General features: G+C 71.4%; 104 protein-coding genes and 1 pseudogene (1 of these 105 running past the window's edge). 44 read left to right on the top strand and 61 right to left on the bottom strand.

Going from position 1 to position 111,764, the window contains the following annotated elements; translation table 11 throughout:
* The 6 genes from ACYVIP_RS10325 to ACYVIP_RS10350 form a co-directional block, all read right to left on the bottom strand.
* Positions 1 to 241 (bottom strand): hypothetical protein (locus ACYVIP_RS10325; RefSeq protein WP_460394573.1); only part of this gene is annotated, 241 nt, incomplete at its 3' end.
* Between the two features lie 44 nt (positions 242 to 285).
* Positions 286 to 2,889: an ABC transporter permease gene (locus ACYVIP_RS10330; RefSeq protein ID WP_460394575.1), complete on the bottom strand. Its 2,604-nt coding sequence runs from the start codon at positions 2,887 to 2,889 to the stop codon at positions 286 to 288.
* A 100-nt stretch (positions 2,890 to 2,989) separates the two neighbouring features.
* Entirely contained in the window at positions 2,990 to 3,712 is a 723-nt protein-coding gene (locus ACYVIP_RS10335; RefSeq protein ID WP_460394577.1) for an ABC transporter ATP-binding protein, read from the bottom strand.
* Positions 3,712 to 4,305 carry a PadR family transcriptional regulator gene (locus ACYVIP_RS10340; protein WP_460394580.1) on the bottom strand — a complete coding sequence of 198 codons (594 nt, stop codon included), beginning with the start codon at positions 4,303 to 4,305 and terminating at the stop codon, positions 3,712 to 3,714. The genes ACYVIP_RS10335 and ACYVIP_RS10340 overlap by 1 nt, the downstream gene beginning before the upstream one ends.
* 46 nt (positions 4,306 to 4,351) lie before the next feature.
* The gene (locus tag ACYVIP_RS10345) at positions 4,352 to 5,053 is read right to left on the bottom strand and encodes a carbon-nitrogen hydrolase family protein (RefSeq protein ID WP_460394582.1); all 702 of its coding nucleotides are present in this window, start codon (positions 5,051 to 5,053) and stop codon (positions 4,352 to 4,354) included.
* A 98-nt stretch (positions 5,054 to 5,151) separates the two neighbouring features.
* A complete protein-coding gene (locus tag ACYVIP_RS10350) occupies positions 5,152 to 5,439 on the bottom strand; it encodes a GlsB/YeaQ/YmgE family stress response membrane protein (protein WP_460394584.1) in 288 nt (95 codons plus the stop codon).
* A 170-nt stretch (positions 5,440 to 5,609) separates the two neighbouring features.
* On the opposite strand from ACYVIP_RS10350, the gene ACYVIP_RS10355 reads away from it, so the two are divergent.
* Both ACYVIP_RS10355 and ACYVIP_RS10360 read left to right on the top strand, forming a co-directional pair.
* Positions 5,610 to 6,320 (top strand): lytic polysaccharide monooxygenase, encoded by a 711-nt coding sequence (locus ACYVIP_RS10355; protein ID WP_460394586.1) that lies wholly within the window; start codon positions 5,610 to 5,612, stop codon positions 6,318 to 6,320.
* A gap of 17 nt (positions 6,321 to 6,337) precedes the next feature.
* Positions 6,338 to 6,937 (top strand): DUF305 domain-containing protein, encoded by a 600-nt coding sequence (locus ACYVIP_RS10360; protein ID WP_460394588.1) that lies wholly within the window; start codon positions 6,338 to 6,340, stop codon positions 6,935 to 6,937.
* A 40-nt stretch (positions 6,938 to 6,977) separates the two neighbouring features.
* Here the strand turns inward: ACYVIP_RS10360 and ACYVIP_RS10365 are convergent, their stop codons facing one another.
* Positions 6,978 to 8,219: an MFS transporter gene (locus ACYVIP_RS10365; protein WP_460394590.1), complete on the bottom strand. Its 1,242-nt coding sequence runs from the start codon at positions 8,217 to 8,219 to the stop codon at positions 6,978 to 6,980.
* 58 nt (positions 8,220 to 8,277) lie between these two features.
* On the opposite strand from ACYVIP_RS10365, the gene ACYVIP_RS10370 reads away from it, so the two are divergent.
* On the top strand, positions 8,278 to 9,228 hold the full coding sequence (locus ACYVIP_RS10370) for an ArsR/SmtB family transcription factor (protein ID WP_460394592.1): 951 nt from the start codon (positions 8,278 to 8,280) through the stop codon (positions 9,226 to 9,228).
* Positions 9,229 to 9,343: 115 nt separating this feature from the next.
* Here ACYVIP_RS10370 and ACYVIP_RS10375 read toward each other — a convergent pair whose 3' ends face one another.
* The 3 genes from ACYVIP_RS10375 to ACYVIP_RS10385 form a co-directional block, all read right to left on the bottom strand.
* Positions 9,344 to 10,354, bottom strand: a complete 1,011-nt coding sequence (locus ACYVIP_RS10375; protein ID WP_460394594.1) for a TerC/Alx family metal homeostasis membrane protein — start codon at positions 10,352 to 10,354, stop codon at positions 9,344 to 9,346.
* 210 nt (positions 10,355 to 10,564) lie between these two features.
* A complete protein-coding gene (locus ACYVIP_RS10380; protein WP_460394596.1) occupies positions 10,565 to 11,530 on the bottom strand; it encodes an alpha/beta fold hydrolase in 966 nt (321 codons plus the stop codon).
* A gap of 57 nt (positions 11,531 to 11,587) precedes the next feature.
* The gene (locus tag ACYVIP_RS10385; protein ID WP_460394598.1) at positions 11,588 to 12,160 is read right to left on the bottom strand and encodes a TetR/AcrR family transcriptional regulator; all 573 of its coding nucleotides are present in this window, start codon (positions 12,158 to 12,160) and stop codon (positions 11,588 to 11,590) included.
* Between the two features lie 150 nt (positions 12,161 to 12,310).
* On the opposite strand from ACYVIP_RS10385, the gene ACYVIP_RS10390 reads away from it, so the two are divergent.
* Positions 12,311 to 13,480 (top strand): HNH endonuclease signature motif containing protein, encoded by a 1,170-nt coding sequence (locus ACYVIP_RS10390; protein ID WP_460394600.1) that lies wholly within the window; start codon positions 12,311 to 12,313, stop codon positions 13,478 to 13,480.
* Here ACYVIP_RS10390 and ACYVIP_RS10395 read toward each other — a convergent pair.
* The gene (locus ACYVIP_RS10395; protein WP_460394602.1) at positions 13,474 to 13,641 is read right to left on the bottom strand and encodes a DUF397 domain-containing protein; all 168 of its coding nucleotides are present in this window, start codon (positions 13,639 to 13,641) and stop codon (positions 13,474 to 13,476) included. The two genes, ACYVIP_RS10390 and ACYVIP_RS10395, sit on opposite strands and share 7 nt — an antisense overlap.
* Positions 13,638 to 14,468 carry a helix-turn-helix domain-containing protein gene (locus tag ACYVIP_RS10400; RefSeq protein WP_460394604.1) on the bottom strand — a complete coding sequence of 277 codons (831 nt, stop codon included), beginning with the start codon at positions 14,466 to 14,468 and terminating at the stop codon, positions 13,638 to 13,640. The genes ACYVIP_RS10395 and ACYVIP_RS10400 overlap by 4 nt, the downstream gene beginning before the upstream one ends.
* 99 nt (positions 14,469 to 14,567) lie before the next feature.
* Between ACYVIP_RS10400 and ACYVIP_RS10405 the strand changes: the two genes are divergently transcribed.
* Complete coding sequence (locus tag ACYVIP_RS10405) at positions 14,568 to 14,984, top strand: hypothetical protein (RefSeq protein ID WP_460394606.1); 417 nt, start codon at positions 14,568 to 14,570, stop codon at positions 14,982 to 14,984.
* Positions 14,981 to 15,196 (top strand): hypothetical protein, encoded by a 216-nt coding sequence (locus tag ACYVIP_RS10410; RefSeq protein ID WP_460394608.1) that lies wholly within the window; start codon positions 14,981 to 14,983, stop codon positions 15,194 to 15,196. The genes ACYVIP_RS10405 and ACYVIP_RS10410 overlap by 4 nt, the downstream gene beginning before the upstream one ends.
* Before the next feature lie 4 nt (positions 15,197 to 15,200).
* Here the strand turns inward: ACYVIP_RS10410 and ACYVIP_RS10415 are convergent, their stop codons facing one another.
* Positions 15,201 to 15,545 (bottom strand): YybH family protein, encoded by a 345-nt coding sequence (locus tag ACYVIP_RS10415; RefSeq protein ID WP_460394610.1) that lies wholly within the window; start codon positions 15,543 to 15,545, stop codon positions 15,201 to 15,203.
* Positions 15,546 to 15,616: 71 nt separating this feature from the next.
* On the opposite strand from ACYVIP_RS10415, the gene ACYVIP_RS10420 reads away from it, so the two are divergent.
* Both ACYVIP_RS10420 and gndA read left to right on the top strand, forming a co-directional pair.
* Positions 15,617 to 16,498, top strand: coding sequence for a LysR family transcriptional regulator (locus ACYVIP_RS10420; protein WP_460394612.1), 882 nt, complete (start codon positions 15,617 to 15,619; stop codon positions 16,496 to 16,498).
* Positions 16,499 to 16,631: 133 nt separating this feature from the next.
* Entirely contained in the window at positions 16,632 to 18,071 is a 1,440-nt protein-coding gene (gndA, locus tag ACYVIP_RS10425; protein WP_460394614.1) for an NADP-dependent phosphogluconate dehydrogenase, read from the top strand.
* A 78-nt stretch (positions 18,072 to 18,149) separates the two neighbouring features.
* Here gndA and ACYVIP_RS10430 read toward each other — a convergent pair whose 3' ends face one another.
* Positions 18,150 to 19,313: an alpha/beta hydrolase family protein gene (locus ACYVIP_RS10430; protein WP_460394616.1), complete on the bottom strand. Its 1,164-nt coding sequence runs from the start codon at positions 19,311 to 19,313 to the stop codon at positions 18,150 to 18,152.
* 110 nt (positions 19,314 to 19,423) lie between these two features.
* Between ACYVIP_RS10430 and ACYVIP_RS10435 the strand changes: the two genes are divergently transcribed.
* Together ACYVIP_RS10435 and ACYVIP_RS10440 are read left to right on the top strand one after the other, a co-directional pair.
* On the top strand, positions 19,424 to 20,593 hold the full coding sequence (locus tag ACYVIP_RS10435; RefSeq protein WP_460394618.1) for a sensor histidine kinase: 1,170 nt from the start codon (positions 19,424 to 19,426) through the stop codon (positions 20,591 to 20,593).
* Entirely contained in the window at positions 20,590 to 21,243 is a 654-nt protein-coding gene (locus ACYVIP_RS10440) for a response regulator (RefSeq protein WP_460394620.1), read from the top strand. Before ACYVIP_RS10435 ends, ACYVIP_RS10440 begins: the two co-directional genes overlap by 4 nt.
* An 8-nt stretch (positions 21,244 to 21,251) precedes the next feature.
* Here ACYVIP_RS10440 and ACYVIP_RS10445 read toward each other — a convergent pair whose 3' ends face one another.
* Complete coding sequence (locus ACYVIP_RS10445; RefSeq protein WP_460394622.1) at positions 21,252 to 24,578, bottom strand: hypothetical protein; 3,327 nt, start codon at positions 24,576 to 24,578, stop codon at positions 21,252 to 21,254.
* 211 nt (positions 24,579 to 24,789) lie between these two features.
* Between ACYVIP_RS10445 and ACYVIP_RS10450 the strand changes: the two are divergent.
* Positions 24,790 to 25,878, top strand: a pseudogene (locus ACYVIP_RS10450) (Hsp70 family protein); the annotation flags it as partial.
* 1,407 nt (positions 25,879 to 27,285) lie between these two features.
* Here ACYVIP_RS10450 and ACYVIP_RS10455 read toward each other — a convergent pair.
* From ACYVIP_RS10455 to ACYVIP_RS10480, 6 genes are all read right to left on the bottom strand, one after another.
* Positions 27,286 to 28,239: a quinone oxidoreductase family protein gene (locus tag ACYVIP_RS10455; RefSeq protein ID WP_460394624.1), complete on the bottom strand. Its 954-nt coding sequence runs from the start codon at positions 28,237 to 28,239 to the stop codon at positions 27,286 to 27,288.
* On the bottom strand, positions 28,239 to 28,598 hold the full coding sequence (locus ACYVIP_RS10460; RefSeq protein ID WP_460394626.1) for a hypothetical protein: 360 nt from the start codon (positions 28,596 to 28,598) through the stop codon (positions 28,239 to 28,241). Before ACYVIP_RS10460 ends, ACYVIP_RS10455 begins: the two co-directional genes overlap by 1 nt.
* The gene (locus ACYVIP_RS10465) at positions 28,595 to 29,455 is read right to left on the bottom strand and encodes a DODA-type extradiol aromatic ring-opening family dioxygenase (protein ID WP_460394628.1); all 861 of its coding nucleotides are present in this window, start codon (positions 29,453 to 29,455) and stop codon (positions 28,595 to 28,597) included. The genes ACYVIP_RS10460 and ACYVIP_RS10465 overlap by 4 nt, the downstream gene beginning before the upstream one ends.
* Positions 29,448 to 30,263 (bottom strand): citryl-CoA lyase, encoded by an 816-nt coding sequence (locus tag ACYVIP_RS10470; protein ID WP_460394630.1) that lies wholly within the window; start codon positions 30,261 to 30,263, stop codon positions 29,448 to 29,450. Before ACYVIP_RS10470 ends, ACYVIP_RS10465 begins: the two co-directional genes overlap by 8 nt.
* A 55-nt stretch (positions 30,264 to 30,318) precedes the next feature.
* Positions 30,319 to 31,452, bottom strand: a complete 1,134-nt coding sequence (locus tag ACYVIP_RS10475) for a CaiB/BaiF CoA transferase family protein (protein ID WP_460394632.1) — start codon at positions 31,450 to 31,452, stop codon at positions 30,319 to 30,321.
* Between the two features lie 76 nt (positions 31,453 to 31,528).
* Complete coding sequence (locus tag ACYVIP_RS10480; RefSeq protein WP_460394634.1) at positions 31,529 to 32,329, bottom strand: IclR family transcriptional regulator domain-containing protein; 801 nt, start codon at positions 32,327 to 32,329, stop codon at positions 31,529 to 31,531.
* 100 nt (positions 32,330 to 32,429) lie between these two features.
* Between ACYVIP_RS10480 and ACYVIP_RS10485 the strand changes: the two genes are divergently transcribed.
* The gene (locus tag ACYVIP_RS10485) at positions 32,430 to 33,890 is read left to right on the top strand and encodes an amidohydrolase family protein (protein ID WP_460394636.1); all 1,461 of its coding nucleotides are present in this window, start codon (positions 32,430 to 32,432) and stop codon (positions 33,888 to 33,890) included.
* A 22-nt stretch (positions 33,891 to 33,912) separates the two neighbouring features.
* Here ACYVIP_RS10485 and ACYVIP_RS10490 read toward each other — a convergent pair whose 3' ends face one another.
* Positions 33,913 to 36,594 carry a CHAT domain-containing protein gene (locus ACYVIP_RS10490; RefSeq protein WP_460394638.1) on the bottom strand — a complete coding sequence of 894 codons (2,682 nt, stop codon included), beginning with the start codon at positions 36,592 to 36,594 and terminating at the stop codon, positions 33,913 to 33,915.
* Positions 36,595 to 36,711: 117 nt separating this feature from the next.
* Here ACYVIP_RS10490 and ACYVIP_RS10495 point away from each other — a divergent pair, with 117 nt between their 5' ends.
* Genes ACYVIP_RS10495 through ACYVIP_RS10505 form a run of 3 tightly spaced genes read left to right on the top strand, consistent with a single transcriptional unit; the run spans position 36,712 to position 38,958 of the window.
* Positions 36,712 to 37,941 (top strand): S8 family peptidase, encoded by a 1,230-nt coding sequence (locus ACYVIP_RS10495; RefSeq protein WP_460394640.1) that lies wholly within the window; start codon positions 36,712 to 36,714, stop codon positions 37,939 to 37,941.
* Positions 37,928 to 38,506: an RNA polymerase sigma factor gene (locus tag ACYVIP_RS10500; RefSeq protein WP_460394642.1), complete on the top strand. Its 579-nt coding sequence runs from the start codon at positions 37,928 to 37,930 to the stop codon at positions 38,504 to 38,506. Before ACYVIP_RS10495 ends, ACYVIP_RS10500 begins: the two co-directional genes overlap by 14 nt.
* Complete coding sequence (locus tag ACYVIP_RS10505; protein ID WP_460394644.1) at positions 38,506 to 38,958, top strand: hypothetical protein; 453 nt, start codon at positions 38,506 to 38,508, stop codon at positions 38,956 to 38,958. The genes ACYVIP_RS10500 and ACYVIP_RS10505 overlap by 1 nt, the downstream gene beginning before the upstream one ends.
* Here ACYVIP_RS10505 and ACYVIP_RS10510 read toward each other — a convergent pair.
* Positions 38,955 to 39,401 (bottom strand): hypothetical protein, encoded by a 447-nt coding sequence (locus tag ACYVIP_RS10510; protein ID WP_460394646.1) that lies wholly within the window; start codon positions 39,399 to 39,401, stop codon positions 38,955 to 38,957. The genes ACYVIP_RS10505 and ACYVIP_RS10510 overlap by 4 nt on opposite strands.
* An 80-nt stretch (positions 39,402 to 39,481) precedes the next feature.
* Entirely contained in the window at positions 39,482 to 40,468 is a 987-nt protein-coding gene (locus ACYVIP_RS10515) for an NAD-dependent epimerase/dehydratase family protein (RefSeq protein ID WP_460394648.1), read from the bottom strand.
* Positions 40,469 to 40,491: 23 nt separating this feature from the next.
* Here ACYVIP_RS10515 and ACYVIP_RS10520 point away from each other — a divergent pair, with 23 nt between their 5' ends.
* The gene (locus ACYVIP_RS10520; protein ID WP_460394650.1) at positions 40,492 to 40,851 is read left to right on the top strand and encodes a hypothetical protein; all 360 of its coding nucleotides are present in this window, start codon (positions 40,492 to 40,494) and stop codon (positions 40,849 to 40,851) included.
* Complete coding sequence (locus ACYVIP_RS10525) at positions 40,848 to 41,924, top strand: winged helix DNA-binding domain-containing protein (RefSeq protein ID WP_460394651.1); 1,077 nt, start codon at positions 40,848 to 40,850, stop codon at positions 41,922 to 41,924. The genes ACYVIP_RS10520 and ACYVIP_RS10525 overlap by 4 nt, the downstream gene beginning before the upstream one ends.
* 48 nt (positions 41,925 to 41,972) lie before the next feature.
* Here ACYVIP_RS10525 and ACYVIP_RS10530 read toward each other — a convergent pair whose 3' ends face one another.
* The 3 genes from ACYVIP_RS10530 to ACYVIP_RS10540 are packed head-to-tail and all read right to left on the bottom strand — an operon-like array spanning position 41,973 to position 44,038.
* Complete coding sequence (locus ACYVIP_RS10530) at positions 41,973 to 42,317, bottom strand: hypothetical protein (RefSeq protein ID WP_460394653.1); 345 nt, start codon at positions 42,315 to 42,317, stop codon at positions 41,973 to 41,975.
* A 39-nt stretch (positions 42,318 to 42,356) separates the two neighbouring features.
* A complete protein-coding gene (locus ACYVIP_RS10535) occupies positions 42,357 to 43,160 on the bottom strand; it encodes an MbnB/TglH/ChrH family RiPP precursor modification enzyme (protein ID WP_460394655.1) in 804 nt (267 codons plus the stop codon).
* Positions 43,157 to 44,038 carry a TIGR04222 domain-containing membrane protein gene (locus tag ACYVIP_RS10540; protein WP_460394657.1) on the bottom strand — a complete coding sequence of 294 codons (882 nt, stop codon included), beginning with the start codon at positions 44,036 to 44,038 and terminating at the stop codon, positions 43,157 to 43,159. Before ACYVIP_RS10540 ends, ACYVIP_RS10535 begins: the two co-directional genes overlap by 4 nt.
* 253 nt (positions 44,039 to 44,291) lie before the next feature.
* Here ACYVIP_RS10540 and ACYVIP_RS10545 point away from each other — a divergent pair, with 253 nt between their 5' ends.
* From ACYVIP_RS10545 to ACYVIP_RS10580, 8 genes are all read left to right on the top strand, one after another.
* The gene (locus ACYVIP_RS10545; protein WP_460394659.1) at positions 44,292 to 46,208 is read left to right on the top strand and encodes a cellulase family glycosylhydrolase; all 1,917 of its coding nucleotides are present in this window, start codon (positions 44,292 to 44,294) and stop codon (positions 46,206 to 46,208) included.
* A gap of 28 nt (positions 46,209 to 46,236) precedes the next feature.
* Entirely contained in the window at positions 46,237 to 47,967 is a 1,731-nt protein-coding gene (locus ACYVIP_RS10550; protein ID WP_460394661.1) for an ABC transporter substrate-binding protein, read from the top strand.
* 70 nt (positions 47,968 to 48,037) lie between these two features.
* Positions 48,038 to 49,027, top strand: coding sequence for an ABC transporter permease (locus ACYVIP_RS10555; protein WP_460394663.1), 990 nt, complete (start codon positions 48,038 to 48,040; stop codon positions 49,025 to 49,027).
* Positions 49,027 to 49,959, top strand: coding sequence for an ABC transporter permease (locus ACYVIP_RS10560; RefSeq protein WP_460394665.1), 933 nt, complete (start codon positions 49,027 to 49,029; stop codon positions 49,957 to 49,959). Before ACYVIP_RS10555 ends, ACYVIP_RS10560 begins: the two co-directional genes overlap by 1 nt.
* Positions 49,959 to 50,906 (top strand): ABC transporter ATP-binding protein, encoded by a 948-nt coding sequence (locus ACYVIP_RS10565; protein ID WP_460394667.1) that lies wholly within the window; start codon positions 49,959 to 49,961, stop codon positions 50,904 to 50,906. Before ACYVIP_RS10560 ends, ACYVIP_RS10565 begins: the two co-directional genes overlap by 1 nt.
* Positions 50,907 to 51,824, top strand: coding sequence for an ABC transporter ATP-binding protein (locus tag ACYVIP_RS10570; RefSeq protein WP_460394669.1), 918 nt, complete (start codon positions 50,907 to 50,909; stop codon positions 51,822 to 51,824).
* Positions 51,821 to 52,843, top strand: a complete 1,023-nt coding sequence (locus ACYVIP_RS10575) for a LacI family DNA-binding transcriptional regulator (protein WP_460394671.1) — start codon at positions 51,821 to 51,823, stop codon at positions 52,841 to 52,843. Before ACYVIP_RS10570 ends, ACYVIP_RS10575 begins: the two co-directional genes overlap by 4 nt.
* A 152-nt stretch (positions 52,844 to 52,995) precedes the next feature.
* Entirely contained in the window at positions 52,996 to 53,634 is a 639-nt protein-coding gene (locus ACYVIP_RS10580; protein ID WP_460395205.1) for a DsbA family oxidoreductase, read from the top strand.
* Positions 53,635 to 53,648: 14 nt separating this feature from the next.
* Here ACYVIP_RS10580 and ACYVIP_RS10585 read toward each other — a convergent pair whose 3' ends face one another.
* The gene (locus ACYVIP_RS10585) at positions 53,649 to 54,605 is read right to left on the bottom strand and encodes an alpha/beta hydrolase (protein ID WP_460394673.1); all 957 of its coding nucleotides are present in this window, start codon (positions 54,603 to 54,605) and stop codon (positions 53,649 to 53,651) included.
* A gap of 88 nt (positions 54,606 to 54,693) precedes the next feature.
* Entirely contained in the window at positions 54,694 to 55,854 is a 1,161-nt protein-coding gene (locus ACYVIP_RS10590; RefSeq protein WP_460394675.1) for an NAD(P)/FAD-dependent oxidoreductase, read from the bottom strand.
* A 96-nt stretch (positions 55,855 to 55,950) separates the two neighbouring features.
* Here ACYVIP_RS10590 and ACYVIP_RS10595 point away from each other — a divergent pair, with 96 nt between their 5' ends.
* Positions 55,951 to 56,967, top strand: coding sequence for a 5-methyltetrahydropteroyltriglutamate--homocysteine methyltransferase (locus ACYVIP_RS10595; RefSeq protein WP_460394677.1), 1,017 nt, complete (start codon positions 55,951 to 55,953; stop codon positions 56,965 to 56,967).
* A 71-nt stretch (positions 56,968 to 57,038) separates the two neighbouring features.
* Here ACYVIP_RS10595 and ACYVIP_RS10600 read toward each other — a convergent pair whose 3' ends face one another.
* The 11 genes from ACYVIP_RS10600 to ACYVIP_RS10650 form a co-directional block, all read right to left on the bottom strand.
* On the bottom strand, positions 57,039 to 57,809 hold the full coding sequence (locus ACYVIP_RS10600) for an MHYT domain-containing protein (protein ID WP_460394679.1): 771 nt from the start codon (positions 57,807 to 57,809) through the stop codon (positions 57,039 to 57,041).
* On the bottom strand, positions 57,806 to 58,447 hold the full coding sequence (locus ACYVIP_RS10605; RefSeq protein ID WP_460394681.1) for a GTP-binding protein: 642 nt from the start codon (positions 58,445 to 58,447) through the stop codon (positions 57,806 to 57,808). The genes ACYVIP_RS10600 and ACYVIP_RS10605 overlap by 4 nt, the downstream gene beginning before the upstream one ends.
* A complete protein-coding gene (locus ACYVIP_RS10610; protein WP_460394683.1) occupies positions 58,428 to 58,787 on the bottom strand; it encodes a DUF742 domain-containing protein in 360 nt (119 codons plus the stop codon). Before ACYVIP_RS10610 ends, ACYVIP_RS10605 begins: the two co-directional genes overlap by 20 nt.
* Entirely contained in the window at positions 58,784 to 59,197 is a 414-nt protein-coding gene (locus ACYVIP_RS10615; protein ID WP_460395207.1) for a roadblock/LC7 domain-containing protein, read from the bottom strand. Before ACYVIP_RS10615 ends, ACYVIP_RS10610 begins: the two co-directional genes overlap by 4 nt.
* 64 nt (positions 59,198 to 59,261) lie before the next feature.
* A complete protein-coding gene (locus tag ACYVIP_RS10620) occupies positions 59,262 to 61,550 on the bottom strand; it encodes a sensor histidine kinase (protein WP_460394685.1) in 2,289 nt (762 codons plus the stop codon).
* A gap of 181 nt (positions 61,551 to 61,731) precedes the next feature.
* Positions 61,732 to 62,565 (bottom strand): patatin-like phospholipase family protein, encoded by an 834-nt coding sequence (locus tag ACYVIP_RS10625; protein WP_460394687.1) that lies wholly within the window; start codon positions 62,563 to 62,565, stop codon positions 61,732 to 61,734.
* 124 nt (positions 62,566 to 62,689) lie between these two features.
* On the bottom strand, positions 62,690 to 63,874 hold the full coding sequence (locus tag ACYVIP_RS10630) for an NAD(P)/FAD-dependent oxidoreductase (RefSeq protein ID WP_460394689.1): 1,185 nt from the start codon (positions 63,872 to 63,874) through the stop codon (positions 62,690 to 62,692).
* Positions 63,862 to 66,846 carry a LodA/GoxA family CTQ-dependent oxidase gene (locus ACYVIP_RS10635; RefSeq protein WP_460394691.1) on the bottom strand — a complete coding sequence of 995 codons (2,985 nt, stop codon included), beginning with the start codon at positions 66,844 to 66,846 and terminating at the stop codon, positions 63,862 to 63,864. The genes ACYVIP_RS10630 and ACYVIP_RS10635 overlap by 13 nt, the downstream gene beginning before the upstream one ends.
* A 165-nt stretch (positions 66,847 to 67,011) precedes the next feature.
* The gene (locus ACYVIP_RS10640; protein ID WP_460394693.1) at positions 67,012 to 67,503 is read right to left on the bottom strand and encodes a DUF742 domain-containing protein; all 492 of its coding nucleotides are present in this window, start codon (positions 67,501 to 67,503) and stop codon (positions 67,012 to 67,014) included.
* A gap of 14 nt (positions 67,504 to 67,517) precedes the next feature.
* Entirely contained in the window at positions 67,518 to 67,940 is a 423-nt protein-coding gene (locus tag ACYVIP_RS10645) for a roadblock/LC7 domain-containing protein (RefSeq protein ID WP_460394695.1), read from the bottom strand.
* Entirely contained in the window at positions 67,921 to 70,374 is a 2,454-nt protein-coding gene (locus ACYVIP_RS10650; protein WP_460394697.1) for a sensor histidine kinase, read from the bottom strand. Before ACYVIP_RS10650 ends, ACYVIP_RS10645 begins: the two co-directional genes overlap by 20 nt.
* A 240-nt stretch (positions 70,375 to 70,614) precedes the next feature.
* On the opposite strand from ACYVIP_RS10650, the gene ACYVIP_RS10655 reads away from it, so the two are divergent.
* From ACYVIP_RS10655 to cysN, 5 genes are all read left to right on the top strand, one after another.
* Positions 70,615 to 70,983 carry a DUF485 domain-containing protein gene (locus ACYVIP_RS10655; RefSeq protein ID WP_460394699.1) on the top strand — a complete coding sequence of 123 codons (369 nt, stop codon included), beginning with the start codon at positions 70,615 to 70,617 and terminating at the stop codon, positions 70,981 to 70,983.
* The gene (locus tag ACYVIP_RS10660) at positions 70,980 to 72,548 is read left to right on the top strand and encodes a solute symporter family protein (RefSeq protein WP_460394701.1); all 1,569 of its coding nucleotides are present in this window, start codon (positions 70,980 to 70,982) and stop codon (positions 72,546 to 72,548) included. The genes ACYVIP_RS10655 and ACYVIP_RS10660 overlap by 4 nt, the downstream gene beginning before the upstream one ends.
* Positions 72,549 to 72,617: 69 nt before the next feature.
* Positions 72,618 to 72,752, top strand: coding sequence for a hypothetical protein (locus ACYVIP_RS10665; protein WP_460394703.1), 135 nt, complete (start codon positions 72,618 to 72,620; stop codon positions 72,750 to 72,752).
* Between the two features lie 101 nt (positions 72,753 to 72,853).
* Entirely contained in the window at positions 72,854 to 73,705 is an 852-nt protein-coding gene (gene cysD, locus ACYVIP_RS10670; protein ID WP_460395209.1) for a sulfate adenylyltransferase subunit CysD, read from the top strand.
* On the top strand, positions 73,705 to 75,528 hold the full coding sequence (gene cysN, locus ACYVIP_RS10675) for a sulfate adenylyltransferase subunit CysN (protein ID WP_460394705.1): 1,824 nt from the start codon (positions 73,705 to 73,707) through the stop codon (positions 75,526 to 75,528). The genes cysD and cysN overlap by 1 nt, the downstream gene beginning before the upstream one ends.
* A 28-nt stretch (positions 75,529 to 75,556) precedes the next feature.
* Here the strand turns inward: cysN and ACYVIP_RS10680 are convergent, their stop codons facing one another.
* The 3 genes from ACYVIP_RS10680 to ACYVIP_RS10690 form a co-directional block, all read right to left on the bottom strand.
* Complete coding sequence (locus ACYVIP_RS10680) at positions 75,557 to 76,333, bottom strand: SDR family oxidoreductase (protein ID WP_460394707.1); 777 nt, start codon at positions 76,331 to 76,333, stop codon at positions 75,557 to 75,559.
* Complete coding sequence (locus tag ACYVIP_RS10685; RefSeq protein ID WP_460394709.1) at positions 76,330 to 77,457, bottom strand: sulfotransferase family protein; 1,128 nt, start codon at positions 77,455 to 77,457, stop codon at positions 76,330 to 76,332. Before ACYVIP_RS10685 ends, ACYVIP_RS10680 begins: the two co-directional genes overlap by 4 nt.
* 134 nt (positions 77,458 to 77,591) lie before the next feature.
* Entirely contained in the window at positions 77,592 to 78,674 is a 1,083-nt protein-coding gene (locus ACYVIP_RS10690) for a DUF1214 domain-containing protein (protein ID WP_460394711.1), read from the bottom strand.
* 868 nt (positions 78,675 to 79,542) lie between these two features.
* On the opposite strand from ACYVIP_RS10690, the gene ACYVIP_RS10695 reads away from it, so the two are divergent.
* Entirely contained in the window at positions 79,543 to 79,920 is a 378-nt protein-coding gene (locus tag ACYVIP_RS10695; protein WP_460394713.1) for a histone-like nucleoid-structuring protein Lsr2, read from the top strand.
* Positions 79,921 to 80,105: 185 nt separating this feature from the next.
* Here the strand turns inward: ACYVIP_RS10695 and ACYVIP_RS10700 are convergent, their stop codons facing one another.
* From ACYVIP_RS10700 to ACYVIP_RS10725, 6 genes are all read right to left on the bottom strand, one after another.
* On the bottom strand, positions 80,106 to 81,737 hold the full coding sequence (locus tag ACYVIP_RS10700) for an ABC-F family ATP-binding cassette domain-containing protein (protein WP_460394715.1): 1,632 nt from the start codon (positions 81,735 to 81,737) through the stop codon (positions 80,106 to 80,108).
* Positions 81,734 to 82,135 carry a YchJ family protein gene (locus ACYVIP_RS10705; protein ID WP_460394717.1) on the bottom strand — a complete coding sequence of 134 codons (402 nt, stop codon included), beginning with the start codon at positions 82,133 to 82,135 and terminating at the stop codon, positions 81,734 to 81,736. The genes ACYVIP_RS10700 and ACYVIP_RS10705 overlap by 4 nt, the downstream gene beginning before the upstream one ends.
* 10 nt (positions 82,136 to 82,145) lie before the next feature.
* Positions 82,146 to 83,027: an SAM-dependent methyltransferase gene (locus ACYVIP_RS10710; RefSeq protein WP_460394719.1), complete on the bottom strand. Its 882-nt coding sequence runs from the start codon at positions 83,025 to 83,027 to the stop codon at positions 82,146 to 82,148.
* A 21-nt stretch (positions 83,028 to 83,048) separates the two neighbouring features.
* Entirely contained in the window at positions 83,049 to 83,909 is an 861-nt protein-coding gene (locus ACYVIP_RS10715) for a helix-turn-helix domain-containing protein (protein ID WP_460394721.1), read from the bottom strand.
* Between the two features lie 7 nt (positions 83,910 to 83,916).
* The gene (locus tag ACYVIP_RS10720; protein ID WP_460394723.1) at positions 83,917 to 84,102 is read right to left on the bottom strand and encodes a DUF397 domain-containing protein; all 186 of its coding nucleotides are present in this window, start codon (positions 84,100 to 84,102) and stop codon (positions 83,917 to 83,919) included.
* Positions 84,103 to 84,619: 517 nt separating this feature from the next.
* Entirely contained in the window at positions 84,620 to 85,315 is a 696-nt protein-coding gene (locus ACYVIP_RS10725; protein WP_460394725.1) for a hypothetical protein, read from the bottom strand.
* A gap of 390 nt (positions 85,316 to 85,705) precedes the next feature.
* Here ACYVIP_RS10725 and ACYVIP_RS10730 point away from each other — a divergent pair, with 390 nt between their 5' ends.
* Positions 85,706 to 87,238 carry an outer membrane protein assembly factor BamB family protein gene (locus tag ACYVIP_RS10730; RefSeq protein ID WP_460394727.1) on the top strand — a complete coding sequence of 511 codons (1,533 nt, stop codon included), beginning with the start codon at positions 85,706 to 85,708 and terminating at the stop codon, positions 87,236 to 87,238.
* A 60-nt stretch (positions 87,239 to 87,298) separates the two neighbouring features.
* Here ACYVIP_RS10730 and hrpB read toward each other — a convergent pair whose 3' ends face one another.
* Genes hrpB through htpG form a run of 3 tightly spaced genes read right to left on the bottom strand, consistent with a single transcriptional unit; the run spans position 87,299 to position 92,864 of the window.
* The gene (gene hrpB / locus ACYVIP_RS10735) at positions 87,299 to 89,713 is read right to left on the bottom strand and encodes an ATP-dependent helicase HrpB (RefSeq protein ID WP_460394729.1); all 2,415 of its coding nucleotides are present in this window, start codon (positions 89,711 to 89,713) and stop codon (positions 87,299 to 87,301) included.
* A 32-nt stretch (positions 89,714 to 89,745) separates the two neighbouring features.
* Positions 89,746 to 90,945 carry a hypothetical protein gene (locus ACYVIP_RS10740; protein ID WP_460394731.1) on the bottom strand — a complete coding sequence of 400 codons (1,200 nt, stop codon included), beginning with the start codon at positions 90,943 to 90,945 and terminating at the stop codon, positions 89,746 to 89,748.
* A gap of 50 nt (positions 90,946 to 90,995) precedes the next feature.
* Positions 90,996 to 92,864 (bottom strand): molecular chaperone HtpG, encoded by a 1,869-nt coding sequence (gene htpG, locus ACYVIP_RS10745; RefSeq protein WP_460394733.1) that lies wholly within the window; start codon positions 92,862 to 92,864, stop codon positions 90,996 to 90,998.
* A gap of 133 nt (positions 92,865 to 92,997) precedes the next feature.
* Between htpG and ACYVIP_RS10750 the strand changes: the two genes are divergently transcribed.
* Positions 92,998 to 94,764 (top strand): carbohydrate-binding module family 20 domain-containing protein, encoded by a 1,767-nt coding sequence (locus ACYVIP_RS10750; RefSeq protein ID WP_460394735.1) that lies wholly within the window; start codon positions 92,998 to 93,000, stop codon positions 94,762 to 94,764.
* Between the two features lie 9 nt (positions 94,765 to 94,773).
* On the opposite strand, the gene ACYVIP_RS10755 is transcribed toward ACYVIP_RS10750, so the two are convergent.
* Positions 94,774 to 95,664, bottom strand: a complete 891-nt coding sequence (locus tag ACYVIP_RS10755; protein ID WP_460394737.1) for an NAD(P)-dependent oxidoreductase — start codon at positions 95,662 to 95,664, stop codon at positions 94,774 to 94,776.
* Positions 95,665 to 95,747: 83 nt separating this feature from the next.
* Here ACYVIP_RS10755 and ACYVIP_RS10760 point away from each other — a divergent pair, with 83 nt between their 5' ends.
* Positions 95,748 to 96,113, top strand: coding sequence for a winged helix-turn-helix transcriptional regulator (locus ACYVIP_RS10760; protein ID WP_460394739.1), 366 nt, complete (start codon positions 95,748 to 95,750; stop codon positions 96,111 to 96,113).
* Here ACYVIP_RS10760 and ACYVIP_RS10765 read toward each other — a convergent pair.
* From ACYVIP_RS10765 to ACYVIP_RS10775, 3 genes are all read right to left on the bottom strand, one after another.
* Entirely contained in the window at positions 96,102 to 97,124 is a 1,023-nt protein-coding gene (locus ACYVIP_RS10765; protein WP_460395211.1) for a LacI family DNA-binding transcriptional regulator, read from the bottom strand. The genes ACYVIP_RS10760 and ACYVIP_RS10765 overlap by 12 nt on opposite strands.
* A gap of 53 nt (positions 97,125 to 97,177) precedes the next feature.
* A complete protein-coding gene (locus ACYVIP_RS10770; RefSeq protein ID WP_460394741.1) occupies positions 97,178 to 97,621 on the bottom strand; it encodes a DivIVA domain-containing protein in 444 nt (147 codons plus the stop codon).
* Between the two features lie 111 nt (positions 97,622 to 97,732).
* Entirely contained in the window at positions 97,733 to 98,560 is an 828-nt protein-coding gene (locus ACYVIP_RS10775) for a class I SAM-dependent methyltransferase (protein WP_460394743.1), read from the bottom strand.
* Positions 98,561 to 98,610: 50 nt separating this feature from the next.
* Between ACYVIP_RS10775 and ACYVIP_RS10780 the strand changes: the two genes are divergently transcribed.
* A complete protein-coding gene (locus tag ACYVIP_RS10780) occupies positions 98,611 to 99,201 on the top strand; it encodes a TetR/AcrR family transcriptional regulator (RefSeq protein ID WP_460394745.1) in 591 nt (196 codons plus the stop codon).
* An 18-nt stretch (positions 99,202 to 99,219) separates the two neighbouring features.
* Here the strand turns inward: ACYVIP_RS10780 and ACYVIP_RS10785 are convergent, their stop codons facing one another.
* A complete protein-coding gene (locus ACYVIP_RS10785; protein WP_460394747.1) occupies positions 99,220 to 99,885 on the bottom strand; it encodes a response regulator in 666 nt (221 codons plus the stop codon).
* Positions 99,882 to 100,715, bottom strand: coding sequence for a sensor histidine kinase (locus ACYVIP_RS10790; RefSeq protein WP_460394749.1), 834 nt, complete (start codon positions 100,713 to 100,715; stop codon positions 99,882 to 99,884). The genes ACYVIP_RS10785 and ACYVIP_RS10790 overlap by 4 nt, the downstream gene beginning before the upstream one ends.
* A 138-nt stretch (positions 100,716 to 100,853) precedes the next feature.
* Between ACYVIP_RS10790 and ACYVIP_RS10795 the strand changes: the two genes are divergently transcribed.
* On the top strand, positions 100,854 to 101,561 hold the full coding sequence (locus ACYVIP_RS10795; RefSeq protein WP_460394751.1) for an ABC transporter ATP-binding protein: 708 nt from the start codon (positions 100,854 to 100,856) through the stop codon (positions 101,559 to 101,561).
* Between the two features lie 79 nt (positions 101,562 to 101,640).
* On the top strand, positions 101,641 to 103,977 hold the full coding sequence (locus ACYVIP_RS10800) for an FtsX-like permease family protein (protein WP_460394753.1): 2,337 nt from the start codon (positions 101,641 to 101,643) through the stop codon (positions 103,975 to 103,977).
* Positions 103,978 to 104,034: 57 nt separating this feature from the next.
* On the opposite strand, the gene ACYVIP_RS10805 is transcribed toward ACYVIP_RS10800, so the two are convergent.
* From ACYVIP_RS10805 to ACYVIP_RS10815, 3 genes are read right to left on the bottom strand one after another with little or no spacing between them, the layout of a single operon-like run.
* Positions 104,035 to 104,652 (bottom strand): 2'-5' RNA ligase family protein, encoded by a 618-nt coding sequence (locus ACYVIP_RS10805; RefSeq protein ID WP_460394755.1) that lies wholly within the window; start codon positions 104,650 to 104,652, stop codon positions 104,035 to 104,037.
* Positions 104,645 to 105,016: an RNA-binding S4 domain-containing protein gene (locus tag ACYVIP_RS10810; protein WP_460394757.1), complete on the bottom strand. Its 372-nt coding sequence runs from the start codon at positions 105,014 to 105,016 to the stop codon at positions 104,645 to 104,647. Before ACYVIP_RS10810 ends, ACYVIP_RS10805 begins: the two co-directional genes overlap by 8 nt.
* 48 nt (positions 105,017 to 105,064) lie before the next feature.
* A complete protein-coding gene (locus ACYVIP_RS10815; protein WP_460394759.1) occupies positions 105,065 to 105,871 on the bottom strand; it encodes an SAM-dependent methyltransferase in 807 nt (268 codons plus the stop codon).
* Positions 105,872 to 106,107: 236 nt separating this feature from the next.
* Between ACYVIP_RS10815 and ACYVIP_RS10820 the strand changes: the two genes are divergently transcribed.
* The 6 genes from ACYVIP_RS10820 to ACYVIP_RS10845 all read left to right on the top strand — a co-directional run.
* Positions 106,108 to 106,956 (top strand): SAM-dependent methyltransferase, encoded by an 849-nt coding sequence (locus ACYVIP_RS10820; RefSeq protein ID WP_460394761.1) that lies wholly within the window; start codon positions 106,108 to 106,110, stop codon positions 106,954 to 106,956.
* Positions 106,957 to 107,069: 113 nt separating this feature from the next.
* The gene (locus tag ACYVIP_RS10825) at positions 107,070 to 108,110 is read left to right on the top strand and encodes a BMP family ABC transporter substrate-binding protein (RefSeq protein WP_460394763.1); all 1,041 of its coding nucleotides are present in this window, start codon (positions 107,070 to 107,072) and stop codon (positions 108,108 to 108,110) included.
* Positions 108,111 to 108,123: 13 nt separating this feature from the next.
* Positions 108,124 to 109,632 carry an ABC transporter ATP-binding protein gene (locus ACYVIP_RS10830; RefSeq protein WP_460394765.1) on the top strand — a complete coding sequence of 503 codons (1,509 nt, stop codon included), beginning with the start codon at positions 108,124 to 108,126 and terminating at the stop codon, positions 109,630 to 109,632.
* Between the two features lie 91 nt (positions 109,633 to 109,723).
* Positions 109,724 to 110,716: an ABC transporter permease gene (locus ACYVIP_RS10835; RefSeq protein WP_460394767.1), complete on the top strand. Its 993-nt coding sequence runs from the start codon at positions 109,724 to 109,726 to the stop codon at positions 110,714 to 110,716.
* Positions 110,713 to 111,621, top strand: coding sequence for an ABC transporter permease (locus tag ACYVIP_RS10840; RefSeq protein WP_460394769.1), 909 nt, complete (start codon positions 110,713 to 110,715; stop codon positions 111,619 to 111,621). Before ACYVIP_RS10835 ends, ACYVIP_RS10840 begins: the two co-directional genes overlap by 4 nt.
* On the top strand, positions 111,618 to 111,764 hold the beginning of the coding sequence (locus tag ACYVIP_RS10845) for a phosphorylase family protein (RefSeq protein ID WP_460394771.1). It continues 585 nt past the right edge of the window; the window shows 147 of its 732 coding nt (coding positions 1-147); the start codon lies at positions 111,618 to 111,620; its stop codon lies off the right edge, out of view. The genes ACYVIP_RS10840 and ACYVIP_RS10845 overlap by 4 nt, the downstream gene beginning before the upstream one ends.

Below are 111,764 nucleotides of genomic sequence, written 5' to 3' on the forward strand. Positions count from 1 at the left end.
CCGGGCGCGGCTGGTCGCGGGGCGGCGTCGGTTCGGCGTCGGCCAGCGGGAGGTCGGGCGCGCCCGGCGCGTGGGCCAGGCCGCCGGCGGGTGGGGTGGCCACGGCCAACACCACCGCGCCGTGGCTCGGGTCCTCCGGGGTCTGGGCGTTGGCGCAGGTGCCCATGCCGAACACGGCCAGCACCGCGACGAGCAGCACCGCCGCCACCTGGCGGCGGTGCTGACTCGCGTATCGGTGCACGCCCGCACCGTAGTCGGTGACCCGACCCGGTGGCGAGCGCCGGGTCACTCCACGCGCCGGACCATCGGCAGCGTGGCCCTGGTCGTGACCAGGGCGACCGCCACCGCCAGCAGCGGCACCGCGACCACCGTGATCGCCAGGTTCTGCCACGGCAGCACGATCTCGGTCAGCCCGGTGAGCCACACCACCGCGACCCCGAGCACCGCGCCGAACCCCAGGCCCAACCCCGTGCCCAGCGTGCTCAGCACCAGTGCCTGCGCGCCGGCGAGCGTGCGCCGCCGCCGGGGCTGGGCGCCGATCGCCGCCAGCGTGGCCAGGTCGGCGCGGCTCTCGGCCCCCGACAGCGCCACCGTGATGCCCACCCCGAGCAGGGTGACCAGCCCGGCGCCGCCCGCGAGCGCGAGGGCGATCAGGTTGGCCTCGGCCGCGTAGTCCGGCTGCACGTGCGCGGTCAGGCCCTGGTCCTCGGCCACCGAGAGGGCCGCGTCGACCTGGTCCTGGGTCGCGTCGGCCCGGTGGACCACGGCGATGGCGGTGCGCTTGGTGGTCAACCCGTGCGCCGCGGCCGTCTCCGCCGAGATGAACGCGTCCGGCAGGTCGGTGAAGTAGGTTCGCTCGTTCCCGTCCGCCATCGGCAGGTACTGCGCGGGGAACTGCCGTGGCTCGGCGTCGGTGTCGTTGAAGCGCTCGGTCGTGGCCACGCCGTCGGCGAGCACGCACTCGTCGGTCACCAGGGCCTTGCCATCGGCCAACGCGGCGAGCGCGGCGGGCGGCGGCCGCTGGCCGGTGACCAGCTCGATCATCTCCGGCGTGCCGACGCCGAGCCTGGCCGAGGTCGCCAGCTGACAGTCGGGGTTCGAGGCGTCCCAGGCCAGCGACGTCGAGATGGGGCCGTGCTCGCTCACCGTCGGATCCATGATCATCTGGACCTCGTGGGTCGCCGCACCGGGCAGCTCGTCGGCGATCTCCGAGGTCGCGTCGGCCAGCTGGGCGTCGGCGTCCGGGTCGGTGACCCCCGGGTCCTCGCTCACGACGATCGTGTCGTCGGGCACCGTCCGGAACTGCCTGGGGGCGGTGGCGGCCAGGCTGAACGCCAGCGTCACCGACCCGGTCACCACGACCATGATCGCGATGACCGTGGGCACCGTGCGGTGCCGATGGCGGCCGGCGTCGCGCAGCGCGAGCCGGCCAGACAGCGGCAGCCGTGCCCCGCTCCGGCCGAGTGCGGTGATCAGCTTGGGCGCCACCAGGAACATGCCGACCACGATCGTGACCGTGCCCAGCAGGACGCCCACGATGTGCGTCGTCAGGTCGACGGCGTTCTCGCCGGCCGCCTGCCGGGCGATCACCGTCTGCCTGGCCAGCAACCCGGTGCCGAGCACACCGACGATCCCCACCCCCAGTACCACCATGCCGAGGACCGGCAGCCGTGCGTTGCCCGTGTTGTTGCGGAAGCGCTGGGCCAGCGCGTCGACCGGCCGCATCCTGGCCACGACGATCGCCGGCAGCAGCGCGGCCCCGACGCCGGAGACGAGCCCGATCACGGCCGCGACCATCAGCTCCAACCAGCCGAACCGCCAGCCGTCGATGAGCTGGTTGGTCACCTGTTCCCACACCGGGGTGCCGGCGGCCAGCAGCAGCCAGCCGATGAACACCCCGGCCAGCGTGCCGAGGACACCGAGGACCAGGCCCTGGGCCAGCACGATGCGCCGGACGTGGGCCGAGGTGCCGCCGTTGGCGCCGACCAGTCCGAGCTCGCGGACCTGCCGTCGCGCCCCGACCGCGAACGCCGTGCCGGCCAGCAGGACGACCTCCAGCAGGCCGAGACCGGCCACCATCGCGACCGGGGCGGTCGTCTTCAGGCCGTCGCCGGATCGCTGCCACGCGGTCTGGAACTCCACGCCGTGCTCGGCGAGCGCCGGCCAGGTCTCGTCGACCGTGGTGTCCGGTGGCAGGTCGACGAAGTACTGCCACCACGGCTCCGGCGCGAAGGTCGTCTCGGCGCCCAGCAGCGCGGAGTCAGTCGGCGCGAACACCGCCGCCTGGTCGAGCTGGTACGGGTCGACCCCGATCCCGGTGACCGTGACCGTCGGCCCGTCGTCCGCGGTGATCGTCGCGCCGGCGCGGATCTCGTCGCCGTCGAGCAGTCCCAGCCGCTCCGCCAGCGGCTCGGTGACCAGTGCCTCGGTCGGCCCGGCCGGCAGCCTGCCGGTGGCCAGCCGCCCGACGTGGTTGGTCAGCGGATCGCCGACGGAGAAGGGCAGCAGTTCGGTGCGCACGATCCGCTCGTCCTCGCGCAGCCGCAGTCCGTACGGCTGCGGCACGGGCACGATCCGCGATCCCGGCGGAAGCAGGTTGCGCGGGTCGACCATCGACGGGTCACGTTCGCTGCCCGCCTCGTGGTACACCGAATCGCCGAGCTGCCAGTCGCCGAGGGTGGTGCGGCTGGTGACGAAGACGCGACCGTCGGCGCTGCCGAGGAACCGCTCGGCGTTCGGCTCGTTGCCGGTCAGCGTGCGCAGCAGGCCGTCGACCAGGGTGGCCCCGCCGATGGGCACCGCGATCAGCGCCGCGATGAGGATCGACCGCTTCAGGTTCCGCCGCACCGATCGCCGCGCGATCCGCAACGCCGGCCGCCACCCGCTCATCGGCCAGCCTCCCCGGTGGCACCGCAGCGAAGGGTCCCTTCGCTGCGTCCAGTGCAGTGAAGGGACCCTTCGCTGCGTGCGGGCTGGAGCTGGGGGCGAGTCATGAGGCGCCTTTGAGGAGGGAGTCGGGGGTTTGCTGGCTGCCGGTCTCGTCGACGACCTTGCCGTCGCGCAGGAAGACGATCTCGTCGGCCCACGCGGCGTGCCTGGCCTCGTGGGTGACCAGCACGCCGGCCGCACCGGCGTCGCAGCGGGCGCGGATGGTGCGCAGCACGGCCTCGCCGGTGTTGGAGTCCAGCGCGCCGGTCGGCTCGTCGGCCAGCAGCAGCCGCCGGGGCCCGACCAGTGCGCGGGCGATCGCCACCCGCTGCTGCTGGCCGCCGGACATCTCGTCGGGGAACCGCTTGGCCAGCTCCGCGACCCCGACCTCGCGCAGCGCGGTCATCGCCTCGTCCAGGGCCACCTGCAGGCGCACCCCGTCCAGCTCCCGTGGCAGCGCCACGTTCTCCACGGCGGTCAGCGCCGGGAGGAGGTTCAGGTCCTGGAAGACATAGCCGACGTTGCGCCTGCGCAACGCGGCGAGCCCGGCCCTGCCCTGCTCGTCGAGCCGGTTGCCGGCCACCGCGACCATGCCCTCGGTGGGCGTGTCCAGCCCGCCGGCCAACTGCAGCAGCGTCGACTTGCCGGACCCCGACGGGCCCATCACGGCGATCAGCGTGCCGTGGGCGACCCGCAGGTTCACGTTGCGCAGCGCGGTCACCGCCGTCGGACCGCTGCCGTGCACGCGGGTGACGTCGCGCAGCTCGAGTGCCAGCTCGGTCATCACCGGACCTCCTGCCGGGCCGTGGTCGCCTGCTTGTGCTGGGCAGGGTTCTTCGCCGGTGCGCCGGCCGGTGGCGCGGGCATCCTGGCCAGGCGGGTCTCGGAGTGGTCGAGCCAGCGGACCTCGGCCTCCGCGCGGAAGATCATCGAGTCGAGGACGAGCAGCCACGCGGTGTCCGCGTCCTGGTCGGCGGTGAGCTTGAGGCGGGTCAGCTCCTGCAGGTGCCGCACGGTCGCGGTGCGCTGCGCCTGGATGACCGACGGCGCGTCGACTCCCGGCGTGGTCACCGCGAGCGCGATCTTGATCGCCAGCTCGTCGCGTGGCCGGTCGTCCTGGGTGACCGGCGTGGTGAACCACCTGGCCAGCTCGGCCCGGCCCTCGTCGGTGAGCTGGTAGACGACCTTGCCCTGGGCGTCGGCCTCGCCGGTCTCCTCGACCAGGCCGTCGCGGTGCAGGCGGGACAGGGTCGTGTAGACCTGCCCGATGTTCAGTGGCCAGGTGGCGCCGGTCGAGCGTTCGAACTCGGCGCGTAGTTGGTAGCCGTACATCGGCGCGCGCTCGAGCAACGCCAGTAGGCCGTACTTGATGGACATAGATACGGAGTATGCATACTCGGTATCTATGAAGCAAGTGCGCTGGTCAGCCGCGCACGAGCTCGGCGACCGCGAGGCCGGGGTCGGCGGTGCCCGCCTCGGCGAGCAGCGTGCCCTCCGGATGCCAGACGCCGGTGCCGGAGTCGCGATGACCGGCCAGCACGGTGAACAACCCGTTGTCGGCCGCCCGTTCGGCGAGCAGGTCGGTGACCCTGGCCGGGCGCCGCGTGCTGATCACGTAGACCAGGCAGCCGTCGCGGGCGGCGGCCCGCGCGTGCTCGGTGTGGTCGAGGTCGGCGCCGATCGCGAGCCCGATCCGCCAGCTGTCGAGGGTGACCGTGTGGCCGTGCTCGCCGGGGCTCAGCCCGGCGTCGCGCTCGGCGGCGGTGAGATGCTGCTTGTCGTAGCGCCCGGCGGGTTGCCCGCCCCGGCCGATGACGTGCAGCGAGTTGAACACCTGGCCGTCCTCCCAGACCGGGGCGCCGGCGATCGCGGCGGTCCTGGTCTCGGCGCAGGCGTCGGCCAGCGGGTCGAGCCGGCTGTCCTCGGCGCCAACGGTGTACTTGGCCGGCTCGACGACCACGGCGGCCAGATCATGGCCGGTGAGGAACAGCTCGGGCAGTACCAACAGTTCGGCGCCGGCGGCCGACGCGCGCCGCACGAGCCTGGCGGCCGTCGCGACGTTCGCGGCCACATCCAACGCGACACAGTTGGCCTGCCCAGCACCCAGAACAAGCGGAGCACTCATAGCTCCACATCATCGCGGACCCGTCCGGTGGTGCGATGAAGGCGTCCTGCAGCGCACTGAACGCGATGAAGGCGTCCTTCATCGCGTTCACCCGCTGGTCAGCGGTGGGGCACGGTGCCCTTGGCGCCCTGGGCGCGGTGTTGGCGGCCGACGATCGCCTCCGCGGCGCCGATCAGCAGTACCGCGGCGATCACGGCGAGGATGAAGCCGAGGATGTTGAGCTCCCAGATGTCGCCGGTGCCCAGCAGCCAGGCGATGGTCCCGCCGATGAGCGAGCCGACCAGGCCGAGCGCCAGCGTGGCGAGGATGCCGAGGTTCTGTTTGCCCGGTTTGATCAGTCGAGCGAGTGCGCCGATGATCAGGCCGGCGATGAGAAAGCCGATCATGCGGACCTCCTTGGGTCGTCGTGTGCGGACGGGTATGCCCACTCGGTGGTGGGGTCAAACCAGAGGATAACGCCTTGTGACGGGTTGACTACGCGGGCTTTTTGGTCTAGACCAAGAAGGTGGTCCAGACCACGTCCCGGAGCTGTTCCCTGCCCTCACGGGAGTTGACAATGACACTGAAACGAAAACTGGCCGTGTTCGCGGCCGCCGCCACCCTCGCCCCACTGGGTCTGTTCGTGCTGCCGGCCGGCACCGCCAGCGCGCACGGCTACATCTCGTCCCCGCCGAGCCGCCAGGCGCAGTGCGCGCAGGGCACGGTGACCTGCGGTGGGATCCAGTGGGAGCCGCAGAGCGTCGAGGGACCGAAGGGCCTGCGCAACTGCCATGGCAACGTCGCCAGGTTCGCCGAGCTCAACGACGACAGCCTGCCGTGGCGGGCGACCTCGGTCGGCCGGACGGTGACGTTCACCTGGACGTTCACCGTGCGGCACGTGACCAGCAACTTCGAGTACTACATCGGCAACACCCGGGTGGCGAACTTCAACCTCAACAACCAGCAGCCGGCGCCCGGCCTGACGCACACGATCGACCTCGGCAACTACTCCGGCCGGCAGAAGCTGCTGGCGGTCTGGAACGTCGGCGACACCGGCAACGCGTTCTACGCCTGTGTCGACCTGCAGGTCGGCGGTAAGGCACCGGCACAGACCACGCCGGTGGACACGCCGCGCGCGGACCCCGGCGGCACCTGGACGGCCGGCGCCGCCTACGACGCCGGCTCGCAGGTGACCTACGGGACCACCACCTACCGCAGCGTGCGCAACCACACCGCACTGCCGGGATGGGAGCCGGCGAGCACCCCCGCACTGTGGCAACCCGTCTGAGGTGTGCCGGCCGGCCCGTGCGTGCCGCGGGCCGGCCGGCGCCCAGGGGCCGTTCTCTGCTGATCGCGGTGCTGCTGGTGCTCACCGGCTGCGGCAGCGCGCTGACCACCGGCACCGAGCAGCCCGTGTCGGCCTCCGCGCCGCCGTTGGACGGCTCGTTCAACGACACCGACGTGATGTTCCTGCAGATGCTGATCCCGCACCATCAGCAGGGCCTGCGCCTGGCCGAGCTGGCCGAGGACAAGGGCGGTCGCGCCGAGGTCCGGGAGTTCGCCGCCGCCGTCGTCGCCACCCAGACCGACGAGCTGACCGACGTGGAGGCGTGGCTGACCGACTGGAACCAGCCGACCGCGGCCGACCCGGACCCCAACGCCCACCACGGCCACGGTGACGGGCTGCACAGCCCAGACGACCCGGTGGCGGTCACGGCGCTGGCGGAGGCCGAGCCGGCCACGTTCGACGCGACGTTCGTCAACCTGTTCACCGGCCACCAGCACGGCGCGGTCGAGCTGGCCAGAATGGAGCTGGCGGAGGGCCGGCACCCGGACGCGCGCGACCTGGCGACCCGGATCGTCGAGTCGCGCACCGCCCAGGTCAAGCAGCTGGCGCTGCTCTGAATGCGTTTTGCCTCCAGCCGCCGGAGCCTGATCACACTGTTCAAGCAGCTGGCGCTGCTCTGAGTGCGTTCGCCTCCAGCCGCCGGAAGTCGCCCGACCACACCGTGCGGCCGGTGATCACGACCAGCAGCAGGCAGACGGCCCCGCCGAGGCCGAACACCGCCCGCACCCCGACGAACTCCGCCAGCACGCCCGCGAGCAGCGCGCCGAGCGGCATCGATCCCCAGCTCGCCAGGCGGCTGACGCCGCTGTAGCGGCCCATCATCTCGTTGGGCACGATCAGGGCGCGCAACGCGCTGTAGGTGACGTTCCAGGCGCCGACGCCGAGGCCGCCGAGGAACGTGCCCGCGGCGATGAGGTAAGGCGACGCGACCGCGGCCGGCGTCGCGAGAAAGACCGCGTAGCACGCCATCGCGCCGACCAACACCACGCGCCGCCCCGCCAGCCGGATCATCACCGGCGCGGCGGCGGCGCCGAGGAACCCCCCGACACCCAGCGCCCCGATCAGCAGGCCGAACTCCGACCGGGTCAACCCGACCGGGCCCGGCGCGACGGCGTACAGGGCGATCACGGCGTTCCACCCGGCCCAACAGCCGGCCGCGCCCCCGGCCACCAGCAGCAGGGTCCGTAGGGTCCGCTCGTGCCACACGTACCGCAGGCCCGCCAGGAGATCAGCGCGGATCATCGTGGGCTCGGCCGGGGCGGCGGGCCGGTAGCGGCCGGTCATCACCGCCAGGGCCAGCAGCGCGACCAGGTAGCCGATCCCGCTCGCGCCGACGGCCAAGGCGAACCCGGCCGCCGCCAGCAGCCCGCCCAGCGGCGGCCCGGCGAACTCGTTGGCCACGGTCTCGGTCGCGGTCAGCTTCGCCAGCGCGGACTCCATCCGGTTGCGGGGCACCACCTGCTGGATGACCGACATCCGGGTGGTGTCGGTGACCACCTCACCCACCCCGAGCAGGCCGGCCGCCCCGTACAGGACGGGCAGGGAGAGCACGTCGCCCAGCACAAGGGCCACGAGGACGGCGGCCACGACGACCCGCCCGCCGGTCGCCACCATGATCAGCCGCCGCCGGTCGACGCGATCGGCGAGCACGCCCGCGGGCAGGGCGAACAGCAGCCATGGCAGCGTGTTGGCCAGGGTCGCACCGGCGACCAGCGCGGGCGAGTCGGTCATCGAGACCGCGATCAGGGGCAGTGCCAGCTTGAACATGCCGTCCGCGAGGTTGGTGACCGCGGCGCCGAGCCACAGGGCCGTGAAGTTCCGCCTGGTCTGTGCTGACATGCGGCGAGCCTGCCGGTCCAGGAGCCGGCGGCTCAAACGTTTCCACGGAGGAGGAAACATGGCGGTGTTCCAGGTCGACGCCGATGTCCTGGCCAGGACCCGGTTCGGCACCTCGCAACTGGCCGAGACGGTGGCGGCGGTGAGCATTCTCCAGGCGGCCCAGCCCTTTCCGTGGCACCGCGTCTGGAAGAACGAGCACGTTGAGCCCTTCCGGTCGCGGTTGGCGGACGATCCGGTGACCGCCGCGATCGTCGAGTACGGCTTCTCGACCACGTGGATCGCCGACTACGTCGCGGCCCCGCCGGAACGCCCGGACCTGACGTTGGACGACGAACTGGCGGTGCTGTCGGCGCTGTCGGACGACCAGGTACGCGCCGACCTGGCGCGGGGTCGTGCCCGACTGCCCGCGCAGCTGTGCGGCACCGGTCTCGCGACGCGCACGGCCGACCTGTTGCGCTGGGTCTGGCGGCAGACGATCGAGGCGGACTGGTCACGCCGGCAGGCGGTGTTGCGCGCGGACGTGGTCTCCCGCATCAGCGCGCTGTCCCAGGATGGCTGGTCGGGGGTGATGAACAACCTGCGCTCGGGAATGCGCTGGCTCGGCGCCGGCGAGCTCCAGGTCAACGAGGACTCGTACCCGCCGTGCGACGTCCGGGGGCGGGAGCTGACCTTCATCGCGGCGCACTGCCGAGGCGGCTGGGCATCGTGGCGGATGCCGGATCGCTTCGCGATCGTCTACCCGGTGACCGGCGTGTTCGCCCAGGATCCCGTCCGCGCCCCCGACCACCTGGTCGACCTGCTGGGACGCGCCAGGAGCACCGTGCTCGTGGGGGCGTCCTCGGCGATCAGCACCACCGGCCTGGTCGCGACCACCGGCCTGCCGCTGGGCACCGTCGGCAACCACCTGCGGGTCCTGCTGCACTCCGGCCTGCTGCACCGGCGCCGGTCGGGCCGCGAGGTCCTCTACTGGTGGACGGACACGGCTCGCGCGCTGGTCACCGGTGCCTAGTGGCGCGGTCCTCTCGGCGGTGTCAGCGCCGCACAGGTGATCAGCAGCGCGGCGATGACGAGCAGCAGGGTGAACAGCTCGATCAGGGCGTTGATGACGAGTTCGGTGAGCACGGTCAGCCCTCCCGCGCACTGGTGTGGCTGGCGGCCCGGCGCCGGGCGCGCAGGCTGGTCGCGATGACCGTGCCCAGGACGGCGACGATGACGAGCAGTGAGACCGGGGTCGGGATCTGCGGCACCGAGGGCCAGAGGCCATGTGCCCAGTGCAGGATCAGTTTCACGCCGATGAACGCGAGGATGATCGCGAGGCCGTGGTTGAGGTGGACGAGCTTGGCCAGCGCGGTGTGCAGGACGAAGTAGAGCGCGCGCAGCCCGAGCAGGGCGAAGGCGTTGGTGGCGAACACCAGGTAGGGGTCCTCGGTGATGCCGTAGACCGCGGGCACCGAGTCGACCGCGAACACCACGTCCGTCGCGAACACGGCCACCACCACGACCGCCAACGGGGTGAGCGCCCGCTTTCCCTGTTCGCGCACGGTCAGCCGCGCACCCCGGTAGTCGTCGGTGACCGGGAGCAGCCGGCGCAACAGCCGCACGGACCGCATCCGCGAGGTGTCCTGCACCGCGGCCGCGCCGCTCATCGCCTGATGCAGGATCTTGCCCGCCGACGCGAGCAGGATGACCCCGAACACGAGGAATGCCCAGGTGCCGGCCGACAGCAGGGCGGCGCCGGCCGCGATGAACACGCCCCGCAGCACCAGCGCACCGACGATGCCGTAGAGCAGCACACGTTGCTGCACCGCGGGCGGCACCGCGAACGCGGTGAGCAGCAACATGAACACGAACAGGTTGTCCACCGACAGGGATTTCTCGACCACGAAGCCGGTCATGAACTCCAGCGCCTGGCCGCCACCGAAGGCCGCAAACAGCCATAACCCGAACAGCACCGGCAAGGTCAGGTAGAACACCGACCAGCCGACGGCTTCCCGCATCGACACCTCGTGCGGGCGACGGGTCACCACGAAGTCCGCGACCAACAGTCCCAAGAGGACCGCGATGCTCACGGCCCACAGTCCGGGTGAGCCGATCGACTCCACGGGGGCGGCCAGTACGACGGTTGAGTCGGGCATCGGACCTCCTCGAACAGCGGGTGCGTTCGAGGTCTCCTTCGCCCATGGGGCGGCTTCCCGAGGACATCAGACGGGATGTCCGTATTGACCGGGAGAGCGCTTCGGAAGTACTCCCCTCGCCGCCAGTATCACCGCGTCGGGAGATTAAGTAAAGGTTCAGTAAATAATTTCCATAATGATCGCCAGTTAGTCAGTCTTCAACTGTTCCGGTCAGGTCAGAAAGGCGGTTATCTCGGCCACCACTTCCGCTGGCTGTTCCTCAACAAGGTAGTGGCCGGAGTTCTCGATCAGGGTCACCCGCACGTCGGTTGCCTTGGTGGGGAGCAGTTCCCGCAGCGTCGGGTAGTTGCCGTGGTGGGCGAGAGCGAGCAGGGGCGCGGTCACCGGCAGGTAGGTCCGGTCGTCGGCGATGTCCTGCCCGAACGCCTGATACCACCCGTTGCCGGCGCGGATGGCGTCCTCGGTGTCATAGGCGCGCGCGTAGATCTCGCGGTCGCGCTCGGTCACCGAGTCGGGGTTCACCAGATTGAGGTCACACATGTAGTCGATCAGCAGCCGTGCCCTGCCGGCCAGTAGCTGTTCCGGTAGCCCACGGGCCTGGTTGAACGCGAACCACCACAGATGGAAGGTGTCGGGTCGCGGGATCAGCGTCAGCTGGTACATGCCTTCCTCGGGATGGGGGACATCCAGCAGCACCAACCGCCTGACCAGCTCGGGGTGGTTGGCCGCGAAGCTGAACCCGACCATCGCACCGATGTCGGAGCCGACCACGTCCACCTGGTCGTACCCGAGGTGGCGCACGAGCGCGGCGATGTCGGCCGCCATGGTCTTCTTGTCGTAGCCGTCGGCCGGTTTGGCGGATCTGCCCATGCCACGCAGGTCGACCGCGAACACCCGGTTGGTCCGCGCCAGCGCCGGCATCGCCAGGTGAAACTCCCACCAGGTGCGCGGCCAACCGGGCAGCAGGACCAGTGGGCGACCCTGGCCGCCGGTCACGTAGTGCAGCCGAACACCGTTGACTGTGGCGTATCCGTCACGGAAGTCGCCAGGTAGGGACCGTGCGAGCGCCTCGTCGGATGGCGCGCCGGGTGGTGTGGCGTCCGCCGGCACACCGGTCGCGGCGAGCAGGCCGCCCATCGCGCCCGCACCCAGAATGCTCCGTCGTTGGATGGACATCAACAGCTCTCCAAACTGGAATGATCGTTCCAATATTAGGACAGAAAAACAGCACCGTCAGTCGAGCAGGGAAAGCGCCTGGTCCACCGCGTCGCGCAGGCGACGGGCGTCAGGCAGTTTGGCCATCACCTTGAGTCCCTGGATCAGGGTGATCAGAAACCTGGCCAGCGCACGGGGATCCTTGTCCTCAGGGAGTTCGCCCTGGCTCCGCGCCCGGATGAGCGCACCGGCGATGGCGGTCTCCAGGCCGTCCCAGTTGGACTCCACGCGCCGCGCGATCTCCCGGTCGACGGTCGCGCACTCGACCGCGGTGTTGGTGACCAGACAGCCTCGGCGATCGGTCAGTGACTCGTCGAGGAACGCGCGCACCAGTTCACGCACCGCGGGTAGTACCGGGCCCGGCTGGGACAGTTCCGTGAGCGTGTCGCCCCCGCGCTCCTCGGCGTAGCGGTCGAGCGCCAGTAGATAGAGCTCGTGCTTGCTGCCGAACGTGGCGTAGATGCTGCCCCGCCCGATGCCGAGGTGGTCCACCAGGTCCTGCATCGAGGTGGCCTCGTACCCGTTGCGCCAGAACAGGTCCATCGCCGCCCGCAGGACGACGTCCTGATCGAACTCCTTGGTCCTGGCCACGAGTGAACCGTAGCAGTATCTGGAACGTCCAGTCAAGAATAAGTTCGGGCCTCGGGTGGGCTTTCGCTACGTCCTGTCACGGTGTTCTCGATCAGGTGATTCCCTTTTGTGGCAAGGACAAGTGTCCGGGCCGAGGGTATTCTCGAACACATGTTCACTCCTGTCTTCGAGGTGCCTCCGGGGGATGCCGCGCAAGCGGTGCCTCTGGCGAAGGCGTTTGGAATGCAGCGGGTGGCGTGGCAGGCCGAGGGCCATGCCTTGGAACACTTGGCTGTCTTCGCCGCGAACGCGGATGAGAGGTTTGCTGCGTTGGAGGTGGCTGCGTTGTTGGGGATGTCGTTTCGTGCGGCGCAACGTCGGCTCGATCTGGCGGTCACCCTGGTTACTCGTCTTCCGTTGACGTTGGAGGCGGTGAAGCAGGGTCGGTTCGATAGTTACCGGGCGGGCAGGGTCGCGGAGGCGGTCGCGGTCCTGTCTGATCAGGACGCGGCCATTGTCGAGGCGGAGGTGGTCCCGCAGGTGGAGGATCTCGCGCCCGCCTCGTTGAATCGGTTGCTAGGTAGGGTGATCCGCCGCATTGATGCGGCGGCGATTCTGCGGCGGCATGAGCAGCGGGTAGCCGCACGGCGGGTGGACGCCTACCCCACCGAGGACGGCTGCGCGGCGTTCACTGTCCACGGTCCGGCTGATCGTGTTCATCTCGCTGATGAGCGGGTGAACGCGATCGCTCGTCGTCTGAAGGAGACTGGCGCCGCGGGCGACCGCACGTTGGATCAGTTGCGGGCGGATGTGGCGTTGGATTTGTTGGCGGGCAAGGATTTCGAACACGCCAAAGTCACTGTGCAGCTCACCTTGTCGGCCGCTACCGCTCTCGGTGTTTCTACCGCGCCTGCTCAGTTGGCTGGTTATGGGGATCTGCCGGCGCGGCGGGCGTTGGTCCTCGCTGGCCAGACCGACGCTACCTGGCGGCGGATCTTGACCGACCCGAAGACCGGACAAGCCATCGATGTCGGCCGCCGTCGCTACACCCCACCGGCCGCGTTGCGTGACCAGGTAAGGGCAGAGCTACCGACGTGTACCGCGCCGGGCTGCGTCCGGCCGGCATACCAGTGCGACCTTGATCATCGGCAGCCGTTCCCTGACGGGCCAACCGATCGGGACAACCTGCATCCCGCGTGCCGGCGACATCACCAGGGCAAGACCCACGGAGGTTGGCAGGTGCACGACCAAACCGACACCCTGGTCTGGGTCTCCCCGGCGGGGTACCGATATCCCCACTGGCCAGAACCCATCGCGGACCCGGATCCGCCGCCTTACTGAACCTGGAGGCGTCCTGTTTTCACTGCGGTTACGAGGTTGGGCAGGTTGATCGACAGGTTTGGCCCGGTGGGGTTCTTGCTGTCGCGGATGGCTGCCAGGTCGCCCCGGATCTGGACGCAGTTGCCGTCAGTCCCGGAGTACGAAGAGCTACGCCACGTCATGGAACCTCCTTCAGCACTGCCTGAATGATAGTCCGGCTGGCAGTGCTGGAAAGCGCGATGTCGCCCAACCTCTTCAGGCGGTGGGTATAGGGCTCGGCACGGTCGTCCTGCAGGTAGAACCCGCCGCCATAGACTTCGACGTTGACCACCGGGGTCGCGCTCGGGAACGACATGTAGTGCCAACTGTGCGACAGCATCCCGCCGATGCGTTGGCGCCGCTCCACGACACGCAGCGACACTCCACGATCACGTGCTCCCACAAGGTGTTCGAGTTGCTCGCGGTGAACCTCCGCACCACCGATGGGAATCCGCAGTGCCCTCTCGTGCACGAAGGCCGTGTAGTCGATCCTGCCCACGATCTCCTGCCGGCGCCTCCGCGCGACCCATCGAAGATCGGCGTCGTCTGGCGATACCCCGTCGGCCAGCCACACTGCTCTGGCGTAGGACTCCACCTGTAGTAGGCCGGGTATGAGCATCACCGACCAGTCGGTCAGACTGGTTGCCTCGTTGGCGTAGCTGGCGAGCAGCCCCATCTCCTGCGGCACACCGGGAAGCGGTCGCTCCCACCAGCCGCCGGCATCGCCGGACTTCACGAACTCGATCAACTCCCGGCGCTGCGCCACCGGCACCCGATACGCCGTGGTGATCATGGCGACCTCCTCGGGCGAGATGTGTCGCTTCCCGGTCTCCATCCGGCTCAGCATCGCCGGGCTCACCTCGGCCACCCTCGCCGCGGCCTCCAGGCTCAGCTTCGGGTGGCTCGTGCGCAACTCCCGTAGGCGCATCCCTACCTGCCGGTCACGTGGGGTCGGGGCCTTGCCTGCCATTAACCATGATCCTTTCGAACTTTGACTGAACGAGCGGGTTTCTGGACCGGACTCTAATCTTCCGACCACACCGTCGCGATTCGAAAGGAGGGCTTCCCAATGGGTGTGTCTGCCGATATCTGCGAACTGGACGCACTCATCGAGAAAGCCGCGAAACGCGGCTTCCTCTGGCATCAGTTCCGCATCGACCGGCACGGCCCGGAAGTGCTCGCCGGCGTGTTCCAGTGGCGCGCCTGCGCCGACGTCCTTGTGCTCGCCGACGACGACAACTCGCACGCCTACCGCACGCCGACCAACCCGACCACCGACGTGTTCGCCCCGGCGCACGTTTGCTGGTGGTATGGCGGAAACAGCATGGTATGGGTGCTGCGCGCGTTGCTCACGCTGCCCCGCCCCGACGAGCGCGGCGCCCGGTTCCCGCTGGTGCCGGCGCCGAAGGGCACCGGTGTCAACGGCGCCCGAATTCCGGTTCGGATATGCCGCCGGAACAGCTACTCAGGTCTGGAGAAACAATGACCGCGATCGCCTTCGCTCTGGTCAGTTCCGAAAACCAGGACAAGATCTTCGCCTACGGGCTGGAAATAGATCTGCCCACCGGGCGCGACGTCATAACATTCCGTCGCGAGGCCGATGGGCAGACAATGTTCGGTATGCATCAGTCCGTCGAGTCGGCGCGTCAGCGGTACAGCGCCGTCACTCCGCTGGAACTGGTGTGGGAGCCGAACTGACCGGTCACGCCTCCGGCCGGTCGATGATCCGCACCCACGAGCCGTCCGGCTCCCGGCGCACCACCTGCACCCGGGCGCCCTTGGCGTCCGACGAGCGGGTGGTGGTCAGCGCCAGGTCGCCGTACCGCACGCTGGGCAGCGGGTCCTCGGCCGGGAACGGCAGCGGCGCGTGCTCGAGCATCTTCGCCAGCACCGCGCGGATCGCCTCCCGGCCGACGGTCGTCGCGCCCGGCGGGTAGGCCATGACGGCGTCCTCGGCGTAGAGCGCGGCGATGCCGTCGGCATCCCGCTCGTTGGCGCGTTCGACGAACAGTCGGGTCAGGTCCTCTGGGGTGGTCGCGATATCCATACCGACCACCCTGCGCCCATCTGGATCATAAGTCCAAGAGATAGTTGGTCTGGCAGCTAGCATTATCAGTTATGGAACTGCGTCAGCTCGAGTACTTCGTCGCGGTCGCCGAGGAGCGGAACTTCACCCGCGCCGCCGAGCGCGCCCACGTCGCCCAACCAGGGGTCAGTGCGCAGATCCGCCGGCTGGAACGTGAGCTCGGCCAGCCGCTGCTCGACCGGACCAGCCGCTCGGTGCGCCTGACCGAGGCGGGCGCGGCCGTCCTGCCGCACGCCAGGGCCGCGCTCGCCGCGGTGGCCGCCGCCCGCTCGGCCGTCGACGAGTTGGCCGGGCTGCTGCGTGGACGGCTCGCCATCGGCGCGGTGACCTCGCACACCGTCGACCTGCCCGGCCTGCTCGCCGGCTTCCACCGCGACCATCCCGCGGTCGAGATCACGATGACCGAAGCCACCACCGACGAGCTGCTCGACGGCCTGCGCGAGGGCCGGCTGGACGTGGCGATCATCAGCGTCGGCGCCACGATGCCCCCCGGTATCGAGGGCGAGGTGGTCACCGACCAGGCCATCGTCGCCGCCGTGGCCCCCGACCACGAGCTGGCCGCGCACCCCACCATCACGCTGGACACCCTGCGCGGCCGGGACCTGATCAGCCTCCCGCCGGGCACCGGGCTGCGTGCCCGGCTCGACGAGGCGTGCACCGCCGCCGGCTTCCGGCCGCGGATCGCGTTCGAGGCCTCCGACCCGGAGGTGCTGGCCCAGCTCGCCGCCCACGGGCTCGGCGCGGCCATCCTGCCCGCCGCGTTCGCGCTGGCCAGGTCCGACCGGCTGCGCACGCTCACCATCGACCGGCCGGCACTGCGCGGCCGGCTGGTGCTCGGGTGGCGGGTCGGCGGCCCGGCCAACCCGGCGGGCCGGGTGCTGGTCGAACGGATCCGCGCGGCCATCCAACAGTGACCCCACCAGTGACCCCAGCACTGACCCCAGCAGTGACTCCACCGTTGACTCCACCGTTGATCCCACCCGCGGCTGACAGCGGGCGCAACCTCGGGCAAAGTGGCCACCGAGCATCTCACGGGAAGGAACCCAGATGGCAGATCTGGCACAGATCGGTGTCAGCGGGCTGGCGGTCATGGGCCGTAACCTCGCACGCAACCTCGCCCGCAACGGCTTCTCGGTCGCGCTGCACAACCGCACGTCGGCGAAGACGAAATCGCTGGTCGCCGAGCACGGCGACGAGGGCACCTTCGTGCCGACCGAGACGCTCGAGGAGTTCGTCGGCGCGCTCGAGCGGCCCCGGCGCGTGGTGATCATGGTGAAGGCCGGCGGGCCGACCGACGCGGTCATCGACGAGCTCGTCCCCCTGCTCGACCAGGGCGACATCGTCATCGACTGTGGCAACGCGCACTACGCCGACACCCGCAGGCGCGAGGCCGACCTGCGCGAGCGCGGGCTGCACTTCGTCGGCGCGGGTGTGTCCGGTGGCGAGGAGGGCGCGCTGCTCGGGCCGAGCATAATGCCCGGCGGCTCCAAGGAGTCCTACGCCACCCTCGGCCCGATGTTCGAGAAGATCGCCGCGCAGGTGGACGGCGAGTCCTGCTGTGTGCACGTCGGCCCGGACGGCGCGGGGCACTTCGTCAAGATGGTGCACAACGGCATCGAGTACGCCGACATGCAGCTCATCGCGGAGGCCTACGACCTGCTGCGCGACGGGCTCGGCGCGACCCCCCAGGAACTGGCCGCGATCTTCGCCGAGTGGAACTCCGGTGACCTGGAGTCGTTCCTGATCGAGATCACCGCGGAGGTGCTCGCGCACACCGACGCCGCGACCGGCTCGGCGTTCGTGGACGTGGTGGTCGACCAGGCCGAGCAGAAGGGCACCGGTCGGTGGACCGTGCAGACCGCGCTCGACCTCGGCGTGCCGGTCACCGGGATCGCCGAGGCCACCTTCGCCAGGGCGCTGTCGGCCCACCCCGACCAGCGCGCGGCGGCGCGGGCGGCACTGCCCGGCCCGGCGACCAGGACCAAGGTGCCGGCCGAGGAGCGGGACGCGTTCGTCGACGACGTGCGCAAGGCGCTGTACGCGTCGAAGGTGGTGGCCTACGCGCAGGGCTACGACCAGATGGCGGCGGCGAGCGCGGAGTACGGCTGGGACATCGACCTCGGCGCGATGGCCACGATCTGGCGCGGCGGCTGCATCATCCGGGCCCGGTTCCTCGACCGGATCAAGGACGCCTACGCCACCGAGCGGCCGGCGTCGCTACTGGTCGCGCCCTACTTCCGGGACGCGGTCGCCGAAGGCCAGGAGGCGTGGCGGCGGGTGGTCGCGCACGCGGCCCGCGCCGGCATCCCCACGCCGGGCTTCTCCTCCGCGCTGGCCTACTACGACGCGCTGCGCGCCGAGCGGCTGCCGGCCGCGCTGATCCAGGGCCTGCGGGACTTCTTCGGCGCGCACACCTACCGCCGGGTCGACCGCGACGGCAGCTTCCACACCCTGTGGGGCGCCGACCGCTCCGAGGTCGACGCCTGACCCAGAACGGGCCGGGTGCCCCACGGCACCCGGCCCGCCCTGAATGCCCCATTCGGGACGGTGAACGTCCTCAATGCCTCATTCAGGGCATTGCACCGGCGCGCAGAAGCCGACTTCGGGGAAGCGGGTGGTCGGCCGGTCGAGCATTGGCTGTGGCTTGCCCAGCAGGTGCAGGTCGAGGAAGGCGCGGACGTAGGCGCGGGTGATCTCCACCGACCGGGTGTCGGGCAGCTCGCTGCCGAGGTCGACGCCGATCTGCTGGGCGAGCAGGTCGTAGTCGGTGAAGGACGTGTGGATCGCACCGGTGACCGCGAGCCAGCGTTTCCAGCCGGTCAGCCGTGACCAGGCGGCGGTCCACGACTCATCCTGGCCGGCCGCGCCGAAGACCATGAACGGGCGCGCCAGGCCGGTCTCGGGCAGTGGCTTGAACATCGTGCCGTCCAGGTCGGCTCCGGCCCGCACCCGCGCGTCGGTCAACATGGTCTCGCCGACGCTCGCGCCGCCGAGGGACATGCCGACCATCGCGATTCGCGTCGGGTCGATCCGCGCGCCACCCGGCCACGCCCGCTTCCGTTCGGTCAGCTCGTCGAGCACGAAGGACACGTCGCGGGCCCGGCTCTCCACCACGGCGATCTCGAAGTCGGTGACGTCGGGCAGTTCGCACGCCGCGCACGCGGTGACCCGGCCGTCGGGGAAGGTCATGGCGAAGTTCTCGTAGGTGTGGTCGATGGCGGCCACCACGTAGCCGTTGCTCGCCAACTCCTCGGCCAGGGCGGTGAGCGACGTGCGGGGCCAGGTGAAGCCGGGGGAGAGCACCGCGAGCGGCCGTGTGCCGCCCGCCGGGGTCACGTCGGTGAACGCGTTGGTCCTGGTTGTGCTCAGCACGTCGGGCTCGACATCGGTGACGCCCGTGCCGGCCAGCACCGCCGCGGACTCCGTCGGTGTCATGTACGCCGCGCGCCGCGTGCCCGGCGCCGTCGCCGGGAACCACAGGGAGACCATGAGCTCGCGGTTGCCCGCGGTCGGGACCCAGGGGTCCTGGCGGGTCGGGTCGGTCAGGTGCAGCGAGGTGGTGCCGACCGGATGGTGGCCGGTCGGCGCCGGCAGCGCCGGCGCGGCCGGCGTGTCGGGGGAGCCGGCCGCGGTGGCGGCAGCGGAGGCGGCCGCGATGGCGGCCGTGATGGTGAGCAGTGCGGCGCCGGCGACCAGACCGCGGCGCAACACTGTGCGTTGATGTGGCATGGGCCAATGCTGGGCGCTGGCCCGCCGCCGGACATCGGGACGAAGAACGGTTCGCAACCGTACTTTTGACCGATGCCGCGTACCGGCGGCGGTTTCGTAGCCTGCACCCTGTGGATCATCGCGTTCAGCAGGCCGGGCTCGGTGTCGGGTTCGCCGTGCTGCTCGCCGGCACGGCGTTGGCGATCGCGGATACCTGGGGCGGCCGCTACTGGATGTTCGGCTGCGCCGTCGGACTGGTCGTGTGCCTGCTCGCCCTGGCGCGCGGGCGCTACCCGGTCGGCGCCGCTGTGCTGGCCCTGGTCGTCGCGGCGGTCGCGATCGCGATCGCCAGGGCAGCCCACCTGCCGGCCGAACCGGGGCTCGCCGCGGCGCTGGGCCTGTCGGTGCTGGTCGGCTCCGCGATCAGAACCCTGCCGGTCCCGGTGGCCTGCGCCATCACCGCCGGCGGGCTCGCGCTGGTCGTCGGTTCCCTGGCCACCGTCCCGGGCTCCCCGTCCGGTGTGACGACGTTCAACGGCGCCACCTGGTTCGCCGCGGTCGCGACCGGCCTGTGCCTGCGACTGCTCGATCACCGTCGCCGCGCCGTCGTCGACCAGGTGCGCCGCGCCGAACGCCTCGAGCTGGCCAGGGAACTGCACGACGTGGTCGCCCACCACATCGCCGGTATCGTGCTGCACGCCCAGGCCGCGCGGGTCGTGCGCCGCCGGCAGCCGGAGAACCTGGAGGACTCGCTCGCCGGCATCGAGGCCGCCAGCACCGAGGCGTTGGCCGCGATGCGCCGGGTCGTCGGCCTGCTGCGCGACACCGACGACGCGGCACCGGCCGCACCCGGCCCGGAGCAGCTCAGCGAACTGGTCGCCCGCTTCCCCGGCCCCGCCGTGCGCCTGCGACTACCCGACGACGAGCCGGCCTGGCCGCCCGCGACGGCCAGCACGGTGTACCGGGTCGTGCAGGAGTCCCTGACCAACATCGCCCGCCACGCCCGGCACGCCACCTCGGTCGCGGTCACCGTCACCCGCCACCCCATGGCCCGCAACCCCACAGTCCGCAACCCCACAGTCCGCCACCCCACGGCCACCGACCGGCAGGCCGTCACCGTCGAGGTCGTCGACGACGCCGCGCCGACCCCGACCCGCCACCCCCGCCGAGGCGGCTACGGCCTGATCGGGATCCGGGAACGCGTCGAGGCGCTCGACGGCACGCTGTCCGCCGGCCCGCACGCCGGCGCGGGCTGGTCGGTGCGCGCCACCCTGCCGCTGCCCGCCGAGGAGCCCCGGTGAGCCGGATCAGCGTTTTGCTTGCCGACGACCAGGCCATGATCCGTAGTGGCTTGCGCCTGCTGCTCGATGACGAGCCCGACATCAGCGTGGTCGCCGAGGCGTCCGACGGTGTCGAGGCGATCGAGCTGGCCAGACGGCTGCGCCCGGACGTGTGCCTGGTGGACATCCGGATGCCCCGGCTCGACGGCATCGAGGTCACCCGCGCGCTGGCCGGCCCCGGCGTCGCCGACCCGCTCCGGGTGGTCGTGATCACCACCTTCGACCTCGACGACTACGTCTACGGCGCGCTGCGCGGCGGCGCGGTCGGGTTCGTGCTGAAGGACGCCGGTCCCGCGCTGCTCGCCGAGGCCGTCCGGGCCGCGAACATCGGCGACGCGCTGGTGTCGCCGTCGATCACTCTGCGGCTGCTGCGCCGGCTCGCGGACCAGCACGCCCCACCGGCCGCCTGGCCTGCCCGCCCGCTGTCGGACCGGGAGTTGGAGGTCGTCGGTGCCATCGCGCGGGCGCGCACCAACCAGGAGATCGCCGCCGAGCTGTTCATCTCGCTGAGCACGGTCAAGACCCACGTGTCCGCGATCCAGGCCAAGCTCGGGGTGCGCAACCGGGTCGGCATCGCCGCCTGGTCATGGGAGAACCGGGTCCAGAACTGACTGAGTGATCACCGGTCGGCGGCGCCGAGTTGCACGAAGGACTTGGCGCCGTCCGGTTCCAGGCGCAGGATCGGGATCCGCTTGCCGATCGTGTTGCCGTGCTGGTCCAGCTCGATCGGGCCGGTGACCCCGTCGACCTTGTTCTCGCCGTGCATGTTCAGCCAGATGTTTGCCGCGCCGCCGCCCTGGACGGCCTTCACCGTGGTCGTCAGCGCGTCGTGGGACATCATGGCCTGGCCGTCGTCCAGTGGGGAGTCGGGGAAGGTCTGCCGGTAGTGCTCGGCGAACCAGACGAACGCGCTCGCCTCGCCCCGGTCGGCGTCGCGCCACTGGTCGGGGTGGGCCAGCGCGGTGCACAGCACGGTCACGCCCCGCTCGCGCAGCGCGGTGGCGAACCGTTCGTGCTCCGGGTTGTCCTCGTCGATCTCGATCACCGTGGCGTCGTCCGCGGTCACCACGGTCACCGGCAGGTTCGGGTTGCAGTGCCGGTCGCCGAGCTCGATCACGAACTGGCGCAGCGCGGCACTGCGCCCGGCGAAGTACACCGACCGGTAGTCCCCGGCGCAGATCTCGTTGACGATGTTGCGCATCCGCACGGCCACGTCCGCCGCCCCGTCCGGTGTGGACTCGAACGTCTCGGTCGCGGCGCCGGGCAGCAGCCGCAGGAAGTGCTCGGCCAGCGTGGTGTTGTAGAGGTCGTCCTGGTTGCTGTCCCTGATCAACAACGTCCGGTCGCTGGTCAGGTGCTGGGTGCTGATGCCGACCTCGACCTGGTCGCGGTTGGTGGGCGCGACCCTGGCGAACCGGCGGATGCCGCCGGCGGTGGCGTCGCCGTGGATGTCGTCGGAGGTGATGATCGCGGCCATGGTGGGGATGCCGCGCTCGCCGAGGGTGCGCATCGCCGCCAGGCCGTTCTTGCGGCTGGGGTTGAGCTCCACGACCACGCGCAGGTCCTCGAGGTCGGCCAGCTGGTCGAGGACCGGCGCCCAGTGGTCGGCCTGGTCGCCGACGTTGGCCACCAGCAGCCTGATCTTCGGCGTGGCCGAGGAGCGCACGTTGGCCTGGTACTGCGCGACGTAGGCGCCCTGCAACGTGTGCGCGACGGCGTCGATGGACAGCAGTCCGGCACCCTCGTGGGGCACCGGCACCGCGGCCACCACGGTGACCACCCCGTCGCCGGTGCCGACCTCGACGTTGCGCTCGTGGATGCGCTTCAGCACGGGCGCCAGCCGGGGATGGAACTCGAAGCCGCCGTCGGTGATCCCGACGCACTCGCCGTCGCGGGACTCGATGCCCGCCGCGCAGGTCTCCTGCGCGAACGCCGACGGGAGCAGCACCGCGGCGGCGAGCACGACCGGCAGCGCCGCCGCGCCGACACGCAGCACCTGCCGCCGGGGGGAGACCCTCGGCCGGACCGGCTGGCGCCTCGGCTGGTGGCCAGGCTGGCCGCCCGAGCGCCAGGACGCCAGGCTCTCCACCAGGTCGCCGTGGCGCCTTGCGGTCGCGTTGACCTCCTGGCCGCGGTCGAACAGCGCGTCGGCGTGGGCGGGGACCTCGCCGGACAGCTCCTGCCAGCGGGCGGCGATCCGGGGCAGCAGCGCGGCGAACGGGTCGTTGAGCGGGTCGGCCTCCAGCCAGTGCGCCGGCACCAGCCAGGCCAGGTCCCTGGTCCGCCGGTCCTGCTCGTCGGCCCAGCTCGCCAGCTCACGCAGGGTGGTGCGGTCGCCGTCGATCGCGGTGGGGGCGGCGGTGACCGCGGTGAAGGCCGCGAGCCAGTCCGGCGCCGGCCGGTCGGGGGTCAGTGCCTGGTTCAGCTCCCGGACGACCCGCTCGACCTCGCCGACGGCCAGCCGGTGGCCCAGCTCGCCGGTGAGGTCGCCGGCCTCCTGGTGGTGGGCGGCCAGCCGCCGGTGCACCCGGTCCCAGGACGACGGGTGCTCGGCTGGCCGCTGTGCCAGCCGGAGCAACAGCAGCCGGCGCAGCCACGGGTGCGGCTCGCCGGTCGCCGGGTTCAGCCAGTGCAGCTCGCGGATGGTGGTGCTGAGGTCCTGGGCGGCCTGGCGGTGGTCGTCGTCGGTGACCGAGCCGAGCGCGGCCCGCAGCGTGGCCAGCGTCAGCTGCCGGGCCGCCGCGCAGGTGACCAGGTGTTCGCGCAGCTCGGCCGGCACGTCGACGAGCAGGGCGTCGAGCAGTTCCGGGGCCTGGGCCAGCATCTGGCGCGGGGCGGCGGCGGGGGAGCCGGCGAGCAGGCCGAGCACGGCCCGGACCCCGCCGGGATGCCCGGCGGTGAGCCGGTGGACGAAGCTCGCGAGCGATCCCCGGCTGCGCAGCCCGTAGCGCTGGGCCAACCGCTCGACCTCGTCGCGGCTGAGGTCGCGCAGGCCGACCGGATAGCACCGGGACCGCCAGTCGGCGTGGTTGAACCGCTGCTCCCAGGCGGTGCGGCTGGCCTCCTCCGGGGTGGCGACCTCGCCGGTGAACAGCTCGGGGTTGAGCGTGTGCCGGCTGGCGGCGACCACCAGCAGCGGGTCGGGCCTGCTCTCCGGCGTGGACCGGACGCGCGCCAGCAGTTCGAGGAACGCCTTGCCGACCGCGCCGTGCGCGTTGTCCAGCAGCGCCACCGTGGCGACCGTGCGGTCGGGGCCGCGGAGCTTGTTGGTGTAGGCGGCGCGCAGGTCGGCGAGGAAGGCCGAGCAGAGCCGTTCCTCGACGGTGCGCAGGTCGAGCTGGCCGCCGCGGTCGAAGGTGACCTTGAGGCGCAGCAGGGCGTCGACGGCCGATTGGTTGCCCCGGCTGGCCCACCAGCGCTCCGCCGGGCCGTGCAGCAGCTGCAGGGTCTGGGCCGCGGTGTCGACCGCGACGGCGACGTTGGCCGGCGGCGCCGGGTTGGTCAGCGCGACGACGAGCCGGGTGACCAGATCGCGGACCTCTGTCGGGATTCTGCGGAATCTCCGGATACTGGTGAGCATGTTCCTGACCGCGACCCGCTGTTCTTCCGGGGACTGGCCGTCGTGGTCCATTTTGGTGACCAGCAGGCCGACCCAGAAACGCGGAAAACGCAGCCGGCCGAGCCGGCGGTGGCCGATACTGAGTTGGGTGACCAGATCGACCATGATGTCGATCGGCGTGGCCGGGTTGCTCGTCGCGAGATCGGTGTACGCGTGCGGGATGGCGGCCGCGAGCTGGTCGAACTCGTGTAGCAGCGCGGTCTTGCCGCTGCCGGCCGGACCGAGCAACAGGGTGATCGGCAGTTGGCGCCCGCGCGGTCTCGGCCAGATAACACAATTCTCGAACAGGTCGATTATTCCGGCGCGGCCAGGCAGGGGTGAATGCATGTGAGAACTCCCGGAAAGACGACCCGATCTTAGCAGAGGAGTCTGACAGGAGACGTTATTCCGCGGCACGTTGTCCGCGTACCCCATAGGGTGAACCGGCAACGAATGGCCGGTCCCTGGCCTGGACCGTCACCCCGCGCTGACCCGATCGTGAGGCCCCGTCGACCCACTGGGGGGATGACGGGTCGAGGAAGGGAATCAACGGGTGAGTGTGCGGGTCCTGTCCATCGATCTGGGAACGTCCAACACGGTGGCGGTGCTGGCCGCCAACGGGTGGCCGCCCCGGGTGGTCGACGTGGACGGCGCGTCGACGATGCCCTCCGCGGTGTTCGCCGCCGAGGACGGCCGTCTCGTGGTCGGCCGGGAGGCGCTCCGGTTGGCCAGGACGGCGCCGGCGCGGTTGGCGCCCAACCCCAGACGCCGGGTCGACGAGGGCACCCTGTCGCTCGGCGACGTCGTGGTGCCGGTCGCGGCCGCGCTCGGCGCGGTTCTCGGCAAGATCGTCCGGGAGGTGAGCCGCCAGCTCGGCGGTGTCCTGCCGGACCAGGTCCGGCTCACCCACCCCGCCTCGTGGGACGCCGCGCGCCGCGCGGTGCTGCTCGACGCCGCCCGGCAGGCCGGCATCACCACCGCCGTGGCGCTGGTGCCCGAGCCGGTCGCGGCGGCCGCGCACGTCGCCTCGGTGACCGGGCGGGTGCTCGCGCCGGGGCAGGCACTCGCGGTCTGCGACCTCGGCGCCGGCACGTTCGACGTGGCCGTCGTCGGCGCCGGGCAACAGGGGCTCACGGTGCTGGCCGAGTCCGGGTTGGCCGACCTCGGCGGCCTGGACATCGACCAGGCGCTGCTCGACCACCTCGGCCGCCAGGTCGCCGAGCGGGATCCGGAGGCCTGGCGGCGGCTGGTCACCCCGCTGTCGGCCGAGGACCGGCGGGTCGCACTCGTGCTGCGCGAGGACATCCGGGTGGCCAAGGAGGCGCTGTCCGAGCACCCGAGGACCGAGGTGGTCATGCCGGAGCCGTTCGGCTCCGCGCCGGTCACCCGGGACGAGCTGGAGACGCTGATCCGCCCAGGTCTGCGACACGGCGTCGAGTCGCTGGGGACCACCACGCGCGGCGCCGGGATGGACGTCGGCTGGCTGGCCGGGGTGTACCTGGTCGGCGGGTCGAGCCGGATCCCCCTGGTGGCGACCATGATCGCCGAGCAGCTGCCGGTCGTGCCGACGGCACTGGGCCAGCCGGAGACCGCCGTCGCGTTCGGCGCCCACCAGGTCGACCTGAACGGACTCGGCCCGCAGACCCGCCCGCTCGGCCAGCTCCTCCCGTACGCCCCGGCCCGCCGTGCGCGCCGGTCGCGCGTGGGCGTGGTGGTCGGCGTGCTGTCCGTGGTGCTCGTCGCCGCGCTCGTCGCGGCCATCGTGCTGGTGAACCGGCCGACCACGACGACGGCGTCGCCGCCGCCGGGACCCAACGGCAAGGGCGGCTTCCACTGGTCGCTGACCAACGAGGAGGCCGGCTACTACACCGGTATGTGGGCCGCTCCCGACAGCGTGGTGTTCGGCAGCTGGGACGGGCTCGCCGCCTACGACCCCGAGTCGGGCAGGGAGCTGTGGTCCTGGGAGGTCCCCGACGGGAACTTCCTGTGTGGCATGAGCCCCACCGTCACGGCGTCGGGCCTCGGCGCGTTCACCTACGGGAAGGGCGACAGCGGCGGGGATGACTGCACCATCCTGCAGACCATCTCGGTGGAGTCCGGTGAGCTCAACTGGGACGACCCGGTGTCACTGGTGGCGGCGGGCTACTCCGGCTGGCTGGGCGAGATCGGCGGCACGTCGCTGTCCATCAGCGACGACCTGGTGACCGCGGCCTACGCCGGCGACAAGTCCCAGGCGGCGAACAGCACGGACCTGACCTGGGTCGACACCCGGACCGGAGAGCGCATCGGGTCGACCGACCTCGGCGCGGAGCCCCTGCTCGACCAGTGCACGCTCAGCGGCTACGCGCAGGCACAGACGACGAACGTCATCGCCGTCGCCAACTGTGCCACCTACGGCGCCAGGACGGTGGTGTGGAGCAAGGAGGACGCCAAGTGGCGGCAGGGGACCGGCCTGGAAGGGTGCGGGGAGGTCGCCAACTCCGTTGACACCGCCTTCATGCGCTCGACCGGCACGGACACCCTGTTGCTCGGGTGTTTCGCCAGCGCGACCCTGGGACGCCTCTACACGTTGCCCAACGCCTGGCACGCCGATCCCGTCAGCCTCGATGGTGTCGCGCTCGAGAGTGTCGCCACCGGGGGCGGCGCGGGGAACCCGCCGAAGAACCTACTGCTGGACGACCGGATGCTCTACTTCGCCAGGGGTGAGCGGACCACGAGCAACGGCGTACTCGCGTCCTCGGACGGTCACCGGCGCTGGGAGCACGCCCTGCGCGACACGACCGAGGTGAGCCTGCTGGCCGTCGACGACGACGCGGTGACGGTGCTGGTGGTCGAGCCGGGGCCATCCACGCTGTACACCGTGGCGGGAGCGAACGAGGTGGTGCGGGCCCCCGAGCTGGATTCCCGGGTGGCCGAGAAACTGCCCGGCGCGAAGCGGGCCGTCCGGGTCGGTGACTACCTCGTCTGCGCCTTCGCCGCCCTCGAAGCGGACGGGACGGTCATCGGCGCGGTGCGCATGGTCGAGTAGGCGCGGTGGGTGTTCGGCACACCACCATCACGGTGTGAGGACAATGCGGCCGGCGGGGGCGCCGGCCGCCTGGCGGGACCAGGCGGTGGCGATGTCGGCCAGTGGCAGCGGTTCGTAGTTGACGGACAGGTCGCCGGTCGCGGCGTGGCCGGCGACCACGCGGATGGCCGCCGCGCGCTGCTCGTCGGACAGCTCGTTGTTCGTGTAACCCAGTATTCGCAAGGATCTCCCGCGGATCGTCGACGAGTCCAGAGGGCTCGTCTCGGCCGCCGACGAGCCGAGGTTCACCAACCGGCCGCCATGGCGCAGCGCCTTGGCGGCCGCGGCCGCCGGTGCGCCGAACAATGGGTCGATCACCAGGTCGGCCGGGCCGTCGGTCGCCTCGGCGAACCGGGCCGCCAGGGTCGGCACGTCGTCGGCGTCCAGGGGCACCACCACGTCCGCGCCCGCCAGCGAGGCGCGGGCCATGGCCGAGGGTGAGCGGGCGCCGGCGATCACCCGGCGGGCACCGTAGAGCCTGGCCAGTCGGACGGCCGCCTGCCCGACCACCCCACCGGCACCGAGCACGATCACCTGCTCGCCCGCGGTGAGCCCACCGCGCTCGGTCAGCGCGTGCAACGCGGCCACCGCGGACAGCCCGAGCGCGGCGAAGGCCAGCGGGTCGATGCCGGCCGGCAGCTCGACCACCGATGTCGCCGGCACCGCCACCACCTCGGCCATACTGCCGTCGCCGGGCGCCATGCCGGCCGTGGTGGGAAACCACACCGGCTGGTCGGCCACCACGCCGACGCCCTGCACGCCGGGCACGTAGGGCGTCTGTGGCCGGCCGAAGTAGGACGTGCCGCTGGCGCACAACAGGTCCAGCGGCGTGACCGGCGCGGCGAGTACCCGGACCAGGGTCTGGTCGGGGTCGGGCATCGGGAACTCCCGGTCGACCACCGTCGGTGGCTCGCCGGGGGTGTGCAGGACGGCGGCGCGCATCAGGTCGCGATGTCCGGGTAGGGCAGCGAGAACCGGTCCAGCCGCCTGGCGTACTCCAGTTGGAAGCCGAGCCCGTCGTGGTCGCGCTCGAACATCGCGATGAACAGCGTCAGCGTGAGGAACGGGTGCGCGCCGAGCTCGAACAGTCGCGGATAGTCGTGAGTGGACAGTGCGGCGCGTTCGGTGTCCTCGAAGCGCAGCCAGGTCGAGGACTCCGCGCCGTGGCAGTTGAGGATCCGGTTGGCCTGGGACTCCTCCCACCACCGCACGGTCTCCTCCGGATCCTCGCGGTAGCGCTCGACCAACTCCGGATCACGGTCCACAGTGAACAGAAACTTGTTGAGTAGGTACTTGCTCATGATTTCCCGCCCGGGTACCAGGTGAAGTAGGCCTCCATGGTGTGGAACAGGTCGTAGGTGTCCACGTAGTCGGCTTTGCGGCCCTCGCCGGCCACGCCCATCATCAGCATGAAGTCCATGAACCCGTGGGTGGCGTTGCCCGGCGCGTGCAGGCTGTCCAGGGTGACCTCCGACAGGCAGCCGTCCAGGTCGCCATCGGCGATCCACTCCACCGCGCGGCGGTCGAACTCCGGGTCCGGGCCGTGCGGGCCGAACTGGCGTGGCCCACCGAGCTCCAGGGACAGGTGTCCGGTGCCGATGATCGCCACCCGTTGGTCCGACGGCCAGGACTCGACCAGCTCGCGCAGCGTCTGTCCCAGTTGGACGAACCGTTTCGGCTGCGGCAGCGGCGGGGCGAAGATGTTGGTGTAGACGGGAACGATCGGTAAGTCGTTCTGCGGCCGGAGGGTGATGATCGGGCAGGTGATCGAGTGGTCGATGCGCAGCTCGTTGGAGAACGCCAGGTCGAACCCGGCGTCCAGGCCCTCGCGCAGCACGTAGGAGGACAGGTCCTCCTGTCCCTGCATGACCATTCGCGGCAGGCCGAACTCGCGCTCCTCGTTGTACCAGTTGGCGTCGTAGAACGGCGCCTTGCCGACCAGGAACTGCGGCATGTTGTCCAGCCACAGCTGGTGGAAGTGGTCCGAGCCGACCATCACCAGCACGTCTGGCCGCGCCCTGGTCAGCGTTTCCCGGAACGCCTCGACCTTGCGTACCCACTCGTCGGCGAACGGCGGGCGGTCCTCGCCGGTGGCCGTGCTTGCCTTGTAGTAGAAGGGATGGTGCGTGGACGCGATCACCGCGACCAGCTCAGCCATGCGAACCTCCTTGTGCGTACGGCGCCGGCGGTACGGACCGGTTGTTCAGGTCGACGGACAGGAAGATCTCGTTGCCGACGGGGTTGCGCAGCTCCTCGGCCAGCTGCCCGATCAGCCCGGCGGTCCGCGCGAGCAACGCGAAGCCGCGCAACAACTCCAGCGGCAGCCCGAGGTCGGCAAGCGCGGCCCCGCACACGCCGGCCCCGTTGAGCGGCAGGGTCCGGCCGAGCACCCGGTGGTGCACCCGGCCGATGGCGGCGAACAGCGCGAGGTGCGGGCCGACCAGCCCCTCCTCGGCCGCGATGGCGAACAGCCGGGGGGTGCGCGGGTCGCCGTCCTTGTGCACGTGATGGCCGAGGCCCGGCACGAACTCGCCGGCTTCCCGTTGCGCGGTCACCACCTCCAGCGCGATGTCGTCCCAACCGGACTCGTCGGTCGGCGGCTGGCGGCCGGCCAGCGCGGCGTGCAGGAACCGGCCGCAGTCCTCGGTGACGCCGAGGAACCGGGAGCCGCCGCCGAGCAGGCCGGCGGCGAGCGCGCCCTGCACCGAGTCCGGCGCGGACAGGTAGGTCAGCCGGGTGACGATCGCGGTCGGGGTGAAGCCGTGGTCGGCCAGCGCGGCGAGTACCGCCTCGAACACCCTGGTCTCGCCGGTGGTCGGGCGGCGCTGGGTGGCCAGCCAGAACGCCAGCTCGCCGAAGCCGACCTCGCCCATCACGTCGTCGGCGAGATCCTTGCCGAGCAACGTGATCCGCTCCCGGGTGGACGCCCCGAGCGCGGTCGGGTACTCGGTCGGGTGGTCGGTCACGGCTTGGCCTCCCTTGGTCCGGCGAGCCAGGCGCGCAGTTCAGGCGGGTGCGCGGTCACGGCCGGGCCTCCCTCGGCTCGGCCAGCCAGGCGCGCAGCTCGGCGCCGTGTTCGTCTAGCCGCGGCGGGGGCAGCCGGTAGCTCGCCGGTGTCTCGGAGAAGCGGATCGGGTGTCTGGTGGTGGGGATCGCCCGGTCGCCGTCGCCGACCTCGACCACCGGGTCCAGGCCGAACCGGTCGGCCATCGCGAAACCGCCGTCGATGGTGTTGATCGGTCCACACGGGACACCGGCGTCGACGAGCAGGTCGAACCATTCCACCGCACCGCGTTCGGCCAACAGCTCCACCAGTAGCGGGCGCAGTTGGTCGCGGTGCTCGGTGCGGTCGGCGTTGCGGGCGAACCGGGGGTCGTCGGCCAACTCGGGGCGGCCGAGCACCACACACAGCTTGCGGAACTGCGCGTCGTTGGCGGCGGCGACGATCAGGTCGTTGTCCGCGGTCGGCAGCGGCTCGTAGGGCACGACGCTCGGGTGCGCGTTGCCCATCCGGTAGGGCACCACGCCGCCGGCGGCATACGCCGAACTGTGGTTGACCAGGCCGGTCAGCGCCGAGGACAACAGGTTCACCTCGACGTGCTGGCCCTGCCCGGTGGCGTCCCGGTGCCGCAGCGCGGCCAGGATGCCGATCACCGCGTGGTTGCCGGCCATCACGTCGAACACCGAGATCCCGGCCCGATAGGGCGGGCCGTCGGGGTCGCCGGTCAGGCTCATCAGCCCGGAGATCGCCTGCACCATCAGGTCGTAGCCGGGCACGTGCCGCCCTGGGCCGGTGCCGAAGCCGCTGATCGAGGCGTACACCACGCCAGGGTTGGCCGCGCGCACCGACTCGAAGTCCAGGCCGTAGCGGTCCAGCCCGCCCGGCTTGAAGTTCTCGATCAGCACGTCCGCGCGGGCGGCGAGCTCCCTGGCGGCGGTGGCGTCCGCCGGCTCCCGCAGGTCGAGCGCGATCGACCGCTTGCCCCGGTTGATGCCCAGGTAGTAGGTCGACACGCCGTCGCGCACCGGTGGGGTCCAGGAGCGGGTGTCGTCGCCCTGCCGGCCTTCGACCTTGACCACCTCCGCGCCGAGGTCGGCCAGCAACATGGTGGCGTACGGGCCGGCGAGAATGCGGGAGAAGTCGGCGACCAGCACGCCGTCGAGCGGTCCGATGATAGGCCTCCGTCCGTATCACGGACAGGTGTCCGTAACGGCGATTCTGGCACGACGGTCAAGACCGGACCGTGTGCGGCACGGTCGCCAGCCGGGCGAAGTCGGCGCTGATCTCGCCCGCGGCGTGCAGCAGCAGCGGCAGGTGGTGCTCGACGAGGTGGTCCAGCGAGGTCTCGGCGGCCTGGCTGTTGACGTTCACCGCGGCGATCACCCGGCCGTCGCCGTCGCGCAGCGGGGCGGCCACCGAGCGGATGCCCAGGGCGAGCTGGCCGTCGGTCAGCGCCCAGCCGCGCGCCCGGACCTCCCGCAGCTCTGCCGCGCGCTCCCGCAGGTCGGGCTGCCAGCGCGGGGTGAGGCCGGCGCGGCTCGGCTCGGCGAGCACGGCGTCGACCTCCTCGTCGCACAGCGCGGCGAGCAGCACCTTGCCCAGCGAGGTCTGCAGTGCCGGGAACCGGGTGCCGATCTGCACGGTGAGCTCCACGATCTTGGGCACCGCGACCCTGGCGACGTAGACGATGTCCGAGCCGTCGAGCTGGGCGACCGAGCAGGACTCGGCGGTGCGCTCGGACAGCCGGGTCAGGTGCGGCCGGGCGACGTCCCACAGGCCGAGCGAGCGGACGTAGGCCACGCCGAGCTCGAGCACCCGCGGGGTGAGCGTGTAGCCGGACCCCTCGACGCGCACGTAGCCAAGCTCGGCCAGCGTCAGCAGGATGCGCCGCGCGGTGGGCCGGGCCAGGCCGGTCGCGGTGGCGATGTCGGCCAGCGACATCGCCGGCCGGTTGGGCCGGAAGGCGGCGATCACCTCGAGCCCACGGGCCAGCGCCTCGATGAAATCCGGTCCGGTGCCTGCTCGTGGCATCTGCGACTCCTTGTCGGCGCAACCATTGACTTCCCCGTGCCCGCGGACCAGAGTAGCCGCCAGGCGGACAGTAGTCCGAATATGGCACGAGGAGTCATCGATGACCGAGATCGCCCCAGGACGGCCCCTCGTGTTCCGCGGCGGCACCGTGCTGCCCATGGACGACACCCGTCAGGTGCTCGCCGACACCGACGTCCTGGTGGTCGGCGACCGGATCGCCGGGGTCGGTCCCGCGCTGGCCGTCCCCGACGGCACGGTGGAGATCGACGCGGCCGGCGGCATCGTCATGCCCGGCATGATCGACACCCACCGGCACATGTGGCAGACCGCGATGCGCGGCTACGGCGCCGACTGGACGCTGACCCAGTACTTCGTCTGGTACTACCTGGAGCACGGCCGGCGGTTCCGCCCGCAGGACATCCACGCCGGCAACCTGGTGGCCGCGCTGGAGGCCATCGACGCCGGGGTGACCACGGTCGTCGACTGGTCCCACGGCCTGCAGACCGTCGAGCACGCCGAGGCGGCCGTCGACGCGCTGCGCTCGGTGCCCGGCCGGTTCGTCCTGGCCTACGGCAACATCCAGCAGCCGCCGGCGGAATGGACCGCCACACCGGAGTTCCGCGCGTTCGTCGACCGCCACCACACCGGCGACGACCTGCTCGGCATCCAACTGGCCTTCGACGTCACCGGCGACCCGTCGTTCCCGGAGAGGCCCGCCTTCGAGGTGGCCCGCGAACTCGGCCTCCCGGTCACCACCCACGCCGGCGTGTGGGGCGCGACCAGCGACGACGGCATCCGGCTGATGTACGACAACGGGTTCATGGGCCAGGACACGATCTACGTGCACGCCGCGTCGCTGTCGGCCGACTCCTACCACCGGATCGCGGCCACCGGCGGCTCGATCTCGGTGTCCACCGAGAGCGAGCAGAGCGCGGGCCAGGGCTACCCGCCCACGTGGGCGATCCGCGAACACGGCATCCCGGTGTCGCTGTCGATGGACACCAGCGTGTGGTGGAGCGGCGACCTGTTCAGCGCCATGCGGACCACGCTGGGTGCCGACCGGTCGCGCTGTCACCTGGAGGCGCACGCCAACGGCGAGACGGTCACCGAGTGCCGGCTGCGCGCCGACCAGGTCGTCGAGTGGGCGACCAGGGGCGGCGCGGCGGCGCTGGGCCGGTCGGACCTCGGATCCCTTGCGGTGGGCAAGAAGGCGGATGTGGTGTTGATCAGGAACGAGCACTCGCCGGTGTCCTTCCCGCTGCTCAACCCCTACGGGCACGTGGCGTTCCAGGCCCAGCGGGGGGATGTGCACACGGTGGTGGTGAACGGCCGGGTGGTCAAGCACGAGCACCGGCTGGTGGACGCCGACCTGGCCGCGGCGCGCCGGGAGGTCGCGGACACCGTCGCCCACCTGCGAGCCGAGCTGGGTGAACAGGAGTGGGCGCGGGGCATGCACCCGGCGATCCCGGAGAGCAAGGTGCTCGACAACCCTTACACCTACACCGATTACCAGAGTTCGGCCACGCGCGGCCGCCCGGCAACGGCGGCGGCCAGCGACTGAGCCGACGGGGCCGAAGGTGGGATTACCAGTGTTCGGCCACGGTCGGCCGGCCGGTCGCCGCGGCGACCAGTGACTGTGCCGGCCGGGGTGCGAAGGTGTCGCGTTCGCCGCCGAGACTCACGAACCCGGCTGCGGCGGCGAGGTCGGCCGGTCCCCGGTCGCGGATCTCCCGCTGTGCCAACGAGAGCGCGACCGGCGCGGACAGTCCGGCGGCCAGACCCCGGTGCAGCTCGACCATCAGCGGCGCGGTCTCCAGGTCGGGGATCGGCACGACCGAGGCGACCAGCTGCGCGGCCCCCTTGGCGATGAACGCCGCGCTCAGGCCGAGCAGCTCGTCGCCGGTGCACACCAGCGAACGCCCGCTGTCGCAGGAGGCGAGCACCACCGTGTGCGGGACTCGGGGCAGGCGCTCGATGTCGTAGGTCACCAGCGGGCCGTCGTGCAGCCGCAGCCTGGAGAACAGCGGGTTGTCCGGGGCCAGGTCGCCGTGCGCGGCGAGGTGGGCGATGTCGGCGGTGGCCAGCTCGGCCAGCACCGCGTCGGCGGTCGCCGCGCCGTCGAGCAGGGCGGTGCGGCCGTGGATCGCGGCCACCACGGCGGCCTCCGCGCGGGCGCCGGACAGGCCGGGGCCCGCGGCCGCCATCACCCGGCCGCGCGGGATGATCGGCTCGCTGGATGCCGTGTGCCACAACGTGGCCGACGGCGACACGGTGACCGGCCGGTCGGCGCAGGACGGCAGCACCGACCACGGCACACAGTGCAACGCGCCGGTGGGCACCACCACCAGTGGCCGGCCGGCGAGCTCGGGCAGCGGCGCCAACAACACCTCGTCCAGGCGCCTGGCCGCGTCGGCCAGCAGCGTGCCGGCCGCCGAGCAGGACGCGCCGGCACCCCGGACCAGCCGCTGCAACGCGAACGGCATCCGCTCGACCAACCCGCCCGCGACCTCGGCGGAACCGAGCTGGCGCAACCGCATCCGCCGGTCCACCATGGTCACCGCGTAGAGGGTTCCGTTCAGCTGCGCGAACTCCACCAGCGCGCGGCTGCCGAGCGCGTCGCCGAGCGTGCCGGCGCGCACCGGCTCACCCGGCTGCCCGCCGGACTGCGGCGGGTGCAGCCGGCAGTGGTGCCGGATGCGCCGCTCCAACGCCACCCGCCTGGCCATCAGCCCGCCCCGGCCTCGGTCGATCTCGGCGGCGGTGGCCCGCAGCTGGGCGAGCAGGTCGGCGAGCACCGGGTCCTCGGCCGGCAGCACGGCCCGGTGCATGAACCGGCCGGCGCGCCCGCGTTCGGCCCACTCCAGCACGCCGCCCGCCCGGCCGCGGCGCAGCGCGAGCCGCAGGCCTAGCTCGCTCAGCTCGGCGCGGTGGGTTGCCGAGTGCACCCGCAGGTCGGTCGCGCCCAGCGCCGCGGCGTGCTCGTCGAGTACCCGCAGGCCGGCGCGGACCGCCCTGGCGACACCTCGGTCGTCCCCGGCGCGGGTCAGCGCCTCGGCGTACCAGCCGCGCGCCCGCAACGTCGCCGGCCCGCCGCGCCTGGCCTCCGCGGCCAGCGCCAGGTGTGCGCCGCGTTCGGCGGTACGCCCACGCGGGCCGCTGATCCTGGCGGCGACCAGCCTGGCCTCCAGCGCGGCGGCCGGCCAGCCGGCGGCCACGAGCGTGTCGACCATGGCGGTCAACGCGCTGGTGGTGATCCGGGTGCCGGCCGGGGTGGCCAGCTCGGCGCGCACCACCACCAGGTGCGCGAGCGCGGCCCACTCGGTGCGGTGCTGCCTGGCGAACTCCCGGCGCGCGCGGCGGGCATGGGCCAGCGCGGCCGGCACGTCCCCGTCGGCGAACGCCGCCTGGGCGAGGAACAGCCGGGCGCCGGGCACCATCAGCCTGCGCCGCTGGCGTTCGAACGCGCGGATCGCCCGGTGTGCGACCAGCTGGGCCTCGGCCGGCACCCCGGCGGAGAGCAGCAGCTCGCACTGGTCGGAGTAGACCGGGCCGAGCTGGCCACCCAGCGCGCCGATGATCTGTTCGGCCCGGTCGAGGTGGGCCAGCGCGGCCGGCACGTCGCCGCGCAGGGTCTCCAGGTAGCCGAGGTTCTCCGCGATGATGCCGACCGCGAGGTGCCGGCCAAGCTGCTTGGCCAGCCGGTCGGCCTCGCGCAGGTCGGCCTCCGCCGAGGTGAACTCGTGCCGCTCGGTGTGCAGGATGCCCCGGTTGACCAGGGTGCGTTGCAGGCTCACCAGGTCGGTGGTGGCCCGCAGCAACGGGATCGCCACCTGGAACTCGGTCAGGCCGGCGTCCAGGCGGCCGATCTGGCGCAGCAGGTCGGCCCGCTGCCCCCTGGCCCTGGCGTGCCCGTCCCCGTTGAGGTCGCGCACCGCGATGTCGATCTCCCGCAACGCCTGGCGCGGCCGCCCGCGCTGCAGCAGCGCCGCCGACAGCGGGATCCGCGCTTCGCCTGCCAGCTCGGCGTTCCCGATCCGCTGGGCGTGCGCGATGGAGCGGCGCAGGTGCTCGATCGCGCGGTCGACGTGCTTGGTCTGCAGGGAGGCCCGGCCCCACGCGCGCTCGGCGACGGCCGCGGCGGCCAGATCGCCCTCGCGCACCGCGCGCGCGGCCACCCTGGCCGCGAACGGCACCGCCTTCGCTGGCTCGAAGTCCGCGCGACGCATGGCCTCGCGGGCCGCATCAGCCGCGCTGGCACGTTCCACCCGAACAGGATGGCCCCCGCTCGCGACTTCGCGCACCTCTTTTGGACACTTATGTATCAGCCGGCCATGAGTCGGCTCCGGTTAGTTGTCGTCAGAAGTCTCCAGGGGAGGGGCGTCGTGACCGAGCCGAAGTCGACCACCGATCCGACCGCGGAATTCGACCCGACCACGTTCATCGTCGACCAGGAGTACGTCGACCTGGTCACGGCCAGGCTGGTGGCCGAACCCGGGGTGACCGTGACCGGCACCCCGGAGGTGTCCGCCCGGCTGGGTCTCGCCTGCCTGAGCGGCATCGAGATCGCCGAGTCCTACCCCGAGGCCGCCATCGCCGACTGCGAGCGGGATCCGACGCTGCGCCTGACGCCGCCGACCTTCGAGCAGTGGCGGGAACTGCAGGGCCCCGCCGCGGAACCGGCCGACCTCGACCACCGGTACTACCGGTTCGACGTGCTGACCTCCGTGGTGCGGGCCAGGATCCGCCGCGACTACGGCAACTGGGCGCCGCCGACCGGCAAGGGCAGGATGACCGTCGTCGGCACGCCGCAGAGCAAGGCGACCGACGACCCGATCCCCGCGAACCGCCCCCACCGGCCGATGCAGGGCCTCGGCGACGGCGTGCGGGTCGCGCTGCTCGACACGCCGGTCACCGCGCACGCCGACCTGCCGGACACGGTGGTGTCGGCCAGCACCATGTACGCCGGGACCATCGAGCACCCCAAGCGCGCCGGACACGGCACCTTCGTCGCCGGGCTGATCCGCGGCGAGGCCTCCGCCGCGCACCTGCGGGCGGTCGGCGTGCTGGACAGCGCCGACGGGCGGGCCAGCGCGTGGGCGGTGGCCAAGGCGCTGGTCGAGCTGGCCGACGCCGGCTACGACATCGTCAACCTCTCGCTGGGCAGCCGAACCCTCGACGGTGAGGTGCCGCTGCTGTTCGCCAGGGCGCTCGCCCGGCTCGGGCCGGACACCCTGGTGATCGCCTCGGCCGGCAACCGGGGCGAGGCCAACAACTCGGCCAGGAAGCTGCCGGTCTGGCCGGCGGCCGAGGAGGGGGTGGTCGCGGTCGGCGCGTGGGACAGCGGGTTGACCCCCAACCTGCCGTGGGTCACCTGCACCGCCCAGGGCGAGCTGGTCAGCGCCTACCTGACGGGCAAGGTGGTGCTCACCGACCCACCGGGGCTGACCATCTTCGACGGTTACGCGCTGTGGGGCGGGTCCTCGTTCGCGACCGCGTCGGTGAGCGGGAAGATCGCGGCGCGGATGGTGCCCGGGCGCGTCGGCGCGCGGGAGGCCTTCGCGCGGTTGCTCGACGCGCCCGATTCCGGAGTCCACCGCCATGTCGCCGACTGAGGCGGTCTACGAGCTGGTCGACCGGGCGCGGCAGGGGGAGCAGGCCGCGTGGGACCAGCTCGTCGAGCGGTTCAGCCCGCTGGTCTGGTCGGTGTGCCGGCGCTTCCGGCTCATCGGCGGGGACGCCGAGGACGTGGCGGCGAGCGTGTGGCTGCGGCTGGTGGAACGGCTCGACACGATCCGCGAGCCGGCCGCGCTGCCGGGCTGGATCGCGACCACCACCGCGCGGGAGTGCCTGCGGGTGCAGCAGTCGCGCAACCGCCACGTGTTGCTCGACGACGAGCGGCTCACCGAGGAGGGCACCCAGGCGGTGTCCGACGAGTGGTTGCTCGAGCAGGAACGGCATATCGCGCTGCGGGCCGCGTTCGCGGAGCTGTCGCAGCGTTGCCGGCGGCTGCTGTCGCTGGTGTTCGGCGAGCCGCCGACGCCCTACCGGCAGATCGCGGACGAACTGGGGATGACCGTTGGCGGCATCGGCCCCACCCGGATGCGCTGCCTGGACAAGGTCCGGGAGAGCCCGGCGGTGGCGGCGCTGATGGACGCCAGCCCGACGGGCGGACGATGATGACCAGGTGGCAGGACGATGAGGGGTTGCTCGCCGATCTCGGGGCCGCGGTGCGGGCCAGGAGCGCGGTGCCCCACCGGTTGGTGGAGATCGGCAAGGCGGCGTTCGCGTGGCGCACGGTGGACGGTGAGCTGGCCGGACTGATCTACGACTCGGCGTCGTGCACGCCGTTGGCCGGTTCGCGGGCCGGGTCGGCGGATCGGCGGGCGCTCACGTTCGTCACCACCGAGCTGACCATCGAGCTGGAGGTGGCGCCGGACGCGTTGTCCGGGCAGCTCGTGCCGCCGCAGCGGGGCACGGTGGAGATGCACAGCCGGGACGGCGAGACCAGCTCGGCCGAGGCGGACGACGTCGGTTGGTTCGTGGTCCGGCCTCGGCCAAGTGGCCTGTGCTGCTTACGGGTCAGTACTCCGGACGGCCGTCAGGTACGCACGGAGTGGACCCGGTTCTAGGCACTCCGGGACAGCTCGAACGTCGCGACGATGTACATCCCCCACCCGGGGAGCCAGGTGTACTCGATGCCGCTGAAGCCCGTCACGACGCCGTTGGCACAGCTGAGCTCGCTACTCGCGAAGTGGTAGACCGGCTCCACCGGGATCACCGACCACCAGATGTCGTAGATCTCCCCGTTGATGGCGGGTGTCCCGGTCGGGGTCAGGACCGGGTCAGCCCTTTCCTCGAGGATCGTGGTGATCTTCAGGCCGGACGAGCCCTCCTTCTCGATCACGACCTTCATGGGCTCGGTGAAGGGGTCGGCGGTGAGGGTCCCGGTGTGGGTGCCGACCCACTGGTCGACCGTGGTCGTCCCGCAGTCGGCCGCCTGCGCGACCCCCGGGGTGAGGAGGCCGAAGACGGCGATGAAGGTGATGATGGACGCGATCACCCTGGTACGCATGGATGTCACCTCGTGACTGGATGGTTGCCGGCTCCGTCGGAGGATTGGGCGCGCGGCTCGACATCCGGTCGAGGATGGCTCTAGGTGACGGTGTACGGGCCGGTCGGCACGGCGTGGTAGCCCTTGGCGCCGACCGTTCTGGCCAGGGGACTGCGGAAGTCCTCGTCCGCGCGCAACAGGTCGAGCACGGTGGCGAAGTCGTAGTGCGGCTGCCAGCCGAGGACCTCGCGGGCGCGGGTGTTGACATAGACCCGGTCGAGCCGGTCGAACATCCGCCAGCCGCGGCGGGCGTACTCGGCGGGCTGCTCGGGGAACAACCCGGCCACCACCGCCGGCGCGTCGCGGTGCAGCGCCGGCAGGTCGGCCTGGGTGAACGGGGTGGTGGCGCTGATGATGAACCGGTCGAAGCCGATGTCCGGCGCGCGCCGGGCGGCCAGCAGGTGGGCGTCGGCGACGTCCTGGAGGTCGACACGGCGGTAGAGGTACTCGGTGGCCTTGGTGTTGTCGTCGGCGTAGGCGGTGCGGACCTCGTCGCGGTCGTCTGCCTCGGGGAAGAACCGGGACGTGCGCAGGATGACCACCGGCAGGCCGAGGTCGCGGTGCGCCAGCTCGCACAGGTTCTCGGCGGCGGTCTTGGTGACGCCGTAGATGTTGCGCGGGATCGGCACGACGTCCTCGGTGATCCATGCGGCCGGCTCGCCGGTGCGCGGGGTGAGCGCGCGGCCGAAAGTGCTGGTGGTGCTGGTGAACACGAAGCTGCCGACGCCGGCAGCCGCCGACTCCTCCAGCAGCGCCAGGGTGCCGGTGACGTTGGTGTCGACAAAGGACTGTCGACCGTGCGAGCCGACGTGCGGCTTGTGCAGGGTCGCGGTGTGTAGCACGGTGCCGACGCCGGGCAGGCAGGCGCGTATCACGTCCCGGTCGGCGACGTCGCCGACTACGGTGGTGTGCGGTGATTCCAGGATGTCCAGGCCGACGACGTCGTGGCCATGCGCGGTCAGCACCCGGACCAGGGCCTCGCCGAGGTGCCCGGCGCTGCCGGTCACCAGAATTCGCTCGTTCGCCATGGACCTCAATGTACGGTTGGGGTATGGGAGCCAGGCGACCCGGCCGGTTCAGCAGGGCGTGGCAGCGGCAGCGTGCCGAGTTGGCCGACGCCGAGCGGGCGCACGACATGGCGGTGATCGACTGGATCGCCAGGAGGTTCGGCCGCAACCCGCTCTACCTGCCGCCGGACCGGCGGGGGCTGCTCGAGCCGGAGCCGGTGCGGCCCTACCGGGGCTTCCGCAACGGCCGCGCCAGGATGGCGCCGACCGAGACCGGCTACGAGGAACCCGTCGAGCCGACCCCGCGCGGACCGGGCAACGAACACCCGTGGCTGGCCGACCTGACCGACGACCTGCCGCCGACCGGCCCGGTGCTCGGCGCGCCGGACGGGGACACCCGGTGATCAGTTCCCGGGTGCTCAACCGGTCGGTGCTGTCCCGGCAACTGCTGCTGGCGCGGGTGGACCTGCCGGTCGTCGACGCGGTCGAGCGGTTGCTCGGGCTGAACGCGCAGAGCCCGAACCTGCCCTACCTCGCCCTGTGGACCCGGCTGTCCCGGTTCGCGCTCGCGGACCTGACCGCGTCGATCACCGACCGGGTGCTCGTCCGCTCGGTGCTCATGCGCGCCACCCAGCACGTGGTCACCGTCGCGGACTTCCGGCTGCTGCGTCCCGCGGTGGCGCCGTTGCTGAGTCGGGCGCGGCGCAACGCGTTCGGCAGGCGCACCGAGGGCGTCGACCTGGACGCGTTGGTCGTCGCGGCCAGGGAACTGCTTGCCGACGGCGCGGTGCTCACCCGCCCGGAGCTCGGCCGGGAGCTGGCCAAACGGTTCCCGGTCAAGGAGACCGGTGCGCTCGGGTGGAGTGTGCAGTACCTGGAGCCGGTGGTGCACCCGGCGCCAAGCGGCACCTGGAACGTCTACGGCGCGACGCCGTTCGCCAGTGCGGAGTGGACCGGGGTGGGTGCGCTGGCCGACCTGTCGGAGCTGGTTCGCCGCTACCTGGCGGCCTTCGGCCCGGCGACGGTCGCCGACGCGCGGGCGTGGTCGGGGGTGAGCGGGTTGCGGGACGTGTTCGCGGAGCTGCGCCCGAGCCTGCGGGTCTACCAGGACGAGTCCGGCCGCGAGCTGTTCGACGACCCGGCGGCGACGCTGCCGCCGGCCGACCTGCCAGCACCGGTGCGGTTCCTGCCGGAGTTCGACGCACCGCTGCTCGCCTACGCCGACCGCACTCGGATGATGACCGACGAGGTCCGCGCGCGGGTGTGTGTCGGCTCCGGGGTCGCCGCCACCGTGCTCGTCGACGGCACCGTGGCCGCGACCTGGTCGATCGACGACGACGACCGTACCGCGCGCCTGACCGTGACACCGTTCCGCCGGCTGTCCACTGTGGACATCGCGGAGGTCGAGGAGGAAGGCGCCCGGCTACTGGCATTCGCCGCCCCAGAACGCGACCACGACATCAGGACAATGCCCTGAATGCCTCATTCGGGACGCTGAACGTCCGCAATGAGGCATTCAGGGCTTTCACCGGTCGGTGGCGAAGCGGGTCCACCAGCGGCGCTTCGGCCGGCGAAGGTGGCCGGTTTCGGTGAGCCAGGCGGCGAACTCCTCGAGATCGGCGCGGAAGGAGACCCCGGACCGCCGGGGCCGGTCGGCGGCCCACTCGTCGAACAGCGGCCCGAACCGTTCCCCGAGCGCCTCGACGAGATCGGGCCGCAGCCGCTCGGCGATCCCTCGGCGCTTGGCGTGCAGCGCCCGCGCCTCGATCCGCACCCGCTCCGGATCGAACCCCGCCGGCACCGCCCCACCGGCCAACAACGCCCGCACCAACGCCGCCTGCTCCCGCCCCAATCGCTCCCGCTCACCCACGCCCCCACCTACCGGCCCACACCGCAGCGAAGGGACCCTTCACCGCGGTTCGACGACCGCGCGGATCGCGGCCAGTTCGGCGGCGAGCTCGGCGTCGGTCGGGTAGTCGTCGTCGCGTTCCAGGAGGACACCTGGTGGGGTCACGCGGGTGCACAGGTCGGCCAGCACGTCCAGGACCTCCTGGGCGACGGCGTGCGCGTGGGTGTCGTGGTAGACGCCGTCGTGCCGGACGCCGCCCGCCACGTGCACGTAGGCCAGGCGCTCCACCGGGATCTCGTCGAGGAACCGGCCAGGGTCGGTGCCCAGGTTGACCGCGTTCGCGTACAGGTTCGCCACGTCGACCAACAGCCAACAGTCCGTGCGCTCGACCAGCTCGGCCAGGAACTGGCCCTCGGACAGCTCCGCGTCCGGCCAGTCCAGCAGCGCCGCGATGTTCTCCAACGCCAACGGCACCGGCAGGTCCTGGCGCACGGCCCGCACATTGGCCACCAACACCGCCAGCGCTTCCCTGGTCCTGGGCACCGGCAGCAGATGCCCGGAGTCCAGCCCACCCGCCCCGGTGAACGCCACGTGCTCACTGACCAGCGGCGCGGACACCGCCTCGGCGACGGCCGCCAGATGCGCGACCCGCCCGGCGTCCACCGGCTCGGCACCACCCAGCGACAGCGACACCGCGTGCGCCACCACCGGCATCCCCCGCCCGCGCAACACCCGCAGCGACTCCGGCAACGGGTCCGGGGTCACGTTCTCGGCGAGCACCTCGACGAAGTCGACCCCCGGCAACCGTTCTACCGTCAGGTCGATCTCCGCGCGCCACCCGATGCCGACCCCGAGCCGGTTCATCCGCCACCTCCGCCGCCACAACCACCGCCGCCGCCACCACCGCCACAACTCGACCCGCCACCGCCGCTGGACCCGCCGCAGGAGGACGTTCCCCCGCAGCTGGCGTACGTCCCGGCGCCGTAGCTCCACGAGGCGGTCGCCACCGACCCGGTGACGACCGGGCCGAGCGCGCCGCGGACGTCGTCGTCCGGGAACGCCGCGAGGCCGCCGAGCGCGACCAGCTCGACGCCGTCGGTGATACCCGCCCGCGCCTGGTCAAGAGCACGGTCACCATGCACCGTACGCGGCCGGATCCGGCGGTTGCTCAGCACGATGAGCACCATCACGGTCACCACGAGCTGGATCATCAGGAACCCGACCGGCTGGAGTTCGATGATCCCGTTGACGAAGCGCGCCACGCCGACGAACAACAGCAGGAACAGCCAGAGCCGGGCGAGCCGGTTGGCCCTGGCCGCCGCCTTCGGCGTGAGCACCAGCTGGAAGGCGGCCAGCGCGGCGGACACCTGGTCGAGGTGCTTGGTCGCGCGGACCGACCGGATCAACGTGTTGATGTTGGGGGAGCCCCGGCCGAGCTTCTTGAGGATCGCGTCGCCAAGCGGATCCCACGCCGTCGCGTCCCGGACCGCCCGGATGGTGCCGCCACGGTTGGCCCGCACCGCGCCGTCCTCGATCAGCCGTGCGATCGCCAGCTCGAGCACCCGCCGGGCGCCACCGGCCAGATACGCGACCGACTCCAGATCAAGCTCCGGCGGCTGCTCGACCAGTTGTGGCCGCCGCGCCCGCGCCCGCACGCCAAGCGCCACGGCCAGCGCGATTACCAGCGCGCCGCCGTAGAGCCACAGGAAACCCGGTCCGGATATCCCCCACGGTTGACTCATCTCTGCTCCCTCTGCCGATCAGCCAATACTGACCGAGCCGGTGTGCCGGTGGCAGCGGAACGTGCCGATTCCCTGCGCCGCTTCGTGATCGCGAAGAGCTGTACTTAACCGCTTCACTGAACGTTAAGCAGTCTCAACCGATGAGGAAAGTCTGGTGTTCTGAACAAGTCACCGCGTATGGTGTGGCCATTCGCCCGTCGGAACTCACCCCCGCTGATCCGGTTCAGTGAACGCGCGCGAATAGCTGGAGGCGATGATGCTTCTGACCGGTGGCCGACCGTGGCTGGGCGCGAACTTCTGGTCCCGGGCGGGCGGTCCGTTGATGTGGCGCCGCTACGATGCCGACCTGATCCGCCAGGAACTGCGTGTCCTGCGCGACCACGGGATGAACCTCACCCGCTCGTTCTTCTACTGGCCCGACTTCATGCCGGCACCCGACCGGATCGACGAGGACATGGTCGCCAGGTACGCCGACTTCCTCGACCGCCACCTCGAGGCCGGCATGTGCACCGTGCCGACGTTCCTGGTCGGCCACATGTCCGGGGAGAACTGGGATCCGTCGTGGCGGCAGGGCCGCGACCTCTACACCGACGTCTGGCTGGTGGCCCGCCAGGCGTGGTTCGTCCGGGAGATGACCGCGCGCTTCCGCGACCACGACGCGGTCGCCGGCTGGCTGATCTCCAACGAGATGCCCATCTACGGCGAACCGGCCACCCGCGAGCAGGTCACGCCGTGGGCCGAGCTGATGGTCCAGGCGGTGCGCGCCGGCGGCGGCACCCAGCCGGTGTCCATCGGCGACGGCGCGTGGGGCATCGAGGTCACCGGGGTGGACAACGGGTTCTCCGTGCGCGAACTGGCCCAGCGCACCGACTTCGTCGGCCCGCACGTCTACCGCATGGAGAACGACGTCACCCGCCAGCACCTGTCCGCCGCGTTCGTCTGCGAGCTGGCCGGCACGGCCGCCGGATCGGGAAAACCGGTGGTGCTGGAGGAGTTCGGGGTCACCGACAACTTCGTCTCCGCCGAACACGCGCGCCACTACTACCGGCAGATCCTGCACAACACCCTGCTGGCCGGCTCGACCGGCTGGATCGCCTGGAACAACACCGACTACGACGACCTCTACGACCAGGACCCCTACCGCCACCACGCGTTCGAGATGCACTTCGGCGTCACCGACGCCCGGGGCAGGCCCAAGCCGCAGCTGGAGGAGTTCCGGGACTTCGCGGCGGTGCTCGACCAGGTCGACTTTCCCCGGTGTGCCAGGCCACCCGGCCAGGTCGGGCTGATCGTGCCGTCCTATTTGGAGCACGCGTACCCGTTCACCGAGGACTCCGACCGCGGCTACATCTTCCAGGTGCTGCGCCAGAGCTATGTGGCCACCCGCGCGGCCGACCTGCCGGTGACGTTGGTGCGCGAGCACGACGGGATCACTCCCGGACTGCCGCTCTACCTTGTGCCGTCGGCCAAACAGCTCACCGCCCCGGCCTGGCGGGTGCTCGCGCACGCCGCCGACGCCGGCGCGGTCGTGTACGTCTCCTACAGCCCTGGCGGCAACGGGGTGCAGCGCGGCCCCTGGTACGCCGACCTCAACGGGATGTTCGGCGTCGAGCACCAACTGCGCTACGGCCTGGTCGACCCGATCGCCGACGACGAGGTGACCGTCCGCTTCGTGCGCGACCTCGGGCCGCTGACCAGTGGCACCGAGCTGACCTTCCGCGTCGGCGGTGACGAGAACTCCCGCGCCTACCTGCCGGTGCGCCCGGCGGGCGCCGAGGTCGTCGCGGTCGACCAGCACGACCGGCCGGTGCTGCTCGAGCGCCGCACCGGCGCCGGCCGGGTCGTGCTGTGCACCTATCCGCTGGAACACCTGGCCGCGGCCCTGCCGATGGTCAACCCGGAGCCGACCCACGCCATCTACGACGCGCTCGCGTCGGTGGCGGGTGTGCGGCGTCCGGTGACCGTGGCCGATCCGTTGGTACACGCGGGTTCGCTGACCCACGCCGACGGCCGCCGGTTCGTCTGGCTGGTCAGCCAGTCGCCGTCGGCGCTGGACGTTCGCCCGGCCGTCGAGGGCAAGCTGACCGAGCTGGCGGCCGACGAGCCGGTCGATCAGCTGACTCTGCCGCCCTACGGGGTTCATGTGCTGCAACTGACGCCTGACTCCTGAGTCGTGTGTCGAAGAAGGAGAGATCACGATGCGAAACCGGGTGAGGTTTCTGATCCTGCTCCTGTCGGCCGGCCTGATGGCTGGGGCCTGCACGGGCGCCGACGGTGCGAACGCCGGGGGTGATGCCGAGGGAGGCGGCAGCTATCCCAGGGCGGAAACCCTGTTCACCAGCGGAACCCAGTGGGGCCCACCGTCCAACTGGAACCCGGTCATGAACTGGGCCTACTCCACCGGCACGGTCGGGTTGGTCTACGAGACGCTGTTCCTCTACGACCCGCTCACCGACGAGTTCGAGCCGTGGCTCGCGGAGAAGGGCGACTGGACCAACGACAACACCTACGAGGTGACCCTGCGCGAGGGTCTCAAATGGAGTGACGGGAAGCCGATCACGGCCGAGGACGTGGTGTTCACCGTCGAGCTCGGCAACATGAAGTCGGTGCCCTACAACCCCATGATGGCGTTCCTGGACAGCGCGGAGGCCGTCGACGAGCGCACCGCCCGGTTCACCTTCTCCGAGCCGCGCTACCAGCAGTGGGCGAACTGGGTCTACTTCAACCCGATCGTGCCCAAGCACCTGTGGGAGGACAAGAACGAGAAGGACGTCACCGCGGGCGCCAACGAGAACCCGGTCGGCTCCGGTCCGTACAAGTACGAGACCCACGACCAGGACCGCCAGGTCTGGGTGAAGAACGAGGACTGGTGGGGCAAGGAGAAGCTCGACCTGGACGTCAAGCCGCGCTACATCGTGGACATCGTGAACTCGTCCAACGAGGCCGCGCTCGGCCAGCTGCTCGCCGGGAACATCGACCTGAGCAACAACTTCCTGCCCGGGATCGCGTCCCTGGTCAAGGGCGGCTACAAGCTGCAGACCTACTTCCCCGAGGCGCCGTACATGCTGGCCGCCAACACGACCTGGATGGTGCCCAACACCACCAGGGCGCCGTTGAACGACCCCGCGTTCCGCCGCGCGCTGGCCGCCTCGGTGGACACGAACAAGATCGTGAACTCGGTGTACGGGCAGATCGTGTCCGCCGCGAACCCGACCGGCCTGCTGCCCATCTGGGACAAGTACGTCGACCAGGGCACGGTCGACCAGCTCGGCTACTCGTTCAACACCGGCTCGGCCAAGCAGGCGCTCGCCGGCGCAGGCTACCGGGACACCAACGGCGACGGGTTGGTGGAGAACAAGGACGGCTCGCCGATCGCGCTCAAGCTCGCCACCCCGTCTGGCTGGACCGACTGGAACGAGGCCGCCAGGGTGATCACCGAGGGCGCCAAGGCCGCCGGCATCAACATCACCTCCGAGACCCCGGCCGACACCGTGGTGCAGGACATCCGGGAGACCGGCGATTTCGACCTGATCCTGAACAACGAGCGGCAGATGGACAACTCGCCGTGGCGCTACTACGAGTACATCTTCGGCCTGCCGGTCCAGGACCAGCAGACGACGGTCAACTTCGGCCGCTACGAGAACGAGCAGGCGTGGGACCTGGTCAACCAGCTCGACGCGACCAAGATCGACGACCAGGCGGGGATGAACGCCATCACTGCTCAGCTACAGCAAATCCAGCTGACCGAGATGCCGGTGATCCCCTTGTGGTACAACGGTTTGTGGTCCCAGTCGAGTAACTCGGTGTGGACCAACTGGCCATCGGCCAAGGAGGGCGCGCCCAGCTACGTGCCGACCATGTGGCGCGGCTACCTGCAGCGCGGCGCGATCAAGATGCTGACCGAGCTGCGGCCCGCCGAGCAGCAGTGACCACGCCGCTCCCGCCCGCCGGTCACCCCGGCCGGGCGGGAGCGGCCGCTGCCACGTCCAGGAGGGCCGGATGGGACGCTACTTCTCCCGCAAACTGCTGATCTACGCGCTCACGTTCGTCGTCGCGGTGACGATCAACTGGCTGATCCCGAGATTCATGCCGGGCGATCCGGTGCGCGCCATGGTCGCCCGCGCGGGGCTGCAGACCCCGGAAGGGGTGGCGGCGATGCGGGAGTACTACACGAGCCTGTTCGGCTTCGACGTGCCCGTCTGGCAGCAGTACCTGAACTTCTGGGCGGGGCTGTTCCGGGGCGACCTCGGGGTGAGCCTGTGGGCGTTCCCGCAGCCGGTCACCTCGATCATCATGGCCGCCGTGCCATACACCCTCGGCCTGCTGATCCCGGCGATCCTGCTGAGCTGGTGGGCCGGCAACAAGTTCGGCGCCTACGCCGCGCGCAAGAAGGTGTTGGACAACACGGTCCTGCCGATCTGGTACGTGCTGACCGCGACGCCCTACATGTGGCTGGCGATCCTGTTGGCCTGGGCGCTGGGCAAGGTCGCCGGGCTGTTCCCGGTCGGCCGCAGCTTCAGCGCGTCGCTGCGGCCGGAGTGGTCGTGGGTGTTCGTCACCGACCTGATCAGCCACTGGTTCCTGCCGTTCCTGTCGCTGTTCCTGGTGGCCTTCGGCGGCTGGGCGATCGGCATGCGCAACCTGATCATCTACGAGCTGGAGGCGGACTACTCGCACTACCTCGGCGCGCTCGGCGCGCCGACCAAGCTGGTGCGCCGCTACGCGTTCCGCAACGCCCTGCTGCCGCAGGTGACCGGGCTGGCGCTGCAGCTCGGGGTGATCGTCGGCGGCGCGGTGGTGACCGAGATCGTCTTCGACTACCGCGGCCTCGGGTACCTGGTACTGGAGGCGATCAAGACCAGCGACTTCTTCCTGCTGCAGGGCATCTTCCTGTTCATCGTGATCGGTGTGCTGGTGGCCAACTTCATCATCGACATCGTCTACGTCCTGGTCGACCCACGGACCAGAGCCGGCATGGGAGGCAGCTGATGAGTAGCGCGGCGGACGGGGCGCCGGAGCCGGTGTCCGGGCCAGAGCTCGCGGCGGTGCCCGGGGTGGCGGCCGTGCCCGGTGCGGGGGTGCGCCGGGAGGCGCTGTACTTCGCGCTGCGCAACCGAAAACTCGTCGGCGGCCTGGCCGTCGTGGTGGTGTTCCTCGGGCTCGCGATCATCGGGCCGTGGTTCGTGGTGGACGATCCGCTCGCCTATGTCGGGCCGCCTGCCGAAGGGCCGTCGGGGGCGTTCTGGCTGGGTACCACCACGTTCGGGCAGGACGTCTGGGCGCAGTTCCTGCACGGGCTGCGGGCGACGTTCCTGGTCGGCACGGTGGCCGCGCTGATCGCCGGGGTGATCGGCATGGTGATCGGGTTCACCGCGGGCTATCGGGGCGGGCTGGTCGACGAGGTGCTCAACATGCTCACCAACATCGTGTTGGTGCTGCCCGTGTTGGCGGTGCTGATCATCATCGCGGCCTACCTCGAGGTGCGCAACATCGAGATCCAGGCCGTGATCATCGGGCTGTTCTCCTGGCCGTGGGTGGCCCGCGCGGTCCGCGCGCAAACGTTCTCCCTGCGTACCAGGGAGTTCGTCGACCTGGCCAGGCTGTCCGGGATGCCGGCGCGGCGGATCATCTTCCGGGAGATCGCGCCGAACATGGCCTCCTACCTGTTCATGGTGTTCATCCTGCTGTTCGGCGGCTCGGTGCTGTTCGCCGCGACGCTGGACTTCATCGGCCTCGGGCCGACCGACGGCATCTCGCTTGGCCTGATGCTCAACCACGCCAAGCAGTGGAGCGCGATGAACCTGGGCATGTGGTGGTGGTTCATCCCGCCAGGGCTGGGCATCACCACGATCGTCGGCGCGCTGTACATCATGAACGTCGGTCTGGACGAGGTGTTCAACCCGAAGCTGCGGGAGATGTGATGCTGAAGGTGGACGATCTCCGGGTGTACTACCGGACCGTGCGCGGCGACGTGCAGGCGCTCGACGGCGTGAGCTTCTCGTTGGCGGACAAGGAGATCATGGGCCTGGTCGGCGAGTCCGGCTGCGGCAAGACCACGCTGGGCAAGAGCCTGGTCCGGCTGGACGGGCGGATGCGCCACGTCGGCGGCACCGCCGAGCTGGACGGCGAGGTGCTGCCGATCGCCGACGACGCGCGGATGAACGAGTTCCGGTTCAAGAAGGTCTCGGTCATCCCGCAGTACGCGATGAGCGCGCTGAACCCGACCAGGCGGATCGGCACCATGGTCAAGGAGCTGGTGGAGTCGCGCGGGATCAGGTTCGCCACCGTGCGGTCCGATCTGGACAGTCGGCTGGCGTTGGTCGGCCTCGACCAGGACGTGCTCGACCGGTTCCCGATCGAGCTGTCCGGCGGGATGAAGCAGCGGATGGTCATGGTGATCTCCACGCTGCTCAACCCGTCGCTGCTGGTGGCCGACGAGGTCACTTCCGCGCTGGACGTGTCCACCCAGCGCGCGGTGGCCACCGCGCTCGCCGGGTTCCGCGACCGCGAGCTGGTGCGCAGCATGGTCGTGATCACCCACGACGTGTCGCTGGTCTACCAGATCGCGGACACGATCATGGTGATGTACGCGGGCAAGCTGGCGGAGAAGGCGGCCACGGACGTGGTGGTCCAGCGGCCGAAACACCCCTACACCCGGCTGCTGATCTCCGCACTGCCCGAGGTCGGCGTCCGGTACGACGGCAAGCGGCTGGTCGGGATTCCCGGCAGCCCGCCGTCGCTTCGGCCGGCGCCGACCGGGTGCCGGTTCCGGGACCGCTGCCCGCTGGCGTTCGACAAGTGCGCCGAGGAGCCACCGTTCATCGAGGTCGAGCCCGGTCACTCGGTGGCGTGCTGGAAGGCGGCGTAAATGCTTAAGCTGGACGGGGTTTCCAAGACCTACAAGGTGGGTGCGTTCGCGCGCCAGGAACTGGCCGCGGTGCGCGATGTCAGCTTCGAGCTGCGGCCGGGCGAGGTGGTGTCGCTGATCGGCGAGAGCGGCAGCGGGAAGTCGACGATCGGCCGGATGATCCTGCGGCTGACCAGCACCACCAGCGGCACGATCACCTTCGGTGGCAAGGACATCGCCACCCTGCGGCGGGGCGCGCTCAAGGAGTACTACCGCGAGGCCCAGGGCGTGTTCCAGGACCCGTTCAGCACCTACAACCCGGTGTTCAAGGCCGACCGGGTACTTGCCATGATCCGCCAGGCCTACTTCCCCGACGTCACCGCGGCGGACTGGGACACCCGGGTGCACGACGCGCTCGCCGCGGTCAGCCTGAACCCGGACCTGGTACTCGACAAGTACCCCCATCAGCTCTCCGGCGGGCAGCTGCAGCGGCTGCTGATCGCCCGCGCGCTGCTGCTGGACATCAAGGTGCTGGTGGCCGACGAGGTGATCAGCATGCTCGACGCGTCCACCCGCATCGACGTGCTGAACCTGTTGGCGGACCTCAAGCAACGCGGCCTCGCGGTCCTGTTCATCACCCACGACCTCTCGCTCGGCAACTACCTCGCCGACCAGACGGTCATCCTGCGCCGAGGCTCCATTGTGGAGCGTGGGGCGACCGCCGAGGTGTTCGGCGACCCCGTGCACCCCTACACCAGGACGTTGCTCGCGTCGGTGCCAAGGCTGGGCGTCCGGTGGTCCGATGTGGACACCGAGCACGGCCCGTGCCGCTACCACGCGATCCACCCCGACGGCGGCCCGGCGCTCGCCGCGGTGTCCGACGACCACTTCGTGGCCTGTTTCGCGCTCAACGAGGACCGGAAATGCGGTGCGTCGTGACGAAACGAGTGACGATCGCCGATATCGCCGAGCGGGCCGGGCTGTCCAAGGGCGCGGTGTCCTACGCGCTCAACGGTCAGCCGGGCGTCTCGGAGGCGACTCGGCAACGGGTGCTGCGGATGGCGCTGGAGATGGGCTGGCATCCCAACAGCGCGGCCAAGGCGCTGTCCGGCGCGCGGGCGGGCGCGTTCGGTCTGGTCATGGCCCGCTCGCCGGCGACGCTGGGCATCGAGCCGTTCTTCATGAAGCTGATCTCCGGCATGGAGAGCGCGATGGCGGTGAGCCAGACCGCGTTGCTGCTCCAGGTGGTCGCCGACCACGACCTGGAGATCGCCACCTACCGCCGGTGGTGGGCCGAACGGCGGGTCGACGGCGTGTTCCTGCTCGACCTGCGCTGCGAGGACAAACGCGTCCCGGTGCTGGAGGAGCTGCGGCTGCCGGCGATGGTGGTCGGCGGCCCCGGCCACCACGGCAGCCTGCCCGGCGTGTGGATCGACGACGCGGGCGCGATGGTCGTGGTGATCGAGTACCTCGCGGCGCTGCGGCACCGCCGGATCGCCAGGGTGGCCGGGATGCCCGGCATGCTGCACACCGAACTGCGCACCCAGGCGTTCAACGAGGTCACCACCCGCATCGGCATCGAGGCGACCACGATCAGCACCGACTACACCCCCGACGAGGGCGCCCAGGCCACCCGCAGGCTGCTCAGCGCGGCGACCCCACCGACCGCGATCGTCTACGACAACGACGTGATGGCCGTGGCCGGCGTGTCGGTCGCCCACGAGATGGGCGTGGACGTGCCGGGGGAGCTGTCGATCATGGCGTGGGACGACTCGGTGCTGTGTGAGATCGTGCACCCCGCGCTGACCGCGGTCAGCCGGGACATCACCGCCTACGGCATGCACCTGGCCGAGCACCTGGTCGCGCTGCTGGACGGCCAGGAGGTGAGCGACTTCGAGAACGCGCCACCGCGTCTGGTGGTCCGCGGCAGTACCGCACGGCCCACCGCCGGCGCGTGACTACTGATCCTTGACCATGGTCGCGGTCACGCCCGCCTGGTGGTTCGTGGTGGCGCGGGGCGGCCTACTGTTGGGCGCGTGACTATGGTCGCGGTCACGTCCGCCTGGTGGTTCGTGGTGGCACGGGGCCGCCTACTGTTGAGCGCGTGACTATGGTCGTCGACGTGTGGTCGGACATCGTCTGCCCGTGGTGCTACATCGGCAAACGCCGCTTCGAGGCGGCGCTGGCCGAGTTCCCCCACCGCGGGGAGGTCGGGGTCCGCTGGCGAAGTTTCGAACTCGACCCGAACGCGCCCTCGGTGGGGGACCTGCCCGTTCCCGAGCGCCTGCAACGTGATCACGGCCTGAGCGCCGAACAGGTCGAGCAGATGTTCGCGCAGGTCACCGAGTTGGCCGCGGCCGAGGGCCTGGACTACCGGCTGGCCGAGGCCCGTCAGGTCAACTCCTTCCACCTGCACCGGCTGCTGCACCTGGCCGCCGAGCGGGAGGTCGGCGACGCCGTGCTGGAGGCGCTGATGCACGCCCAGCACTGCGCCGTCGCCGACCTGTCCGACCGGGAGACCCTGCTGTCGGTGACCGAGCCGGCCGGCCTGTCACCGGCGACGGTCACCGACCTGCTCGACGGGGACGACTACGCCGACGAGGTCCGCGCGGACGAGGACCTGGCCCGCCGTCTCGGGGTGACCGGGGTGCCGGCGTTCGTCTTCGCCGACCGGTACCTGGTGTCCGGCGCCCAGTCGGTCGAGGTCTTCACCGCGGCACTGAACCGAGCCTGGCAGGAAGCTGCCTAACACCAGGGTCCCGCCTAGCACCGGCCGTGGCACATGGCGCGTTCCAGCAGTGGGAACGAGTCGTGTAGCGCGCGCTCCCAGTACGGCCAGGCGTGCCGGCCGGCGCCGTAGAAGTCGGTCCGCAGCGGCACGTCGACCGCCCGCAGCCGGTCGGCCAGCGCCACCGTCTGCTCGCCGAGCAGCTGCTCCAACCCGTCTGGCTGCGCGTCCGGCGGGTCGAGCGGTCCTGGCTGGCCGTTGCCGGTCGACAGGTAGACCGGGGTGCCGCGCAGTCGCTTGGCCAGGTCGAACGGGTTGTGCGCGGCCCAGATCCGCGCGTCGGCGACCGGGTCGCCCCACAGCGCGTCCGGGTCGTGGCCCTGGCTCGCGATCAGGCCCTGGATCAGGTCGGTGCTCAGCGAGCCGCCGTAGGTCGGGTGCACCACGCCGCTGTAGGAGGCGGCGGCTTTGAAGAACCCGGGGTGGCGGGCGGCGTAGGACAGGGCGCCGAAGCCGCCCATCGACAGGCCGGCGACCGCCCGGTCATCGCCGGACCGGTACCGCCGTTCCAGCAGTGTGCGCAGCTCGGTGAGGTGGAAGGTCTCCCAGGCCGGGCCGACCCGCCAGTCCGAGTAGAACCCGGCCGGTCCCGCCTCGGGCATCACGATCAGCATGTCGGTGCGCGCGGTCAGCTCCTCGACGTCGGTCTTGTCCGTCCAGGAGCGGTAGCCGGTGTCGCCGTCGCAGCAGCCGTGCAGCAGGTAGAGCGTCGGCCACTCGCGGCGGGGGGAGCGGTCCCAGTTCCTCGGCAGCAGCACGCGGACGCCGATGTCGTGGCCGACGGCCGTCGATCTCACGGTCAGCTCGACCAGTCGTTCGCTGAGTTGCTCCTCGTGCACGACCCACGCGCCGCCGCGGGTCGCCGACGCGGGTTGGGTGAGCACCAGACTGAACAGGAGCACCAGGGTGAGCAGAAGTCCCCGGAATCGCATGCCTGACCTCCATTGGCCGGTTGTCGACACCCATCGTGCGCACCTGATCGCCGCCTGTCCACAGGTCAGGAGCGTTGGACTCGCGGGTTCAGGGGACGGGGGTGCCGATCAGGCGGCGGGTTTTGGCCAGGGGGCCGGGCATGCCGATGGCGGCGGTGGCGGTGATGATGCCGGCGCGGTGGTAGTGCGCGAGGAACTTGCCGGACTCCAGGGAGCCGGCGGCGATGGTGAACTCGTCGGTCGGCGATGGCAGGCCGAGGGCCTGCAGGCGCAGGCCGTACTGGTCGGTCCAGAAGTACGGGACGGCGGTCAGCGGCTTGGGCTCGTCGGCCAGCAGGTTGGCGGCGACCGCGTTGGCGGAGTCGATCGCGCCGGTCCAGTGCTCGAAGCGCACCGTGCCGGCCGTCCACGGGTGCGGCAGGCGGGCCACGTCGCCCACCGCGTACACCCTGGGCACCGACGTGGCGCCCGTGCGGTCGCACATCACGCCGTCCTCCAGCGCGATGCCGGAGTGGGCCAGCCATTCGGTGTTGGGCGCCGAGCCGACGGCGACCACCACCACGTCGGCCGGGAGCACGGTGCCGTCGGCCAGTTCGACGCCGGCCACCCGGCCGTCGCCCTTGAGCGCGGTCACCTCGGTCTGGCACAGCACCCGCACGCCCGCGGCCCGGTGCAGGCCGGCCACGTGCGCGCCGAGGCCGGTGCCGAGCACCGGGGCCAGCGGCTGGTCCAGCCGCTCCACCAACGTGACGTCCTTGCCGAGGCCGCGCGCGGTCGCGGCCACCTCACAGCCGAGCACGCCGGCGCCGATGACCACCAGGTTGCGCGCCTCCGCCAGCTCGGCGCGCAGCGCGACGCAGTGCTCCCAGTCGCGCAGCGCGTGCACCCCGGCCCACGACGTGAACAGCGCCGGCAGCTTGGGCCGCACCCCGGTGGCGATCACCAGCCGGTCGTAGCCGACCGCGTCCTGGCCGAGCAGCAGCCGGGTGCCGGCGACGTCGACGCCGGTGGCCCGCGCGCCAAGCCGCAGGTCCAGCTCCAGCGCCGCGTAGTCCTCCGTGCGCAGCGGCGGCCGGTCGGCGGCCGCGTCGGCCAGTACCGCCTTGGACAGTGGCGGCCGGTCGTATGGCAGGTGTTTCTCCGCGCCGACCAGGGTGATCGGGTCGGTGTGGCCGAGGTGGCGCAGGCGCTCCGCGGTCCGTAGTCCAGCCAGTCCGGCGCCCGCGATGACGACTCGTCCGATGCCCATCCGTCCATGCTGCCCGGCCGGCGCGGGTCAGCCAACCCCGCTCACCCGATCTCCAGCCGGTTGCCCAGGCGGTCGCGAGGTCAGAGGATGGCGTCCATGATCCCCACCTCGCTCGTTGGCAGCTATGCCCAACCCGACTGGCTGATCGACCGTTCCCGGCTCGCCGACAGGTTCCCGCCGAGGGTGCGCGCCAGGGAGCTGTGGCGGGTCGCGCCCGAGTTCCTCGCCCAGGCCCAGGACGACGCCACCGTGCTGGCGATCCGTGAGCAGGAGCAGGCCGGCCTGGACATCCTGACCGACGGCGAGATCCGCCGGGAGAGCTACTCCAACCACTTCGCCACCGCGCTGGAGGGTGTCGACCTGGACAACCCGGGCACCGCGCTGGACCGTAGCGGCCACCCGAACCCGGTGCCGCGCATCGTCGGCCCGATCCGCCGGCCGAAGCCGGTGCAGGTCGCCGACCTGGAGTTCCTGCGCGCCAATACCGATTACCCGGTCAAGATCACCGTGCCCGGCCCGTTCACCATGAGCCAGCAGGCGCAGAACGACCACTACCCGGACCTCGAGTCGGCGGCCATGGACTACGCCGCCGCGGTGAACGCCGAGATCATCGACCTGTTCGCGGCCGGCGCGGACATCGTGCAGATCGACGAGCCGTACCTGCAGGCCCGGCCGGAGGCGGCCAGGGCGTACGGCGTCGCGGCGCTCAACGCCGCGCTGGCCGGGGTCAGCGGCACCACGGCCGTGCACATCTGCTTCGGCTATGCGGCGATCATCCACGAACGGCCGGCCGGCTACTCGTTCCTCGCCGAGCTGGCGGCCACCACCGCCGCGCAGGTGTCCATCGAGACCGCGCAGTCCAAGCTGGACCTCGGCGTGCTGGCCGACCTGTCCGACAAGACGATCATCCTGGGCGTGCTCGACCTGTCCGACCACAGCGTCGAGTCCGCCGAGACCGTCGCCGCGCGGGCCCGCCGCGCGCTGGCCCACCTGCCCGCCGAACAGCTCGTCCTCGCGTCGGACTGCGGCATGAAGTACCTGCCGAGGGCGTCGGCCGCCGGCAAGCTACGCGCGCTGGCCGGTGGCGCCGCGATCCTGCGCGCCGAGCTGTAGCGCCCTGAATGGGGCATTGGTGACGTTCACCGTCCCGAATGGGGCATTCAGGGCAGTCGGCCCGGTGCGGGTCAGGCCGGGACCTGGAGGGCCGGCGGCTTGGCCGGCTCGGCGGGTTGGCGTGCCGGGGCCATCAGCACCGCGCTGATCGGCACCGCCAGCGCCGCCGCGCCGAGCACGAACACCGGGAACAGGAAGCCGAACACCTCCACGCCGGCCGGGTCCGGCGCGCCGGCGTCCATGGTGACCCGGACCGCGGCCATGCCGGTGTAGTGCATGCCGGTGACCGCCACGCCCATGATCAGCCCGGCGGCCACCTGCAGCGAGAGCCGGTTGACCACGGCGGTGAACAGCAGGGCAGCGGTCGCCGCCACGACCGCGATCACGATCGACAGCACGACCAGGCCGGCGTCGTAGCCGATGGTGCCCTTGATCCGCAGCGCCCACATGCCGGAGTAGTGCATGACGTTCACCGCGAGCCCGGTGATCAGCCCGCCGGCCAGCAGCCGCCACCGGGAGAACCCCCGGCGCACCCCGAAGACCATCAGGCCGATGAACACCGCGCCGATCGCCAGCACCGCGGAGAACACCGTGCGCAGGATGTCGTAGCGCACCGGCATTCCCGGCGTGGCGAAGCCGAGCATGGCGATGAAGTGCATGAGCCAGATGCCGACCCCGCCGATGGACACCGCGGCCAGCGCGAACCACCCCAGCCGGGCGCGGCCGGTGGTGTACCGCGCCTGCCGGGTGCAGGCGAGCCCGACGATGGAGCCCACGACGGAGGTGGCGTAGGCGAAGAACAGCAACCAGCTGCCCATGGTGAAGTGTTCGACGTGGTTCACGGCTGGCTCCGCTCGACCGGTCGGGGGCGCATGGGCCGCTTGGGCAGCCCGGGCGCGGGGATGGACGGCGCCAACCGGGACAGTGCGTGCTCACTGGCCGCGATGAGCACCTGCTTGGCGGATTCGGTCGAGCGCGCGTCGCACGGCATGATCGCCACGTCGGCCGGCAGCGCGAGCGCCTCCCGGACGTCGGGCACGCTGTGCTGCTGCTCGCCGTGGAACTGGTTGAGCGCCACCAGGAACGGGATGCCCCTGGACTCGAAGTAGTCGATGGACGGGAAACAGTCCGCGAGCCTGCGGGTGTCCGCGAGCACCACGGCCACGATCGCGCCCTGCACGATGTCGTCCCACATGAACCAGAACCGGTGCTGGCCCGGTGTGCCGAACACGTACAGCACCAGGTCCTCGGCCAGGGTGATCCGGCCGAAGTCCATCGCGACCGTGGTCGAGATCTTGCCGGTGCCCGGTCGCAGTTCGTCCACCCCGACACTGGCCTTGGTCATCAGCGCCTCGGTGCGCAGCGGCACGATCTCCGAGGTCGCGCCGACGAACGTGGTCTTGCCAACTCCGAAGCCACCGGCGACGACGATCTTGGCTGAGGTGATCCGCGGTGCGCGGCTACTGTGCGCGAAGTCCACTGAGGACCCTCTCGATCAGTTCACGGCGCACGTCCGCGCCTGCGTCCTTGGTCAGCGTCGCCTGGACGTGCACCAGGTCCTCGCCGAGCAGATCGGCGACCAGCACCCTGGCCACCCCGAGCGGCACCTGGAGGTGGGCGGCGATCTCGGCGACCGAGCGCGGTTGGAAGCACAGCTGGGTCACTGTCCACAGTGCACTCGCGCGGCGTTCCGGCAGCGCGGCGCCCTTGTCCGTGGTCACCACCCTGGCCTCGACGGGCAGGTCGACGCTCGGCTCGGTGCGGCCCTCGGTCCAGGAGTACGGCCGGGCGAGCGCCGGCCCGGCCTCGTCGTCGGTCATGGCATGGAATGGGATCCGCGGACCGGCGTCTCGACCATGCGTCCGACCCGGTCGACGAGCAGCGTCATCTCGTAGCCGACCAACCCGATGTCGCACTTGGGTGAGGCGAGCACCGCGAGATGCGAGCCGTCGCCGACGCTCATCAGCAGCATGAAGCCGCCCTCCATCTCGATCACCGACTGCACCACCCTGCCCGCGGTGAACAGGTGCGCCGCGCCGACGGTGAGGCTGGTGAGCCCGGCGGTCAGCGCCGACATCTGGTCGGCCCGGTCGCGGGGCAGCCCGTCGCTGGCGGCGACCAGCAGCCCGTCGGCCGAGACCAGCACGGCGTGCGTGACCCCGGGAACCTCCTGGGTGAACGCGGACACCAGCCAGCCGAGCGACGGCTCGGTCGCGGTGCTTTCGGTCATCATCGATTCCCTCCCTCTACTTCGGACAGCGCGCCCATCGCTGTCGTTCCCCGAACTCGTGTGGTCAGCCTTGGTCCGGCGACTGGCCGGAGTCGAGTTCCGGCCGGCCGCGCCGGGCGGCCTGCATACCGCTGTAGTGCCGCGAGAGGTTGTTGCGGATGGCTTCCGGGTCGCGGAACTCGACCTGGCGCTCGGCGGGCGGCGGTGCCGTTCGTTCTGGTGCCGTCCGTTCGGGTTCTGGCGGGGCATGTGCGCGCGGCCTGCGTTGTGGCAGGCCGGCCGAGGTCGTGCTCGGTGGCGCCGGGGTGTCGGCCACCGGCCACACCGGTCGCTCCGGTTCGGTCGCCTCGACCACCGGGGCGAACCAGTCCAGCGAGTGCCCGTTGGTCGCCGGCTCCGGCGGCGGGGGGACGGGCGCGCCGGCACTGGCCATCGCCGGTGTCATCGCCGGTGTCAGGTGGGCCACCCGCACGGTGGCGGGGGTGCCGTCGGCGATCACCAGCGCGCCGGGGATGTGCACGCTCGCGGTCACCCCGGCCTGGCTCGACGAGTCGTGGCTCGGGCGCAGCCGGACGGTGATGCCATGCCGCCCGGCCAGCTGGCTGACCACGAACAGGCCCATCCGCCGGGTGGTCTCCGGGTCGACCGCGTCCGGAGTGGACAGTCGGTCGTTGGCCGCGGCGAGGTCGTCTGGCGCCATGCCGAGGCCGCCGTCGACCACCTCGAACAGCAGCCCGCCGTGGCTGCCCCGGTCGGCGGTGAGCATCACCTTGCGGTCCGGCGGGGAGAACCGGGTCGCGTTCTCCAGCAGCTCGGCCAGGATGTGCACCACGTCGGCGGCCGCGGTCGCGCGCACCGACCCGCTCGGCGCGTGGCCGAGGGAGACCCGTTGGTAGTCGGTGATCTCCGAGGTCGCCGCGCGCAGCACCTCGACCACGCCGACCGGCCTGTTCCCGCGCCGGGGCGGGGTGCCGCCGGCGAGCACCTGGAGGTTCTCGCCGTTGCGGCGCAGGCGGGTGGCGAGGTGGTCGAGCCGGAACAGGCCGGCCAGCCGCTGGGGGTCCTGCTCGTCGGACTCCAGCTCCTCGATCACCCCGAGCTGCAGCTCGACCAGCGACTGGCTGCGCCGGGACAGCGTCATGAACATGTCGCTGACCTGTAGCCGCAACTCGGCCTGCTCGCCGGCGAGGCGAACGGCCTGGCGGTGCATGTCGTCGAACGCGCGCGCGAGCTGGCCGATCTCCTCCTCGGTGTGCACCGGCACCGGCTCGACCGACCGGTAGTCCACCAGCTCGCCAGCGCGCACCCGTTCCACGGTGCTCGGCAGCTGCTCGTTGGCCGCGTGCAGCGCGGCCGACCGCAGCCGGTGCAGCGGCGAGAGCAGCGAGCGGGCCACGGCCAGCGCGATCGCCAGCGCGGCGAGCAGCGCGCCGAGCACGACGGCCGAGTCCCGCAGCGCGGTGGCCCGCGCCTCGTTCGTCCTGGCCGAGACGGTGTTGGACAGGTCGGTGAACACGCCGTCCAGCAACGCCGCCAGCCCTTCGGACGTGGTGTCCAGGCCGAGCAGCAGGGTGGGCAGCGGGTCGCCGCCCCGGCCGGCGACGGCCGTGCGCAGGACGGCCTGGCGCTGGGTCACGGTCAGGGTCGCGTCGTCGAGCCGGGCGGCCTCGGCGGCCGGCAGCTCGGTGCGCAGCTGTTGGCCGAGCACGACCTCCTCGGTGACCGCCTCCTGCGCGGCGGCGATCATCGCGCCGCGCCGCGCGCCGTCCACCCCGGAGCGGATCAGCGCGGTCTCGGTGGCCAGCGTGGCGCGCAGCAGCGACAGGGACCGCACCGCGGTGGCCCGGTCGTCGAGATCCTCGTTGCGGGCCAACGAGACCACGCTCGGGATCAGGTCGGCCAGGGAGGTCAGCACCTCGCGATAGCCCGCGGTCACCGCGACCGGGTCGTCGCCGGGCAGTGCCCGCAGCGTGTCCAGCCGGGCGAGCGTGTCCCGCAGCCGGTTGTCCACCGCGGTTGGCAGGCCGGCGAAGTCCGCGGCCGCCCTGACCGAGGTGACCTGCTCGTCGACCCGCTCGACGCGGTTGGCCAGGTTGTCCCCGGCGCCGCCGGCCGCCGCGCTCACCATCTCCTCGGCGACCAGGTCGGCCAGCGTGACCGACTCGGTCAACACGGCGAGTTGGTCACGGACCGTGCTCAACCCGTTCGCGTTCGATAGCTGCCCCTCGACCCGGACGCCACCGAGCACCAGTGCCACCGCGGCTGGCACGACCAGCACGACGGCCACCTTGGTGCGCAGCGTCCACCCGGAGACCCGCCATCGTGCGGCGTCCCGTCGATCTGACTCCGACACAGCGCTCCCACCCACCCACACCGGAAAATGGAACCCGTGCCCCGCGCCCAAGACGGAGCGCGCGAATTCGGTCGCGCGGATTCATCGGCGATGAAAGTCGACGGAAACGGAAAAGTCAAGTAACCAGACGCCACCGACACACAGTTGTGCAAATGGCGGAATGGTGCGATGGGCTATTCGGTCATTTCCATACGGAGCGAATTCGGTCGAGTACGGATTCGGACTGAACGATGCCCGCGCGCGCGGCGGCGGCCCGCTTGGCCGGGTCCAGCACGTTGCGGCCGATCGCCCGCAGCGCGGCCCGGTCCGGGCTCACCAACTCGACCAGCGACCGCGCGCGCAGCGCCTCGACCTGAGTGGCCGCCGGGGTCATCTGGCCAAGCCCTCGGGGCAGCGGCGAGAGCACGACCACCCGGTCGTAGCCGGCGGCCAGGTCGGCGTTGGTGCCCGAGCGCATGCCGCCGTCGATGTAGCGGCGGCCCCCGATGGTGACCGGTGGCCACACGCCGGGTACCGCACAGCTCGCGGCCACGGCCAGCGCGAGCGGCACGCCGGCGGTCCGGTCGAAGGTGACGAACTCGCCCGATCCGGCGTCCACGGCGGTGATCAGCAGCGACCGGTCCGGCCATTCGGGCACCGGCAGCCGCGACTCGATCACCGCGATCCGGTCGGCCTCCGGTCCGGTGGCCGCGCGCATGGCCAGCCGGCCGAGCCTGGCGCGGACCAGCTTCGGGTCGCGTGGGCCGATCATGGCCAGCGCGTAGCGGGCCATCATCACCGGGCCGAGGGCGGCGCCGACCTCGTGGTCGGGTGGCGTGAGCTGGCTGGCGTACCGGTCATCGAGGTCGAGCCCGGCCGCGACCTGCGCGCCGACCACCGAACCGGCGGAGGTGCCGACCACCAGGTCGGCGTCGCTCAGGTCGACGCCCGCCCTGGCCAGGCCGGCCAACATGCCCCACTCCCAGGCGATCCCGGTGATCCCGCCTCCGCCGAGGACAAGCGCGCGCCGTGTCATGCGTTCATCATGCCGCCGGTCGGCCTCACCCGGCAGGGTGATTCGTTCGGGGACTTCGTTCGCGAAAGCACCCGATTCGGGCGAAAACAAACATAGGCCGGATGCGTAACGTTTCGGTGGCCCGTTACGAGGCCGCCAGGAATGGTTTAGCGAATGCCGTCCTGCGCGTCCAGAACGGGGTGGCGAACCGGCGTTCGCGCGCGTATAGCCGGGCGCGCTCGGTCAGGTAGGCGGTGCACTCCTCGTTGCGCGCGGACTCGTGTCCGGCGAGCAGCGCGGCGGCGTCGGCCGGCCGGTCGAGCAGCCGGGTCGCGAGCGCGACGCCGGCGGCCGCGGAGCGCAGCGCCCGCACCATCCCACTGCCGGTGACGGGGTCGACGGCCAACGCGGCATCCCCGATCGCCAACCACGGACGGTGATCACCAACGCGAACCAACCGGTGACTAGTGGCCGGAACCACCGCGGGTGCGGATGCCCTGAATGAGGCATTCAGGGCGTTGAGCGTCCCGAATGCCTCATTCAGGGCGTTGCCGGGGGGCGGGGCGGGGCGTCCCGCCGCCAGCGAACGGGCCGCGGTGGCCGGCGCGGCGGCCAGACGCTGGGGCAGCCGGGTGCGCAGGCCGGTGCGGCGGCACAGGTCGGCGTCGGTCAGCAGTACCGCCACCAGCGCGCCCGCCGGTAGCGGGGCGGAGTACCACCAGCCGTCCGGCGCGGTCTCGACGAGCAGGTAGCCCTCGCGCCGCACGTCGGCCGGCCAGGTCGTGGCCAGCGCGGTGAGCCGGTCGAACGCGATCCGCTCTGCGCCGAGCGCCCGGCCGACGCCCGCGCGCCGGCCGGTGGCGTCGATCAGCACCCGGCAGGCGACCTCGCCGGTTGACGTGGTGACCCGCCACCGGGTGCCGTCGTGGTCGGCGACCACCGCCGTCGCGCGGCACGGGGTCACGCCCGCGTCGAGGGCCGCCTCGACCAGCATCCGGTCCACCGCCGCCCGGTCGACATGCCAGCCGGGGCCGTACGGACCGCCAAGGTGCGAGTGCTCGACCGGCTCCCGGTCGCCCCACACGCTGCGGGTGCCCGCCGAGGGCAGCGAGCCGAGCGCGGCGAACCGCGCCCACACCCCCAACTCGGCCAACAGCGGGCGCACCGTGGGGGCCAGCGTCTCGCCGGGTCGGGGCGCGGCCCGGCCGGGATCGACCAGCAGCACGGAGAACCCGGCGGTGGCCAGTCCCCGCGCGGCCGCCGCCCCCGCCGGCCCGCCACCGGCGATCACCACGTCGTGGTGCTGTTCGGCCTGGCTCACTGGTGCCATACCGGGACGGTGAGGGTGCGTTCCCTGCGGAACGGGAGTGCGCGCCGGGTGCGGCCGCGACAGCGGACCCTGGCCAGGTACACCCCGGCGGTCCCGGTCGGGAACGTCGTGGTGAACCTGGCCCCGGCGCGCGGTTCGAGCGGGGTCGAGGTGACCGTGCCGTCAGGCGCGGTGAGTTCCAGCCACACGAACGGTTCCCCGCCGACCGGCAGCCCGGACTCGGTCAGCGTCGCGGTCACGGTCACCGCCGACCCCGGCTCGGTCGACGCCGGCCGCGCCGCCGCGCGCAACGACACGGCCGAGTACGCGTGCACCGCCACCGTGTACGGCAGCGCGGCGCCGGTCCCGGTGCTCGAGGCCGCCAGGATGGACCGGTCCACGCCGTCGTCGTCCTCGCCCGGTTCGAGCCTCGGCTCGCCGGGGGTCAGCAGCACGTGCCAGGCGCCTGCCTGGTCGAACCGCGCGGTGCGCAGCTGTGCGGGCAGCGCCAGCCGGAAGTACGCGAGCCCGACGCCGAGCTCGAAGCGCATCGCCGGCTCCGCGCGCGCCCGCCACGGCTCCAGCAGCAGCCCGTTGGGCGTGCGCAGCCGGAAGTCGATCTCCGCCGGCCGCTCGGTGAGCAGGATGACCTCGATCGCGGCGTCGGTGTCGCACAGCTGGAACGGGAGCTGGTGCACCGCGCCCGCCGCCACCGCGCCCGCGAGCTCGGTCACCACCTCGGTGCCGGTGACCGCCGACAGCACCGTCAGCGCGGCCAGCGGCGCCGTGGCGTGCGCCTGCCCGGTCACCGCCAGCACGCCGCCGGTGTTGCCGGTGACCGCCCGCAACGCCGGCACACTCAGCTGCTGGGGCGCGCCGATGCCCACCGCGTGCGTGCGCACATCCAGCTCGGCGGCCACCTCGGCCAGCGGGCGCGCCTGGTTCTCCCGCGTGCCGCAGACCACCACGATCGCCCGGTTCGCGAACGGCGCGGCGGTGGTCAGCTCCTGGCCGCGCGCGAGCCCCGCCCCGATCGAGGTCTCGTCGCCAGGAGTGCGCCCGTCGATCAGCTCATGGATCGCGGCGCGGCTCGGCCCGCCATCGCCGAGCACCCGCGCGTCCTGGTCGTCCCCCACGATGCCCAGGCCGTCGCCGGGTGGCAGCAGGTCGGTCAGTAGGTGCGCGACCTGCCGCAGCGCCGCCTGCCGGGTACCCGCGCCCATGGGCGCCGATCCGTCGAGCACCAGCGCGGTCGCGGTGGCCGGCCTGGCCACGGTGTTGCCGTCCACGGTGATCTGCCAGGTCTGCCCGGACACCGGTTCGCGGACGGTCAGCGTCTGGGTCGGCAGCGCGGCGGCTTCCGTGCCGGTGCGGTAGACCAGCCACAGCCGCGCGGTCGCCACCTCGTTGGGCGCGGTCGGCCCGACGGTCGCCGAGATGCTCGCGGCGACCAGCTGGGCGTTGGCCGGCGACCCGCCCGGCGCGTACTCGACGGTCAGCTCGGCGCTGGGGGAGATGACCTCGAACTCGATCGCCAACGCCTGTTCGCCGACCGCGCCGAGCGGGCCGAGCGGCACGTCGGTGAACGACAGGTGCGGGGTGCGCAGGGCGACCGACGCCTCGTCGCAGTGGTCGACCTCGACGTGGTCGTCGCCGTCGCGCACCACGAAGCCGAGCCGGTGCCAGTTGGCGACCATGTCCTCCTGGCTGCCGATGTCGCGGTCCCAGCGGACCGCGATGCCGCTGCCGGCCTCGGTGAGCACGTCGTTGGGCCGGGGGACCGGCCACCAGTTGTCCGCGCAGGCGTTGAAGTCCGCCTGCCACGGCAGCGCGAGCGCGGCGCTGAGCGCGCCGGGCGCGAGGCCGGCCGCCAGCCGGAACGGCTCGGCGTAGGCGGCCTCCAGGATCGGCACCCCGGTGGCCGGCAGGCCACCCGCCTCGATCCCGGGGAAGAACGCGCCGCCGACACACGCCTCGAGCGCTGCCCGGTCCAGCCCGTCGGGGGTGATCTCGGTGGCCGGGGCCGGTTCCCCCGCCCAGTCGGCGGTGTAGTCGCCCTTTTGCCAGCGCAGCAGGTGCGCGTGCTGTACGGCGGTCAGCGCCGAGTCCTCACCGCGCAGGTCGGGCATGTCGCCCTTCGGGCGCAGCCGCGCGCAGATGGCGTCGATCAGCGCCTGCTCGGTCACCGGCGCCGGCCAGTTGTGCGCGCGCAGGACGGCCTCCACCCAGCGCATGTCCCTGGCCCGGCGCAGGATCGGGTGGACGTCGGCGGTGTAGGACGTGGTGGTCGGCGCCGCCAGCAGGCCGAGCTCGACCATCCGCTGCCGTAGCCGGTCCCACAGCGTGGTGGTGCTGTCCAGCCCCGGCGCGAACTTCGGCGGTCCGACGATCGCCCACGCCGGGGCGACCGGTGGGGTCTCGCCGCTGTCGCGCAGCACGATCGTCGCGCTCACCTGACCGTCGGACACGTCGTCGTACCAGCCGGGGTTGGCCCAGAAGTTGACGATCGCCCGGCCAACCGGGGAGGCCGCCCGCCCGTGCCCGCCGAGAACCAGCAGCCGGCCGGCGTCGTCGGTGCGCACCTCGCCGAGCGGCACGGTCGTCCTCGGCGCGCCGGCGAAGGCGATCGTGCCGCCGGTCAGCTCGGCGTGGCCGCCCGGCCCGCTGACGGTCCGCGCGCCGGGGTCGATGACCAGGTCGGCAGCCGGCTCGGGGTTGCCCCGGTTGACGAATGCGGCCTTGCTGTTGGCCAGGTGCACGGTCCAGCTGATCCGCGCGTCGGCGTCGGTGACCTCGGTGACGCTGCCGTCGTCGTGATGGGCGAAGATCCGGAACCGGGCGGCCTGCCGCTTGACCCGGCACTGGTCGTCCTTGAACCCGCCGGCCGGCTCCGGTCGTTCACCGATCCGCTCCGGGCCGACGAAGAACTCCGCCGGACTGTCCCCGACCCGGGCGATCCCGATCGCGGGGTGCACCTTGTACGTGGTCGCCATACCAGACAAGGAGTGCGCCGCCGGCCCACCGATACATGCCAGTTCTGTATATGCCGGTCCTGTAAATGCCAGTCCTGGTAGCGCGGTATCAGCCCCGTAGGTCAGTTCGCGCTGCACTCGGTGCTGTCGAGGAGTGTGTTGCCGGTCTACCGATATATCCCAGTATCAGCCGCGTAGGTTGGTCAGCCCGCGCAGCACCCGGTGCAGCAGCTCGATGTTCTGCTCGTCGTCGAGCCCGGCGCCGGTCTCGTGCACGTCCACCAACCCGAGCGCGGCCATGTCCGCGAGCAGTACCCGCACCACGCCCAGTGGCAGCGACAGCAGCGCCGCGATCTCGGCCACCGACCTGGACCGCCGGCACAGCCGGGCGACCGCCTGGTGTTCGCTGCGCAACCCGTCGACGACCGACTCCGCCCTGGACGTGGTGGACACCAGGGTCTCGATCTCCAGCTTGGTGTTCGGCCTGGTCCGGCCGCCGGTCCAGGCGTAGGCGCGGACCATGGCCGCGGTCTCGGTCACCGGCTGGTCCACCGGCGGCGGCCGGGCACTGGGCGGTGCGGGCGGTTCCTGGTCGGCGGCCGGTCGTGGCCGTCTGGATCGGGTGAGCCCGTTGAGCACGTCGGCGAAGGTCTGCTCCGCCGGCTCCTGCGCACTCATGCCGGTCGCTCTGGTCAGCCCGCGGCCAGGGCCGCCCGCAACTGCGGGGTCAGGATCTGCCCGACCTGGTCGACCAACACCGTCATCTCGTAGGCCACCTGCGTGATGTCGGTGTCCCGGTCGGCGAGCACGGCCAGGCAGGAGCCGTCCTTGATCGACATCAGCAGCAGCGCGCCGTGGTCCATCTCGATGACCGACCGGATCACCTGCTCGGCGCCGAGGCACTGCGCCGCCCCGAGGTTCAGGCTCACGATCCCGGCGGCGATCGCCGACATCTGCTCGGCGCGGTCGGTCGGCAGCCCGGTGGACGCGGTCAGCAACAGCCCGTCGACCGACACCACCACCGCGTGCGCCACCCCCGGCACACTGTCGGCGAAATTGTTCACCAGCCAGCCGAACTGCCCCATGTGGTGCGTGTCATCGGAAGTCCCGATCATGCCTCCCCCTTTCGGTTGTGCCATCACGAATGCCCGCCTGGTAATCACTGAGGAACCCGCGTGCCCGCGCGGGATCCCTGGCCGGCCGGCCACCGCCGCCCTGCGGCGGCGACTGCGGTGTCGACTGCGGTGTCGCCTGCGCGCGCGACTGGCCCTTCGGCACGCGTTTGGGCAACCCGTTTGGCCCGGTCGTCACCGTCGGCGCGGCCGGTGCGGCCGATGGCGGGGGCGCCGACGACCGGGATGCGTTGCCCCGGCGCCGCAGCCAGGTGAAGTCCGTGGCCGCCGCGGGGATCGACGCGGGGATCGACGCGGAGTCCGCCGCCTGCTGGTCCACCGGGGTGTGCGCGGTGAACAGGATCGACGCCGGCGTGCGGGCCAGTGGGAACTCGGGCAGCCGCACGTCGATCCCGGCCAGCTGCAGCCGGTCGGCCACCTGGACGGCCGGCGCGGTCCCGGTTTCGGCCGCCGACGGCTCGGCGCCAGCGGCGCCAGCGGTACCGGTGGTGGCTGTGCCAGGGATGGCTGTGCCAGGGATGGCTGTGCCCGTGGTGACTGCGCCCTCGGTACCGGCGGTGACGATGCCGGCGGGCACCACCAGCGAGGCGCCGAGACCGCGGCCCTCGCGCCGGTTCAACGTGACCGTGATCCCGTGCCGCGCGGTCAACCTGCCGACCACGAACAGGCCCATCTGGCGCGAGATCGGCACATCGACCCCGCCGCCGGCGGCGACCCGTTCGTTGGCCTCGCGCAGCTCGGTGTCCCCCATGCCGATGCCGTCGTCGAGGACGTCGATGCGCAGCGTGCCGTCGCCGAGCGCGGTGCTCTCGATGACCGCCTGGCTGTCCGGCGGGGAGAAGGTGGTGGCGTTCTCGATCAGCTCGGCCACCGAGCGGATCAGGTCGCCCGCCGCGTAGCCGACGATCCGCGCGTCGGGCACCGACCGGACGAGCGCCCGCTGGTACTGCTCCACCTCCGACACCGCGGCCCGCAGGATGTCGGGCAGCGGCACGGGTTCGGTGAACCGCCGGCCGAGCACGGCACCGGAGAGCACCATCAGGTTCTCGTTGTTGCGGCGCATCCTCGTTGCCAGGTGGTCGATCCGGAACAGGTTGGACAGCTGGTCGGGGTCGTCGGCCTTCTGCTCCAATTGTTCGAGCTGGCGCAGCTGGCGCTCCACCAGGCTCTGGCTGCGCCGGGACAGGTTCAGGAAGATGTTGCTCAGGTCGCGGCGCAGGGTCGCCTCGTCGGCCGCCGATGCCACCGCCTGCTCGTGCACCCGGTCGAACGCCCTGGCCAACTGGCCGAACTCCTCGGTGGTGTGCAACGGAACCGGCTGGATCACCGCCTTGTCCGCCTCGCCGGCGCGGATGGCCTCGACCGCCGCCGGCAGCCGGGTGGCCGCCACCTCCAGCGCGGTCCGGCGCAGGGTGCCGAACGAGCGCACCAGATAGCGGCCGAGCCCGCCGCCGACGCCGGCGGCGAGCAGCACCAACGTCAGCAGCAGCACCGACTCCGCGCCCGCGCGGTTGCTGATGTACTCGGCCAGCCGCCCGGACTCGGCGCGCAACCGGTCGGCCTCGTCCTCGCTGACCCCGCGCATCATCTCGGCGGTGGTGTTCAGCGTGGCGTCCCACTGCCGAGGGGTGAACCGCGCGGTGCCGGCGCGCACCGCGTCGGCCATCACCTGCCGCGCGGCGACCGCGTTGCCGGTCACCGCGCGCTCGTAGCGGCCGACCATCGCCGGTGGCGCGACACCCTGGAAGTCGCTGAGGTTGTCGTCCAGCCGCAGGTCCGCCTCCACGATCGGCGCGCCCTCGAGGGTGGACAGGGTGCCGTCGGCGAGCCCGAGCAACCCGGCCGCGTGCTGCACGCCGACCTGCTCACGGATCGACTGCAGCTCGTTGAGCGCGATCGAGGTCGCCGACAGCTGCTCGTCGGGGAACCGGCCGACCAGCGTCCGGTCGAACTCCAGGATCGCCTTCGCCACGGCGTTGTACGCGTTGAGGATGATCGACCGGTCGCCGCCGGCGTTGAGCCGTTCGCGTGCGTAGCCGAGCAGGCCGAGGTTTCCGGTCATCGCCCGGTAGCGCCGGGACACGTCCTCGCCGAGATCGGGCGCCTGGCCGAGTGCCTCGGTCGTCCGGCCGACCGCCGCGTCGGTGGCCGCGGCGCGCACGGTGATGTCCTGCGCGCCGCGCGCGGTCTCGTTGCGTTCCTCCTGCACCGCGGTCAGGGTGCGGCCCAGCTCCACCCGCAGGGCGGCGACCTGCTCGATGTCGGCGTAGCTGCCGGCAAGCGTGACGTCCTGCTGCACCCGCAGCACGCCGAGCACGAGCGCGCCGACCACCGGCACGACGAGGACCACACCGAGCTTGACCAGCAGCGGCCAGTTGCGCCACCGCACGGTCGCGGTCCACCATGTCCCGTTCACGAACAGCCCTTCACGGGATACGCCCAGCTGACGCGCCGGTGCGACGATTTTTATAAACCTAAGTAGGTCGTGACAATGAGTACAAGAGCTGATTACGCCACCAGTTGAATACGCTCCGTTGCATACCGATAGTAGGTCCCCTACCTGGGGCTTCCGGCCGCGAGTCGAACTTGACGTGGTAGCTACGCTTTCGGCGCCACACCAGGTTGGCGCGCTGGAGATCATCGCGGAGGCCCCGGCATGACCAGAATGTCTTCCTTTACCCGGCTGCCGGAAAAGGATTACCTTGCCGACGAGGCGGGTGCACCGGACTTCGGCATGATCCACGACCTGCCGGAATTCCGCGCGCTGCGCCGCCGGGTGGTCCGGTTCGTCTTTCCCGCGGCGGCGTTGTTCTTCTGCTGGTATCTGACCTATGTGCTGCTCGCCGCCTACGCCGAGGAGTTCATGGCGACGCCGGTGTTCGGCTCGGTCAATGTCGGGCTGCTGCTTGGCCTGTCCCAGTTCCTCAGCACCGTGCTCATCATGACCGCCTACTCCCGGTTCGCCAGAAGGAAGATGGATCCGCAGGTCAGCGCACTGCGGGCGCGGGCGGGTGGGCACGAGTGAGCGGCAACCCGGTGCTCAACATCGCGATCTTCGTCGGCATCGTCGCGGTGACCTTGTTCGTGGTCTACCGGGTCAGCAGCCGCAATACCACCACCGCCGACTACTACGCCGCTGGCGGTGCGTTCAGCGGGGTGCAGAACGGGGTCGCGCTGTCCGGGGACTATCTGTCCGCGGCGAGTTTTCTCGGGGTCGCCGGCGCGATCGCGGTTCATGGTTATGACGGATTCCTGTACTCGATCGGCTTTCTGGTCGCCTGGCTCGTCCCGCTGCTGCTGATCGCCGAGCGGTTCCGCAACGTCGGCCGGTTCACCATGGGCGACGTGGTCAGCTTCCGGATGCGCCAACGCCCGGTGCGCGCGGCGGCGGCGTACTCGACGCTGGTGATCTCGGCGTTCTACCTGATCGCCCAGATGGCCGGGGCCGGCGTGCTGGTGTCGCTGCTGCTGGACGTGCGCTCCACCGGCGGGCAGGCGCTGGTGATCGTCGGCGTCGGCGCGATCATGGTCAGCTACGTGCTGGTCGGTGGCATGAAGGGGACCACCTGGGTGCAGATCATCAAGGCCAGCCTGCTGTTGGCGTGCGTGCTCATGCTGAGTGTCTTCATCCTCGGCAAGTTCGGCTTCAACCTGAGCGCCCTGCTCGACCGCGCGGCGGCCAACAACGGGCACGGCGACGCGATGTTGGCCCCCGGCGCGCTGTTCGGGCAGACCGCGACGAGCAAGCTCGACTTCGTCTCGCTGGCCGTCGCGCTGGTGCTCGGCGCGGGCGCGCTGCCGCACGTGCTGATGCGGTTCTACACGGTGCCCGACGCGGTGCAGGCGCGCCGGTCGGTGATGTCCGCGATCTGGGCGATGGTGCTGTTCTACCTGGCCACGTTGGTCATCGGCTACGGCGCGAGCGCGATCGTCGGGTCATCGGCGATCATCTCCGCGCCCGGTGGGGAGAACTCGGCGGTGCCGCTGCTGGCCTTCGAGGTCGGCGGCGCGGTGCTGTTCGCGATCGTGGCCGCGGTCGCGTTCACCACGATCCTCGCGGTGGTGGCCGGGCTGACGCTGACCGCGTCGGCGTCCTTCGCCCACGACGTGTACGCGAACGTGATCCGGCACGGGCGGCCGAGACCGGGCGCGGAGCTGCGGGTCGCGCGGATCACCGCGGTGGTGATCGGCTGCCTGTCGATCCTCGGTGGCATCCTGGCGCTGGGCCAGAACGTGGCGTCGTTGGTGGCGTTGGCGTTCGCCATCGCCGCGTCGGCCAACCTGCCGACGATCCTCTACACGCTGTTCTGGCGGCGCTTCAACACGACCGGCACGCTGTGGTCCATGTACGGCGGGCTGGGCTCGTGCCTGCTGTTGATCGTGTTCTCACCGGTGTTCTCCGGCAGCAGCACCGCTATTCTCGAGAACGTGGACTTCCACGTGTTCCCGTTGAGCAATCCGGGCATCGTGTCGATCCCGCTGTCGTTCCTGCTCGGCTTCCTCGGCACCGTGCTGAGCCGCGACCGCGCCGATGCCGGCCTCGGCGAGCAGCTGTCGGTCCGCGCGCTCACCGGCATCGGGGCGAGGTGACCGGCAGACCGTTCAGCCTGCCGGTTGTTCAGCTCCCGAGGACTGGGTTGGCAGGCGAGTGCGATCAACATGAGCCACGAGCGCCTGGCCTGGCTGTGGGACACGCTCGGCTGGCCGGTGTACCCGCCGGAACCGGTGTCGGTTGGCGCCGCGCGCGCCCGGTTTCCCGGCGTCCTGATGCCGGACATTCACCCCCATCCGTAGTGAATCTGGCTGTCCCGGCGGGTTAGTACGAACGGTCTACGCCTAGCATGTCCAGAGTGTGGACCCACCTTGACTGGCTGGAGGCCGAGAGTATCGACATCATGCGCGAGGCGGTCGCCGAGAGCGAGAGACCCGTGCTGTTGTACTCGATCGGCAAGGACTCCTCTGTCCTGCTCCACCTGGCGAGGAAGGCGTTCTACCCGTCACCGCCGCCGTTCCCGTTGCTGCACGTCGACACCACCTGGAAGTTCCGGGAGATGATCGAGTTCCGGGACCGGGTCGTGGCCGAGCACGGCCTCGAGCTGATCGTGCACCACAACCCGGAGTGCCTGGCGCTTGGCATCAACCCGTTCACCCACGGCTCGGCCACCCATACCGACATGTGGAAGACCCAGGGCCTGCGCCAGGCGATGGACAAGCACCGCTTCGACCTCGCGTTCGGCGGCGCCCGCCGGGACGAGGAGGCCTCGCGCGCCAAGGAACGGGTGTTCTCCTTCCGCACCGCCGACCACCGCTGGGAACCCCGCGCCCAGCGCCCCGAGCTGTGGCGGCTGTACAACGCGCGCACCGCGCCCGGGGAGAGCATCCGGGTGTTCCCGCTGTCCAACTGGACCGAGCTGGACGTCTGGCAGTACATCGAACGGGAGCGGATCCCGGTGGTGCCGCTGTACTTCGCGGCCAGCCGGCCGGTGGTGGAGCGGGACGGCTCGCTGATCATGGTCGACGACGACCGGATGCCGCTGACCGACGGCGAGCTTCCCGAGCAGCGCACGGTGCGGTTCCGCACGCTTGGCTGCTACCCGCTCACCGGCGCGGTGGCGAGCACCGCCACGACCGTGCGCGAGGTCGTCGCGGAGACCGTCGGCGCGACCAGCTCCGAGCGGCAGGGCCGGATGATCGACCGCGACCAGTCCGGGTCGATGGAGCGCAAGAAGCGGGAGGGGTACTTCTGATGGGTCTCCTGCGGTTCATCACCTGCGGCAGCGTCGACGACGGCAAGAGCACGCTGATCGGCCGGCTGCTCTACGACACCCGCCAGCTGCACGCCGACCAACTCGCCACCCTGGCCGCCGACTCCAAGCGGCACGGCGCGACGCTGGACCTGTCGCTGCTGGTCGACGGCCTGCTCGCGGAGCGCGAACAGGGCATCACGATCGACGTCGCCTACCGGTACTTCGCCACCGAGGCGCGCGCGTTCATCGTCGCGGACACCCCGGGCCACGAGCAGTACACCAGGAACATGGTCACCGGCGCGTCCACCGCGGACGCCGCGGTCATCCTGCTGGACGCGCGCAGGGGCGTGCTGCGCCAGACCCGCCGGCACAGCCATCTGGTCGCGCTGCTCGGCATCCGCAAGGTCGTGCTCGCGGTGAACAAGATCGACCTGGTCGGCTACGACCAGCAGACCTTCGAGCAGATCGCGAAGGACTACCGGGAGTTCGCCACCGAGATCGGCATCGACGAGGTGGCCTGCGTCCCGGTCTCCGCGCTCGACGGCGCCAACGTGGTCACCCCGGCCACCCAGATGCCGTGGTACGACGGGCCGACCCTGCTCGACTGGCTCGAGCGGGTGGATGTCGAGGACGACCGGCGGGCCTCGCCGTTCCGGATGATCGTGCAGTGGGTGAACCGGCCGGACCCGGACTTCCGCGGCCTGTCCGGGGCGATCCTCGGCGGCACCATCCGGCCGGGCGAGAAGGTGCGCGTGTTCCCCGGCGAGCACGAGACCACGGTGGAGCGGCTGGTCACCTTCGACGGCGACCTGGACGAGGCAGGCGCCGGCCAGTCGGTCACTGTCGTACTGGCCGACGACCTGGACATCAGCCGGGGCGCGGTGCTCACCGCGGGGGACCCGCCGTCGATCGCCGGCGCGTGCCAGGCCGACCTGATCTGGCTGGGGGAGCAGGAGATGCTCCCCGGCAGGCGCTACCTGGCCAAGATCGGCGCGCGGACCGTCGGGCTGAGCCTGGACTCGCCCAAACACCGGCTGGACGTCGACACCGGCGCCCACCTCGCGGCGAAGACCCTGCACCTCAACGAGATCGGCCTTGGCAACGTCCACTTCGACCAGCCGATCGCGGTGGATCCCTACCGGGACAACCGTGATCTCGGCGGGTTCATCATCATCGACCGGCTCACCAACGCCACCGTCGGCGCCGGGCTGGTGCGCTTCGCGCTGCGCCGGTCGACCAACGTGCAGTGGCAGGACCTGGCGGTCGACAAGGACGAGCGGGCGCGGCTCAACGGGCACCGCGGCTGCGTGGTGTGGTTCACCGGGCTGTCCGGCGCCGGCAAGTCGACGATCGCGAACCTGGTCGAACAGCGGCTGCACGCGCAGGGCAAGCACACGTTCACCCTCGACGGCGACAACGTGCGGCACGGCCTGAACCGCGACCTTGGCTTCACCGACGTCGACCGGGTGGAGAACGTGCGCCGGGTGGGCGAGGTGGCCGGGCTGATGGTGCAGGCCGGGCTGATCGTGCTGGTGTCGTTCATCTCGCCGTTCCGCGCGGAGCGCGCACTGGCCCGCGGCATCGTCGAGGCCGACGAGTTCTGCGAGGTCCACGTGGACACCACGCTCGCCGTGGCGGAGAGCCGGGATCGCAAGGGCCTCTACGCCAAGGCCCGCCGAGGCGAACTGCCCAACTTCACCGGCATCGACTCCCCCTACGAACCCCCCGAGTCCCCCGAGGTGAAGGTGAACACCGCCACCACCACCGCCGAGGAGGCGGCTGACGCCATCCTGACCCAACTCCACACCCTCGGCGTCTTCTGAACCGCGATGAAGGACGCCTTCGTCGCATTCAGCTCGGCATGTGCTCGCCGCCGTTGACGTCGAGGACGGCGCCGGTCAGTTCGGTGGACAGCTTGGAGAGCAGGAACAGGATGGCGCCCGCGCAGGCCTCGTCGGTGGGGATGCGGTTGAGCGGGTTGCGGGCGGCGATCTCGTCGTAGACCTCCTGTTTGGTCACGCCGCGCTGGGTGGCGGTCAGTTCGAGGTAGTACCGCACGCCGGGGCCGTCCAGCCAGCCGAGCACGGCCTGGTTGACCCGGATACCGCGCTCGCCGAGCTCCAGCGCGAGGTACTGGCTCGCGCACGCCATGGCCGCCTTCGCCAGCGCGTAGCCGCCCTCGCCGCGCATCGGCTTGCGGGTGGACATGGTGCCGACGTTGACGATCGCCGAGCCGGCCGGCATGTGCGCCACGGCGGCCCTGGTCATCTCCAGCGCGCCGTGCACGATGATGTCCAGCGAGCGGCGCAGCTGCCGGTCCGGGGTGGCGAGCAGGTCGTGGAAGCCGGGGTGGGAGTAGGCGGAGTTCACCAGCCCGGTCACCCGGCCGAACCGCTCGACCGCGGTGTCCACGACCCGGGCCGCGTCCGCCGGCCGGCGCACGTCGCACGGCACGCCGACCGCCTCGCCGCCGGCCGCGGCGACCCGCTCGGTCACCTCGGCCATCACCTCGGTCGACCGCGCGGCCATCACGACCTTCGCACCCTCGGCGGCCGCGCGGGTGGCGAGCTTGGCGCCGAGCCCGGCGCCGACTCCGGAGACGATCACGACCTCGCCGTCGAGGATCACGGGGTGCCTTCCTGGTAGTAGGCGAAGTCCCTGGCCAGGCCGTCGTCGCTCAGCCCGAAGTCCGCCGAGGTGTAGGTGTGCGTGCCGTGCCGCTGCGCGCGGTTGCGTTCGCGGTAGTCGGTGAACGCGGCCCGGTCGTGCTCGTCGGCGGGCAGGCCGAGCTCGCCGAGCAGGGCCATCGTCCGCTCGATCGGGTCGGTGACCAGGTCGGTGAACCGGACGTCGACGAACCGGTCCTGGCGCCGGTCCCTTGACTCGACGAACCCGCGCAGCGTGGTGGCGAACCGGTCGGCCCAGTACGGCCCGACGGCGTGCGGGTCGACCTCGTCGCTGTACTGCCGGCTCATCGACACCACCATCGAGGCGTAGGAGGGCACCGCGGCCACCGGCGACCGGTGGGTCATCACGATCCGGCAGCCGGGGAAGGTGTCCAGCACGGTGTCGGTGGCCATCAGGTGATGGGGCGACTTGAGCACCCACGCCCGGCCGGCGCGGGCCGGGTCCTGCCACTGGAGCAGCTGGAGCCACTCCCGCAGTTCCGCGTACGCCGGGGCCTGGTCGACCTGGCGTAGCCAGTCGCCGTAGGTGGGCACCCAGTAGAAGGAGTCGAAGCTCATCGAGGTGAACGTGCGGTCGAGCAGGATCACGTCCTCCTCCGGACCGTCCCACTCGATGGTGTGGATGTCGCCGAAGTCGGGTGACATCTCCAGGAAGACCGCGGCCCGCTCCCGCGCTCGCCGCTTGCGTTCCTCGGCGTCGCGGCCCTCGCCGGGAAACGGGACGGGATAGGAGGTCTCCCAGGACAGCGGGGCGGTCAGCCGGGGAGAGGCGGCGAGCAACCGGTGCAGCAGCGTCGACCCGGTCCGGGGCAGACCGCAGATCACCGCGGCCACCGGCACGTCGAGCTCGGCGATCTCCGGGTGCCGGCGGCGCAGTTCCCTGGCGCGCAACCGGTCGCCGAGCAACGCGGTGAGCCGGCGCCTGGTCAGCTCGAGCCCCAGCGGGGACAGCCGCGCCTGCTCGACCAGGCTCGTGGTGAGCACGGTCAACGGCTCGATGAACCAGTCATCACCGAAGTCGTCCAGCCCGGTCCGCCGCCGAGCGGCGTAGAGCAGTCCCGCCACCCCGGATTTAAATGTGTTGGTTGCGTTGGGGATGGAGGGTGCCGGTTGGTGAGGTACTTGTGGCTGGGTTGCGTCACGTTCCCCTGAGGTGCGGTTGGGGAGGCCCTTTGATTCTGGGGTTGACGGAGGGTGCTTCACCGGACCTCCTTGAGCGGTACCACGCGGCAGTCGGGGACGGGGTGTTCGGTGGCGCCCAGCCAGCGGAGTAGGGCGGTGCCGCTGGTGTGTCCGCAGGTGTCGATCCAGTTGCCCCGGCCGGGATCGGTGGCCGCGACGATGATCGTGAGCCGGCCGTCGGGGTCGCGGACGGCGGTGTGTTTGTTGACCGTGATCCGGTGGTCGTGGTCGAGGGACTCCATCCACCAGTTGTCCAGCTGGAAGTTCCAGTACGGGCAGTCGGGCACCACGGTCTGGATGACCCACGCCTCGTCCGGCGCCAGCCGCCAGTAGCCGTGCAGGTAGTGGATCTCCGGGTCGCCGCCGGCGCGCTGGAACATCTCCTGGCCGAAGTCGGGCAGCTCGTTGGGCCGGGACATGAACAGCTCGGTCCAGCCGGCGAAGGTGGCCGCGGTCCCGTGCACGGCCAGCGCCGCCCGGCGCAGGGCCTTGGCCAGGAACTCCGGGTCCAGCGGCCCGGGGGCGGCCGGGCCGTCGACGTTCTCGATCCGCCAGCTGCCCGGTTCCTCGCGCTCGCGGTCGAGGTAGGTCTGGCGGACCACGAGGCTGGTCGAGTCCGCCGCCAGCGGCAGCCAGTTCCCCGCGCACGGGGTGGCGCTGGCGATGATGGTCACCGTGCCGTCCTCGTCGACCTCCAGGTCACGGTCGGACAGCTCGCCGGTGGAGGCCATCGTGCCGTCCTTGGCGTAGCGGTTGGCCTTGGACCCGATGCTGAAGTAGGCGATGGTGCCCCGCCTGCCGGTGATCCGGTAGGTCCGGTCGCCGCGGATGGTGGCCGACAGGTAGACGTTGTCCGGGTTGTCGGCGCCGATCTTGACCAGGTCGAGCTCCCGCAGCCGGGGAAGGTCCGGGTCGGCGTTCTCGATGGTGGCGTAGAGCATCTCGCGCACCAGCCGGGTCAGATACCGAAACCCCTCCGCGCGGTCCAGCGCCGTGGCCGGCGCGTGCTCGCGTAACACCACCTGCCCGGCCCCCTCCAGTGCCCGGCAGAACTCCGTCCACACCTGCCCGGTCAGTACCTCAGCCGCCGCGTCGCCCACCTGACCTCCAAGACCGAATCTAGAACACGTTCTACCAGAGTCCCCGGCTCCCCGTCTCATCCCTGAAACACAAAAGCGATCTGTAACACCCCCGCCGACCCCGACGATGTCCCAGTTGCCCCCGCGGTGCTGGCGGACCCCCGACCTGTCAGCACTCGCGGGGGCTTCTGCTTTCCCACCCCCGCGCGAGTCCAACGCTCCCGCCCCGCGAGTCCAACGCTCGTGACACGCGAGCCCAACGCTCCGGACCCGCGAGTGCAACGCTCCCGACAATGCGATCGGCTGTGGCGTGGCGGCGGTACCGACCGGGCGTGGCCAGGGTCTTCTCCCGCACTTTGGGATTGCGCGCCCTGGCGCGCCACCAAACCGAACAAGTCACCACAAGCCCATGACGGGCGAAATGACGCCGTCTCGGGCCGGGAACAGCGGGAACCCGCAGGCCCAGCGCCCCGTCGGCGCGCGCTGGCGAAACAAGAAACCGCCCATCCCGCACGGACCGGACTCCGCGCGGGGCCCATTCAGGCCAAGGGCATCGCCCGATGAGCAGGCGTGGCTGGCGTCGGCCGAAAACTGGTGGCATCCTCCAGTCAGGCAGCCTCGTCGAGTGACCGAGCCGGGCCGCCTCGCCCCGCTCTCCGGGAGCGCCGGAATCCTCGATCGTATTGACCCCCCGGTCATGGTCCACCTCGGACTGTTGCGCTGTGTAGCGCGCGTCGCTACTCGGCCGGGTTGGCTGAGAACTTCTACCCAGCTAAATAAATCCTGATGCCTTGATCTGCCGCCCCCTGCTTGGAATACTGCCGGGCGCTTGCTAATGTTCAGCAACTGATAGTCGCATTCGCGACGGCATCTCAGAAGGGCTCCCCTCATGGCGCAGAAAGTTCTTGTCCAACTGGTAGACGATCTGACCGGTGCGGCTTCCGCCGACATCTCCACCGTCCTGTTCGGATTGGACGGTGCCAACTATGAGATTGATCTCACCGAAGAGAACGCCGAGCGGCTCCGGGGCACGCTTGCCGACTATGTGAACGCCGCGCGGCGCACCGGTGGTCGAATCAAGCGTGGTAGCCGACCAACGAACGGTGCCGCGGCCAACGGAGAAGCGGGCCAGGTCCGTGAGTGGGCCCAGGAGAACGGCTTCGAGCTCTCCGCCCGCGGTCGCATTCCTGGTCACGTGCTGGAGGCGTACAAAGACGCCCAGACGGTGGAGAAGGCCCCCAAGCGTCGCACCCGCAAGAAGAGCTGACCCGCCATTAGCTGGCGCACGAGCTGGGGCCGTGAATTCGCGCTGCCCTGAAGGACGTCAACGGACACCCACGGTCCACGGCGTCCTTCAGGGCAGTCCAGCGAAACGCCGGTGGCCGATGTCGGGCTCGCAGAGCAGTTCCCAGTAGGCGAACCGGTACCGGTTCGCCTGATTCGTGCCACTTCTCAGCTGACGGTGCCGTCGATCACGTGAATGTGGCGGTTGGTGTGCACGGCGTCGAGCATCCGACGGTCGTGGGTCACCAGTAGCAGGGTGCCCGGATAGTTCGCCAGCGCCGATTCGAGCTGCTCGATCGCCGGCAGGTCCAGGTGGTTGGTCGGCTCGTCGAGCACCAGCAGGTTCACCCCCCGCGCCTGGAGCAACGCCAGCGCCGCCCGGGTGCGCTCACCCGGGGAGAGGCTGTCGCCGGTGCGCAGCACGTGCACGGCGGTCAGCCCGAACTTCGCCAGCAGGGTACGGATCTCGGCCGGCGGCCAGTCCGGCAGCTCGGCCTCGAACGCCCCGAGCAGCGTCCGGTCCCCGGTGAACAGCCCCCGGGCCTGGTCGACCTCACCCACCCGCACACCGGGCCCCAACGCACTGTGGCCGGCACTGAGCTCGACCCGCCCGAGCAGCGCGGCCAGCAGCGTCGACTTCCCGGCCCCGTTCGCGCCGGTGATCGCCACCCGGTCGGCCCAGTCGATCTGCAGGTCGACCGGCCCGAGCGTGAACTCGCCCCGGCGTACGACCGCGCCGCGCAACGCGGCGACCACCGCGCCCGACCGTGGCGCCGCGGCGATCTCCATCCGCAGCGCCCACTCCTTGCGCGGTTCCTCGACGGTGTCCAGCCGCTCGATGAGCCGGTCGGTCTGCCTGGCCTTCGCGGCCTGCTTCTCCGTGGCCTCGACCCGTTTGTTCCGGCCGATCTTGTCGTTGTCGGTGGCCTTGCGCCGCGCGTTGCGCACGCCCTTGTCCATCCACGCCCGCTGGGTCCGCGCCCGCTGTTCCAGCGCGGCCTTCGTGCCGGCGTACTCCTCGTAGCGCTCGCGCGCGTGCCGGCGCTCGACGGCCCGCTCGGCCAGGTAGGACTCGTATCCGCCGCCGTAGCTGTTCACCTGCTGCTGGGCCAGGTCCAGCTCGACCACGCCGGTGACCGTGCGGGCGAGGAACTCGCGGTCGTGGCTCACCACCACGGTCGCCGCGCGCAGGCCGGTGACGAACTCCTCCAGCCTGGCCAGCCCGTCCAGGTCGAGGTCGTTGGTCGGCTCGTCGAGCAGGAAGATGTCGTAGCGCGACAGCAGCAGCGAGGCCATCCCGGCGCGGGCCGCCTGCCCGCCCGACAGCGAGGTCATGGTCGCGTCCAGGTCGACGGTCAGGCCGAGGTCGGCGGCCGCGTCGGCCATCCGCTCGTCGAGGTCCGCGCCGCCGAGAGCGAGCCAGCGTTCCAGCGCGTCGGCGTAGGCGTCGTCGGCGCCAGGTGCCTGCGCGGTGAGCGCCTCGGTGGCCGTGTCCAGCACGTGCTGGGCGGCGGTGACGCCGGTCCGTCTGCCGAGGAACGCGCGCACGGTCTCGCCCGGCCGCCGGTCCGGTTCCTGGGGCAGGTAGCCGACGTTCGCGCTCGGCGGGCTCAGCGAGACCGCGCCCTCCTCGGGCGCGATGAGGCCGCCGAGCACGCGCAGCAGCGTCGACTTGCCGGCGCCGTTCGCGCCGACCAGCCCGAGCACGTCGCCCGGCGCGACCACCATGTCCAGCCCGGCGAACAGCACCCGGTCCCCATGCCCGGCCGCCAGTCCCTTGGCGACCAACGTGGCGTTCATGGTTGTGCCGCCTCTCCGGGACCAACTGGCCGCACTCCGTCCAGGTAGACCCAGCGGCCGTCGTGGCGGCGGAAGCGGGAGCGTTCGTGTTGTACGCCACGCCGGCCCGCCTCGCGGTAGTGCGCGCGGAACTCGACCGTGCCCTCGGTGTGCAGCAGCCCGCCGCCGCTGGTGGTCACGATCTCCAGGCGTTGCCAGTGTTGACCGGGGTCCAGGGTCAGTGTCCCCGGCCGGGTGCTCGGGTCCCAGGTCAGCAGCAGATACGTGACATCACCGACGGCGAACGCGGTGTACCGCGAGCGCATCAGTGCCACGGCCGTCGGCGCGGTGGTCGCGCCGGAGTGCAGGGGCCCGCAGCACTCCTCGAACGGCAGGGCCGTCCCACATGGGCAGTTCACCCACCCATTGTCACGCCTTCCTGCCGACACCCGACCAGAGGCCAGCGTGGCTGGGTGACGGGAACGTGATGGTACGGACGCTGGGGCCGGTCTCCTCCGGATGCCACTGCGGCGCCCACACCCAGCCGGGGTCGAGCATGGACCAGCCGTCGAGCAGCGCGCTGATCTCCGCGCGGGCGCGGAAGACCAGGTCGCTGCTGATCTCTCGGTCGAAGGCGCGTTTCAGCTCGGCGAAGCCCTCGGTGATGGCGGGTGGCACGCCGTCCAGGGTGGCGTGCGTGATCGCGATGAACGAGCCGGGTGGCAGCAGCTCGCGGAACCGGGCGACCGACTCGGCGCTGACATCGCCGCGCGGGCCGGGCTGGCGGAAGTGCAGCACGGCGATCAGTAACAGGCCGACCGGCGCGTGCGGGTCGAGCAGCTCGGTGTCCAGCGCCTGCTCCCACACCTCGTCCGGGGTGCGCAGGTCGGCGGCGATCGCCGCGTGCCGGTTGGGGTCGCCCTGCTGGTCGAGCATGATCTCCGCGTGCGCGACGGTGACCGGCTCGTTGGCCACGTACACCACCCGGGTGTCCGGTCGGCGGCGTTGGGCGTGGCGCAGCTCGTCGGCGACCTCGTGGGTGTTCCCGGAGGTGGGCACGCCGGCGCCGATGTCGAGGAACTGGCGGACGCCGTGCTGGTCGAGATGGCGTACCACGCGGTTGAGGAATACCCGGTTGCCGAGCGCGATGTCCTTGAGCAGGGGAAAGGTGCGCAGCACGCAGTCGGCGAACTCGCGGTCGGCCGCCCAGTTCGTCCGGCCGCCGAGGTAGTAGTCGTATATCCGGGCGATGCTCGGCCGGTGCAGGTCGATGCCGGCCGGCGGTCCCGGATCGGAATTGTCACGGGGCATGAAGATGCCTTTCCTGGCGTGTTATTCGGCGGTCTTCCGCCAAGCGGTTCTGGCCTCGTCGATCAGATTCTCGAGAAATTTCCGGCTGTCCTCGACGCTGAGCGCGGCATGGCGCAGGCGCTGCCAGTAGAGAATTCGATCGGCGACTGGTTTGGCGGCGCGGAACATTCGGCCGTCGCTGGCGTGCTCGACATAGGCGACGTCCTTTTCCTGGCCGGCGAACCGCAGCACGGTGAAATCCGCGTCGAGGTAGGGAATGTCCGCGTCGAAGGTCAGGATCTGGATGGCCACCCGTTTGTTGGCGATGCCCAGGTTGACCAGGTGTTCGGCCTGGTCGATGACCAGAGCCGGGGTGCGCCCGCCCGGCATGCGGTGCAGCGACGACTCGCTCAGGATCACGTTGTAGTGCGGCGGGTGCTCGCCGGTGATGACGTTCGCGCGTTCCTGCCAGTCGTACAGCAGGGATGTCAGGTCGGTCGGGTCCCCTGACCTGGTGAACTGCATGAGCATGTAGGGCTCGGACTGCAGTGGGCGGGGGATGCGTTCACTGTGCAGCGCCAGGATCTCGGTGGCTCGCCGTTCGAGTTCGAGTAGTTGGAGGAACGACGGGTTCGGGCGGGTGTCGGCGGGTTGGCCGGGGCCGACGGAGACGGCCAGTGCCCTGATCCCGCTGGTCGCCTCGTCCGGCACCTGGTAGATCCGCAGGAGGTGGCTGAGGTCCTTGGGGCTGATCGCGCAGTGGGTGGTCTCGATTTTGTTGATCTTTCCCTGACGGCAGCCGAGCGCGGCCGCCGCCTGGGCCTGGGTCATGCCGGCCACCCGGCGCGCGTCGCGCAGTGCCGCGCCCAACCTTGTGCGGCGCGCGCCGGGCTTGCCTGTCATGTTCCACCTATCGCACGAGTCCCGTCACGAAGGCGGTCCACCGGTCGAAGGCGAACTTCAACGGCACCGCGTCGACGTTCTTCGAGTCCCGCACTCCAACGGAGTTGGCGTCGAACCTGATTTCTACACAGTTGTTGTGCGGAGTGCAACGACGGGTGCGTGCCCAGCCAGTGGTGTCGGTGTGCCAATGCATGATCAACTCCAATCCCCGAGCTGCTGGTACCGATTAATCGTGAGGGGGAAATAATCCGGGCGCAAGCCCTCGGGATGGATAGTTGTGCGCCGCGTTGTGCGCAGGTGATTAATCGTGGTGATTATGTGCACTATTTTGCCCGACCGATCACTGAATGACCGTTGGTCGCGTGATTGCGACCGTTGGGCGACGGGTAGCGGTACGGCTGTGGCAGCCGGGCTGATTTGTGCAAACTGGAAACAACTCGCCGGGGTCCCCGGCGAGGGATTCACGCCGATTAGTCCACCCGGAGCGTCTGAGTCCGCAGGCGGGGGAGGGATGGCCGGGAGTGGGGCGGTCATCTGCGCCGCGGCGCGCACCGGGGGCGAAGGCGGTCCGACACGCTTGGAGGGTGTCGGACCGCCGACGTCGGTGGTGGTCGGCGCTCAGCCTCGGGTCAGATGTCGGCCGTTGTGCGGCCGGGTGGCGGGTGGCGGGTGGCTCAGCCTCGGGTCGTGGTGTTGCGCTGCCCGGTCTCTCAGCCTCGGGTCATGGTGTCGAGTGCGGCGCGGCCCGGTTGACCGGACAGGTCCCAGTCCACCGCGCCGAGCAGGAACGCGATGATCGCGTCGGCCAGGATGCTGGCGCCCTTCCACCGGTAGCTGGCGTAGTCGTCCGGATGTACCCGGTGTCGCAGCAGGAACCCGTCCAGCAGCGCCTGTAGCACCGCGGCCATCCGCTTGAACGTCCACTCCGGACGCATCACCAGGTCCAACCCGTTGGCCAGACTGCGATACAGGTCAAGCCAGACCCGCGTCGCCTGCTGTGGGCTGGGCAACAGCGCCTCGGAGAGATGCGGGTGCCGGGGCAGCAGCGGACCGAGATGGAGGATCAGGTAACTCCTCGGATGCCGGGTCAGCTCGGCCAGCAGGTCATCCGCCGCCCCTGTGATCAACCGGGACACCGAGTTCGCCCGCGCCGGCACCAACGCGTCCTGCTCCCGCAACAACGTGTACACCACGGCATCGGGGAGGAACTCCGCCCGCGTCGGCCATCGGCTGAAGAACGCCCGCCTGCTCGCGCTCTCCCCGCTCCAGGACTGCGCCAGCCGGATGACGTCCTCGGACTGCAACCAGTCCAGCGCCAACGGAAACCGCACATGCCGCAGCCGCCGGGACTGCGCCGGATGTATCGGCTCCTCCTGTAGGTACGCCTCGATCAGCTCAGCCGCCACAGCGAGAAAATTCTGGGCTGTGACATCGTGGCGCGAAGGAATTGTTCGCATACCCACGTCGGCGTCCTCCAAGGGCACGTGGACCACGACAAGTGTGGCGGCACAAGAAGATCGAGCGCTGCCCGGCAGAAGGGTGACACCCTTACCTAACTCTCGGTAATCGGTCGTTCACTGATTTCTCCGTCGACAAACCGGGATCGGCGCAGGTGAAAAGGCACCGGACCGCATTTCGGCCGCCTGCCAGCGAACCAGCGGCCCGGTCGCGCGGTCACCCCAGCGGCCCAGTCCGAACCGCTCGCCCGCGCCTGGGGCGGGCCAGCGGGATCGGGAACTTCCGGCGACCGGCGTTCGTATCGACTATGGATCACGCCCAGTCGGAGGAGTGTGCCCATGGTTCGCCTCGTCGCGACGGTCGCAGCGGCGGGCGGCGGCGCCGCGGTGCTGCTCCCTGGTGGCCCGGTTCGTCCTGATCATCCGGATCTGGAGGTGCTCGGCGGCGCCGCGGCCCTTGTCGTGGTCGCGGCGTTGACCTACGTCCGGAACCGGTGGTCACGGCCGGCGGCCGGGCTGCTCGCCGCCGGTGGCGCCGCGTGGGCGGTCTACCTGCTGCTCGGGGATCTCGCCAGCGGGCTGCCCGGCGCGAGCACCGCCGTGCTCGCCGCCTGCGCGGCCGCGGCCGTGGTGGGCATCGTGGCCGACGCCGTGCGACCGGTGCGGTTGTCTCTGGCCGTGCCGTTGGTCGTGGTGCTGGTCGCGGCCGCGGTCGCCGGTGGGCTGCTGGCGCCCCGATTACCGGTCCGCGCGAGCGAGGCGAGCGCGGTCGAACCGCCCGCGCTCGCGCGGGAACCCGGTGAACGGCGCTGGACCTGGCGCACCTCGGAGGCTGTGCTGGGGATCGTGGCCGCGGGCGCCGGGGTCGTGGTGGCCGTCGGCGGCGGTGAGCTGGCCGCGCTCGACGGGCCGACCGGCGCGATCCGCTGGCGTTACGCCCGCCCCGGCGCGCGGGTGCTGGCCCTGGTGTCCACTCCGGACCGGGCGACCGTGGTGGCCGCGTTCGCCCCCGGCGGCGGGCAGGTCACCGGTGCGGCGCTGCTCGTGGTGCTGGACGCGATCACCGGCGGCGTCCTCCGTGAGTCCATTGTGGACGATTCGGAGGTGGACTTCCTGGTACCGACGAACAACACCCTGCCGCTGCGCCACCACGCCACCCCAGCGGACGGCACGCTGCGCGGCGTGGAGCTGCGCACCGGCGCGGAACTGTGGACCTGGTCGGCGCCGGCGGGCTGCACCTCCCCCTTCCACCTGCCGCGCAGCGGCGCCGAGGTCGTGCTCACCACGATCCGCTGCGGCGACCGGACCGGCGTGCTGGCGCTGGACGAACGGGACGGTGAGCGACGCTGGGAGCACCTGGCCGATGTCCCCGCCAGTAGCCAGGTCGACTACTTCCTGTCCACCAGCCAGGACGGCGCGGTGGTGGCCGTACAGTTCGCCGGGCGACAGGTGTTGCTGCGCACCGAGGACGGCACCGAACTGACCGAAGTGGACCGCTCGGCCAGCGTCGAGGTCGGCACCCATCCGCTGCTCACCGGCGAGCCGACCGACGAGATCGGCCCGGAGATCGTAGACCCGGACACCGGCGAGCGCACCGAACTGCCATCGGCCACCTGCGCGGACCCGAGAGCCGAGGCCACCACCGCGTCGGCCTACCTGCGGGTGTGTGGTCCGGACACCGACGCCAGCCTGGTCTGGCAGGACTTCGCCGGCGACGGGCAGCTCGCCCGCACGCCGATCGGTTGGGGCGCATCGACTTCCCCCTCGTCGAGGATGCTCGGCCTGCGCGCGCACGCGGTCGTGCTGCCCGCTCCCGGCGCGATCGTCGTCGCCAGGGCCGGTGATCTCCTGGTCACCGGCTACCCCGGCTGACACCCGGCGGCGATGCCCTGAATGAGGCATTGGCGACGTTCAACGTCCTCAATGAGGCATTCAGGGCAGTCGGCGCTTGGTGCGGGCGGTCGGGGTGGCGGTGGTCGGGTCGGCCGGCCAGGGGTGTTTGGGGTACCGGCCGCGCAGTTCGGCGCGGACCTGTTGGTAGCCGTCGTGCCAGAACGAGGGCAGGTCCCCGGTGACCGCGACCGGCCGGCCGGCTGGCGAGAGCAGGTGCAGCAGGACCGGCACCCGGCCACCGGCGATGGTCGGGGTCGCGGTCCAGCCGAAGGCCTCCTGGACCTTCACCGGCAGCACCGGCTCCTCGGCGGTGTAGTCGACCCTGATGTTGGCGCCGGAGGGCACCCGCAACCGGTCCGGGGCCAGCTCGTCGAGGCGCGCGGCCGCCGGCCACGGCAGCAGGCGGGACAACGCGGCCATGGTGTCCACTTTGGACAAATCGGCGCGCCTGGTGGCCGTGGTCAGCTCCGGACCCAGCCAGCTCTCGACGCCAGCCAGCAGCGCGTCGTCGGCCACGTCCGGCCACGGGTCGCCGATCGCCCGGTGTAGCAACGCCAACCGGGCGCGCAGCCGGGTGGCCGCGTCCGGCCAGCGCAACAGGCCGAGACCCACCGTGCGCAGGCCATCGAGCAGCGCCGCGCGCACGGCGGCGCGGTCGGGCCGGGTGAGCGCCCGCTCGTGCAGGACGATCGCGCCAAGGCGGGTGATCCTTCTGGCCACCACGTCACCGGCCGCCCAGGCCACTTCGTCCACTGTGGACAACAGGTTGGCCGCGGCGGACTCGGCAAGCTGTTGGTCGGCGCCGGCGGCCAGCCGGATCCGGCCCTCCGTGCGCCCCGGCTGACGGTCGGCGCTCGCGATGGCCAGCCACTCCGGGCCGGCCGACCCGGCCAGCTCGGCGGCGGTGCCGCCGGCCATCAGGTACACCCGCGAGTCGGGCGATCGGCGGCGCGCCAGGCGTTCGGGATAGGCGAGGGCCACCACCAACGCCGGATCCGCGCGGCCGGCACCCGCCGGCCCGGTGACCAGCTTGGCCAGTCGGCGCACCTCGCGCCGCCAGCGGTCCGCGCCGGCGCCGTTACGCAGCTGGCGCAGGGCGTCGCCGACGTCGGTGCCGGTGGCCACGGTGTCGTCGTCGAGCAGGGCGACCACCTCGGCCGCCGCGGTCGGGCCGAGTTCGGCCGCGCCGTCCAGCAATGCCCTGGCCAGCCTCGGATGCAGGCCGAGCTCGGCCATCCGCCTGCCCCGCGCGGTCACCCCGGTGCGGTCCAGGGCGCCGAGCGCGGTCAGCACGCTCCGGCCGGCCGCGAGCGCGCCCGCCGGCGGCGGGTCCCACCAGTCGAGGGCGCTGCCATCGGGGGTGCCCCAGCAGGCCAGCTCGAGTGCCAGCCTGGTCAGGTCCGTGGTCCGGATCTCCGGCTCCGGCTGGGCGGGCAGCGTGGGGTGCTCGTGCTCTGGCCAACACCGGTACACCCGCCCCGGCGCCTCCCGCCCGGCCCGGCCGGCGCGCTGCTCGGCCACCGACACCGAGACCCGCGTGGTCACCAGGCCGGCCAGCCCGCGCCGATGGTCCATTCTGGACACCCTGGCCTGACCGGAGTCCACCACCGCGCGCACCCCGGGCACGGTCAGGCTCGACTCGGCGACCGCGGTCGCCAGCACGACCCGCCTGGCCGACCCCGGCCGCAGCGCGGCGTCCTGGCGGGCGGCCGGCAGCCTGCCGTGCAGCGCGACCACCGGAACCCCGCTGAGCAGCGCCGTGGTCCTGGCGATCTCCCCGGCACCAGGCAGGAACGCGAGCACATCACCATCCACTTCGGACAGTGCACGACGGACCGCGCGGGCGACACAGGCCTCAACGCGTTCCCCGCGCGACGGCGGGGTGTAGGCGACCTCGACCGGGTAGGTCCGCACGCTCGCCGACACCACGGGCGCGTGCTCGCCGAGCAGCGCGGCGATCCGGTCGGTGGCCACGGTCGCCGACGTGGCGAGCAGCCGCAGGTCGGGGCGCAGGCCGGCACGGGCGTCCAGCAGGAGTGCCAGCAGCAGGTCGGCGTCCAGGTGCCGCTCGTGGCACTCGTCGAGCAGCACGGTGTGCACGCCGGCCAGGCTCGGGTCGTGCTGCAGCCGGCGGACCAGCAGGCCGGTGGTGACCACCTCGATCTCGGTGGCCTTCGACACTCTGCGGTCGCCCCGGATCGAGTAGCCGACGCGCTCGCCGACCGGCTCGCCGAGCAGCGCCGCCATCCGCGCGGCCGCCGTGCGCGCCGCCAGCCGCCGCGGCTCGGCGACCACCACCCGGCCGGCCTCGGCCAGCGCCAGCGGCACGATCGTGGTCTTGCCGGTGCCCGGCGGGGCGACCAACACCGCCGCGCCGTGCTCGGTGAGCGCGTCCCGCACGTCGCCAAGTACCGCGCGCACCGGCAGGTCAGGCAGATCAGCTGGCAGACGCACGGATCAAGTGTGCCCTGTGTGCAGCACCCCGGTCAGCGGCCGCCCTCGCGTAACGCGCGTACGGTGGCCTTCGCCCGGCGGTAGTTGCGCAGCAGCCAGCGGGCCTTGGGGTCCTCGCCGTACCGGTCGAGCAGGACGCCCCGCACGCTGGTCGCCGGCTCCGGTGTGGCCGCCCGCTCCTCGGCGACCTGCTGGCGCTCCTGGTCGACCAGCCGCAGCGTCGCCGCCAGCGCGTACACGGCGGCGTCGAGCACCTCGGCCGGGTCCGCGCCGTCCGGGTGGCCGGCCTCGGCGCGCCAGGCCGGCAGCAGGTCGGCGAGGTCGCCGACGACGTGGTAGCCCGCCGTGCGCACCGCCTCGACGGCGTCCTTGCTCCACTGCTCGACCCACGGCCGGTCCTCGACCGGCAGCGCCAGCGGCACCGCGCCCGGCCTGCCGGCGAGCACCTCCACCGCGAGGAACCGCTTGACCAGGCTCTCGTAGCCGCGCCAGTCGAGCTCGTCGCGGATGCCGGTGTCGTTGAGCAGCCGCAGCAGGTTCGTCTCCACCACGCCGGTCGACGGGTTCTGCACGTCCATCCGCGTCGGACACGCGGCGGGGTCGACCCCGATGAGCTTCGCGAACCGCTTCCAGAGCGCGTCGCGGGCGGCGCCGCGGGGCAGCGGGAGCACGTGCACCCGTTCCGGCGGCACGTCGGCCGCCCAGGTGCGCAGGATCTCCGGCAGGTCCTGGTAGCTCCAGAAGGTGTCCGCGAAGTAGGGGTCGATCGAGTCGTCCTCGCCGCGCAGCGACCGGCTGAACTCGTCGAAGGTCAGCGTGCCGGTGTTCTTGACGTCCTCCTGCCACACCGCCGGCAGCTGCCGGGCGAGGTCCCGCGCGGTGCACACCAGGTGCACCTCCGCGTCACCGAAGGAGTGCACCGCGCGCCGGACGGCCGCCGGGGAGGCGGCGGCGAGCATCTCGTGGGAGATGACCGACGTCCCCGGCCAGCCGCGCGCCTCGCCGGCGATCCGGTTCCAGGCGCCGGTCGTCTCCGGGTCGAGCTGGCCGTGGAAGGTCCGGCCGAGCAGGTCGAGCGTGCCGAGGAACTGCTCGTCGGCCCTGCTGGCCGGATACCGCACACCGGCCGCACCGAGGCTTTCCTGGTTGTGCCACAGGACTTCCTGTAAATAGGTGGTCCCGCTCTTCGGCGTGCCGATGTGCAGGAAGACCCGGCGGGTGCGATCAGCCATGGCGCCCCACCCTAGGTGATCACGTCCAGTGGCTCACCACGTGCCCAGGGTCAGATCGCCTGCTCCAGCCGGGTTGCCAGGACCTTCACGAACTTCGCCGGATCGGGCAGGTCACCGCCCTCGGCGAGCAGCGCCAGGTCGTGCACCAGCTGCGCGGTCTCGGCCAGCCGGGAGTCCTCCGCACCGCGTTCGGTGTGCGCCGCGCGCAGGCCGGTGATCAGCGGATGGGTCGGGTTCAGCTCCAGGATCCGCTTGACCGGCGGCAGTTCCTGACCCATCGACCGGTACATCTTCTCCAGCGTCGGCGTCAGGTCGTGCTCGTCGCCGACGATGCAGGCGGGCGAGGTGGTCAGCCGGGAGGAGAGCCGGACCTCCTTGACCGTGTCGCCCAGCGTGGTGGTCATCCAGCCGAGCAGGTCGGCGAACTCCTCGGTCTGCTCGGTGTCGGTCGAGGAGTCCAGGTCGATCTGGCCCTTGGCCACCGACTGGAACTGCTTGCCCTCGAAGCCGTCCACGCCGTCGACCCACATCTCGTCGATCGGGTCGGTGAGGATGAGCACCTCGTAGCCCTTGTCCTGGAACGCCTCCATGTGCGGCGAGCTCTCGATGCTGGTCCTGGAGTCGCCGGTCAGGTAGTAGATGTGCTCCTGACCCTCCTTCATCCGCTCCACGTAGGCGGCCAGCCGCGTCTGGCCCTCGGCGGAGTTGGTGGAGGCGAACGAGCAGATCTCCAGGATCGAGCTCCGGTTGTCCTGGTCGGCGACCAGGCCCTCCTTCATCACCTTGGCGAACTCCGACCAGAAGGTCTGGTACTTCTCCTCCGGCAGCGCCTTGATGGTGGCGAGCACCTTGCGCACCAACCGCTTGCGGATCAGCTGGATCTGGCGGTCGCGCTGGAGGATCTCCCTGGACACGTTCAGCGACAGGTCCTGCGCGTCGACGACGCCCTTGACGAAGCGCAGGTACTCGGGCACCAGCTCCTCGCAGTCGTCCATGATGAACACGCGTTTGACGTAGAGCTGGATGCCGCGCTTGGCCTCCCGCACGAACAGGTCGAACGGCGCGCGGGACGGGATGAACAGCAGCGCCTGGTACTCGAAGGTGCCTTCGGCCTGCAGCCGGATCGTCTCCAGCGGCGCGCTCCAGTCGTGGCTGACGTGCCGGTAGAACTCGGTGATCTCGTCCTCGGTGACCTCGCTGGCCGAGCGCGCCCACAGCGCCTTCATCGAGTTGACGGTCTCCGGCTCACCAGCGCCGTCCTCACCGACGGACTCGGGGGCCATCCTGATCGGCCAGGTGATGAAGTCCGAGTACCGCTTGATGATCTCGCGCACCTTCGCGCGGGCGGCGTAGTCGTGGAGGTTGTCCTCCTGGTCCTCCGGCTTGAGGTGCAGGGTGACCGAGGTGCCAAGGGGCGCGTCCTGCGCCGGCTCGATCGTGTAGGTGCCCTCGCCGCCGGACTCCCAGCGCACGCCCTCGTCGGCGCCCGCGTGCCTGGTCACCAGCGTGACCCTGTCGGCGACCATGAACGTCGAGTAGAAGCCGACGCCGAACTGGCCGATGAGGTCGGCCGAGGCCGCCGCGTCCTTGGTCTCGCGCAGCTTGCCGAGCAGCTCCGCGGTGCCGGACTTGGCGATGGTGCCGATCAGGCTGACCACCTCGTCCCGGCTCATGCCGATGCCGTTGTCGCGCACGGTGAGCGTGCGCGCGGCCGGGTCGAGCTCGATGGCGATGTGCAGGTCGGACGTGTCGGCCTGGAGTTCCTTGTCCTGGTAGGTCGCCAGTCGGAGCTTGTCCAACGCGTCCGACGCGTTGGACACCAACTCCCGGAGGAACACGTCCTTGTTGGAGTAGATCGAATGGATCATCAGCTGCAGCAGCTGGCGGGCCTCGGACTGGAACTCGAGCGTCTCGGTCACTGGATTCCTTCTGGTGTAGAGCTTTTCCGGCCCGATCGTAGCCAGCCGTTTACAGCGTGGGGAGTGCGGCGCTAATCTGCAAGATGTTTCAGTATCTTGCGCAAGGTTCGTGACTCTCGACGAGGAGAGCGGTATGCGCCCCACCCTGCTGCGTTCGACCATCCTCCCCGTGATCGCCGTGCTCACTGCGGGCGCCCTGTCCGCGCCGGTCGCGACGGCCGAACCGGCGCCGCCCGCCGTGTCGGTCGCCGTGCCGATCGCCGCCGACACCGGGGTGCCCAACGGCGACGTGATCGCCAACCTGTGGTCGTGGAACTGGCGTTCCGTGGCCGCCGAGTGCGCCGACCACCTCGACCCGGCCGGCTACGGCGCGGTCTGGGTCGCCCCGCCGTCGGAGTCGCTGCGCCACCCCAGCGGTGTCTGGTGGGACGTCTACCAGCCCTACAGCTACCGCCTGGACAGCCGGTTCGGCACCGAGGCCGAGTTCTCGGCGATGATCGGCGCGTGTCACGCCGCGGGCGTGAAGGTCTACACCGACGCGGTGGTCAACCACACCGCCGCGCAGACCGGGACCGGCTACGACGGCACGGTGGTCAGCGACAAGTACGACCCGCCGATGTACGACCGGGGCGAGTACAACGTCGACGTCTGCGACCGGGCCATCAGCGACTGGGGCGACCGGTGGGAGGTCCAGCACTGCGAACTGCTCGATCTGCCCGACCTGAAGACCGAGTCCAGCGGGGTGCGCGCGAAGCTCGCCGGCTACCTCAACTCCCAACTCGCCCTCGGCGTCGACGGGTTCCGGATCGACGCCGCCAAACACATGCCGAGCACCGAGCTGGCCGCGATCGTCGGACAGCTGACCGACACCACCGCCGGCGCCCGGCCGTACGTGTTCCACGAGGTCTTCCCCGGCGAGCCGCCGGCGCCGAGCGAGTACTACGGCAGCGGGGACGTGCTGGACTTCTTCTACGCCGACCGGGTCAAGGGCGCGTTCCAGGGTGACATCGCGACCTTGGCGGACTTCGGCCCCGGCTGGGGAATCCTGCCGGCGGCGAACTCGGTCTCCTTCGTCACCAACCACGACACCGAACGCAACGGCCGTCATCTGTCCTACAAGGACGGTGCGACCGCGGTGCTGGCCAACGTGTTCCAGCTCGCCTGGGAGCACACAACGCCCACCGTGTACGCCGGGTTCGAGTTCACCGACGCCGAGGGCGCGCCGCCGAACGCGAACGGCTTCGTCACCGACACCACCTGCGGCGGCGGCTGGTACTGCCTCAACCGGGATCCCCGGATCGCCGGCATGGTCGGCTGGCACAACGCCGTCGGTGGCGCGGACCTGGCCAACTGGCAGTCGCCGGCGTCGAACGTGATCGGCTTCGGCCGGGGCGGCGCGGGTTTCGTCGCCATCAACAACACCGGCGCCGCGCACACCGCGCAGTACACCACCGGCCTGGCCGACGGCGCCTACTGCGACGTGACCACCGGCTGCGCGAGCAGCGTCCAGGTCAGCGGCGGCCGGGCCACGCTCACCGTGCCGCCAAAGGGAGTGGTGGCCTTCCACACCGGCGCCACCGGCGAGCCGGCCCCCGGCCAGGTGGCGACGAACTACACCGTGACCGCCACCACGACCTGGGGCCAGAACGTCCACGTGGTCGGCAACGTGGCCCAGCTCGGCAGCTGGAACCCGGCCGCCGCGGTGCCCCTCACCACCGGCGACGCCACCTACCCGCAGTGGCACGGCAGCGGCACGCTGCCGGCCAGTGCCGACATCGAGTTCAAGTTCGTCATCCGCCAGGACGGCCAACCCGTGATCTGGGAATCCGGCGCCAACCGCGTCCTGCGCACCCCGGCCACCGGTCCGCTGACGATCAACGGCGGCACGTTCCGCCGGTAGCGCGCGGGTTCAGCGCGGTTCTCGGATGCCGTCGATGATGCGGGTCCAGTTGTCGCCGCCGTGCCCGTGCTCGATCGCGTGGCGGTAGTGGGCCTGTACGGCACGCGGGAGCGCGAGGTCGAGGCCCAGTGTCGTGCTGGTCTCGACGATGTGGTCGGCCGTCGCGCCCATCATGGTGACCGTGCTGAGGTCGCCGGGATGGTCGCCGGCGTCGAGCACGCTGCCGGGGTGCTGCTCACCGGCTCGGAGCATGGCGCCGATCGAGTCGGTGGTGGTGAGCAACTCCGGCAGCGCCTCGGCGGCCTTCACTCCGGCGGCGCCCAGCATCGCGGTGGCCTGCATCAGTCCGGACAAGGTGGTGAGGAACGCCGTGAGCTGGGCCTGGTACATCAGCTGGGCCAGGCCGGGGTCCTCGCCGAGGTGGCGTGGCGTGCCGAGCAGTGCCAGTGCCGCCAGGTGGTGGGCCGGCACCGGGTCACGGCCGCTGTAGTAGACGTAGGCCGCCGCCGTGCCGATCATCGGTGCCGGGATCATGACGCCGCCGGTGAGGAAGGCGGCGCCGTGGCCCGCCGCCCAGGTCGCCGCCGCGCGTGAACGGTCGGGGGTGTCGGAGCTCAGGTTGACCAGCGTCCGACCGGCCAGTGCCGTGGTCGCGCCGTCGAGGATGTCGTACATCGCCTGGTAGTCGGTGAGGCTGAGGATCACCAGCTCGCTTGCCTGGACGGCCTCGCGCGGGGTCGCCGCGCGCGTCGCCCCGTCGGCGACGACGCCGTCGGCCCGGCCGGCGGTGCGGTTCCAGACGGTGACCGGGTGGCCGGCGGTGAGCAGGGCGCGGGTCATCGCCTGGCCCATCGGGCCAAGCCCGATCACGGTGATGGTGGGGTTCTTGGAGTCGTTCACGCCGCCATGCTCCGCGAGAGCTTCTACAATCGGAAGTACCCACTATTTACTGCGGTACTTACCTTTTAGTAAGGGGATCGGTGATGGCCAAGGCGCCCCGGTGCGGACCGTACATCTGCGGCATCGACGCCGCGCTGGACGTGGTGAGCGGCAAGTGGAAGGGGCTGATCCTCTGGGAGCTCGACACCCACCGGGTACGCCGGTTCGCGCAGCTCCGGCGCGGTCTGCCGGGCGTGAGCGAGAAGATGCTGACCCAGCACCTGCGGGAGATGGAGCAGGACGGTCTCGTGCGTCGGGAGGTCTATCCCGAGGTGCCGCCCAAGGTGGAGTACTCCCTGACCGAGCACGGGCGCACGCTCAACCAGGCGCTCGGGCCGCTCGGCGCCTGGGGGACCGAGCGGTTGCGCCGCGAAGGATCCGCGATGGTCGAGCTGGCCTCACCCCAGTGAGCGGCGGGCGGCCGTGGAGCCGCGGACTACCAGCTCCGGCAGGAAGACGAACTCGGCGTGCGGGGCCGGGGTGCCGCCGATCTCCTCCAGCAGCGCGTTGACCGCGGCCTGGCCCATCGACTCGACCGGCTGGCGCAACGTGGTCAGCGGGGGATCGGCGAACACGATCAGCGGCGAGTCGTCGAACCCGACGACCGACACGTCCTGGGGCACCGACAACCCCCGCTGCCGCGCCGCCCGGACCGCGCCGAAGGCCATCAGGTCACTGCCGCAGACGATCGCGGTGCATTCCTTGTCCAGCAAGGTGTTCGCCGCCGCCTGGCCGCCCTCGACGGTGAACAGCGAGTGTGCCACGAATGCCTCGGCCTGCTCGGCGGTGTAGGGCAGCAGGGTGCGCACGGACTGCACGAAGCCCTCGATCTTGCGTGCCACCGGCACGAACCGGCGCGGCCCGACCGCGAGCCCGATGCGTTTGTGGCCGAGCTCGACCAGGTGCGCGGTGGCCAGCCGCACGGCCGCGCGGTCGTCGGTGGACACGAACGGCGCGGACACCTTCTCCGTGTACCCGTTGATCATCACGAACGGCACGCCCCGGCCGGCGAGCTTGACGTAGCGGTTCATGTCGGCCGTCGAGTCGGCGTGCAGGCCGGAGACGAACACGATCCCGGTGACTCCCCGGTCGACCAGCAGTTCGGTCAGTTGGTCCTCGGTCGACCCGCCGGGTGTCTGGGTGCACAGCACCGGGGTGTAGCCCCTGCTGGTGAGCACCTGCTCGATCACCTGCGCCAGCGCGGGAAAGATCGGGTTGCTCAGCTCCGGGGTGATCAGCCCGACCAGTCCGGCGCTGCGCGCGCGTAGCTTGGGCGGCCGTTCGTAGCCCAGGACGTCCATCGCGGCCACCACGGTCTGCCGGGTGGCCGAGGAGACCCCCGCCTTGCCGTTGATCACCCGGCTGACCGTCGCCTCGCTGACCCCGGCCTGTGCGGCGATGTCGGCGAGTCGCGCGGTCATCCTGGCCGAGTCCATGACCCTATGAAAGCCGTTTCAGGAACTTTCAGCAAGAGTCACCGGCCAGGGGTGAGCGCGTCCTCCAGCCGGTCGAGCTCGACGGAGATCCCGTCGCGCAACGTGTGTAACCGGTGGACGATGCCGGCGACCATCTCGATGTGCTCCGGGCCGACGACGTGCTGGGTGACCTGCTGGGGGTTGGTCACCGCGAGCCGGCGGATCTCGTCGGCCGAGACGCGGGCGGCGGTGACGATGGCCTCGGCCCGCGCCTTGGCCTCCTGTTCCCACCCCTCGGTCACCCGCTCCATGGTCCCGGTGGTCTGTCGCCAGTGCTTGAGCCGGTCGATCTCCCTTCGCTGGTCGGTGATCGTGCGGTCGAGCGCGTTGAGCGCGCGCACGACCTCGTCGAGGAAGTCGTCGACCTGATCCTCGTTGTATCCCCGCGAAGGGAAGCGCGCCTGGTCGAACCGCGCGTTCTCGACGGCGTGCGCCGTCAGCACAGGTGCATCCTTGGCCACCCCCGCACCTAACTATCACCACCGCCCGATGTCCAGGCCGCCGCGATGCCCTGAATGAGGCATTGGCGACGTTCAACGTCCTGAATGGGGCATTCAGGGCAGTTGACCTGCCAGGAGCTCGCGGACCGCGGTGAGCGTGACCGTCGTGTACCGCACGGGGAGCTCGCCGCCGAGATCGTCGATGACCGCGCCGATGCCGGCGAGCAGCTCGGCCAGCACCTCCGGCGGCAGCGTGGTGTGCACGCCCTGGGTCGGGACCAGGTCCAACCACTCCGCGCGGGTGTAGGTCCGCTCCCAGGCCGACCGCGCCTGCGCGGGTTCGCCGAACGCGCCCGTCCGCGCGATCCCGTCGGCCGTCGTGCCGACCATCGCCGTGTAGGTCTCCTCGGCGTTCGCGGTCGTCGCCCGGCGGGCGAGCTGGTAGGCGAGCGAGTCGGGCAGCACCCGGCGGTACACCTCGATGACGGCCTCGTTCGCCGAGGCGGGCGGCTCGGCGACGTTCCAGTACACCGCGAGCCGCCCGCCCGGCCGCAGCACCCTGGCCGCTTGCCGCGCGCCGGCGACCGGGTCCACCCAGTGCCAGGCCTGGCCGGCGGCGACCACGTCGAACTCCCGGCCGGCCGGGTCCCACTTCTCGAACGTGCTCACCTCGACGTCGAGGCCGCGGGCCTTGGCGAACTCGGCCATCCGCCGGTCGGGCTCGATGCCGAGCACCCTGGCGCCCAGCGCCTGGAACTGCCTGGCGTCGATGCCGGTGCCGCAGCCGACGGCGAGCACGTCCTGGCCGGCGGCCGCGATGTCGGCGATGACCTGGGCGGGGTAGGTGGGCCGGGTCCGGTCGTAGCGCGCGGCGTCGACGCCGAACGACTCGGCCACGTCGCGATGCTGATGGGGATCGGCCGACGACGGTACAGTGGGCATGCGCCCACCTTAAGTGGGCAAGTGCCCACTATGCAAGCGGAGGTCGCGTCGTGCCAACCGGGGTGGCCATCCGCGCCGTCCGCGAGCGCCTGTTCGCCTCCGCCGAGCGCATCCTGCTCCGGGACGGGCCCAGCGGGCTGACCAGCCGTGCGGTCACGGTGGAGGCCCTGGTCGCGAAGGGCGTGCTGCACCGGCACTTCACCGACTTCGACGGCTTCCTCGCCGAGCTGGTGCTCGACCGCGTCCAGCGGATGGACGACCAGGCGGCCGCGCTGCGCGCGTCGGCGGGCACCGGCACGGTCGTGGACAACCTCACCGAGTCGATCCGCGCGCTGTTCGGCTCGGTCGCGGTGGCGGTCGTCGCGCTGATCACGTTCCGCGACGAGCTGCGCGCCCGGCTGCGCGACACCTACCCGGCGGGCGTCCCGGTGCTGACCGACGCGGCCGTCATGATCGCCGGCTACCTCGCCGAGGAGCGCGACCTCGGCCGCATCGCCGCGGACGTCGACGTCAACGGCCTCGCGCCGATGCTGATCGGGACCGGGCACCTGCTGTTCGCCGACCGGGGCAGCAGCCCGCCCGACGCCGACGCGGTCCGCCGCATGGTCACCACGGTCGTCGGTGGCGTGCTGCGCGGCTGAGTTGAGTGGTTGAGCCAGTCAGCTCGGGTCGCCTGGGGTGACCAGCCCTGTTTCATAGGCGAGCACCACGGCCTGGGCGCGGTCGCGCAGGTTGAGCTTGGCGAAGATGCGGGCGACGTGGGTCTTCACCGTGGCCTCGCTGAGAGTCAGCTCCTCGGCCAGCTCGGCGTTGGAGCTGCCCCGGCCCATCAGCGCGAGCACCTCCCGCTCCCGGGGCGTGAGCGCGGTGAGGTCCCGGTGGATGGCCGGCTCCCTGCCCGCACCGGCGGCGAAGCGCCGCACCAGCCTGCGGGTGATCGACGGCGCGAGCAGCGCGTCCCCGGTGTTGACCAGGCGCACGGCGGCCACCAGGTGCTCGGGGGTGACGTCCTTGAGCAGGAAGCCGCTGGCCCCGGCGGCGAGCGCGGCGTAGACGTAGCGGTCGAGGTCGAAGGTGGTCAGCATGAGCACCCGGCAGTCGGCGACCCGCTCCAGGATCCGCCGGGTGGCCTCCAGGCCGTCCATGTTCGGCATCCGGATGTCCATGAGCACCACGTCGGGCCGCAGGTCCCTGGTGACCGCGACCGCCTCGGCGCCGTCGGCCGCCTCGCCGACGACGTCGATGCCGCCGGAGGTGAGGATCATCCGGAACCCGGTGCGCACCAGCGCCTGGTCGTCGGCGATGACCACACGCGGGTCCCTCACGGCCGGTCCAACGGAATCCGCGCCCTGACCCGGAAGCCGCCGCCGAGCCGCCGCCGGGCGTCCAGGTCGCCGCCGAAGGCCGCCACCCGCTGGCGCAGCCCGAGCAGGCCGCGACCCTCCCGGTCCGCGCGCTCGTGGCGCGGCGGCCGGTCGCCGGACAGCACGCTCTGGCCGCTGTTGAGCACCTCCACCCGCAGGTAGTGGTCGGTGTAGCGCACGGTCACCTCCGCCTTGCGCCCGTCGCCGTGCTTGAGCGCGTTGGTCAGCGCCTCCTGGATGATCCGGTACGCGGTCAGGTCGACGCCGGAGGGCAGCGGCCGGGGGTCGCCGGAGATGCGGACCTCCACCGGCAGCCCGGCGAACGCGATCCGGTCGATCAGCGGGCTGAGCCGCGCCAGGCTCGGCTGCGGCGACAGGTCCGACGGGCCCGCGTCGTCGTCATCGCCGTCACCGCCGTCGGCCGCCGGGGCGAGCACGCCGAGCAGGGTGCGCAGCTCGGTCATGGTGTCCCGGCCGGCCGCCTCGACGGCCTGGAGCGCGGCCGCGGCCTGGTCGAGGTCGGCGTCGAGCACCCGGCGGGCGGCCCCGGCCTGTACCACCATGACGCTCACGTTGTGGCTGACGATGTCGTGCAGCTCCCTGGCGATTCTGGCGCGTTCGGTGTCGACCGCCTTGCTGGCCGCGCTCTCCCGTTCCCGCTCCAGCAGCCAGCCGCGTTCCTCGAGCGCCTTCCCGAACGCCCGCCTTGCCCTGGCCAGCCGCACCGCGAGCACCACCGCCACGACCACGGCGGCCGCGGCGACCAGCCAGGCCGCGAGGGGATCCCACACCGGACCACTCTGGCAGGACACCGCGCGCGAGCGCGTCATCCCCCCGGGGCAGCGGCTACATCCCCGGGATGACCCCGCCGCCCCGGTTACCTCCCCTGACCGATGTCCCCCCACGCCGGATGCTTCAGGATTCCCGTCGTGACCAGTGACAACAGCGCGCCGCCTCCGGTCGTCGAGCTGACCGGGGTGCGCAAGGAGTACAGCGACTCGATCGCCCTGGCCGGCCTTTCGCTGACCATCCGCGCGGGGGAGGCGGTGGCGGTGATGGGGCCGTCGGGCAGTGGGAAGTCGACGTTGCTCAACATGGTGGCCGGGCTGGACCGGCCGACCAGCGGCTCGGTGGTGGTGCACGGCGAGGACCTCGGGAAGCTGGGGGAGACCGGCCTCGCGCTGTTCCGCCGCCGCCGGATCGGCATGATCTTCCAGTTCTTCAACCTGCTCGACGACCTGCCGGCGCTGGACAACGTCGCGCTGGCCGCGCAGCTGACCGGCACCTCGGCGGCCCAGGCCCGCCGGCGCGCGCTGGAGCTGCTAGACGAGCTCGGCATCGCCGATCGGCGCGACATCTACCCGGCGCGGCTCAGCGGTGGCGAGCGGCAGCGGGTCGCGGTCGCCAGGGCACTGATGAACCGCCCGGCGCTGCTGCTGGCCGACGAGCCGACCGGTGCGCTGGACAGCAGGTCCGGCGAACAGGTGATGGACCTGCTGCTCGACCTGAACCAGATCGGCCAGACCCTGCTGCTGGTGACCCACGACCAGCGGCTGGCCACCCGCTGCGCCAGCCGCCTGGTCGAACTCGTCGACGGCCGCGTAGCCCAGGAATCCAGCCTGGAGCACACCCCATGACCGAACCGAACCGCAGCGAAGGGCTCCTTCACTGCACTGGACGCAGCGAAGGGCTCCTTCGCTGCGGGTGGGAGCTGGCATGAGCGCGCTGGGCAGGGTGGCGCGGGCGGCGGTGCGGCGCCGGCGGGTGCAGACGGTGGTGATCGGGCTGGTCGTCGCGGTCTCCACCGGGACGATCGTGCTCGCGCTCGGGTTGCTCGCGGCGGCCTCCGACCCGTTCGAGCGGGCACACGACCAGCAGCGCGGCGCCCACCTGGTCGCCGCCTTCGACAACACGGTGGTGTCCGCCGACCAGCTCACCCAGGCCGCCGACCAGGCCGGGGTCGACGCGGTCGCCGGGCCGTTCGGGCAGACCAGCCTGGACACCTCCGACAGCGGGCACGGTCTGGCCGACTCGCTGACCACGGTCGGCCGGGCCGACCCCGGCGGCGCGGTGGACCGGCTCGACGTGTGGCACGGCCGGTGGGTCACCGGGCCCGGCGAGATCGTGCTGAACATCGCCCCAGGGCACCACGAGGACCGGCTGGCCCCGCTCGTCCTCGGCATGCGGATCGCCACCCCCGGTCATCCGGACCTGACGGTCGTCGGCTTCGCCTACTCGGTCGGCGCGTCCGCCGACGCCTGGGTCACCCCGGCCCAACTGGCCGACCTCGGCGAGACCACCCTGCAGCTGCAGTACCGCTTCACCGACGCGGCCACCGTCGAGGCGATCGCCGCCGGCCAGGCGAAGGTGACCGCCGGCCTGCCCGGCGACGCCGTGCTCGGCACCCAGTCCTATCTCGCGGTGCTCCAGCAGCTCAGCTCCGAGCTCGGCGCGTACGTGCCGTTCCTGATCGTCTTCGGGATCCTCGGGCTCACGGTGTCGGTGCTGATCGTGGCCAACGTGGTCAGCGGCGCGGTGGTGGCCGGCTTCCGGCACATCGGCGTGCTCAAGGCGCTCGGCTTCACGCCGAACCAGGTGATGCTGGTCTACCTGGTGATGGTCCTGGTCCCGGCCGCCGCCGGGGCCGTGGTCGGCACGCTGGTCGGCAACATCGTCGCCGGGCCGCTGATCGCCGACACGTTCGGCGTCCTGGGCACCGGCGACGTCGGCATCGCGGTCTGGGTGGACGTCCTCGCGCTGGTCGGCATGCCGGTCGTGGTGGCGCTGGCCGCGATGGTGTCCGCGCTGCGGGCCCGAGGGCTGCCGGCCATCGAGGCGATCAGCGCGGGCAGCGCGCCCAAGGCGGGCCGGGCGCTGCGGATCCAGCGCTGGCTGTCCGGGCTACGGCTGCCGCGCTCGGTCAGCCTGGGCGTCGGGGTGTCCTTCGCCCGCCCGGCACGCAGCGCGCTGACGCTGGCGGCCATCGTCCTCGGCGCCACCACGGTGACCTTCGCGATCGGCGCGATGATGTCGGTGAACGCGTACTCGGCCGCGATGCGGCCGGTGCACGCCGACCGGCTGGACTTCCACGCCGGTCTGCCGGCGGGCGTGGAGCCGCCCCCCGGCGCACCGGTGCGCACGCCGCGGCTCAGCGACGCCCAGGACGAGCAGCTGCTGCGTTCGACGCCCGGCGCGGTGCGGGTCACCGCGATGGCCCACCGGGACGTGCACGTCGTCGGCGGGAAGCAGAACATCGGGCTGCGGTTCTACCGGGGGGACACCGACGAGCTCAGCCCGAAAGTCCTCAGTGGACAGTGGCCGGACGGTCCCGGCCAGGTCGCGGCGTCGACGAGGTTTCTCAACCAGCGCGGACTCGAGGTCGGTGACGTGCTCACCGTCGAGCTGGACGGACAACGCGCGCGGCTGCGGATCGTCGGGGTCGTGCTGGTCAACTACGACACCATGGCCTTCGCCGACTGGTCGACGCTGACCGCGCTCGCGCCCGACACCAGGGCGCACACCTACACCGTCCAGTTCGCGCCGGAGGTCGACCAGCGGGCCTACACCGACACCGTGCTGGCCGGTGACCCCGGGCTGGAGGCCGCGCAGCGGGACTCCACCTCCGACTCGGCCGTCGTGCTGATCGGCACGACCACGTTGCTCACGGTGGTGCTCGGCGCGGTCGCGGCACTCGGGGTGTTCAACACCGTCGCGCTCAACGCCCGCGAACGCCGCCGCGACCTCGGCATGCTCAAGTCGATCGGGATGACCCCGCGGCAGGTCACGGTGATGATGGTGACCTCGATGGGGGTGCTCGGCGTGGTCGGCGGGCTGATCGGCCTGCCGCTGGGCGTCGCGACCCACCAGCTGGTCGTGCCCGCCATGCTGCGCGCGTCCCAGTCCGAGGTCTTCGACTTCATGCTGGAGGTCTACCGGGCGCCGATGCTGGTCCTGCTCGGGCTGGCCGGCGTGGTCATCGCCGTGCTCGGCGCGCTCCTCCCGGCGCGCAGCGCGGCCAGGACACCGATCGCGGCGGTGCTCCGCAACGAGTGACGCCGGCGGATGCCTCGAATGAGTCATTCGGGACGGTCAACGTCCCTAATGGCCCATTCAGGGCGTTGCCAGCGGGAACTCGGCCACCGGGTGCCAGGCGTCCGGCGCGTCGGCGCCGGCGAGCAGGAGCACCCGGTCGATCCGTGCCCGCACCGGCAGCCGCTCCCGCACCTGTTCTTCGGCGTGGCGCAGCGCGGCGAGGTCCGCGCGCGCCGCGCTGCCGAACGTCAGGTGCGGCACGACGTCGGCGAACCTGCCGAGGTAGGGCGGGTGGTCGGGGAACCGCCGCCACACCGCGTCGGTGAGTTCGCGGAACGGTTCCGCCGGTTCGGGCGCGAGCCAGACCGCGTCCTGGTCGAACCAGCTGATCCGCGCGAACACGCAGTCGAACGCCTCGATCCCGCCGACCAGCCCGCGCACGATCTCGACGGTGTTCTCGGTGAGCTGTTCGGGTGGGACGAACGGGTAGAGCACGGTGACATGCGCCGGCACGCCCCAGACCGCGGTGTGGTCGAGCACCCGCCGGTGGTGGCCGACGACCGGCTCGGCGGCCGGCACCGGCACGACGAGTGCGGTCGCGGTCGGGGCGGGGACGGTCGCAGCGGGTTCGGGCGTTTGCGCGCGTTCCTTGTGAGCGGGTTGGGTCGATTGAGTTGCCGGAGATTTGTCAGCCATCAGGGCTACCGCCGCGGAAGCGGTCGAGTACCCGGCGTTCCCGCTTCGTCGGCCGGCCGGCGCCGCGGTCGCGGCGCGCGACGGGCGCGGCCGCGTCCGACGGTGGCGCGGGTGTCCGGTCGATGAAGCAGGTGGCGGCGTCCGTCGCGCCGACCCGCTTCTGGATCACCCGCACCACCTCGACGATCCTGGTGCCCTCGCCGACGCGGGCGCGCACCTCGTCACCGGCGGAGACGGTGGTCGCCGGTTTGGCCGGCTTGCCGTTGACCCGCACGTGGCCGCCCCGGCAGGCCGCGGCGGCGTCCGGGCGGGTCTTGGTCAGCCGGACCGCCCACAGCCAGCGGTCCACACGGGTCGACTCCACAGTCGTACATGATGCCGGTGTGCGCGCGTGGCGGGCGAGTCGGTTTGGTCAGGGTTTCCTGGCGACACCGGCGTAAAGGCCGTCCTGTTCCCCGTTCGCCTCGGTCGGCGTGCGTTCCGGCCGCCAGCGCGAGGTGGTCACCAGCCCCGGCTCGGCGAGTTCGAAGTCGCCGAAGAACTCCAGGACCTCGGCCTTGGAGCGGGCACGGACGTTGTTCTGTGAGTGCTTCATCATCTCGGTCAGCTCGTCGCCCTTGATGACGGCGAAGTCGTCGGTGAGATGGGTCAGCGCGAGGTAGCTGCCGGGCGCGAGCGCCTCCCGGTAGGCGGCGAACACGCCGTCGGGGTCCTGGTGGTCGAGAATGTAGTGGCCGATGGTGACCGCGAGCAGCCCGATCGGCTTGTCGAAGTCGAGCAGGCGCTGGGTCTCCTGGTCGTTGAGTACCAGGCCCGGTTTGGTGATGTCGCCCTGCACCATCACCGCGTGTTGGTTGTCCTCCAACAGCAGTTGGCTGTGGGCGACCGCGACGTGCTCCTGGTCGACGTACACCACGCGGGTGTCGGCGTCGACCTCGCCGGCGATCTCGTGCACGTTGCCGACGGTGGGGATGCCGGAGCCGAGGTCGAGGAACTGGCGGATTCCCCGCTCTACCATGAACAGTACGGCGCGCCGCAGGAAGGCCCGGTTCATGATCGCGAACCGCCTCGCCTCGGGCTGGACCTGCAAAATCTTGCCGATGAACGCCCGGTCGACCTCGAAGTTGTGGTTCCCGCCGAGTAAGTAGTCGTACATCCGCGCCGCACTCGGTTTCTCAATGTCCACTGTGGACGGAACCCAACCGGTTTGTTGCGACACAGTGTGCCCCTTGCCTTTTGTTAGTTGATTCGTGGTTGATGTGCGCTATGCACCTTATCGACGCCGTTACCCGGCCGTGTCCTGGTTCACCCGGATAGCCCAGTGGCTCGCGGCGGTTGTGTGGAGAGTTGTTGGGCCGAGCGGACGCCGGCCGGCGTCCCCGCCCCTGGCGTCGTCCGGGGTCGCTGGGCGACTATGGTGCCCAGCAGTTGTCACCCGTGCGCAGTGAGGGAGCAATGGACGCGGCCGCAGCGAAGTCACCGAGTCAGGTTCCGGTCGGCATCGACCCGTCCAGGCCGAGTATTGCCAGGGTGTACGGGGGTTTCCTCGGTGGCAAGGACGTCTACGAGGTCGACCGGCAGATCATGCGGAAGATCAACGACGCGGTGCCGGAGGCGGTGCACATCGCGCGCGGGAACCGCGCCTTCCTCAACCGCGCCTGCCGGTTCCTGTCCCGCGAGTCGCGGATCGACCAGTTCCTCGACTGCGGGTCCGGCCTGCCGACCGCCGAGAACACCCACGAGATCGTGCAGCGGTTCAATCCGGCGGCGCGCGTGGTCTACGTCGACAACGACCCGGTCGTGCTCGCGCACGGTCGGGCGTTGCTGACCGACAACGAGAACGTGCTGATGGTCTCCGCGGATATCTTCAATCCGCCGGAAGTGCTGGAGAACCTGGTTGTCGGCAGTCATCTCGATTTCTCCCGGCCGATGGTGTTGTTGCAGGTGGGCACGATGCACCATGTGGAAGGCGACGCGGTCGCGGTGATGCGCGGCTACATCGACCGCCTGGTCTCCGGCAGTTATGTGGTGTTCTCCCACTTCTTCGACCCGGAAGTGCCCGAGTTGACCGCGATCGCGCGGCGGATCGAGAACGTGCTGGTCAACGGTCCGATGGGGGCCGGCAGGTTCCGCACCCGCGCGGAGATCGTCGAGATGCTCGACGGCCTTGAGCTGGTGTCGCCGACCGAGGGCGAGGGCGGCGACGTCGTGGCGTGCGACGAGTGGTGGCCGGACGGGCCGGCGCTCACCCCGCTCAGCGGCGCGGCGCGGTGCATCGTCGGGGCGGTCGGCCGCAAGCCGTAGACCAGGCCGATTCCCACTATTTGGGATACCTTGGTCGGATGTCGGGCACTTTGCCTACCCTCCGTTTGAGGTTACGCCGATCGGGCGACCTCAGATCGGCGTGGAGGAATGTGATGGGTCCGAGGTCCCGGCTGTGCGGTCTGCTGACCGTCGGCACCCTGCTCGCCGGCTGCAACGCGGCGGCCAACTCCCCGGCCGACGGCGACGGCGGCGGTGCGGACGGCCCGTCGTTCGTGCTGGTCACGCCGAGCCCAGTGGGGGTCAACGACTTCCTGCGGCTCGCGGTGGCCGGGGTCGAGGACGCCGCCGAGGAGCACGGCGGGACCCAGAAGGTCTACCAGAGCACCGACCCCGCCTCGATCCAGCAGAACGTGGCGGCCGCGGTCCGCGACGAGCCGGACGTGATCGTCGCGGTCGGCTTCAACTTCGCCGACGTGCTCGCCCAGCAGGCCGAGCAGCACCCTGACCAGCAGTTCCTGTTCGTCGACTCGTGCACCGAGAAGCCGTTCCCGAACGTCACCTGCGCCGTCTTCCGCGAGTACGAGGGCGCGTTCCTGGCCGGCGCGGAGGCCGGTCTGCTGTCCGCCTCGGGCAAGGTGGGCGCGGTGGTGGCGATCGACACCCCGCAGTTCCGCCGCTACTCGACGCCCTTCGGCGAGGGCGCGCAGCGGGTCAAGCCGGCCACCACGCTCAGCCCGCTGTTCATCGGCGGCGCGAACCCGTTCAACGACCCCGGCCGGGCCAAGCAGCTCACCGCCACCCTGGCCGGCCAGGGCGTGGACTACGTGATGGGCGCGGCGTCCGCGTCGGGCAACCTCGGCGTGTTCGAGGCGGCCAAGGAGCACGGGATCTTCGCCTTCGGCGTGGACGCCAACCAGTGCCCGGCCAGCGAGGGCCAGGTCGTGGACAACGTGATCAAGCGCACCAACGTGGTGATCACCGACGGCGTGACCGCGATCCTCGACGGCAAGCAGGGCGAGGCCCGCTCCTACGGGGTCAAGGAGGAGGGCATCTCGCTGACCGGCCTGCAGCCGGACGCCGAGTCCTCGCAGTGCGTGATCGTCGACCATCCGGACGTGCTGGAGCAGGTCGCGAAGCTGCGCGACGAGCTGGTCGCCGGCACGATCACCGTCGCCGACCCGGCGGAAGGCTGACCAGCCAGTGCCTGTGCCAGCGGTCCAGCTCACCGGGATCGTCAAGCGGTTCGGCGACCTGCTTGCCAACGACCACGTCGACCTGACCGTCGCGCCCGGCGAGATCCACGCGTTGATGGGCGAGAACGGCGCCGGCAAGTCGACGCTGATGTCGATCCTCTACGGCCTGCTGCGCCCGGACGACGGCACGATCGCGCTCGACGGCAGGCCGGTGGGCCTGGACTCCCCCGCGCGGGCCATCGATGCCGGCATCGGCATGGTGCAGCAGGGCTTCGCGCTGTTCGACTCGATGCCGGTGGTCGACAACGTGATCTTCGGCGCCGAGCCGACCAGGCGCGGACTGCTCGACCGGCGGGCGGCCACCGCCGCGGTGGCCGACCTGATCGAGCGGCACGGGCTGCGGCTGTCGCCGACCGACCGGGTCGGCGACCTGCCGGTCGGCGTGCGCCAGCAGGTGGAGATCCTCAAGCTGCTGTACCGCAGGGCGCGGCTGCTGATCCTGGACGAGCCGACCGCGGTGCTCACCCCGGCCGAGACCGAGCAGCTGTTCGTCGTGCTGCGCGACCTCGTCGCCGACGGGCACACCGTGCTGTTGGTCACGCACAAGCTGCACGAGGTGACCGCGGTCAGCGACACGGTGACCGTGCTGCGCGACGGCCGGGTGACCATGAGCGGGCCGACCGCGGCCACCGACCGGGCCGCGTTGGCCAGCGCCATGACCGGCCGCGAGGTCGACCTGGACCGGGTGTACCCGGCCGGGAGTCCTGGCGCGGAGGCGCTGGCGGTGCGCGGGCTGACCGTGCGCGGCGTGGGCGCGGGCCGCCCTGCGGTCGACGACGTGACGCTGTCGGTGCGCGCCGGGGAGATCGTCGGCATCGCCGGGGTCGCCGGCAACGGGCAGACCGAGCTGGTGGCGGCCGTGGCCGGCCTGCTGTCCGCCGATCAGGGCACGATCACGTTGGGGGAGCGGGAGATCACCCGGCTCGACGTCCGTGCCCGGCGCGCGGCCGGGCTGGCGCACATCCCCGAGGACCGGGCGCAGACCGGCGCCGCGCCGGCCGCACGGCTCAGCGACAACCTGGCCACCGGCTTCCACCGGCGGCCGCCGGTGCTGCGCGCGGGTTTCCTGCGGCCATCGGCGATGCGCGCGCACGCGGAGCGGATCATCGAACGGTTCGGCGTGCGGGCGGCCGGGCCGTCGGCGCCGATGCGCACGCTGTCGGGTGGCAACCAGCAGAAGGCGATCCTGGGCCGGGAGCTGACCCACGAGGCGCCGGTGCTGCTGGTCGAACAGCCCACCAGGGGCGTGGACATCGGCGCGGTGGTCGGCATCCACGCCGAGCTGATCGCCTACCGCGACGCCGGGCACGCCATCCTGCTGGTCTCCGCCGAGCTGAGCGAGATCATCGGCCTGGCCGACCGCGTCCTGGTCATGTACGAAGGCCGCCTCACCGCCGAGTTCCCCAAACCCGACGCCGACCCCCACGCCATCGGCCTGGCCATGGCCGGCGGTGCCTCATGAACCGCAGCGAAGGGTCCCTTCACTGCGCCCAGTGCAGCGAAGGGACCCTTCGCTGCGTTGCCGGCGGCGGGGGAGCGCTGTGAGGGGGGTGGTGACGGCTGGGGTCGCTGTTGTTGGGGCGGCGGTGTTGGGGATCGTGTTGTTGGCGGCTACCGGGGCTGATCCGGTGGTGGCCGTGGAGTCCATTGTGGTGGGGGCGTTCGGGGCCGACGGTATTCAGGACACGCTGGCCTACGCGGTGCCGGTGGTCGGGATGGCGATCGCGCTGGCGATTCCGCTGCGGGCCGGGATGGTCAACCTCGGCGGCGAGGGGCAGCTGGTGCTCGGCGCGGTGAGCGCGGTCGCGGTGGGGCTGCACGTGCCGGGGGTGCTCGGGCTGGTCGCGGCGCTGGTCGCCGGCGTACTCGCCGGTGGGCTGTACGCGGCCGGGGCGGCGTTGTGTGAGACCAGGCTGGGGGTTCCGCTGCTGGTGACCAGCCTGCTGCTGAGCTACCCGGCGATGTCGCTCGCGGCCTACCTGGTGCGCTTTCCCATGCGCGACCCCGGATCCAGCCTGCCGCAGAGCGCGCAGCTGCCGCCGGACGTGCGGCTGCCGGCGCTGGCCGGCAACGGGCTGACCGTCGGACTGTTCCTGATCGTGGCCGCGGTGGCGGTCTACGCGGTGGTCGACGCCCGCACGCCGGCCGGCTTCGAGGCGCGGATCACCGGCTGGGGACCGAGGTTCGCCCAGTACGCGGGGATCGACCGGCCACGCACCACGGTGCGCCTGCTGGCCTGCTCCGGCGGGCTGGCCGGCCTGGTCGGCGCGGTCGTGGTGCTCGGCTTCCCCTACCGGTTCATCGACGGCGCGCTGATCACCCCGCAGTACACCTGGATCGGTCTGCTCGCCGCGCTGCTGGCCACCGCGAGTCCACTGGGGACACTGGTGGCCGCGCTGTTCTTCGCCGCACTCACCAGCGGCGGGTTCGCCATGGAGCGAGCCACCCAGGTGCCGCGCGAGCTGACCTCGGTACTCCAGGCCGTGCTGATCATCTTCCTGGCGGCCACGACCGGGCTGCTGCGCAGGCGAAGGAGCGCGGTGTGATCGACGCGGCACTGTTCTCCTCCGCGCTCGGCGCGCTCACCCCGATCCTGCTCGCTGCGCTGGCCGGGGCACTGTGCCAGCGCGCCGGGGTGTTCAACATCTCGCTCGAGGGCACCATGCTGGTCGGCTGTTTCGCCGGTGTGGCCGGCAGCTGGTACACCGGCAGCGTGTGGCTCGGCGTGCTCACCGCGATGCTCGCCGGCACCGCCTACTCGCTGATCCTGGCGATCGGCACGGTCACCTTCGCCGGGGACGCCATCGTGCTCGGCGTCGCGGTCAACCTGCTCGCGGTCGGCCTCACCAGCTTCCTCATCCAGACCGTGTTCGGCACCAGGGGCACGTTCAGCGATCCGGCGCTGGCCGGGCTGGACCCGGTCGAACTGCCACTGCTGCGCGAGATCCCCTTCCTCGGCGAGGTCCTCTCCGGACACTCCGCGTTGGTGTACCTGTCCTGGCTCGCGGTGCCCGCGCTCGCGCTGGTGCTCTACCGGCATCCGATCGGCCTGCGGCTGCGTGGGGTCGGCGAGCGGCCGGAGGCGGCCGCCAGCCTCGGCGTGCGCGTCGAGGCGTACCGCTACGGCGTGATCCTCGCCGGCGGCGCGCTGTGCGGCCTGGCCGGCGCGCAGCTCGCGCTGGGCAACGTGACGTTGTTCTCGGAGAACATGACCGCCGGCCGGGGGTGGATCGCCGTGGTCGCGGTGATGCTCGGCCGGGCGCTGCCCTACGGGGTGCTCGCCGCCGCCGTCCTGTTCGGACTCGCCGAGGCGTTCGGGTTCCGGCTGCAGGGCGTCGGCCTGCCCCAACAGGCAACCGACGCGGCGCCGTACGTGGTGACCCTGCTTGCCCTGTTCGTGTTCAGCGCTCGGCTGCGCTCCCGCCGCCGCGCCACCGGGAGAGTGATATGAGCGATTATCTGCCCATCACGAAGATCCCGCGTACCGGGTTGCCGGAACGCGCGCTGGTCGTCGGTGATCCGGATCGGGCGAGCGCGGTCGCCGCGCTGCTGACCGACACCGTCCTCATCGGACAGAACAGGGAGTACCGCAGC

This window comes from Actinophytocola sediminis (genome assembly GCF_054779715.1).

Excerpts from the sequence above, each read along its gene's own strand:
- ACYVIP_RS10330 (WP_460394575.1), bottom strand. The coding sequence starts at position 2,889 with ATGAGCGGGTGGCGGCCGGCGTTGCGGATCGCGCGGCGATCGGTGCGG.
- ACYVIP_RS10335 (WP_460394577.1), bottom strand. The coding sequence starts at position 3,712 with ATGACCGAGCTGGCACTCGAGCTGCGCGACGTCACCCGCGTGCACGGC.
- ACYVIP_RS10340 (WP_460394580.1), bottom strand. The coding sequence starts at position 4,305 with ATGTCCATCAAGTACGGCCTACTGGCGTTGCTCGAGCGCGCGCCGATG.
- ACYVIP_RS10345 (WP_460394582.1), bottom strand. The coding sequence starts at position 5,053 with ATGAGTGCTCCGCTTGTTCTGGGTGCTGGGCAGGCCAACTGTGTCGCG.
- ACYVIP_RS10350 (WP_460394584.1), bottom strand. The coding sequence starts at position 5,439 with ATGATCGGCTTTCTCATCGCCGGCCTGATCATCGGCGCACTCGCTCGA.
- ACYVIP_RS10355 (WP_460394586.1), top strand. The coding sequence starts at position 5,610 with ATGACACTGAAACGAAAACTGGCCGTGTTCGCGGCCGCCGCCACCCTC.
- ACYVIP_RS10365 (WP_460394590.1), bottom strand. The coding sequence starts at position 8,219 with ATGTCAGCACAGACCAGGCGGAACTTCACGGCCCTGTGGCTCGGCGCC.
- ACYVIP_RS10370 (WP_460394592.1), top strand. The coding sequence starts at position 8,278 with ATGGCGGTGTTCCAGGTCGACGCCGATGTCCTGGCCAGGACCCGGTTC.
- ACYVIP_RS10375 (WP_460394594.1), bottom strand. The coding sequence starts at position 10,354 with ATGCCCGACTCAACCGTCGTACTGGCCGCCCCCGTGGAGTCGATCGGC.
- ACYVIP_RS10380 (WP_460394596.1), bottom strand. The coding sequence starts at position 11,530 with ATGTCCATCCAACGACGGAGCATTCTGGGTGCGGGCGCGATGGGCGGC.
- ACYVIP_RS10390 (WP_460394600.1), top strand. The coding sequence starts at position 12,311 with ATGTTCACTCCTGTCTTCGAGGTGCCTCCGGGGGATGCCGCGCAAGCG.
- ACYVIP_RS10395 (WP_460394602.1), bottom strand. The coding sequence starts at position 13,641 with ATGACGTGGCGTAGCTCTTCGTACTCCGGGACTGACGGCAACTGCGTC.
- ACYVIP_RS10400 (WP_460394604.1), bottom strand. The coding sequence starts at position 14,468 with ATGGCAGGCAAGGCCCCGACCCCACGTGACCGGCAGGTAGGGATGCGC.
- ACYVIP_RS10405 (WP_460394606.1), top strand. The coding sequence starts at position 14,568 with ATGGGTGTGTCTGCCGATATCTGCGAACTGGACGCACTCATCGAGAAA.
- ACYVIP_RS10410 (WP_460394608.1), top strand. The coding sequence starts at position 14,981 with ATGACCGCGATCGCCTTCGCTCTGGTCAGTTCCGAAAACCAGGACAAG.
- ACYVIP_RS10415 (WP_460394610.1), bottom strand. The coding sequence starts at position 15,545 with ATGGATATCGCGACCACCCCAGAGGACCTGACCCGACTGTTCGTCGAA.
- ACYVIP_RS10420 (WP_460394612.1), top strand. The coding sequence starts at position 15,617 with ATGGAACTGCGTCAGCTCGAGTACTTCGTCGCGGTCGCCGAGGAGCGG.
- gndA (WP_460394614.1), top strand. The coding sequence starts at position 16,632 with ATGGCAGATCTGGCACAGATCGGTGTCAGCGGGCTGGCGGTCATGGGC.
- ACYVIP_RS10430 (WP_460394616.1), bottom strand. The coding sequence starts at position 19,313 with ATGCCACATCAACGCACAGTGTTGCGCCGCGGTCTGGTCGCCGGCGCC.
- ACYVIP_RS10445 (WP_460394622.1), bottom strand. The coding sequence starts at position 24,578 with ATGCATTCACCCCTGCCTGGCCGCGCCGGAATAATCGACCTGTTCGAG.
- ACYVIP_RS10455 (WP_460394624.1), bottom strand. The coding sequence starts at position 28,239 with ATGCGCGCCGCCGTCCTGCACACCCCCGGCGAGCCACCGACGGTGGTC.
- ACYVIP_RS10460 (WP_460394626.1), bottom strand. The coding sequence starts at position 28,598 with ATGAGCAAGTACCTACTCAACAAGTTTCTGTTCACTGTGGACCGTGAT.
- ACYVIP_RS10465 (WP_460394628.1), bottom strand. The coding sequence starts at position 29,455 with ATGGCTGAGCTGGTCGCGGTGATCGCGTCCACGCACCATCCCTTCTAC.
- ACYVIP_RS10480 (WP_460394634.1), bottom strand. The coding sequence starts at position 32,329 with ATGCCACGAGCAGGCACCGGACCGGATTTCATCGAGGCGCTGGCCCGT.
- ACYVIP_RS10485 (WP_460394636.1), top strand. The coding sequence starts at position 32,430 with ATGACCGAGATCGCCCCAGGACGGCCCCTCGTGTTCCGCGGCGGCACC.
- ACYVIP_RS10500 (WP_460394642.1), top strand. The coding sequence starts at position 37,928 with ATGTCGCCGACTGAGGCGGTCTACGAGCTGGTCGACCGGGCGCGGCAG.
- ACYVIP_RS10505 (WP_460394644.1), top strand. The coding sequence starts at position 38,506 with ATGACCAGGTGGCAGGACGATGAGGGGTTGCTCGCCGATCTCGGGGCC.
- ACYVIP_RS10510 (WP_460394646.1), bottom strand. The coding sequence starts at position 39,401 with ATGCGTACCAGGGTGATCGCGTCCATCATCACCTTCATCGCCGTCTTC.
- ACYVIP_RS10515 (WP_460394648.1), bottom strand. The coding sequence starts at position 40,468 with ATGGCGAACGAGCGAATTCTGGTGACCGGCAGCGCCGGGCACCTCGGC.
- ACYVIP_RS10520 (WP_460394650.1), top strand. The coding sequence starts at position 40,492 with ATGGGAGCCAGGCGACCCGGCCGGTTCAGCAGGGCGTGGCAGCGGCAG.
- ACYVIP_RS10535 (WP_460394655.1), bottom strand. The coding sequence starts at position 43,160 with ATGAACCGGCTCGGGGTCGGCATCGGGTGGCGCGCGGAGATCGACCTG.
- ACYVIP_RS10540 (WP_460394657.1), bottom strand. The coding sequence starts at position 44,038 with ATGAGTCAACCGTGGGGGATATCCGGACCGGGTTTCCTGTGGCTCTAC.
- ACYVIP_RS10545 (WP_460394659.1), top strand. The coding sequence starts at position 44,292 with ATGATGCTTCTGACCGGTGGCCGACCGTGGCTGGGCGCGAACTTCTGG.
- ACYVIP_RS10550 (WP_460394661.1), top strand. The coding sequence starts at position 46,237 with ATGCGAAACCGGGTGAGGTTTCTGATCCTGCTCCTGTCGGCCGGCCTG.
- ACYVIP_RS10555 (WP_460394663.1), top strand. The coding sequence starts at position 48,038 with ATGGGACGCTACTTCTCCCGCAAACTGCTGATCTACGCGCTCACGTTC.
- ACYVIP_RS10560 (WP_460394665.1), top strand. The coding sequence starts at position 49,027 with ATGAGTAGCGCGGCGGACGGGGCGCCGGAGCCGGTGTCCGGGCCAGAG.
- ACYVIP_RS10565 (WP_460394667.1), top strand. The coding sequence starts at position 49,959 with ATGCTGAAGGTGGACGATCTCCGGGTGTACTACCGGACCGTGCGCGGC.
- ACYVIP_RS10570 (WP_460394669.1), top strand. The coding sequence starts at position 50,907 with ATGCTTAAGCTGGACGGGGTTTCCAAGACCTACAAGGTGGGTGCGTTC.
- ACYVIP_RS10580 (WP_460395205.1), top strand. The coding sequence starts at position 52,996 with ATGGTCGTCGACGTGTGGTCGGACATCGTCTGCCCGTGGTGCTACATC.
- ACYVIP_RS10585 (WP_460394673.1), bottom strand. The coding sequence starts at position 54,605 with ATGCGATTCCGGGGACTTCTGCTCACCCTGGTGCTCCTGTTCAGTCTG.
- ACYVIP_RS10590 (WP_460394675.1), bottom strand. The coding sequence starts at position 55,854 with ATGGGCATCGGACGAGTCGTCATCGCGGGCGCCGGACTGGCTGGACTA.
- ACYVIP_RS10595 (WP_460394677.1), top strand. The coding sequence starts at position 55,951 with ATGATCCCCACCTCGCTCGTTGGCAGCTATGCCCAACCCGACTGGCTG.
- ACYVIP_RS10610 (WP_460394683.1), bottom strand. The coding sequence starts at position 58,787 with ATGACCGACGACGAGGCCGGGCCGGCGCTCGCCCGGCCGTACTCCTGG.
- ACYVIP_RS10615 (WP_460395207.1), bottom strand. The coding sequence starts at position 59,197 with ATGACCGAAAGCACCGCGACCGAGCCGTCGCTCGGCTGGCTGGTGTCC.
- ACYVIP_RS10625 (WP_460394687.1), bottom strand. The coding sequence starts at position 62,565 with ATGACACGGCGCGCGCTTGTCCTCGGCGGAGGCGGGATCACCGGGATC.
- ACYVIP_RS10630 (WP_460394689.1), bottom strand. The coding sequence starts at position 63,874 with ATGGCACCAGTGAGCCAGGCCGAACAGCACCACGACGTGGTGATCGCC.
- ACYVIP_RS10635 (WP_460394691.1), bottom strand. The coding sequence starts at position 66,846 with ATGGCGACCACGTACAAGGTGCACCCCGCGATCGGGATCGCCCGGGTC.
- ACYVIP_RS10640 (WP_460394693.1), bottom strand. The coding sequence starts at position 67,503 with ATGAGTGCGCAGGAGCCGGCGGAGCAGACCTTCGCCGACGTGCTCAAC.
- ACYVIP_RS10645 (WP_460394695.1), bottom strand. The coding sequence starts at position 67,940 with ATGATCGGGACTTCCGATGACACGCACCACATGGGGCAGTTCGGCTGG.
- ACYVIP_RS10655 (WP_460394699.1), top strand. The coding sequence starts at position 70,615 with ATGACCAGAATGTCTTCCTTTACCCGGCTGCCGGAAAAGGATTACCTT.
- ACYVIP_RS10665 (WP_460394703.1), top strand. The coding sequence starts at position 72,618 with ATGAGCCACGAGCGCCTGGCCTGGCTGTGGGACACGCTCGGCTGGCCG.
- cysD (WP_460395209.1), top strand. The coding sequence starts at position 72,854 with ATGCGCGAGGCGGTCGCCGAGAGCGAGAGACCCGTGCTGTTGTACTCG.
- cysN (WP_460394705.1), top strand. The coding sequence starts at position 73,705 with ATGGGTCTCCTGCGGTTCATCACCTGCGGCAGCGTCGACGACGGCAAG.
- ACYVIP_RS10695 (WP_460394713.1), top strand. The coding sequence starts at position 79,543 with ATGGCGCAGAAAGTTCTTGTCCAACTGGTAGACGATCTGACCGGTGCG.
- ACYVIP_RS10700 (WP_460394715.1), bottom strand. The coding sequence starts at position 81,737 with ATGAACGCCACGTTGGTCGCCAAGGGACTGGCGGCCGGGCATGGGGAC.
- ACYVIP_RS10710 (WP_460394719.1), bottom strand. The coding sequence starts at position 83,027 with ATGCCCCGTGACAATTCCGATCCGGGACCGCCGGCCGGCATCGACCTG.
- ACYVIP_RS10715 (WP_460394721.1), bottom strand. The coding sequence starts at position 83,909 with ATGACAGGCAAGCCCGGCGCGCGCCGCACAAGGTTGGGCGCGGCACTG.
- ACYVIP_RS10720 (WP_460394723.1), bottom strand. The coding sequence starts at position 84,102 with ATGCATTGGCACACCGACACCACTGGCTGGGCACGCACCCGTCGTTGC.
- ACYVIP_RS10730 (WP_460394727.1), top strand. The coding sequence starts at position 85,706 with ATGGTTCGCCTCGTCGCGACGGTCGCAGCGGCGGGCGGCGGCGCCGCG.
- ACYVIP_RS10740 (WP_460394731.1), bottom strand. The coding sequence starts at position 90,945 with ATGGCTGATCGCACCCGCCGGGTCTTCCTGCACATCGGCACGCCGAAG.
- ACYVIP_RS10750 (WP_460394735.1), top strand. The coding sequence starts at position 92,998 with ATGCGCCCCACCCTGCTGCGTTCGACCATCCTCCCCGTGATCGCCGTG.
- ACYVIP_RS10760 (WP_460394739.1), top strand. The coding sequence starts at position 95,748 with ATGGCCAAGGCGCCCCGGTGCGGACCGTACATCTGCGGCATCGACGCC.
- ACYVIP_RS10765 (WP_460395211.1), bottom strand. The coding sequence starts at position 97,124 with ATGACCGCGCGACTCGCCGACATCGCCGCACAGGCCGGGGTCAGCGAG.
- ACYVIP_RS10775 (WP_460394743.1), bottom strand. The coding sequence starts at position 98,560 with ATGCCCACTGTACCGTCGTCGGCCGATCCCCATCAGCATCGCGACGTG.
- ACYVIP_RS10800 (WP_460394753.1), top strand. The coding sequence starts at position 101,641 with ATGAGCGCGCTGGGCAGGGTGGCGCGGGCGGCGGTGCGGCGCCGGCGG.
- ACYVIP_RS10805 (WP_460394755.1), bottom strand. The coding sequence starts at position 104,652 with ATGGCTGACAAATCTCCGGCAACTCAATCGACCCAACCCGCTCACAAG.
- ACYVIP_RS10820 (WP_460394761.1), top strand. The coding sequence starts at position 106,108 with ATGGACGCGGCCGCAGCGAAGTCACCGAGTCAGGTTCCGGTCGGCATC.
- ACYVIP_RS10825 (WP_460394763.1), top strand. The coding sequence starts at position 107,070 with ATGGGTCCGAGGTCCCGGCTGTGCGGTCTGCTGACCGTCGGCACCCTG.